At 72.7% G+C, this 115343-nt stretch carries 80 protein-coding genes and 1 tRNA gene (2 of these 81 cut by a window edge); 46 read left to right on the forward strand and 35 right to left on the reverse strand.

The features are described 5' to 3' along the window. The 8 genes from POL25_RS22655 to POL25_RS22690 all read left to right on the forward strand — a co-directional run. A protein-coding gene (locus tag POL25_RS22655; RefSeq protein ID WP_272088222.1) for a response regulator crosses the window boundary here: on the forward strand, positions 1-74 show its 3' portion. It extends 328 nt beyond the left edge of the window; 74 of the gene's 402 nt are visible here — the last part of the coding sequence; its start codon lies beyond the left edge, outside the window; its stop codon occupies positions 72-74. Next, positions 71-1132, forward strand: coding sequence for a site-specific tyrosine recombinase (locus POL25_RS22660; RefSeq protein WP_272088223.1), 1062 nt, complete (start codon positions 71-73; stop codon positions 1130-1132). The genes POL25_RS22655 and POL25_RS22660 overlap by 4 nt, the downstream gene beginning before the upstream one ends. A gap of 389 nt (positions 1133-1521) precedes the next feature. Further along, a complete protein-coding gene (locus POL25_RS44475; protein WP_272088224.1) occupies positions 1522-2256 on the forward strand; it encodes a site-2 protease family protein in 735 nt (244 codons plus the stop codon). Positions 2257-2284: 28 nt separating this feature from the next. Continuing rightward, the gene (locus tag POL25_RS22670; protein ID WP_272088225.1) at positions 2285-5470 is read left to right on the forward strand and encodes a segregation/condensation protein A; all 3186 of its coding nucleotides are present in this window, start codon (positions 2285-2287) and stop codon (positions 5468-5470) included. Positions 5471-5495: 25 nt separating this feature from the next. Beyond that, positions 5496-8597: an SMC-Scp complex subunit ScpB gene (scpB, locus tag POL25_RS22675; protein ID WP_272088226.1), complete on the forward strand. Its 3102-nt coding sequence runs from the start codon at positions 5496-5498 to the stop codon at positions 8595-8597. 1143 nt (positions 8598-9740) lie between these two features. Next, positions 9741-10682: a pseudouridine synthase gene (locus tag POL25_RS22680; RefSeq protein WP_272088227.1), complete on the forward strand. Its 942-nt coding sequence runs from the start codon at positions 9741-9743 to the stop codon at positions 10680-10682. A gap of 65 nt (positions 10683-10747) precedes the next feature. Next, on the forward strand, positions 10748-11053 hold the full coding sequence (rpsN, locus tag POL25_RS22685) for a 30S ribosomal protein S14 (protein ID WP_272088228.1): 306 nt from the start codon (positions 10748-10750) through the stop codon (positions 11051-11053). Positions 11054-11078: 25 nt separating this feature from the next. Further along, positions 11079-11438: a type B 50S ribosomal protein L31 gene (locus tag POL25_RS22690; protein ID WP_272088229.1), complete on the forward strand. Its 360-nt coding sequence runs from the start codon at positions 11079-11081 to the stop codon at positions 11436-11438. 300 nt (positions 11439-11738) lie between these two features. Here the strand turns inward: POL25_RS22690 and POL25_RS22695 are convergent, their stop codons facing one another. Continuing rightward, the gene (locus tag POL25_RS22695) at positions 11739-12719 is read right to left on the reverse strand and encodes a beta-ketoacyl-ACP synthase III (RefSeq protein ID WP_272088230.1); all 981 of its coding nucleotides are present in this window, start codon (positions 12717-12719) and stop codon (positions 11739-11741) included. 162 nt (positions 12720-12881) lie between these two features. Here POL25_RS22695 and POL25_RS22700 point away from each other — a divergent pair, with 162 nt between their 5' ends. From POL25_RS22700 to POL25_RS22715, 4 genes are all read left to right on the forward strand, one after another. After that, positions 12882-14573, forward strand: coding sequence for a tetratricopeptide repeat protein (locus POL25_RS22700; protein ID WP_272088231.1), 1692 nt, complete (start codon positions 12882-12884; stop codon positions 14571-14573). Positions 14574-14645: 72 nt separating this feature from the next. Beyond that, positions 14646-15878, forward strand: a complete 1233-nt coding sequence (locus POL25_RS22705; protein ID WP_272088232.1) for an FHA domain-containing serine/threonine-protein kinase — start codon at positions 14646-14648, stop codon at positions 15876-15878. Between the two features lie 97 nt (positions 15879-15975). Further along, entirely contained in the window at positions 15976-17922 is a 1947-nt protein-coding gene (locus POL25_RS22710; RefSeq protein WP_272088233.1) for a cytochrome c3 family protein, read from the forward strand. Positions 17923-18025: 103 nt separating this feature from the next. After that, the gene (locus POL25_RS22715) at positions 18026-18445 is read left to right on the forward strand and encodes a hypothetical protein (RefSeq protein ID WP_272088234.1); all 420 of its coding nucleotides are present in this window, start codon (positions 18026-18028) and stop codon (positions 18443-18445) included. Between the two features lie 152 nt (positions 18446-18597). On the opposite strand, the gene ftsH is transcribed toward POL25_RS22715, so the two are convergent. Next, positions 18598-20517 (reverse strand): ATP-dependent zinc metalloprotease FtsH, encoded by a 1920-nt coding sequence (gene ftsH / locus POL25_RS22720; RefSeq protein WP_308477897.1) that lies wholly within the window; start codon positions 20515-20517, stop codon positions 18598-18600. A 130-nt stretch (positions 20518-20647) separates the two neighbouring features. Beyond that, positions 20648-21676 carry a tRNA lysidine(34) synthetase TilS gene (tilS, locus tag POL25_RS22725; protein WP_272088235.1) on the reverse strand — a complete coding sequence of 343 codons (1029 nt, stop codon included), beginning with the start codon at positions 21674-21676 and terminating at the stop codon, positions 20648-20650. Between the two features lie 29 nt (positions 21677-21705). On the opposite strand from tilS, the gene POL25_RS22730 reads away from it, so the two are divergent. Then, entirely contained in the window at positions 21706-23448 is a 1743-nt protein-coding gene (locus tag POL25_RS22730; RefSeq protein ID WP_272088236.1) for a DUF6178 family protein, read from the forward strand. A gap of 102 nt (positions 23449-23550) precedes the next feature. Here POL25_RS22730 and POL25_RS22735 read toward each other — a convergent pair whose 3' ends face one another. Then, positions 23551-25071: a S1C family serine protease gene (locus POL25_RS22735; protein WP_272088237.1), complete on the reverse strand. Its 1521-nt coding sequence runs from the start codon at positions 25069-25071 to the stop codon at positions 23551-23553. Positions 25072-25638: 567 nt separating this feature from the next. Between POL25_RS22735 and POL25_RS22740 the strand changes: the two genes are divergently transcribed. From POL25_RS22740 to POL25_RS22770, 7 genes are all read left to right on the forward strand, one after another. Beyond that, on the forward strand, positions 25639-26658 hold the full coding sequence (locus POL25_RS22740; protein ID WP_272088238.1) for a polyprenyl synthetase family protein: 1020 nt from the start codon (positions 25639-25641) through the stop codon (positions 26656-26658). 121 nt (positions 26659-26779) lie between these two features. Continuing rightward, positions 26780-27553 (forward strand): ubiquinone/menaquinone biosynthesis methyltransferase, encoded by a 774-nt coding sequence (locus POL25_RS22745; protein ID WP_272088239.1) that lies wholly within the window; start codon positions 26780-26782, stop codon positions 27551-27553. Positions 27554-27716: 163 nt separating this feature from the next. Next, positions 27717-28559, forward strand: coding sequence for a UbiX family flavin prenyltransferase (locus POL25_RS22750; protein WP_272088240.1), 843 nt, complete (start codon positions 27717-27719; stop codon positions 28557-28559). Further along, entirely contained in the window at positions 28556-29272 is a 717-nt protein-coding gene (locus POL25_RS22755) for a hypothetical protein (protein WP_272088241.1), read from the forward strand. Before POL25_RS22750 ends, POL25_RS22755 begins: the two co-directional genes overlap by 4 nt. Then, entirely contained in the window at positions 29269-30510 is a 1242-nt protein-coding gene (mqnE, locus tag POL25_RS22760) for an aminofutalosine synthase MqnE (protein ID WP_272088242.1), read from the forward strand. The genes POL25_RS22755 and mqnE overlap by 4 nt, the downstream gene beginning before the upstream one ends. Before the next feature lie 931 nt (positions 30511-31441). Beyond that, the gene (locus POL25_RS22765) at positions 31442-32764 is read left to right on the forward strand and encodes a glycosyltransferase family 2 protein (RefSeq protein ID WP_272088243.1); all 1323 of its coding nucleotides are present in this window, start codon (positions 31442-31444) and stop codon (positions 32762-32764) included. A 10-nt stretch (positions 32765-32774) separates the two neighbouring features. Next, positions 32775-34577 (forward strand): hypothetical protein, encoded by a 1803-nt coding sequence (locus tag POL25_RS22770; RefSeq protein WP_272088244.1) that lies wholly within the window; start codon positions 32775-32777, stop codon positions 34575-34577. A 425-nt stretch (positions 34578-35002) separates the two neighbouring features. Here POL25_RS22770 and POL25_RS22775 read toward each other — a convergent pair whose 3' ends face one another. The 3 genes from POL25_RS22775 to POL25_RS22785 all read right to left on the reverse strand — a co-directional run bounded on the left by POL25_RS22775 (position 35003) and on the right by POL25_RS22785 (position 38219). Next, positions 35003-35806: an SPOR domain-containing protein gene (locus POL25_RS22775; RefSeq protein ID WP_272088245.1), complete on the reverse strand. Its 804-nt coding sequence runs from the start codon at positions 35804-35806 to the stop codon at positions 35003-35005. A 261-nt stretch (positions 35807-36067) separates the two neighbouring features. Further along, positions 36068-36259 (reverse strand): hypothetical protein, encoded by a 192-nt coding sequence (locus POL25_RS22780; protein ID WP_272088246.1) that lies wholly within the window; start codon positions 36257-36259, stop codon positions 36068-36070. Positions 36260-36632: 373 nt separating this feature from the next. Then, positions 36633-38219: a VanW family protein gene (locus tag POL25_RS22785; protein WP_272088247.1), complete on the reverse strand. Its 1587-nt coding sequence runs from the start codon at positions 38217-38219 to the stop codon at positions 36633-36635. Positions 38220-38701: 482 nt separating this feature from the next. Here POL25_RS22785 and POL25_RS22790 point away from each other — a divergent pair, with 482 nt between their 5' ends. From POL25_RS22790 to POL25_RS22800, 3 genes are read left to right on the forward strand one after another with little or no spacing between them, the layout of a single operon-like run. Then, entirely contained in the window at positions 38702-40078 is a 1377-nt protein-coding gene (locus POL25_RS22790; protein WP_272088248.1) for a HEAT repeat domain-containing protein, read from the forward strand. Between the two features lie 52 nt (positions 40079-40130). After that, a complete protein-coding gene (locus tag POL25_RS22795) occupies positions 40131-40973 on the forward strand; it encodes an SCE4755 family polysaccharide monooxygenase-like protein (protein ID WP_272088249.1) in 843 nt (280 codons plus the stop codon). Continuing rightward, positions 40966-41616 (forward strand): SCE4755 family polysaccharide monooxygenase-like protein, encoded by a 651-nt coding sequence (locus POL25_RS22800; RefSeq protein WP_272088250.1) that lies wholly within the window; start codon positions 40966-40968, stop codon positions 41614-41616. The genes POL25_RS22795 and POL25_RS22800 overlap by 8 nt, the downstream gene beginning before the upstream one ends. 346 nt (positions 41617-41962) lie before the next feature. Here the strand turns inward: POL25_RS22800 and POL25_RS22805 are convergent, their stop codons facing one another. After that, complete coding sequence (locus POL25_RS22805) at positions 41963-42427, reverse strand: hypothetical protein (protein WP_272088251.1); 465 nt, start codon at positions 42425-42427, stop codon at positions 41963-41965. Between the two features lie 131 nt (positions 42428-42558). Here POL25_RS22805 and POL25_RS22810 point away from each other — a divergent pair, with 131 nt between their 5' ends. Both POL25_RS22810 and POL25_RS22815 read left to right on the forward strand, forming a co-directional pair. Continuing rightward, positions 42559-42978: a Kazal-type serine protease inhibitor family protein gene (locus POL25_RS22810; protein ID WP_272088252.1), complete on the forward strand. Its 420-nt coding sequence runs from the start codon at positions 42559-42561 to the stop codon at positions 42976-42978. Between the two features lie 195 nt (positions 42979-43173). After that, positions 43174-43246, forward strand: a tRNA-Thr gene (locus POL25_RS22815). Between the two features lie 137 nt (positions 43247-43383). Here POL25_RS22815 and POL25_RS22820 read toward each other — a convergent pair. From POL25_RS22820 to mnmG, 4 genes are all read right to left on the reverse strand, one after another. Then, positions 43384-43812 (reverse strand): hypothetical protein, encoded by a 429-nt coding sequence (locus POL25_RS22820; protein ID WP_272088253.1) that lies wholly within the window; start codon positions 43810-43812, stop codon positions 43384-43386. Positions 43813-44557: 745 nt separating this feature from the next. Then, positions 44558-47674 (reverse strand): hypothetical protein, encoded by a 3117-nt coding sequence (locus POL25_RS22825; RefSeq protein WP_272088254.1) that lies wholly within the window; start codon positions 47672-47674, stop codon positions 44558-44560. A 224-nt stretch (positions 47675-47898) separates the two neighbouring features. After that, entirely contained in the window at positions 47899-48561 is a 663-nt protein-coding gene (locus POL25_RS22830; protein ID WP_272088255.1) for a hypothetical protein, read from the reverse strand. A 614-nt stretch (positions 48562-49175) separates the two neighbouring features. Beyond that, entirely contained in the window at positions 49176-50939 is a 1764-nt protein-coding gene (gene mnmG, locus POL25_RS22835) for a tRNA uridine-5-carboxymethylaminomethyl(34) synthesis enzyme MnmG (RefSeq protein WP_272088256.1), read from the reverse strand. Positions 50940-51296: 357 nt separating this feature from the next. Here mnmG and cobA point away from each other — a divergent pair, with 357 nt between their 5' ends. The 3 genes from cobA (at position 51297) to POL25_RS22850 (ending at position 55099) form a co-directional block, all read left to right on the forward strand. Beyond that, positions 51297-52856: a uroporphyrinogen-III C-methyltransferase gene (gene cobA / locus POL25_RS22840; RefSeq protein WP_272088257.1), complete on the forward strand. Its 1560-nt coding sequence runs from the start codon at positions 51297-51299 to the stop codon at positions 52854-52856. 137 nt (positions 52857-52993) lie between these two features. Further along, entirely contained in the window at positions 52994-54229 is a 1236-nt protein-coding gene (locus POL25_RS22845) for a cytochrome P450 (protein ID WP_272088258.1), read from the forward strand. Between the two features lie 306 nt (positions 54230-54535). After that, complete coding sequence (locus POL25_RS22850) at positions 54536-55099, forward strand: ferritin-like domain-containing protein (protein ID WP_272088259.1); 564 nt, start codon at positions 54536-54538, stop codon at positions 55097-55099. Between the two features lie 108 nt (positions 55100-55207). Here the strand turns inward: POL25_RS22850 and POL25_RS22855 are convergent, their stop codons facing one another. The 9 genes from POL25_RS22855 to fni form a co-directional block, all read right to left on the reverse strand. Continuing rightward, the gene (locus POL25_RS22855; RefSeq protein ID WP_272088260.1) at positions 55208-55573 is read right to left on the reverse strand and encodes a DUF7793 family protein; all 366 of its coding nucleotides are present in this window, start codon (positions 55571-55573) and stop codon (positions 55208-55210) included. Positions 55574-56037: 464 nt separating this feature from the next. Further along, the gene (locus POL25_RS22860) at positions 56038-57297 is read right to left on the reverse strand and encodes a type III PLP-dependent enzyme domain-containing protein (RefSeq protein WP_272088261.1); all 1260 of its coding nucleotides are present in this window, start codon (positions 57295-57297) and stop codon (positions 56038-56040) included. A gap of 315 nt (positions 57298-57612) precedes the next feature. Then, positions 57613-58965, reverse strand: a complete 1353-nt coding sequence (gene hpnE, locus POL25_RS22865) for a hydroxysqualene dehydroxylase HpnE (RefSeq protein ID WP_272088262.1) — start codon at positions 58963-58965, stop codon at positions 57613-57615. A 75-nt stretch (positions 58966-59040) separates the two neighbouring features. Beyond that, entirely contained in the window at positions 59041-59958 is a 918-nt protein-coding gene (locus POL25_RS22870; protein ID WP_272088263.1) for a squalene/phytoene synthase family protein, read from the reverse strand. An 8-nt stretch (positions 59959-59966) separates the two neighbouring features. Next, entirely contained in the window at positions 59967-60941 is a 975-nt protein-coding gene (gene hpnC, locus POL25_RS22875; protein ID WP_272088264.1) for a squalene synthase HpnC, read from the reverse strand. Positions 60942-61034: 93 nt separating this feature from the next. Further along, the gene (locus POL25_RS43655) at positions 61035-63293 is read right to left on the reverse strand and encodes a hydroxymethylglutaryl-CoA reductase, degradative (protein WP_308477898.1); all 2259 of its coding nucleotides are present in this window, start codon (positions 63291-63293) and stop codon (positions 61035-61037) included. Beyond that, positions 63290-64285, reverse strand: a complete 996-nt coding sequence (gene mvaD, locus POL25_RS22890) for a diphosphomevalonate decarboxylase (protein ID WP_272088265.1) — start codon at positions 64283-64285, stop codon at positions 63290-63292. Before mvaD ends, POL25_RS43655 begins: the two co-directional genes overlap by 4 nt. Next, positions 64282-65205 (reverse strand): mevalonate kinase, encoded by a 924-nt coding sequence (gene mvk, locus POL25_RS22895; RefSeq protein ID WP_272088266.1) that lies wholly within the window; start codon positions 65203-65205, stop codon positions 64282-64284. Before mvk ends, mvaD begins: the two co-directional genes overlap by 4 nt. Continuing rightward, on the reverse strand, positions 65202-66266 hold the full coding sequence (gene fni / locus POL25_RS22900) for a type 2 isopentenyl-diphosphate Delta-isomerase (RefSeq protein ID WP_272088267.1): 1065 nt from the start codon (positions 66264-66266) through the stop codon (positions 65202-65204). The genes mvk and fni overlap by 4 nt, the downstream gene beginning before the upstream one ends. Positions 66267-67094: 828 nt before the next feature. Between fni and POL25_RS22905 the strand changes: the two genes are divergently transcribed. The 3 genes from POL25_RS22905 to POL25_RS22915 all read left to right on the forward strand — a co-directional run bounded on the left by POL25_RS22905 (position 67095) and on the right by POL25_RS22915 (position 69275). Further along, positions 67095-68030 carry a hypothetical protein gene (locus tag POL25_RS22905; protein WP_272088268.1) on the forward strand — a complete coding sequence of 312 codons (936 nt, stop codon included), beginning with the start codon at positions 67095-67097 and terminating at the stop codon, positions 68028-68030. A 190-nt stretch (positions 68031-68220) separates the two neighbouring features. Then, positions 68221-68628 carry an AraC family ligand binding domain-containing protein gene (locus POL25_RS22910; protein WP_272088269.1) on the forward strand — a complete coding sequence of 136 codons (408 nt, stop codon included), beginning with the start codon at positions 68221-68223 and terminating at the stop codon, positions 68626-68628. Further along, a complete protein-coding gene (locus POL25_RS22915) occupies positions 68625-69275 on the forward strand; it encodes an HAD family hydrolase (RefSeq protein ID WP_272088270.1) in 651 nt (216 codons plus the stop codon). The genes POL25_RS22910 and POL25_RS22915 overlap by 4 nt, the downstream gene beginning before the upstream one ends. A 386-nt stretch (positions 69276-69661) precedes the next feature. Here POL25_RS22915 and POL25_RS22920 read toward each other — a convergent pair whose 3' ends face one another. From POL25_RS22920 to POL25_RS22950, 7 genes are all read right to left on the reverse strand, one after another. Further along, entirely contained in the window at positions 69662-71005 is a 1344-nt protein-coding gene (locus POL25_RS22920; protein ID WP_272088271.1) for a D-arabinono-1,4-lactone oxidase, read from the reverse strand. 10 nt (positions 71006-71015) lie between these two features. Further along, entirely contained in the window at positions 71016-72728 is a 1713-nt protein-coding gene (locus POL25_RS22925; RefSeq protein WP_272088272.1) for a lipoxygenase family protein, read from the reverse strand. Between the two features lie 335 nt (positions 72729-73063). Next, positions 73064-76954, reverse strand: coding sequence for a hypothetical protein (locus POL25_RS22930; RefSeq protein ID WP_272088273.1), 3891 nt, complete (start codon positions 76952-76954; stop codon positions 73064-73066). Positions 76955-77071: 117 nt separating this feature from the next. Next, positions 77072-77653 (reverse strand): hypothetical protein, encoded by a 582-nt coding sequence (locus POL25_RS22935; RefSeq protein WP_272088274.1) that lies wholly within the window; start codon positions 77651-77653, stop codon positions 77072-77074. A 24-nt stretch (positions 77654-77677) separates the two neighbouring features. Continuing rightward, on the reverse strand, positions 77678-78055 hold the full coding sequence (locus tag POL25_RS22940) for a hypothetical protein (protein WP_272088275.1): 378 nt from the start codon (positions 78053-78055) through the stop codon (positions 77678-77680). 228 nt (positions 78056-78283) lie between these two features. Next, positions 78284-79036 (reverse strand): hypothetical protein, encoded by a 753-nt coding sequence (locus tag POL25_RS22945; RefSeq protein ID WP_272088276.1) that lies wholly within the window; start codon positions 79034-79036, stop codon positions 78284-78286. 68 nt (positions 79037-79104) lie between these two features. Continuing rightward, positions 79105-81354 (reverse strand): hypothetical protein, encoded by a 2250-nt coding sequence (locus POL25_RS22950; protein WP_272088277.1) that lies wholly within the window; start codon positions 81352-81354, stop codon positions 79105-79107. An 83-nt stretch (positions 81355-81437) separates the two neighbouring features. Between POL25_RS22950 and POL25_RS22955 the strand changes: the two genes are divergently transcribed. Continuing rightward, on the forward strand, positions 81438-82592 hold the full coding sequence (locus tag POL25_RS22955; RefSeq protein WP_272088278.1) for a hypothetical protein: 1155 nt from the start codon (positions 81438-81440) through the stop codon (positions 82590-82592). Positions 82593-82862: 270 nt separating this feature from the next. On the opposite strand, the gene POL25_RS22960 is transcribed toward POL25_RS22955, so the two are convergent. After that, positions 82863-85238, reverse strand: coding sequence for an alpha-amylase family glycosyl hydrolase (locus POL25_RS22960; RefSeq protein ID WP_272088279.1), 2376 nt, complete (start codon positions 85236-85238; stop codon positions 82863-82865). 70 nt (positions 85239-85308) lie between these two features. Here POL25_RS22960 and POL25_RS22965 point away from each other — a divergent pair, with 70 nt between their 5' ends. Both POL25_RS22965 and glgP read left to right on the forward strand, forming a co-directional pair. Beyond that, positions 85309-87927 (forward strand): glycoside hydrolase family 15 protein, encoded by a 2619-nt coding sequence (locus POL25_RS22965; RefSeq protein WP_272088280.1) that lies wholly within the window; start codon positions 85309-85311, stop codon positions 87925-87927. 34 nt (positions 87928-87961) lie between these two features. Beyond that, positions 87962-89650 carry an alpha-glucan family phosphorylase gene (gene glgP / locus POL25_RS22970; protein WP_272088281.1) on the forward strand — a complete coding sequence of 563 codons (1689 nt, stop codon included), beginning with the start codon at positions 87962-87964 and terminating at the stop codon, positions 89648-89650. 154 nt (positions 89651-89804) lie between these two features. On the opposite strand, the gene POL25_RS22975 is transcribed toward glgP, so the two are convergent. Continuing rightward, positions 89805-90806, reverse strand: a complete 1002-nt coding sequence (locus POL25_RS22975) for an NAD-dependent epimerase/dehydratase family protein (protein WP_272088282.1) — start codon at positions 90804-90806, stop codon at positions 89805-89807. A gap of 65 nt (positions 90807-90871) precedes the next feature. Between POL25_RS22975 and POL25_RS22980 the strand changes: the two genes are divergently transcribed. The 8 genes from POL25_RS22980 (at position 90872) to POL25_RS23015 (ending at position 100379) form a co-directional block, all read left to right on the forward strand. Further along, positions 90872-91792 carry a C-type lectin domain-containing protein gene (locus POL25_RS22980; RefSeq protein ID WP_272088283.1) on the forward strand — a complete coding sequence of 307 codons (921 nt, stop codon included), beginning with the start codon at positions 90872-90874 and terminating at the stop codon, positions 91790-91792. 43 nt (positions 91793-91835) lie between these two features. Beyond that, the gene (gene tgt, locus POL25_RS22985; protein WP_272088284.1) at positions 91836-93095 is read left to right on the forward strand and encodes a tRNA guanosine(34) transglycosylase Tgt; all 1260 of its coding nucleotides are present in this window, start codon (positions 91836-91838) and stop codon (positions 93093-93095) included. 99 nt (positions 93096-93194) lie between these two features. Then, on the forward strand, positions 93195-93560 hold the full coding sequence (gene yajC, locus POL25_RS22990; protein WP_272088285.1) for a preprotein translocase subunit YajC: 366 nt from the start codon (positions 93195-93197) through the stop codon (positions 93558-93560). Between the two features lie 30 nt (positions 93561-93590). Continuing rightward, positions 93591-95732, forward strand: a complete 2142-nt coding sequence (gene secD, locus POL25_RS22995; protein WP_272088286.1) for a protein translocase subunit SecD — start codon at positions 93591-93593, stop codon at positions 95730-95732. Positions 95733-95743: 11 nt separating this feature from the next. Then, positions 95744-97159: a protein translocase subunit SecF gene (gene secF, locus POL25_RS23000; RefSeq protein ID WP_272088287.1), complete on the forward strand. Its 1416-nt coding sequence runs from the start codon at positions 95744-95746 to the stop codon at positions 97157-97159. Between the two features lie 103 nt (positions 97160-97262). Next, on the forward strand, positions 97263-98966 hold the full coding sequence (gene recJ, locus POL25_RS23005) for a single-stranded-DNA-specific exonuclease RecJ (protein WP_272088288.1): 1704 nt from the start codon (positions 97263-97265) through the stop codon (positions 98964-98966). Between the two features lie 32 nt (positions 98967-98998). Then, positions 98999-99895, forward strand: coding sequence for a hypothetical protein (locus POL25_RS23010; protein WP_272088289.1), 897 nt, complete (start codon positions 98999-99001; stop codon positions 99893-99895). 19 nt (positions 99896-99914) lie between these two features. Continuing rightward, positions 99915-100379 carry a hypothetical protein gene (locus POL25_RS23015; protein ID WP_272088290.1) on the forward strand — a complete coding sequence of 155 codons (465 nt, stop codon included), beginning with the start codon at positions 99915-99917 and terminating at the stop codon, positions 100377-100379. Between the two features lie 146 nt (positions 100380-100525). On the opposite strand, the gene POL25_RS23020 is transcribed toward POL25_RS23015, so the two are convergent. Then, a complete protein-coding gene (locus POL25_RS23020; protein WP_272088291.1) occupies positions 100526-101533 on the reverse strand; it encodes a hypothetical protein in 1008 nt (335 codons plus the stop codon). 234 nt (positions 101534-101767) lie between these two features. Between POL25_RS23020 and POL25_RS23025 the strand changes: the two genes are divergently transcribed. Then, on the forward strand, positions 101768-105712 hold the full coding sequence (locus POL25_RS23025) for an adenylate/guanylate cyclase domain-containing protein (RefSeq protein WP_272088292.1): 3945 nt from the start codon (positions 101768-101770) through the stop codon (positions 105710-105712). Between the two features lie 42 nt (positions 105713-105754). Beyond that, positions 105755-106357 carry a hypothetical protein gene (locus POL25_RS23030; protein WP_272088293.1) on the forward strand — a complete coding sequence of 201 codons (603 nt, stop codon included), beginning with the start codon at positions 105755-105757 and terminating at the stop codon, positions 106355-106357. 196 nt (positions 106358-106553) lie between these two features. Here the strand turns inward: POL25_RS23030 and cls are convergent, their stop codons facing one another. Continuing rightward, positions 106554-108023 (reverse strand): cardiolipin synthase, encoded by a 1470-nt coding sequence (gene cls, locus POL25_RS23035; protein ID WP_272088294.1) that lies wholly within the window; start codon positions 108021-108023, stop codon positions 106554-106556. A 45-nt stretch (positions 108024-108068) separates the two neighbouring features. On the opposite strand from cls, the gene POL25_RS23040 reads away from it, so the two are divergent. Beyond that, positions 108069-109436, forward strand: a complete 1368-nt coding sequence (locus POL25_RS23040) for an aldehyde dehydrogenase family protein (protein ID WP_272088295.1) — start codon at positions 108069-108071, stop codon at positions 109434-109436. 453 nt (positions 109437-109889) lie between these two features. Beyond that, positions 109890-110900, forward strand: a complete 1011-nt coding sequence (locus tag POL25_RS23045; RefSeq protein WP_272088296.1) for a hypothetical protein — start codon at positions 109890-109892, stop codon at positions 110898-110900. A gap of 293 nt (positions 110901-111193) precedes the next feature. On the opposite strand, the gene csrA is transcribed toward POL25_RS23045, so the two are convergent. The 3 genes from csrA to POL25_RS23060 form a co-directional block, all read right to left on the reverse strand. After that, positions 111194-111409: a carbon storage regulator CsrA gene (gene csrA / locus POL25_RS23050; RefSeq protein ID WP_272088297.1), complete on the reverse strand. Its 216-nt coding sequence runs from the start codon at positions 111407-111409 to the stop codon at positions 111194-111196. A 279-nt stretch (positions 111410-111688) separates the two neighbouring features. Next, on the reverse strand, positions 111689-113506 hold the full coding sequence (locus POL25_RS23055) for a peptidase MA family metallohydrolase (protein ID WP_272088298.1): 1818 nt from the start codon (positions 113504-113506) through the stop codon (positions 111689-111691). After that, positions 113503-115343: the 3' portion of a DUF4175 family protein gene (locus tag POL25_RS23060; RefSeq protein WP_272088299.1), read on the reverse strand. It continues 1174 nt past the right edge of the window; only the last 1841 of its 3015 coding nucleotides appear in the window; its start codon lies off the right edge, out of view; its stop codon occupies positions 113503-113505. Before POL25_RS23060 ends, POL25_RS23055 begins: the two co-directional genes overlap by 4 nt.

Raw genomic sequence — 115343 nt, forward strand, 5'->3', positions numbered from 1 at the left:
ACATCACCAAGCCCATCCAGGCCCCGGCGGTCATCAAGCTGGTGCGCGAGATCCTCAACCTGGAGGAGCGGTGACCCCAGGCCGCCGCGCCGGGCCTCGCGGGGCCGGCGGCGAGGCGGCGGGTGCTGGTCGTTCGGGCAGGTCCGAATGGACAGGTCCGAAACGACAGGCAGGGGGGCGACCGGGAGCTGGTCGTTCGGGCAGGTCCGAAGGGACAGGTCCAAAACGACAGGCGGAGGGCGGCTCGCTCGCGCGGGCGATCGAGGCGTACCTCGAGCACCTGAAGGTCGAGCGGCGGCTGCGGCCCAACTCGCTGCTGGCGTACGGCGGCGACCTCGAGGCGTTCGCGGCCCACGCGGAGGCGGCGGAGGTCGAGGCGCTGGCGGCGGTGTCGCCGGCGCTGTTGCTGCGCTTCGCGGTCGGGTTGGCGCAGGCGGGGCTGTCGCCGCGCAGCCAGGCGCGGCGGCTGACGGCGGTGCGCGGGCTGTTTCGGTTCCTGCGCGAGGAGGGCCAGCTCGAGGTCGACCCGGCCCAGGCGCTGCGCCTACCGAAGCTGCCCAAGCGCTTGCCGGAGCTGCTGAGCCGCGGCGAGGTCGAGGCGCTGCTGGTCGCGCCGGGGCAGGACGGCCCGCTGGCGCTGCGCGACACGGCGCTGCTCGAGCTGCTCTATGCGACAGGTTGCCGGATCTCCGAGGCCCTCGATCTGACCCTCGATCGGCTCTACCTCGATCAAGCGATTGTGCGGCTCACCGGCAAGGGGGACAAGCAGCGGCTGGTGCCGCTCGGCTCGCCCGCGATCGCGGCGCTGCAGGCGTGGCTGACGAGCGGACGACCGGAGTTGGTGCGCGGCTCGCTGCGCTGGGTGTTCGTCAACCATCGTGGGGGCAAGCTGTCGCGCGTGGGTTTCTTCCTCAAGCTGCGGGAGCACGCGCTGGCGGCCGGCATCACGCGCCCGATCTCGCCGCACAAGCTGCGGCACAGCTTCGCCACGCATCTGCTCGAGGGCGGCGCCGACCTGCGCGCCGTGCAGGCGCTGCTCGGGCACGCGGACATCGCCACGACGGAAATCTACACGCACGTGACGCGCGACCACCTGCGCGAGCGCCACAAGCGGCACCACCCGCGGGCGTGAAGGCAGCGCCGACGCGAGCGGCGTGATGGGCGAGGACCCGCCGGCACGCACGACGGGGGCGCGCTGCCGGGGCGGGCTCACGATCGTGAGCCCGCGAGCGTGGGGATGGGCGTGAGGTGTTCGAGGCGCGAGCGGCGGCCGGACGGCCAGAGCCGTGCGCGACGCCGGGACACGTGGCCGCGAGATGGCGGAATGGACATGGCGGAACGGGCATGTCCGATCGGTCATGTATGCTCCGTGTCGGCGGGCGCGGACGGGGCGGCGGGGCCGGAATTTGCGCCGGCTCACGCCGCCAGGGGGCCGGGTCTGCGAGCGCGGGGGCCCGAGGTTTGACTCGGGCGGGCGCGGGCGGTAATTTTGTAGGGTCCCGCTCTCGCGGGCCTCTCGCCGTGGATCGCGCCTTCTCCCAAATTGCAGTGCTCGGTCTGCTCGGCGTCCAGGCCGCCGACGTCCGGCGCATGCTGGTCTTCGTCGTCTGCCTGGTGCTCGCCACGGCGGTTCACGAGTTCGCCCACGCCTACACGGCCGACCGCCTCGGCGACCCGACGCCCGGGCGCGAGGGTCGCCTGACCCTCAACCCGCTGGCGCACGCCGACCCGATCGGCACCATCGCCCTGCCGCTGTTCGCCGGGCTGACGCACGCGCCGCTGTTCGGCTGGGGCCGGCCCGTCAACACCCAGCCCCGCTATTACAACCGCAAGCTCAGCATGCGCGGTGGCATGGCGCTGGTCGCGTTCGCGGGGCCGCTGTCGAACATCCTGCAGGCGCTGCTGGTGGCGCTGCTGGTCCTGGGCCTGGTGGCGGGCGGCGTCAGCCCCGACGCGCACGCCAGCGTGTTCGGGGTGCTCGGCCTGTTCTTCATCATGAACATCACGCTGGCGGTGTTCAACCTGCTGCCGGTGCACCCGCTGGACGGCGGCAAGGTGCTGGCGTGGCTGCTCCCGTCGCGCGCGCAGGCGGTCGACGATTTCCTGGCGAAGTGGGGCTGGGCGCTGCTGCTGGCGCTGCTGCTGTCACCCGCGCTGGCCATGATCTTTCAGCCGGTGATGCAGCTGGCGTACAAGACCATGGCCCTCGTCGACGTCCGCTGGCTCGCCGCCCTCGCCGAGCTGCTGGGGCGCTGAAGCGGGCGAGAGCGAGCAAGAGCGGGCGATGGAGCAGGGAAGCACGGGCCTCGGCGAGGGCGCTCCTCGCACGCGCGAGCGCAAAGGCCCTTCGAGCCCGGTCTATTCGGTCGAGCTCGAGGTGTTCGAGGGCCCGCTCGACCTGCTGCTGCACCTGGTGCGCAAGCACGAGCTCGACATCCTCGACATCCCGATCGCGTTCGTCGCCGAGAAGTACCTCGCGTACCTCGACGTGATGCGTCAGCTCGACCTCGAGATCGCGGGCGACTACCTGGTGATGGCGGCGACGCTGGCCTACCTGAAGAGCCGCGAGCTGCTGCCGCCCGAGCCGCGCGCCGGCGAGGCGGGTCAGAGCGAGGAAGACGAGGGCGAGGACCCACGCGAGGCGCTGATCCGCCGGCTCGTCGAGTACGAGCGGTTCAAGCAGGCGGCGGCCGAGCTCGACTCGCTGCCGATGTCGGGCCGCGACGTGTTCGCTCGCGGCGCCGAGCTGGTGATGCCGCCGGTCGATCCGGGGCTCGCGCCGGTGTCGCTGTTCAACCTCGCGGAGGCGTACTACCGCGTGCTCACGCGCGCGAAGGTGAAGTCGACCCACGAGGTCCAGATCGAGGCGGTGACGGTGGCCCAGCGGATCAAGCAGCTGGCGCTGATCCTCGAGGAGAAGCCGCACTTCGAGTTCGAAGAGCTGTTCCTGAACCGCACCTGGGGCAGCGAGCGGGAGCTGCGGGCGATGGTGGTAGTGACCCTGATGTCGATCCTCGAGATGGTGAAGCTCGGGGTGGCGGGGGTGCAGCAGCCGCTCGACAGCACGACGATCCGGATCTACCGCCGCGCGTCCGCGGAGCAGACGCAGGCGGCGCTGGCCGACTACGACGAGGACGAGAGCTTCGGCGCGCCGAAGCCAAAGGCCGGCGAAGAGGAAGGCGCGCCGGCGAAGCCGCGCGAGACCGGGGCGTCGCGCGCAGCGGCGGAGGCGGAGCTCGATGCGGTCGAGGAGGCCGCGCTGCTGGCGGAGGCGCTGGCGTCGGTGCAAGAGCCCGAGGAGCCTGTCGTCGGCTACGCGGACGAGAGCGAGGATGTGGCGGCGAACGACGCCGCGAGCGAGTATGACGACGAGCCACGCCCGGCGCCGCGACGCAGCCGGAGCGAGGGCCGCCGGCCTGTGCTCGAGGACAGGGACGAGGCGATCGAGGAGACGGCGGACGAGCGCTTCGTGATCGTCGAGGGGTCGAGCGCCGAGCCGCCGCGCGAGCACGTGAGCCGGTGGGGACGGGGCGCGGACGAAGCGGAGGAGCAGCGGGCCGGCGAGGAACTGTTGGAGCCCGGGGCGACGGCGGTGGGCGAGGATGTCCCCGGGGACATGTCGATCTCGGGGGAGCCAGGCGGAGTCGAGGATGTCCTCGGGGACATGTCGACTGCGGCCGAGGATGCCCTCGAGGACATGCCGGGTGCTGATGCGTCGGGCGAAGATCTGTCCGCGGGTCCTGAAGATGGCCTTGTCGCGGGTGCGGGCGGAGAGATGCCCGGGGATTCGCTGGAGGCCGAAGATGTCCTTGAGGACATGCTGGCTGCGACGGACGAGACGGTCGCAATCGAGGATGTCTCGGAGGCGTTGCCGGACACAGGTGTCGCGGAGGGCCTCGAGGGTCTCTCCGGAGCGGACGATGAGCCGGCCGGGTCGGTGGAGGCCGAGGATGTCCTTGGGGACATGCCGTTCGGGGACGACACGGCAGCAGCGACCGAATCGGGGCTGATCGCGGAGCTTGCGAGCGAGTCGGGCGAGCTGTCGAGCGCTGAGGACGAAGAATCGCCGCGCGGCGAGGATGACCTCGGGGTGCTGACGGTCGATGTCGCCGAGGACGAGGGCGACGGACGCGCATCGTTCGGCGAGCCGGAAGAGGGCGGCGGCCTGGATGTCCCTGAGGACACCTCCGTCATAGCGAGTGACGAGCGACTTTCGGCTGAAGACGAAGGTTTCTTTGAAGAAATTGCACGCGGCGTCGCGGTCGGAGCTGCGGAGGAACCACAGGAGAAATCCGAGAGCGACGAGAGCGCGGGGGCCGATGCTGGGGTCGCAGACGAGGCGCTCGCTCAGGGGGGCCTTGGTACTGGCTGGAGAGCGGGCGATGAGCCGGCCGCGTCGGTGAGGGCCGAGGATGTCCTCGGGGACATGCCGCTCGCCGACGACCAGGCAGCAGCAAGCGAGTCGGGTGAGCCTTCGGGCGCAGCGGACGAAGAGTCGCCGCGTGGCGAGCTGGACCTCGAGGCCCTGCCGGCCGACTTCGCCGAGGAAGATAGCGACGGACGCGCATCGGCAGGGGCGGACCTGGATGTCCTCGAGGACGCATCCGGCTCCGCGGCGGGCGAGCGCCTCCTGGTTGCTGAGGAAGGTTCGTCGGCTGAAGCCGTTGCTCGCAGCGTCGCGGTCAGAGCTACCGAGGAGCCGCGGGAGGATGTTGAAAGCCTCGAGGGCGCGGCGATCGATGCTGGCTTCGCTGGCGAGGAGTCCGTCGCGGGCGAAGTCTTTGCCGACGCAGTGACGGAGGCCGCCGAGGAACTGCCGGAGCAATCCCGGAGTGACGCGAGCGTGGCGGAGGATGCGGGCTTCGCTGGCGAGGAGCTCGCCGCGGACGAAGTCATCGCCGACGCGGCGACGGAGGGAGCTGAATCCTCCAATGCCGGCGAAGGTGCCATGGCGCGCGGGGACGCGACGGAGGCCGCTGGAGCGGCTGACGGCGATACCGTGACTGTCGCAGACGTGGCGACGGAGGCGGCCGGATTTGCGGATGCGGGCGAAGACCCGGTCGTCGATACGGGGGATGTCGCTGACAGCGTCCCGGAGCGGTTGGCCGAGGCGCTGCTGCCGGAAGTTGCTAGCGACGAAGATGTCGTGACGGCAGATGCCGTCGTGCCGACGGAAGTCGCGGAGCCCGCCGACGGAGAGCGAGATGCGGCGGACGTCGCTGCCGGAGAGCGGCGCGAAGATGTCCTTGAGGACATGTCTGATGTCGCGGTTCGGAAAGCCGAAGCGGTCCCCGAAGACGGCGAGGCGGGAGATCCAGCCGACGCCGGGCGCGAGACGACCGACGAGAAAGAAGCTGTCCTTTCAGACAGCGACGAAGAAGAGGCCGGCGGGTTGTTCCTCAACACCGGCGAGGGCCTCGGGGGCCGCGAGCTCGGCGACGTCGATGACGATGAGGATGACGCGCAGTGACGGCGGCCGTGACAGGGGGTAGGAGATGGTGAAGCCGCGCAAGACGGGCCTGAAGGCCCCTCCGCGGGTGCATGCGGGCGAGAGCGTGCCGGCGGTCGAGGCCGATGCGCCCGAGCCGACGGCGGAGGCGCCGGAGGCCGAACCCGACGAGCTTGCACAGGCCGAGGTCGACGCCGCGGAGGACGTGACGGACGAGGATGCTTCTGCGGTGGCGCAGGAGGGACCCGTCGAGGACGCGGCAGAGGCAGGGGCGAGCGATGAAGCTGCGGAGGCCGGTGAGCCAGCCTCCGAGGAAGAGACGCGCGAGGCGCCGTCGCGCCCCGTCCGCCGCGGTCGCAAGGCTGCGCGCAGCCAGAGCGCGGCCAGCGAGGCGACCGCGGATAGCGAGCCACCGCGGAAGGGCCGGCGGGGCCGCAAGGACCGAGCGAGCGCGGGCGATGGGATCGTCGGCGAAGACAGCGAGGTCGAAGCGGGGTCGACTGCACCCGCTAGCGGGCCGGACGAGGGCGAGGGCAGCGACGAGAAACGTGCAACGGTCGAGGGATCGGAGCTGGCCGATGAGACAGGTGCTTCTGGATCTGGCGAGGGGCGAGCGCTAGACGCTGACGACGCGTCAGCCGTGGTCTCGGGTGATGCGTCGCGGGCGACCGAGGAGGCAGCCGCTTCGCAAGGGAGCGAGGGCAGTGGTTCGTCCGATTCGCAGGTGTCCGAAGGGACAGATTCCCCGGGCGCCGGCGACGATGCCCGGGTGGAGGATCCTTCGGGCGCAACGGGTGAGGCTGCGGCCGAGCTGGCCGAAGGAGCAGGTCCGGAGGATGCGATCGCGGCGGCGCTGGCTGCCGCCTCGACGCCGCGGGCCGCCACCCCGGGGGTGGTGCTCAGCGACGAGCTGCCGATCGACCCCGACGACGACCTGCGCGGGATCGAGGGCGAGGCATCGGCGCGGCTGGTGTCGATCCTCGAGAGCCTGCTGTTCTCGGCGGCCAAGCCGTTGTCGGTGAAGGACCTGCGCAAGGTGCTGCAGGAGACCAGCCAGCGGCAGATCCAGCTGGCGCTGCGTCACCTGCTGGACGTGACGAGCTCGCGCGGGGTGGTGCTCGCGCAGGTCGCGGGCGGGTTCCAGTTCCGCACCCACCCGGAGAACGCGGTGTGGGTGCAGAAGATGCTGCAGGCGAAGCCGGCGAAGCTGAGCCGCACGCAGATCGAGACGCTGGCGATCGTGGCTTACCGACAGCCGGTGACTCGTCCGGAGATCGATGACATCCGCGGGGTCGACAGCGGCGCGGTGTTGAAGTCGTTGCTCGAGCGCGAGCTGATCCAGATCGTCGGCAAGAAGGACGAGCCGGGGCGCCCGCTGCTGTACGGGACGACCGTGCGGTTCCTCGAGTTCTTCAATCTCCGTGGGCTGCGCGACCTGCCGACGCTGCGAGACTTCCGTGATCTGTCCGAGGAATCCAAGGCGACCGTGCGCGAGCGCCTCGGTGACTTGCAGATCGCAGAGGCGCTGGGTCAGGAGGTGCTGGGGTTCGCCGGTGCCGAAGGAAAGGTCCCAGAGGACATGACCCCGGGGACAGGTGCGGAGGTGCCGGGGGGCGCGGCCGGGGAAGGTGCGGGCGGCGAAGCGTCGAGCACGGGCGCGTCGCAGCTTGAAGATGCGAGCCCGCAGTCTGCGGAGACGGGCGAGGACGGAGGCGTCGTTGCCTCAGGCGAGCAGGCGGAAGACGCGGCGAGCGGTGAGGCGGCGAGCGCCGGTACGGGCGAAGCCGCGGATGATGCAGGCAGCGCGAGTCGCTCCCACGACCTGAGCCCAGCGGATGCGGACGAAACCGCAGGAGCGCGTGGCTCGGGAGAACAGCGTCCGCCCGACGATACGGATGGTGTGGGCACGGTCGGCGATGCGGATGACGCGGGGGCGACCCGTGACGCGCGGGACGCCGTTACGGTGGATGAGGCCGACGACGCGGCGGCGACGGGGGACTCGGAGAGCCTCGGCACGGTCGTCGATGCGGATGAGGCGGGAGAGCCGGAGGACTCGCGGGCTCAGAATGCGATCGACGACGAGCACGCGACGAGTCACCCGGACTCGGAGGACGAGTCCGGTGGCGACGCGGAGGACGCGGGCGAGTCGGATAACTCGGGGGAGCCCGGTACGATTGACGCTGTGAGCGACGCTCGCGCGGCGAGGGACCCGGACTCGGAGGACGAGTCTGGTGGCGACGCGGCGAGTGAGGCGGCCTCGAGGCCGGACTCGGAAGACGCGTCTGGCGAAGCGGATGCGGTGAGTGACTCGGTCTCGGAGGATGCCGCCGGCGGTGACGCGGACGCGGCGGACGAGTCGGAGCTCGAGACTGCGGACGACGCGGACGTGGCGAGCGGCTCGGAGAGCGAGCCCGCGGACGACGCGGAGACGGCGAGCGGCTCGGACGATGAGCCGGCGGACGACGCGGAGGCGGCGAGCGGCTCGGACGACGAGTCTGCCGACGACGCGGACGTGGCGAGCGACTCGGAAGTCGAGACCACGGGCGACGCGGACGTGGCGGGCGACTCGGAAGTCGAGACTACAGACGACGCGGACGTGGCGAGCGACTCTGACGACGGCGCTGAGGACGACGGCGTGACGAGCGAATCAGCCGCGGACGACGCTGATCCAGACGACGCGGCTGCGCGAGTGGATGGCGATCGGAAAGAAGCCCCCGAGTCGGGCGACGACACGCATGGCGGTTCCGGCTCCGCGGAAGAGGGAGAAGGACCGGGACTGAACCGCGACGACGCCCTTGAAGCCGCGCCCAGCGACGACGAGGAGGAGACCGCTGCGATCACCGATCGGCGGGTCGAGCTCGACGATGAATTCGTGACGCGAGTGGACGCCGACGAGCTCAGCGAACATGATCCTGAGGACATGTCAGGGGATGCCGCGTCGGAGCAGGACGAGGACGCGAGCGCCAGCAAGCCGGCGGATCGCGCCGAACAAGATGACGAGGACGGTGAGCACGGGCTCGCCGACGAGGACGGCGAGCGTGAGCTCGCCGACGAGGGCTCCGAGGAGCGCGAGGCATTCGACGGGGCGGTCACGCCTCGTCGGAAGCCGCGCGAGCCGGGGGCCGAGGATGAAGATGCCGAGAATTGAGCCGCGAGGCGGCGCGAAGGAGCAGCGAGCATGAAGCGAACGACCAACCAGGGCAGGGCCAGTGGAACGAAGGCCGCCGCGCGGTCGCAGGGCGCCCGAAATCAGGGCAAGCCACAAAGCCGCCGAGACGCGGCAGGGGCCGAGCGACCCGCGGGCAAGGGCGGCGCGGGACGAGCTCGTCCCGCCGGAGCCGCAGGGCGCGGGCGTGCCGGGGGCGAGACCCGAGGCGGCGCAGGTCCAGCAGGGCGAGACAGGCCGGGGCGCCGGGGTGCCGAGGGCGCGGAGACCGACGGCGCGTCGGCTGGCCGCAAGGGCAGGTCCGATGCGCCAGGTCGTGGCGAGCATGTTCGAAAGGACATGTCCCGTGGCACAGGCGCGCCGGGGCGCGGGCGCGGCGGCACGGCCGCGGGCGCCGACCGCGACGGCGGGACGCGGACCCGGGGCGGGCGTCCTGAGGAGACCGCGCAGCGGCGGGCTGTCCGCGGGGACAGGTCGGAGTCCGCGGGCCGGGCTGTCCGTGGGGACAGGTCGGAGTCCGCGGGCCGGGCTGTCCGTGGGGACAGGTCGGAGTCCGCAGGCAGGGCCGGCCGGGGGCAGTCCAAGGGGCAGGCCGTCCGTGGCAGCAGAGCGGAGCCCACGGGTCGCGCTGGCCGAAGGGACAGGACCGAGCCCACGGGGCGGGCTGGCCACAAGGAGTTTGCGGGGCGAGCTGCCCGCGGGAACAGGTCGGACTCGGCGGGTCGTCCTGGTCGTGGGGACAGGTCGAGCGCCGGCAGAGCCGCGCGCGAGGACCGGGACGACGCCGGGACGCATGAGGCTGTCCGTGGGGACAGGCCGGCGGCGCGCGGCGCGGCCCGCTCGGCCGGCCGCGAGTCGGCGGGTGACGGCGAGCGGGCAGTCCGCGGGCGCAAGCCTGAGGGTCGAGCCGCCGCGCGCGCAAACGGGGCGCCGCGCGGCGCCCTCCGCGGCCCGACCGGTCGGGCCGCGGCCCGCGGCGGTGCGGCTGCCCGTGGCGACGGGTCGCACGAGCGCACCGGCGCGGCCGGCGGTGCTTCCGGGAAGCCGAAGGCACCTGCCTCGAAGGCCAGCAAGGCTCGCGGCAAGGCGGCGGGCAGCGCGGCGCCACGCGGCCTGACGGACGCGGTGGGGCTGCGCCAGGCGGAGCGGACGGCGGCGGAGCGGACCGGGGCGAAGACCCGGGCGAAGAAGGGGATCGCGGCCGCGCCGGAGATCCTGCGGCCCCCGAAGTTGCGCCTGCAAAAGGCGCTGGCGGCGGCGGGCGTGACCTCGCGGCGCAAGGCCGAGGATCTGATCGAGGCCGGCGCGATCAAGGTCAACGGCAAGCGGGTCACCGAGCTGGGTTCGAAGGTCGATCCCGATCGCGACGTGATCGAGGTCCGAGGCTCGCGCATTCAGCTGGAGAAGAAGGTCTACTTCCTGCTGAACAAGCCCGACGGGGTGGTGTGCTCGGCGGAGGGGCCGAAGGACAACGAGGGGCGGCCGACCGTGCTGTCGCTGTTCCCCGAGCTGCCGCAGCGGATCTACCCGGTCGGTCGCCTCGACTTTCACAGCCGCGGGGCGCTGATCCTGACCAATGACGGCGATCTCGCGGCGGCGTTGACCCACCCGCGGCACGAGATCCCGAAGACGTACCACGTGAAGTTCCAGGGCAAGCTCACGGAGGACGAGCTCGGCACCCTGGCCAACGGGGTCACGCTCGAGGACGGGACGGTCACGCGCCCGGCGGCGGAGGTCAGCGTCATCAAGGACACCGCGACCAACAGCTGGGTGCAGATCACCCTGCAGCAGGGCCTCAATCGCCAGCTGCGCCGCATGGGCGAGGCTATCGGCAGGCCGGTGCTGAAGCTGATCCGCGTCGCTATCGGCGGCCTCACGGCGGACGGACTGGCAGATGGTGAGTTTCGTCCGCTGACCCCGACCGAGGTCTACGACCTCATGGCGGCCGCTTCGCCGGCTGCGGCGCCCGCCGCCAAGGCCCGGGCCCAGGGCGGCGCCGGGGATTCACCCGCGAGCACGGGCGGCCGGGCGCGTTCCCGGCTTGCGCCGGGGAAGCGGGCGGGGTAGTGTCCGCGCCCGCTCGTCGTTCAGGACCCGCAGGGTCGTGAAGACAATTTCCGCCAGGACTTCGTATGGCCAAGAACTCTCAAGTTTTGCGCGACAAGAAGCGCGACAAGCTGATCAGCAAGTACGCCGCCCGCCGCAGCGACCTGCGCGACAAGCTCAAGGACCCGAACATCGACATCGAGGACAAGCTCACGATTTCGGCTCAGCTCACCAAGCTGCCGCTGAACTCGTGCCCGACCCGCAAGACCCGACGCTGCATGCTGACGGGCCGCTCCAAGGCGGTCTATCGCAAGTTCGGCCTGTGCCGGAACATGCTCCGTGAGCTCGCCCTCAAGGGCGAACTGCCGGGCGTGACCAAGTCGAGCTGGTGAACTTCTCGCCCGCCGCAGGAGAGTCATGAAGTCCGGAATCCATCCCAGCTACCGCAAGGTCCTGTTCGTCGACGCCTCCTCGGGTGACGAGTGGGTGTCCTACTCGACGATGACCGGCGGCGACTCGCGCGCCCACAAGGGCGAGGATCTCCCCGTCGTTCGCGTCGACATCTCGTCGTTCAGCCATCCGTTCTGGACTGGCCAATCGCGCGAGGTCGACACCGAGGGCCGCATGGACCGCTTCCGTCGCCGCTACAACGTCAAGGGCGGCCCCTCGGCGGCTGCCGCGGCCAAGCCGGCCGCTGCAGCCCCCGCTCCGGCGCCCCTGAAGGCCGAGCCGGTCGTCGCCGCCGCCAAGCCGGCCGCGAAGGCGAAGAAGAAGTAACTCCGTCGGACCTGCCCGGTCCGGCGACGTTCGAGCTTCACGCGCGTCATGACCTCCGGGTCGTGATGCGCGTTCGCTTTGGGTCGCTGCCAGGTCGTGGCCGCCGGTGCGCCGAGACCGTGCGGGGTTGACCGCGAGCCGAGGCTCGCGGCTCCATCGCCCGTCTCAAGGCCGAGACCGTGCCGGCTTTGACCGCGAGCCGAGGCTCGCAGGCTCATCGCCTGTCTCGAAGACCAGGCGATCGTCGGCGCGGCGGCGAGGGCACGGGCCTGTCCCGAAGGGCAGGTCCCGGGTTCACGCTCAGACGCGCAGGACCTGGGCGGCCCAGGTGAAGCCGGTGCCGAACGCGGTCATCGCCACCAGGTCGCCGTCCTTCACGCGACCGGCGGTGCGAGCCTCGTCGAGCGCGACGGGGATCGTCGCGGCCGACATGTTGCCGTAGCGATCGACGATCGAGACCATCTTCGCCGGGGCGATCGCGGTGCGGGCCCGCGTGGCCTCCATGATGCGCGTGTTGGCCTGGTGCGGGATGAGCAGCGAGACCTCCTCGGGGGTCACGCCGGCGCGCTTCAGGGCCTCGATGGCGCCCTCGCTCATGGCGGTGACGGCGTGCTTGAACACGGTGTTGCCCTCCATGTGCACCGTGTGGGCCCGGGCCGCGACGCTCTCGGCGCTGGCGGGCTGACGCGAGCCACCGGCGGGCTGGTAGAGCACGCGAGCGAGGGTGCCGTCGGCGCCCCAGGCCGAGCCGAGCAGGCCGCGATCTTCGTCGCAGGCCGTGAGGATGGCCGCGCCGGCGCCGTCGCCGAACAACACGCAGGTGCTGCGGTCCTCCCAGTTGACGACCCTGCTCATCACCTCGGCGCCGATGACCGCGGCCGTGCGTGCGCCTCCGCCGGCGATCAGGCTGGCCGCGAGCTCCATGCCGTACAGCCAGCCGGAGCAGCCGGCGCTGACGTCGAAGGCCGCAGGGCCGCGCAGGCCGAGCTTGTGCTGCACCCAGCAGGCGGTCGACGGGAACAGCGTGTCCGGGGTCGAGGTGGCGACGATGAGGACGTCGATCGCGCCCGGATCGAGGCCCGCGGAGCCGCACGCCGACAACAACGCCTCGGCGGCGAGGTCGGAGGTGGCGACTTCGGGGGCCGCGATTCGACGCTCACGAATTCCGGTCCGCTCGACGATCCACTGGTCGGTGGTGTCGATCATCGTCTCGAGCTCGGCGTTCGTCAGCACTCGCGGCGGCAAGGCGCGCGCAGTGGCGAGGATCTTGAACCGGCGCATGCGTCACCTGCTAGCTCACCCTGCGACTGCACGGCAATCAAAAGGGATGTGCGGCAGCGCCGGCCGTGGAGCGATGGAGCCAACACACGCGGTTTTGTAGGCAATTGCCGGGAGATGGCTCGGGGCTGGTAGACTGGCGGGGCCATTTTGCCCCTCGCCCGTATGCGCTCTTCTCTCTCTGTTTGCGCACTCCTCCTGGCGGCCTCGACCCTGTTCGCCTGCGCCTCGTCGCTCGACAAGGGCCGCGTCGCACGCAACGCCCACGACGACGTCAAGGCCGAGCAGTACCTCCGCAAGTCGATGGCGAGCGATCCCGAGGACCGCGCGGCCGCCCAGAAAGAATTGGCGTCGCTCAAGTTCGCCCAGGCGCAGGCCAAGGCCAAGCAAGATCCCGCGGCCGCCGAGGCGCTGGTGCGCGAGAGCTTGACGCTGGCCCCGGGCGACGAGAAGGCCGTCGATCTCCTCGGCCGCGTCGTCCACGCGCAGGGCCGCCTCGACGAGGCGATCAAGATCCTCGGCGAGGGCGACGGCAAGTCCTGCGACATGTGCAAGCGCTACCTCTCGGTGCTGCTGCTCGAGCGGGCCGGCAAGCGCGAGGCGGCCAAGGACTTCGAGGGCGCGCGCGCCGACTACTCGCGGGCGACGGAGCTCATCCCCGACGCGATGACGGCGCTGGCGGTCGCGCGCAGCAGCGAGCAGCTCGGCGATCTCGAGGGCATGACGCGGGCCATCGAGATGGCGGTGCCGCTGATCCGCCCCGACGACACCGCGGCGCAGACGGAATTCCTCGGCTTCCGCGAGCGGACCGTGATGGCCGCGGCCGGCCGCGGGGACGTCGCCACCTGCGATCGCTGGCTCGCCTTCTTCCCGGCGGGCGCCGGCGGCGACGGTTGGTACGTGTTGCAGCTGCGCGTCGCGCAGGAGCTGTACCGCCAGAAGAAGATCGACGTCGCCGTCACGCGCGCGCGGACGATGCTCGGTTCGACGCACACCGACACGCTGCCGGCCAACCGCAAGGCCGAGTTCCAGCGCTTCCTGGCCGACATCTATCGCCTGCAGGGCGTCGGTTATCTGCGCGAGGGCAAGCTCGCCGAGGCCGACGACAACTTCCGCCTGGCGATGGAGTTTTTGCCGGGCGACGACAAGATCAAGCTGCTGCGGGCGCTGGCGATCGGCGGCAACCACGAGATCGGCAAGGCGATCCAGGTCGTCAACGCGCTGCCGAAGGACACCAAGGGGCACGCCGAGGTGCTGGCGATCCTCGAGAGCATGCAGGTCGCCGATCGCCTGGCCGACGGCGACGTCGACGGGGCGAAGGCCGCGCTCGCGCGCGCGCAGGCGGCCAGCGCGGAGACGCCCGAGGTCCACGTGGCGATGGCGGAGATGCTGGTCATCACGCCGGCGGCGGGCGTCAACAAGGGCATCGTCCGTCAGCTCAAGAAGAGCGGGATCGTCAAGTACCCCAACGACGAGGTCAACCGCTACGGCGAGGCGCTGTCGGAGCTGGCGTGGGCGCGCGAACAAGCGCGCGGGCTCGGCGAGGGCTACCTGTTTCGCGGGCCCGGGATCGACGCGCGCATGGCCAACCTCGACCGTCAGCTGCGAGCCTTTTACCCGTTCCCGGTCGAGTTCAACGCCGACAGCACCGCCATCCTGAAGATCCGCTTCAAGAGCGGCGCGTCCGGCGAGGTCGGGGTCAAGACCGACAGCGGGGAGCAGACGGTGCGGGTCCCTGCGGGCAGCGAGGGCGCCGAGGTCATCGTGCGCGACCCGGGCCTGACGTACTTCCGCATCAACGGGAAGGTCTCCAGCTTCGTCACCGAGCCCTACACCCGGGTGACGATCGACCTGTGACGGCGACGCTGCTGAGCTCGCCGGATTTCGATCGCCGCTGCACGACGCGCCGGGCCTGATAGACTCGCGGCGATGCAGCCCTGTCCCTATCGCAAGATCCGCCCGCTGGGCGAAGGGTCGATGGGGGACGTCCACCTGTGCGTCGACGTGCAGCAGCGGCGCCTGGTGGTGGTCAAGTGGCTGCGGGCCGAGCTGCACGAGGGCAGCCAGGCGGCGGTGCGGTTCCGCCGCGAGGCCGAGCTGATGGCGGGCGCCAACTTCCCCGGCGTCATCAAGGTCGAGGAGTGGGGCCTGGACGAGTTCGGTCGCACGTGGATGGCGATGGAGTTCGTCGACGGGCTCATGCCATCGGCCGTGGTCGGGCCCGGTGATTGTTGGTCGGTGCACCGGCTGCTCGCGGGCGTGGGCCAGGGGCTCGACGACCTCCACGGCCTCGGCGTGGTCCACCGCGACCTCAAGCCGGAGAACGTGCTGCTGCGGAGCTCGGTCGACGGCTGGGAGCCGGTGATCATCGACCTCGGGATCGCCAAGTGGCTGGCGCAGGAGACGGCGACCGCGAGCGGCTCGGTGTTCGGCACGCCGCACTACATGAGCCCGGAGCAGTGCCGCGACACCAAGCACGTCGGGCCGGCGACCGACCGCTACGCCGTCGCGGTCATCATCTTCGAGCTGATGGCCGGGCGCCGGCCGTTCGAGGGCCGCACGATCCCGGAGCTGCTCCGGCAGCACCTCGAGTCGCCCGTGCCCGAGCTGCAGATCCCCAAGCGCGTGCGCTCCGGGGCGATCCGCGACACCGCGGCCAAGGCGACGTACCCGTCGCCCAACCTCGACGCGTTCATGCGCAAGGCGATGGCCAAGGAGCCGCGGCTGCGGTTCGGCAGCGGCAAGGAGATGACCGACGAGTTCGAGCGCGCGGCCAAGGCCGACGGGCTGTGGGAGATCCCCGACCCGTCGGACATGACGCCGCTGTTCCCGGCGCTGACCCACCCGATGGCCGAGATCATCATCGACGGTGAGTCGCGCCAGCGCTTCGACGTGCGTCACGGGCCGCTGGTGCTCGGACGTCACGAGTCGTGCCAGGTGGTGCTCGGCTCACCGCGGCTGAGCCGCCTGCACGCGTGCGTCTACCTGCACCGCGGTCGGGTGTGGGCCGCCGACCTGCACAGCCAGAACGGGACGCTGTTCCAGGGCCGCGCGCTGCAACCGGGCGTGCCGATGCCGTTCCCGCCCGGGGGGCAGACGGCCGTGTTCACGCTCTACAACCGCAACATCGCCGTCCGCCTGTGCACCACCACGGGGGCGTGAGCCCGGCCGCGTCATGGCGGGCGGGGACGACGCGGCTGCGGGACATGTCCGGAAGGACAGGGCAGTCGAGGATGCTTCGGGACATGTCCTGAGGGACATGAGTGAAGATGCTCCGGGACATGTCCTGAGGGACAGTGACGAGGATAACTTCGGACATGTCCCGAGAGACAGCCATCCCGCGCTCGCGGCGGGACATGATTTGCGGGCCCCGGGTGGCGGGGGGGATGCTTCGGCTCTGGGTCGGCGCGCTGCCGTCTTGCTGTTCGGGCCGGCGATCGCGTGGACGCTGGTCGCTGCGGCCGGGCTCGGATGGGCCGGGGCGCGGGCGGACGCCTGGGGGCCCGCGCCGCGCCGCGATGCGCCGGTGGTCGGCTCCGAGGCGTGTCTGGCGTGCCACCCGACCCAGCACGCCAGCTGGTCGGCGACGTATCACCGGACGATGACGCAGCGCGCCGAAGGCGAGGCCGTGCTGGCGCCGTTCGCCGGCGAGCACGTCGACCACCTCGGCTTCCGCGCGACGATGACGCGCAGCGCCGCGGGCCGCCCGCACGTGCGCGTGAGGCCGCTCGACGACGAGGGGCGCGAGGTCGGCGAGCCGCTGCTCGATGTCGAGGTCGTGATGACGGTGGGCAGCCACCGCTATCAGCAGTACCTGGCGCAGATCGACCGCGGCGGTGGGCCCGGCGAGGTGTGGCGCCTGCCGGTGGCCTGGCACGTCGCCACGGCGCGGTGGATCCCGATGAACGCGGCGTTCCTCGAGCCGGAGGGCGCGCGGGGCGACGCCGAGGCGTACCTGCGCCACCTCAGCCGCTGGAACGACAACTGCGTGCTGTGCCACAACACCGAGCCGCGGCCGGGGATGGCGCAAGAGACAGGTGAGGCGCCGCGCTTCGCCACCACCGTGGGCGAGCTCGGGATCGCGTGCGAGGCCTGCCACGGGCCGGCGGGCGCGCACCTGCAGCGGCACGCCGATCCGTTCCGGCGGCTGCTGGCCGGCGGGGCAGGGGACGGATCGATCGCGCACCCGGGCCGGCTGGTGACGCGCGACGAGAGCGGGGTGTGCGGGCGCTGCCACGGCAACCGGATCAGCGCCGACGTCGCGGCGGTGCTGCGCGAGGGCGACGGGTTCTTGCCCGGGACGGACCTGGCGGCGGTTTCGCGCCCGATCTTCCGCGACGCGACGGTCGGCGGCGAGGCGCTGTTCGCCGAGCGCTTCTGGCCCGACGGGACGCCGCGCCTGTCGGCCTACGAGTACCAGGGGCTGCTGCTGTCGCCGTGCCACCAGGGCGGCCGTGAGGGCGGGCTCGGCTGCGACGACTGCCACGCGATGCACGGCGACGAGCCCGACATGCAGGTCCGCGGCGATCGCAAGGGCGCGCGGGCCTGTACTTCGTGCCATGTCCCCGAGGACATGTCCTCAGGGACACGTCACGGAGGACATGGCCCCACGGTCACGTGCCAGGGCTGCCACACGCCGCGGATCACCTACGGGCTGCTCGAGGGGATGATCGGCCACCGGATCGCGGTGCCGCGGCCGCAGGCGTGGATCGGGCGCCACGACCAACCGGACGCGTGCACGCAGTGTCACGTCGACCGCAGCCGCACGTGGGCGGCGGAGGCGCTGCCGCGGCTCGGGTTCCCGGAGGCGGGTCCGCTGCCGCCCGCGGCGCCCGACGAGGGGTGGGGCTCGCGGGTGCAGCTCGACCTGGTCGGCGGCGATCCGCTGCAGCGGGTGCTGGCGATCCACGCGCTGACGCGGCCCGAGGTGCCGGTCGCGGCGTCCGAGCGGCGGGGGTGGATCACCGACGCGCTCGACGACGAGTACCCTGCGGTGCGGTGGTTCGCCTGGCGAGCGCTGGGGGAGCTCGCGGCGCCGGAGCAGCGCGCGCTGGTGGCGGCCTACGATCCGCACGCGGAGGCCGAGCGTCGGGTACCGGCCGCGGACGCCCTGCGCGCGGCGTTCGGGACCGGGCCGTTCAGCCCCGAGCAACGTGAGGCGCTCGAGGCTCGGCGCGAGCAGACGGTGCTGTGGATCGGCGAGTGAGGGCCGCTCGTCGCGGGCCCTGGAAGCCCGCGCTCGCCCTGCAGGCGTCCGGGCCGTGAACTGAAGATTTGGCGGGCGAGCGGCCTGCGGCTAGATTCGCCCCGTGCGCGCCGAACGGCACCACCGGCTCTCGCTCGCCTTGCTGGCGGTCTTCCTCGCCTCGGGGCTGTGGCTCGAGGCGATGATCGGGCTGCGCGCGGCCGGGTGGGTCGACGATCCGCTGCGCCGCGAGTTCCTCCGCCTCGGCCACGCGCACGGCGGGCTGCTGGCGCTGGTCAACCTGGCGATCGCCTGGTCGCTCGGGCAGCTCGCCACGCCCGAGGCCTGGGCCGGCAAGATCCGCATCGCCGCGCTGCTCGGTGCCTTGCTCGTCGGCGTCGGCTTCATGGCCGGCGGGCTCACCCACGGACCGACCGACCCGGGGCCGCCGATCCTCGTGGTGCCGGCCGGGGCGCTGCTGACTCTGGCCGCGGTGATCGCCACGGCGCTGGTCCGGCCCACCGATCGCCCGCCGGGGAGCTGAGCGCTCAGGCGGCGGGCGACCGAAAGCCGACCGCCTGCCTCACGCGTCCTCCCCATCGGGTGTCCGAAGGGGCATGTTCGAGAGGACATGTGCTTTCGACCCAACGAAAACGGCCGGGCTGGTGGGCCCGGCCGTCGTCCTCGCGTCGCCGATCAGGAGGGCTCGGCGACCAGGCCGGTCGGGGGGACCGGTGACGGCTTGCGGCTCGGCTCGCTGGCGGCCGTCGGGGCGCTGTTGCGGGCGCGGACCGGCGGCAGCGGGCGACCGTCGATGACCATGGCGACCTCGACGGCGGACAGCACCTCGCGCTCGAACAGGGCGCGGGCCAGGCGCTGGAGCACGTCCGACTTGGTGGTCAGCAGCTCCTTGGCGAGCGTGTACTGCAGGGTGACGATGCCGTGGATCGTCTTGTCGATCGCCTGCGCCGTCGACTCGGAGTAGTTGGGCGACTGCTGGATCTCGCGGCCGAGGAAGGGCTGGCCTTCGGCCTTGGTGTAGGCGACCGGACCGAGCTCGTCGCTCATGCCCCACTCGCACACCATCTTGCGGGCGAGGGCGGTGGCGCGTTCGATGTCGTTGCTGGCGCCGGTGGTCTTCTGGCCGTTGAACGCGATCTCTTCGGCGATGCGGCCGGCCATGAGGATGGCGATCTGGGCCAGGGCCTGCTCGCGGTCGAGGCTGTAGCGGTCCTCTTCGGGCAGCTGCTGGGTGACGCCGAGGGCGCGGCCGCGGGGGATGATCGTGACCTTGTGGATCGGGTCGACGTGCTCCTTGGGCAGGCTCATCGCCACGAGGGTGTGGCCGGCCTCGTGCCACGCGGTGGTCCAGCGCTCCTTCTCGGAGATGATGGCGCTCTTGCGCTCGGAGCCCATCAGGACCTTGTCCTTGGCGCGGTCGAAGTCGTCGTCGTGGACGCGGTCGCGGCCGTTGCGGGCGGCCATCAGCGCGGCCTCGTTGACGAGGTTCTCGAGGTCGGCGCCGGAGAAGCCGGGGGTGCCGCGGGCGATCAGGCTGACGTCGACGGTGTCGTCGACCGGGACCTTGCGGGTGTGGACCTTGAGGATCGCCTCGCGGCCGCGCACGTCGGGCAGGCCGACGATGATGCGGCGATCGAAGCGGCCGGGGCGGAGCAGGGCCGGGTCGAGGACGTCGGGGCGGTTGGTGGCGGCGACGAGGATGACGCCGTCGTTCGACTCGAAGCCGTCCATCTCGACGAGCAGCTGGTTGAGGGTCTGCTCGCGCTCGTCGTGACCGCCGCCGAGGCCGGTGCCGCGGTGACGACCGACGGCGTCGATCTCGTCGATGAAGATGATGCAGGGGGCGTTCTTCTTGCCCTGCTCGAACAGGTCGCGCACGCGCGAGGCGCCGACGCCGACGAACATCTCGACGAAGTCGGAGCCGCTGATGCTGAAGAACGCGACGCCGGCCTCGCCCGCGATGGCCTTGGCGAGCAGGGTCTTGCCGGTGCCCGGAGGGCCCATCAGCAGCACGCCCTTGGGGATCCGGCCGCCGACGCGCAGGTACTTCCGGGTGTCGCGGAGGAAGTCGATGATCTCCTCGACGTCCTCGCGGGCCTCGTCGACGCCGGCGACGTCCTTGAAGGTGACCTTGTTCTGGTGCTCGTTGAGCAGGCGAGCCTTGCTCTTGCCGAAGTTCATCGCTCGCCCGCCGCCGGCCTGCATCTGGCGCATGAACACGACCATCAGCACGACGATGAAGATGAGCGGCAGGTACATCAGCGCGAACTGCAGCAGCGCGCTGTCCTCCTCGGGCTCGACGCGGTAGTCGATCTGCTTCTCGCTCAGCTTCTGGTACAGGTTCTCGGCGACGGGGCCGGTGGCCTGGTAGGTCTTGCCGTCGAGGTCGTACGAGATGTCGACGTAGCTCGGGTGGACCGCGACCACCATGTTCGAGCTGTGCTTGAGCGACCCCCAGTCGCGTTCGACCGTCTCGACGAACTTCGCGTACGAGATGTTGACCACCTCGTGGCTGGTGTTGAACATGTTGGCCAGCGCGAGCACGCCTACGATCAGGCCGAGCCACACCAGAAGGGTCTTCGTCTGCTGTTTCACGGTGAGAAGGTTCCAGAGCCGTGCCTGGAGCTTTGCGAGCATAGCGGAAGACGGATCGCCCGGCCAGCCGCGCAGGTCCGGAACGCGCACGCCGGCCGCTCTGCTCGCCGCCTGAGCCCGCGCGTCGGCGCTACGTGGCCGGGATCTGCGCGCCGGGAGCGGCCCCCGCGAGCTTGAGCCCGTGGCGGTCCAGGCGCAGGTGAAGGCCGGGGCGCAGGTGCCAAACATGGGGCCGGAGCACCGCGCCCGTGCCCCCGAGCGCTGCGGCGCGCGCCATCACGGTGCGGTCGATGTCCTCGATCACGGCCGCTCGCAGCGCGCCGAGGTCGGCGCCCCCGAGGCCGCAGATCCGGCGCAAGATCCGGGTCCGGACCGCTCGTGGAAGGCGATGCAGATCGTCGGTCGACCACCAGGTGTCCGCGCCGCGCCGCCGCGCGGCCTCTTCGCGCGCGGCCCAGTCGCGCAGCGCCTCCTCCGCGTCGGCGGCCTGTGTGGCGAGACACACGAGTGCCGCCTCGACGCGGGGGTTGTGAGCCCGGAGCTCCGGCAGCACGCGCTCGCGCACGCGGATGCGCGGCTGTTCTTCGTCGGTGTTGGTCGGGTCGTCGCACCAGGTCATGCCCATGCGCTCGCACAGCGCCCGCGTGCCGGCCCGCGGCAGCTCCAACAGCGGCCGCAGCCACGGCGCTTCCCACGGCCGCATCGCCGCCAGGCCCTCGAGTCCGCAGCCGCGGGCCGCGTGCATGAGCAAGGTCTCGGCTTGATCGGTGGCGGTGTGACCCAGGGCGATCGCGTCGCAGGCGTGCGCCGTCGCGAACGCAGACAAGGCGGCGCGCCGGGCCTCGCGGGCCCGCGCGGGCAAGCCCGAACCTGGCGAAAGGGACAGGCGCGTCGAGACGCACGCGAGGCCCCGCTCCGCGGCCGATCGCGCGACCACCGCGGCCTCGTCGGCGGACTCGGGGCGCAGGCCGTGGTCGACGTGGGCGACGATCAGCGCGAGCGCCTCGTCGCGGGCGAGGAGGTGGAGCAGGCCGACGAGCGCGGTCGAGTCGGCGCCGCCCGAACAGGCGACGAGGAGCCGGTGCGGGGAGCCGGCGGCGCGGAGGCTGCGGCGGACCGGGCCGAGAGCGCTGGCGATGGTCGGGTGGCGGGGTGGCACGCGCGTGCGGCGATGATACCTTCCCGCCGATGACCTCGCCCGCAGAGCTCCCCGGCGCCGGCCTCGACGTCGCCAGCGTGCAGAGAGACCCGCTCGTGCTCGAGCAGCGCGACGACCTCCCGGAGTTGATCCCGCAGCTGCCGCCGACCGCGTTCGTGCAGATCGCCCGCGGGCTGCGCGAGGAGGATCGCCTCGACCTGGTGCTGCCGCACGCGTCGCCCGAACAGCTGACTGCGTTGCTCGACCTCGACGGCTGGGAGCGCGAGCGGATCGCCGTCGACAAGGCGCGCGGGTGGCTGGTGGCGATCGCCGACGCGTACATCGCGGCCGGCAAGCCCCGCGGAGATCTGCGCACCGTCATCGAGGACATGGATCCCGAGATGTGGACGATGGCGCTGTTGCCCGGGACGGCGGTCTACGAGCTCGATCCGGAGGACAACGAGCAGCGCGACCAGGCGATGGCGGCCGTCGACGCGCTGTTCCCCTACGAGACGCCCGACGGCGGCTTCGTCGTCGCGGTGCCCGACAACACGCTCGGGCACATGGTCGTGCACGTGCTCGAGCGGGTCTACGCCGACGACCTGCAGACGGGGCGCCAGTTGACGCTGTCGCTGCGCGGGGCGCTGCCGGCCCAGCTCGAGGAGGATCTGCTGCGCTGGCGCAGCGGTCGCCTCGCCGACCTCGGGTTCGTCGCGTGGGAAGAGGCGATGAAGCTGTTCCGGCCGCTCGACGCCAAGTCGGCGCGCGAGGTCGCGGCGGCGCCGGCGGCCGCGGCTCCGCGCGAGGGCGAGGCGCTGCCGGCGGCGTTCCCGTCGCCGTCGGCGGGGCTGCTGCGGCGGGTGCTCGGCGGGCTGGTGGCGGGCGAGCAGGGCGTGCGCGCGCGCGAGTTCACGCTGCTCGTCAACGAGCTGATGTCCGCCCAGCGCAGCGAGCCGGGCGACGCCAAGGCGCAAGAGCGGGCGTTCCATCAGGCCGAGGCGACGGTGAGCCTGGGCCTCGAGGTGCTGGTGGTCGGGCTGAGCCTGCCGCCGGCCGAGGTCGACCCGTTCCTGGCCGGGCGGATCGCGGCGCTGGGGCTGCGCGGGGTGTTCCGCGTCGGCTACGGGCCGCTGGCGGCGCTGCGCAAGACGGCGCTGGCGCTGCACCGCGAGGGCCGGGTGTCGCTGACGAAGATCGGGTCGCTGCTCGATCGGCCGTGGGGACCGGCGATCGAGAGCCTGTCGCGGTGGCTGCCCGAGCTGCCGATCGAGACGGCCAGCGCCGGGGTGCGGCCGATCGCCGGCATGCGCGACGTGGCCCGCGCGACCGAGCTGCTGGCGCAGGCCGGGGCGTTGGCGGCGTTGACGTTCGACCCGCGCGGCTACGCGGTCGACCCGCAGTGGGTCAGCCGCGTCGACGAGCCCGATCGGCTGACGCTCGGCGATCTGCTGCGCACCTCGGCGGTGCGCCGGCAGCTGCCCGGGATGTCCGAAGAGACAGCCGCGGCGTTCGCCCCGGTCGACGCCGACGACCTGGCGTGGGCCGCCGATCACCTGCTGGTGAACGGCCGTCTGGCCCCGGTCCTGGCCGCCGACCTGCGCAAGCGCTGCCTGGCGCTCGGGGTCCCGCAGCACGCGGAGGCGTTCGTGAAGGCGGTCCTGCTGCGACTCGAGGTCGAGCTCGGGGCGCTCGAGCGCGACGAAGAGGGCACGGTCGACCTGCGGCGCGCGGGCGGGGTGATCACGCCGCAGCGGATCGGCGTGTGGCTCAAGACGGGCCTCAGCGCGAGCTGAGGCCTCGCGCCGCGTGGCCGCGAGGACATGCGCGTTCGGACATGCTCGAACGCGCATGTGCGCACGGACATGTCCGTTCGCGCATGCTCGATCGGCCAGGTCTCAGTCGGGCGAGACCGGGAAGTCGCGCACCCGCAGGGCGCGGCCGTCGGACAGCACGAAGCCGACCTGGACGGCGGCGAAGCGGCCGATCTGGCGCAGCTCGGTGAGCAGCGGGCCGAGGTCGTCGCGGCTCTCGACGGGGATGCCGGCGATCTCGGACACGCGAGCGTTGCGCAGCAGCTCGCGGCCGCGGGAGCGGAAGATCGGGGCGTCGGGGCGCAGATCCTTGACGATCGGCTCGCGGCGCGACTCGTCGAGGCGGAGGCCGAGCAGGGCGTCGGCGTCGATGAGGACCTGCTGGTCGGGCGGGGTGGCGGCGACGGGGATGTTGAACGCGAGGCGGTCCTTGCCGCGCACGACGGTGAGGTTCAGGACCTCGCCGGGGAGCAGGCCGCGCACGGTGGACACGAAGTAATTGGCGAGCCGCAGCTGGGCCTCGGGGCCGGTGCCGAAGGAGTCGAAGCGCTGGCCCTGGGCCTCGACGATCAGGTCGTCCTTGCGCAGGCCGGCGGCGTCGGCGGGCCGGCCGGCGAGGACGCGGCTGACGCGGAGGCCGTTCTGGTAGCCGAGCGCGCGGGCCTCGGCGTCGAGCTCGCCGTCGTGCGGCGCGACCTCGGCCCCGACCTGGCCGGAGCGGGCGCCATGACCGGCGCGCAGGGCCTCGAGCAGGGCCGCGATGTGGTCGATGGGGATGGCGAAGGCGATGCCCTGGGCGCGCTCGAGGGTGGCGGTGGTGATGCCGACGAGCTGGCCGCGGAGGTTGAAGATCGGGCCGCCGGAGTTGCCGAGGTTGATGGCGGCGTCGAGCTGCAAAAGCGGGGTCTGGCGGCTGCGCAGGAGGCCGGTGCGGCCGATCGCGGCGACGATGCCCTGCGACACGCTGTGCTCGAGCCCGAGCGGGGTGCCGACGGCGAACACGGCCTCGCCGACGCGCAGCTCGTGCGAGCGGCCGCGGGTGGCGAAGGCGAACCGCTCGGCGCTGTCGGCCGGCCGCAGGCGCAGGAGGGCGATGTCGCGGTCGCGGTCGGCGACCAGGAGCTCGGCCGGCAGCTCGCGGCCGTCGACGAAGCGGGCGCGGATCGGCTGCTGGGACACGGCCGAGGCGTCGGTGATGCCGCCGAGCACGCGCTGCCGCGGGTCGCGGATCTGGCCGGCGACGACGTGGTAGTTGGTGAGGACCAAACCTGTCTCATCGACCAGGACGCCAGCGCCGAGAGCGTCGGCGCCGCTGAGGGTGACGACGGCGTCGCGGGTGCGCTCGACGGCCTCGACGAGGCCCGGGCCGCCGTCGCCGCGCGCCTCGGGGCAGTCGCAGGTGGCCGGGGCGGCGACGGGCGGCAGCGCCGGCACGGGCACGGGCGCGGTGTCGACCGGAGCGGGAGCGCCGGGCGGGGCGGTCTGGATGCCGACCAGGACCGCGACCCCGCCGAGCAGCACGCCGAGCACGGCGGCTCCAGCGGCGATCCACAGCGATTCGCCGCGCGCAGGTCGCGGCTCGGGTCCCGGGGCAGTCGTGGGCATCGCCGGGACAACCTAGCGCGTCCTCGCCGCATTCCCAAACGGCCCGTGAAAGCGCGACCGCGAGGTCTGCGGACGCCGTTCTCGCGGGCTTTGGGGGCGGCGAGGGCCGTGACGAGCGGCGGTCATCGCTGCGCTCGCGGGGGTCGACGGGCGAGCGGCGATGCTGCGACCCCAGAGTCGCTCGAAGGCGAAGCATGGTCAGTGCGTGGCTCGGCGTGGATGGGTCGAGGCTGGAGGCCGCTCAGGACGGAGCGTGGACGCGATGCGGGAGCGCGAGGCTGTCGTCGCCGCCCGCAGCCCGTGGGCGACCGCGCACGGACGACGCCGGAGGTCGATCGCGGATGTCCGACGTGGGGATCGTGCTAGCGTGGCGCGATCGGCGATCGCAGCCGCGACAGGGCGTCGCGGGCGCGGATCTTCGCCCGGCGCCATGTCATGCTCGGGCCGGTGGGCCGATCCGCGCGCCCGCGTGAGAAAATGGCCGCCCGGCGGGCGGCGGCGGGGTGAGCCGCGCGCGCGTTTCTGGCATCCTCTCGCACCTGCGGCGCCGCGCCGCGCCGCCAGCCAATGACACTTCAGGCCACGCACGCAGCCCTGCAGTCCTCGCCCGCTATCCCCGGAACGGCGCTCGAGCAGGCCGTCGGCCTCGTCGCCGGTGAGCTCACCGAGGTGGACGCGCGGCTCGAGCAGCTGCTCCAGTCGTCGATCGCGATCATCCCGGAGCTCGGCGGCAAGCTGGCGTTCGCGGGCGGCAAGCGGTTCCGACCGCTGGTGACCCTGCTGGCCGCGCGCGCGGCCGGCTTCATCGACCCGGTGCGGATCACGGTCGCGGCCGTCGGCGAGCTGCTGCACACGGCCACCCTGCTTCACGACGATGTCATCGACGCCGGCGAATTCCGGCGCGGGCGCCCGACGGCGCGCCTGCAGTACGGCAACGGCATGGCGGTGCTGACCGGCGATTTCTGCCTGGCGCGCGCGATGCAGGCGATCGCCTACTCGGGCCGGCTGCACGCGGTGCAGACGCTGTCCGACGCGGTCACGCGCATGGCCGAGGGCGAGGTGGCGCAGCTCGAGATCGCCGGCGATCCGGCGCCCGACAAGGCCCGCTATTACCTCGTCATCGAGCGCAAGACGGCGGCGCTGATCGCCTGGTGCGCGAGCGTCGGCGGGCTGCCGGCGCCGGAGCGGGCGTCCTCGCTGTACCGCTACGGGCTCGAGATCGGCTACGCGTTCCAGATCGCCGACGACGTGCTCGACTACGCCGGCGACCTCCACGACACCGGCAAGGCCCGCGGCCAGGACCTGCGCGACGGCAAGCTGACCCTGCCGCTGATCCTCGCGTGCGAGCGCGACCCCGGGCTCGCGCGCGCGGTCCAGCAGCTGCTCGCCCACGGGCCGCCGGTCGACGCCGCGGCCGCCGAGGCGGTGGTGGCCCGCGTCGCCGACTCGCCCGGCGTCGAGCTGGCGGCCCGCGCCGCCGAGGCCCACGCCGAGGCCGCGATCGCCCAGCTGGCCGAGCTGCCGTCGTCGGCCGCGCGCGACGCCCTGGTCGAGCTGGCCCGCAGCGTGTCGCGCCGCGTCAGCTGAGCGGGCGGCCGCCGCTCGCGCCTGTCGCAAGGAACATGTCGCAAAGAACCTGTTCGCTTCGCCCTGTCGTTTTCGCCCTGTCCCGACGTACCTGTCCCAAACGACCTGCCCCGAGGACCCGATGACCCAGCCCGCCCCGCTCGCCGAGACCGTCGCCACCCTCGACGCCCACGGGGCCCGCGTGCAGGGGATGTTCTCCGACATCGCCCGCGGCTACGACCGGGCCAACCGGTGGATGAGCCTCGGCATCGACGTGCTGTGGCGCCGACGCGCGGTCGCCGAGGTGTTGCCCGAAGAGGCAGGTACGGGCAGCGACGGGGCGCGGCCGCGGATCCTCGACCTGTGCGCCGGCACGCTCGACTCGACGCTCGAGCTGCACCGCCGCTACCCGCAGGCGGACATCGTCGGCGGCGACTTCTCGGCCGGGATGCTGGCCGTCGGCGAGGCCAAGCTGCAGGGGGAGGCGCGGGCCCGGATCGTCGCCGAGCAGATGGACGCGCACGCGCTGCCGGGGCCCGACGCGAGCTTCGACGCGGTGTTCTGCGCGTTCGGGGCCCGCAACCTCAGCGACCTCGAGGCGGCCACGCGCGAGCAGCTGCGGGTGCTGCGGCCCGGCGGGCGGCTGACGGTGCTCGAGTTCTTCCGCCCGCGCGGGCTGTTCTCGCGCACGTTCCACGCCTGCTACAACCGCACGGTGCTGCCGGTGGTCGGCTGGGCCGCGACGGGCAACCTGGGGGCGTACCTCTACCTGCCGCGCAGCATCGGCGCGTTCGTGTCGATCGAGGACTACGCGGCGCTGCTGGAGCGGGTCGGCCTGCGGGTGATCGGCCAGGAGCGCCTGTTCGGCGGGGTGGCCGGGATCGTGCGCGCCGAGCGACCGCGAGGTGAGGCATGAAGCCGGCCTCGGAGGCGCTCGCGGGGCGCGAGGGCGCGGCCTGCGGTTCGGTCGCGGGGATTCGCGAGGACGCGAGGGGCACGGCCGTGAGGGCCGCGTCGGGTTCGCGCGTGCGTGGGCTTGGGTGCGAGCGCGCCGGTTCGGCGCACGTGCGAGGTGACGCGTGAAGCTGGTCGTGATCGTGACGGGGGCGAGCGGGGCGATCTATGCCCGCCGGGCGCTGCATGTCCTCGCGGACCTGTGCGCAGGGACAGGGTCGAACGAACCGGCGTACCCGGGCCTCGAGGTCGACTGGGTGGCGTCGGCGACGGCGCCGCAGGTGTGGCTGACCGAGCTCGGTGAGCCGATGCCGCTCGAGATCTCGGCCCACGTGCCGACGGTGACGGCGGGCGAGCCGGACGAGCCGGACGAGCCCGAGGTCCCGCCAGCGCTGCCGAGCGCGACGGCGGCGCGGCGCGAGCCGGGGACGTCGCGGGCGGGGCCGCCGACCGAGTTCTTCGGCTCGAACGTGTTCGGGCGCATGAGCCAGGCGGTGACCCCGTCGGCCACGCCGACGCTGAAGGGGTCGGCGCGGGAGCCGGGGCCGGCGTCCGAGTCGGCGCCGAGCCGCGTGCGCCGGTGGGACCGCCAGGACTTCTCGGCCCCGTTCGCGTCGGGCAGCAACGCGCCCGACGCGGTGCTGGTGATGCCGTGCTCGATGAGCGCGCTCAGCCGGGTAGCCCACGGCGGCGGCGACGACCTGGCGGCTCGCGCCTGCGAGGTCGCGCTCAAGGAGCGGCGGCGGTTGGTGCTGGTGGTCCGCGAGACGCCGCTCAGCCTGGTCCATCTGCGCAACATGGTGGCCGCGACCGAGGCCGGGGCGATCATCCTGCCGGCGGTGCCGTCGTTCTATGGGGCCGTGCGCACGCTCGAGGACGCGGTCGACACCGTGGTCGCGCGCGCGCTCGATCACGTCGGGCTGCGCGTGCCGCTGACCCGCCGCTGGGGCGATCCGGAGAGCGCATGACGCCCGCCGAGCTGGCGCGCCTGTTCGACCAGCCGGCCGAGGCCGGGGCCCGCGCGCAGGCGGCCCGCGCGAGCCATTTCGGGCGCCGGGTCCAGGTCCGCGGGACGCCGCCGCACCCGCCGCCGACCGTGGCGGCGCTGCTGCGCGGGGCGGGCCCGGTGGTGGTCGATCTTCCGGGCTGGTCTCAAGAGCATGTCGCAAGGGCCATGGCCGATGCGACAGGGCGCTCGGGACATGCCGAATCGGACATGTCCTCGGGGACATGTGCGAGCGCCGCTCCCGGGTGGCCGGAGCCGGCGGCGCTGCGGGCCGGCGACCGCGTGGTGCTGCAGGTCGATCGGGCGCGGCTGGGCGACTACTTCGAATACCTGGTGCGCCTGGCCGCCGCGGCGCCGGAGGGGCTGTCGGTGGCGCCGTACTGCGCGCTGGCGGGCGGGCTGATGCGCCTGCACCTGATCGCGGCGGCGCGCGTGGCCCTGCCGGGGCGGGTGCGCGTCGAGGCGCGCCACGACTTGCTCGGCATCCGCCTGGCCCAGGTCGCGCTCGGGTTCGGCGCCGACACGCTGGCCGGCCCGCTGGCGCAGACCCGCAAGCTGCCGCTGGCCGGCGTGCCGCGGCCGGACGAGGCGACCCCCGCCGGTCTGGCGGCGCTGATCGAGCGGGCCGGGCTCGAACCTGTCCTTGACGACATGACCTCGGAGACATTGCCATGAGCGAACCGTCCGCCCGTCCGTCCGCCGCCGACCACGCCCCCGAAGCCGCCGCGCCGGCGGTCCACACCGGCGATCGCGGCTTCGCCGAGATCGCGGCCAAGGTGCGCGCCGGGGTCCCGCTCGACCGCGCGGACGGGCTGGTGCTGTACCGTCACCGCGATCTGCTGGCCCTCGGGGCGCTGGCCAACGAGGTCCGCGAGCGCCTGCACGGCGACCGCACGTACTTCAACGTCAACCTGCACATCAACCCGACCAACGTGTGCGAGGCGGACTGCAAGTTCTGCTCGTTCGCGCGGCTGACCCCGGACAGCCCGCAGGCGTACACGATGACGGTCGAGCAGGTGCGGCAGAAGCTGATCGAGCGGGCGCACCAGCCGATCACGGAGGTGCACGTGGTCAACGGGCTGCACCCGGGGGTGCCGTTCTCGTACTACACGGACATCCTGCGCGGGCTCAAGGATCTGCGCCCGGACGTGCACCTGAAGGCGTACACGGCGGTCGAGATCCACTACTTCGCCGAGAAGTACGGGATGACCTACGAGGCGGTGCTGCGGGCGCTGATCGAGGCGGGCCTCGGCAGCATGCCGGGCGGCGGGGCCGAGATCTTCGCCGACCGCGTGCGTCGCAAGATCTGCCGCGACAAGGCCGACGCGCAGCAGTGGCTCGAGGTCCATCGCACGGCCCATCGCCTGGGGCTGCGCACCAACTGCACGATGCTGTACGGCACGGTCGAGACGCTCGAGGAGCGGGTCGAGCACATGCTGGCGCTGCGCGAGCTGCAGGCCGAGACCGGCGGGTTCCAGACGTTCATCCCGCTGGCGTTCCACAACGAGCACAACGACTTCCGCAAGCTGCCGGAGCCGACCGGGGTCGACGATCTGCGCACGTACGCGGTCGGCCGCCTGATGCTCGACAACATCCCGCACATCAAGGCGTACTGGGTGATGATCGGGGTGAAGACGGCCCAGATCGCGCTCAGCTTCGGGGTCGACGACCTCGACGGGACGGTGCAGGAAGAGAAAATTTATCACATGGCGGGGGCCGACACGCCGATGGCGCTGGCCCGCGCAGATCTGGTTCGACTCATCCGCGAGGCAGGTCGCACGGCCGTGGAGCGCGACACGCTGTACGGGGTGCGCTGGGTCGACGACGGGGCGCCGCTGCCGGAGATCCGGATGGACGCGAGCGTGCCGTTCTCGGGCCACGCGGGTCGCGTGCAGCTGCCCGTGGTGAGCTGAGCGGCGAGCGGCCGAGTGGGGGCGGCGCTTGCGGCCGCTGGTCGCTGTCGTTCGTGGCACGGGCGGGCGCGGGGAGCAGCAAGCAGAGCAGCTCGGGTGGCGAGAGAGCGCGGGCCTCGGCGCGGGTGACTCGCAAGGGGGTCGTGCGCTGATGCCTGTACGCGCTCGGCGGACAGCCAGCGCCAGGCCGCGGTCCGCGAGAAATACCGGAACCGGGAGGAGCGAAGCGTCGCGCACCTTGCTGGTTCCGCAGAGCCTCATGTGGGTGGCGGCGAGCGAGGTACCGGACTCGGCCGAACGTGGAATTTGGGGAGAGGCGGACCCTGCCGTCACTGGACGATGGGCGAGCACCCGAAAAGATGACGGGGCGAATGCGGGGAGTCGCGGGATTGCTGCGATTCCTCGGATTGCGGGCATACGCCTGCATCCACCGCCATGGGGCGCAAAAGCCGGCGCGGGCAGGTCCGAATCGATTCTCGGCGGTCGTGGCGATTCGGGGTCGGTGGAGAAAAAAATGTCGGGTCCACGATGAATCGGCGCGATAGTCGCGCCTTTCAAGACATTCATCGTAGCGTCGCGGGTGACGCGCTGGGGGCGTAGAGCAGGGTTCTGAGCCGCTTTTTGGCGGCAGAGCCCGATTCAGAGGTGTCGCGCTCGTTACGATTGCGACGATTCGTGGCAGCGGCGCGGCGTTCTCATCGCTTCGAATTCTTTCTTCCGTGAAGGAATGCTGTTCCAGAGCCTCCGGTACGGCGTTTTGCGGCCGGACGACGGGAACCGGTCGCTGCGCGCGCCGCGCGGTTCGCCGCCCGGCGCGATGCCCGAATCCTCGCATTCCCACGGAGAATCATCGATGTCATCAACCTCGAGGCGGCCGGTTCCGGCGCGCAATCAGGTGACCGCGCGGCTGCAATCGTTGCTCGGCCGCTCCATGCCCGAGGCCGGACGCGGACGGCCGGGACCTATCGATCCGCTGCTCAAGCTGGCCATCGTCTGCGCGCTCGCGGGCCTCATCGCTGTGCCGCTCCACTACGGGCTGTCGCCGTTCCTGGTCGAGTTCGACGAGCTGGTGGCGCTGCCGGGGCTGCGGGCGGTGATCGTCACCAGCGCGGCGCTGCTGCTCGGGCACGCGGCGCTGACGTTGATGTTCTCGCTGCTGTACCGGCCGACGCCGGCGGCCCGCGGGGAGCTGCCGCGCTGCACGGTGGTGGTGCCGGCGTACAACGAGGGGCCGATGGTGGGGGTCGCGCTGGGATCGATCCTGGTCGGCGACTATCCGCGCGACCGGCTCGAGATCCTGGCGATCGACGACGGCTCGACCGACGACACCTGGCTGCACATCCAGCGGATCGCGCGTGAACACCCGGACGTGGTGCGGGCGATCAAGATGCCGAAGAACGGCGGCAAGCGGGAGGCGCTGCGGGCCGGGTTCGCGGCGGCGACCGGCGAGATCGTCGTCTCCGTCGACTCCGACTCGCGGCTCGATCCGGACGCGCTGCGCAACATCGTCGCGCCGCTGATGGCCGATCCGCGGGTCGCCGCGGTGGCCGGCAAGGTGCTGGTGCTGAACCGCTACAGCGGGCTGCTGACCCGCTTGCTGGCGATCCGCTTCTTCCTGGCGTTCGACCTCGGGCGGGCGGCGCAGTCGCGGTTCGGCGCGGTGCTGTGCTGCCCGGGGGCGCTCACGGCGTACCGGCGGTCGGCGGTGCTGGCGGTGCTCGACCGCTGGTCCACGCAGACGTTCCTCGGCGAGCCGTGCACGATCGGCGAGGACCGGGCGCTGACGACCTGGCTTTTGCGCACCGGCCATCGCGCGGTGTACCAGTCGACGGCGGTGGTCCACACGCTGGTGCCGACGCACTACGCCGGGCTGGCGCGCATGTACCTGCGGTGGGAGCGAGGCAACCTGCGCGAGGGCCTGACGCTGCTGCCGGTGCTGGCGACCCGCTGGCGCCGCGAGGATCGCTGGTGGCCGACGATCGACATCCTGCTCGAGCTCGGGCAGGTGCCGCTGGCGTGCGTGGCGGTGGTGCTGACGGTGACGCACTTGCTGGCGGCGCCGCTCGACATCCTGCGGCTGGTGGCGACGATCGCCGTGTTCGCGCTGGTGCAGTCGCTGTGCACGCTGCGATCGGAGCGCAGCACGGATTTCCTCTACGGGGTGGGTTACGCGTTCTTCGCGTTCCTGTGCCTGCAGTGGATCTACCCGTGGTCGCTGGTCACCGTGCGCAACGGCCGGTGGATGACGCGGTGACGGGGGCGCCGTGCTGCCGGTCGTCGGTTGGCTGCCGCTGGGGGTGGCGGCCCTGTGGCTCGGAGGACATGTCCTTGCGACCAGATTGCTCGCGGGCCCGCTGGGCGAGCGGCTGTGCCTCGGGCTGACGATCGCGCTGGCGACGGCGCTCGGGCTGGTCGAGCTGCTCGGGGCGCTGGGGTGGCTGACGGCCGCGGCGGGGCTCGTCGGCTGCCTCGGGTTCGCGACGGCGGCGACGCGGGCCGGGGACCTGCGAGCGGTGCGAGCGGACCTGGTCGCGCTCGGGCGAGTGGCGAGGGCGGCGGTGCGCGGGCCGTGGGCGCTGGCGCTGCTGGCGGGGCTGCTCGCGCTCGCGCTGGCGTCGCTGGCGGCGCTGCTGCTCGAGTCGTGGGGCTGGGACGCGCTGGCGTATCACCTGCCGCCGGTGCACGACGCGCTGCAGACCGGCCGCGTGCGCGAGGTGCCGACGCACGTGGCCTACGTGCAGGCGTATCCGCAGGCGGTCGAGCGCGTGTTCACGCTGTGGCGGCTGCTGCTGGCCGATGAGACGCTCGTCGATCTGGGGCAGCTGCCGTTCGCGCTGGCGGGTGCGGCCGGGCTGGCGACGCTGGCCCGACGCGCGGGCGTTTCGCCGGGGCGCGCCGCCGCGCTGGCGCTGGCGTGGTGCGCGACGCCGGTGGTGATGCTGCAGCTTGCGCACGCGTACGTCGACGTGGCCCACGCGGCGCTGGCGGTGCTGGCGGTGGTGTTCGTGACCGGGCCGAGAGATCGCGGGCGGCTGATCGGCGCAGCGCTGGCGCTGGGGCTGCTGCTCGGGAGCAAGCCGTCGGCGCCGCTGCCGTTCGCGCTGCTGGCGGCGACGCTGGGGCTGCGCCGCGGGCCCGGACGGGCGGGGGCGCTGGCGGCGATCGCCGCGGCGCTGGTGCTGGGCGGGGGCAGCTACGTGCGCGGTCTGATGCTGCACGGCAACCCGGTGTGGCCAGTGGCGCTGCAGGTGGGGCCGTGGACGCTGCCAGGGCCGGTGAACCCGGAGATGTTCTTCGCCGTGCTGACGCCGTCGGGGTTCGCGGAGCTCGACTGGCCGGGCCGGTTGATGCGGTCGTGGTCGACGCTGCCAGGGCCGGGCGGGTACGGCTACGACATGCGGCTGGGGCTGCACGGGCCGCTGCACCTGCTGGTGCCGCTGGCGATCGTGAGCCTGGCCTTGGGGACAGCTCGCCGGGTGCGCTTGCCGATCGCGTTGCTGGCGGTCGTGACGCTGGCGACGCCGGCCGCGTTCTGGCCGCGCTTCACGCTGGCGCTGCCGGGGGCGCTGCTGGTGGCGGTGGCGGCGGGCAGCGAGGGCTGGGCGCGGCCGGTGCGAGCCGGGGTCGATGCGGCGATCGGGGCGCTGGCGCTGGCGGGGATCGTGCTGGCAGCCCCGGGGTTTTCGCCGGACGGTCCACCGATCTGGGAGCTCGGGCGAGCGACGCCGCTGCAGCGCGCCGAGGCGGCGACGGCGATCGGGCAGGCGCGCGGGTGGCTGGAGGCGCGCGGGCGGGTGGGGACGGAGGAGTGCTTCGGGTACGACGAGAGCGTCGAGGTGCCGGGGCTGCTGTGGCGACCGGACGGGCGCGGTCGGGTGGCGTTCGTGCCGCCCGAGGTGGTCGAGGGGCCGGCGCTGGCGGCCTGGCTGGCGGCCGAGAGGGTGCGTGTGATCGCGGTCGACCGGCGCGGCCCGCGGGCGGCCTGGCTGCGCGCGCAGCCGGAGCGGTTCACGCCGCTGTTCGGGTGCCGGACGGCGCCGTGCGAGGTGTTCGCGGTCGCGCGGTGAAGAGGGGTTCGTGAGGCTCGGAGCGCATCGGGTGGCGGGAGAACGGTCGGGCGACGGTGTCAGTCGCGGCATGAGCCCGGAGGCATGTTCGGGGCTGGTGTCGATCGAGCATGTCTCTTTGGACATGCCCTTGTAAGCATGTCTGTCAGAGCATGTTCAAAAGGGCATGTCTGAATGGACATGCCATCCGGGCACAAGCGAACGGCCGCGCCTCCGGGGGAGAGCGCGGCCTTACGGACACGAGCGAAAGGCCGCGCCGGGGAGAGGGCGGCCTTCGGGGCACACGCGAAAGGCCGCGCCTCCAGGGAGAGCGCGGCCTTTGGGACACGAGCCAAGGCCGCGCCTCCGGGGGAGAGCGCGGCCTTCGGGGCCCAAGCGAAAGGCCGCGCCTCCAGGGAGAGCGCGGCCTTGGCGGTGCGGGTCGCTCACAGGGAGACGACGTAGGCGATCACCGACTCTTGCTTCTCGAACGCGGCCTTGGCGGAGACGGCGGCGTCCCACGAGGTGAACTCGCCGATGCGGACGCGGTGCCACATGCGGCCGGCGGACTCGCCCGACTCGACGCGGACCTCGTGGCCGTTGCGGCGCAGCTTGTCGGCCAGCTTGGTGGCGTCGTCCTGGCTGGCGAACGCCTTCATCTGCAGCGCGAAGCCCTTCTTGCCCTTGGCGGACGGGGCGTCACCCTTGACGACGTCGCCCTTGACGGCGGCGACGATGCTGTCCTTGGCCGAGTCCTTCTCGACGATCGCGGCGGGCAGCGGGGCGGCCGGCGGCTCGACGCTGGCGAGCGGCGGCAGGACCTTGGGCGCCGAGGCCATCGCCGGCTCCTTGCCGGGCGCGGGGATGGGCTTCTTGCTCGGCTTCTTGTTCTTGCCGGGCACGCCGCCCATCGCCGCCTCACGCTCGGCCCGCACGACGCTCTCGTCGCGCGGCGGGACGGCCGGGTCGCGGGTCTCCGGCACGCCCTCGGTGGCGGGGTGCTGGAGGCCATCCTTGAAGCTGTATCCGGCGTCGGCGACCAGCGGCTCGGGATCGGCGAGGACCGCCCGGGTCTCGTTGTGCGCGACGGCCTGGGCGTTGGCGTTCCCGGCGTCGTTGCGGCGCCCGACCATCACGCCGAGCGCGAAGACGAAGCAGCCGACCACCGACAGGCCGAAGAACAAAAAGAAGACCTGGCGGTTGTCGAGCGAGAAATCGACCTTTTCCTTCGGGGCGGTCAGCTCTGGCATGATGGTACGGCTCCGGCGAGTGCCTCCTTGTAGGTCAGGTCCCGTGTGGGACAAAAAATTCGGCAGTCCGGGGGTGCTCAAGCGAGCCGCGGTCGGCGCCGTGTGGAGCCGGGGAGCGATGAAGCCGGCGGGCAGCGGGACGACGAGGTAGCGAATGCTCGAGGCCCGACGACCTCCAGGCAGCGGGGAGCGTCGCTCTCGAACGGGGCGCGACGGAGGAGCATGGGCTCGTCGTGGTGCCGGGCTGAGCTCGAGGTCAGGTCATGGCGGGGCGCCGGCGCGCGTGGTGGGCGAACCGGGCAGCAGGGCGGATAGGCTGGCGAGGCGCTCGTTGCCGACGCTCTGGAGGTCGCCGCGCAGCTCGCCGCCGTCGGGCAGGTCGGCGAGCTCGACGAGGGTGCACGGCTGCAGGATGAGAGCGGCGAACGGCGGTCGTCCGGCGAGGCGGTGCACCGGAGCCGATCCGAGGGGCAGGGGGCCAGCGGCGTGGCTCGAACTGCCTTCGCGTCGCGGCCGCGCGGCTGTCTCTCGCGGGACAGGTCCGATGTGGCCTGGCGTGCCCGTGGCTCCGCGCGCGATCGGCATGTCTTATAAGACAGGTCCGATGTGGCCTGGCGTGCCCGTGGCTCCGCGCGCGATCGGCATGTCTTATAAGACAGGTCCGTCATGGCGCGGCGCATGCGTGGCTCCGCGCGCGATCGGCCTGTCTCGTGGGACAGGTCGATGAGACGCTTCCGCGGTCACCGAGCGCCGTCTCGAGGGACAGCTCAGTCGCTGCGAGTCACGGGTTCATCCTGTCCCGAGGGACAGGTGGACGCTCGCGGCCTCAGTGGACGATCCGCAGCTCGCGGGCCGGGTCGCGCAGGGGCTGCTGCTTCTTGGCCTCGGGCCGCTCGCCGCGCGGGTTGGTGCCGCGGCGCAGGATCTCGGTGGTGGGCGGGTAGAAGAGGTCCCAGGACTCGGTCTTCGCCATCTCGCCGGCCTGGTAGAGCTTGCGGGTGCGCACGACCTTGAAGCCGCGCATGCCTCGCTGCGACACGGTCTCGGCGCCGCTGGCGAGGCTGGAGTCGCTGCGAACGATGGTCTCGAACGGCAGGACCTCCTGCACGCGCCGCTCGAAGGCGACCTCGTCGAACACCTTGCGAGCGCCGAGGACCTCGATACGGACCTTGCCGGCGGCGACCTTGGTGTGGAACACGACCGGGAAGTCGAAGCTGTTCTTGAGCTTCATGTCGACGTGGCCGTAGACGACGGTCGAGTCGAGGCCCATGTCGACGTAGGCGCTGGGCCGGCTGTGCGGGCGGCTGTGCACGAGGTCGAGGCCGGCGAAGAAGGCGGCGCCGTAGAGGGTGGAGCTGATCTGGCAGATGCCGCCGCCGACGGTGTCGATCAGCTCGCCGTCGGCGATGCCGGCGGCGAAGCGGTAGCCGGCCTCGCCGGTGCGATCGCCGACGATCTGGTTGAACGACATGGTGGCGCCCGGCATCAGGACGAAGCCGTCGAGCGGAGCGGCGCCGATCTTGAGGTTGTAGGCGCGGTCGGCGTAGTTGGCTTCGGTCGAGTACGGGGTCTCGAAGGCGGCGAGCACGGCGCCGATGTCGAGGCCGTCAGCGATGCTGGCCCAAGGGTCAGGTACTTCGGGACCTGGCTGCGTGACCAGGTCGATGCGGTCGCCGCCCGAGGCGAGGCCGACGGCGACGGCCGACAGCGAGTCGAAGGCGGACAGCCGGGTGCCGCGCTGGGCCGGCAGGACGCGCCGGTTGTCCATGTCGAAGCGCGTGGCGAGGCTGGGGCGCTCGACCTTGGGGGCGAGGGCGAGCAGCTGGGCGAGCGCGACTTCTTCGTTGAAGCGGAAGCCGGGGGCGAGGTCGACCTCGCCGCGGAGGGCCCGGTCGCGGGCGCGCAGGTCGGCGAGGAGGTCACCGCTGTGGCCAACGCGGAGGGCGGCCTCGATCGCGGCCTCGGGCGCGGGCACGGCCCCGAGCGCGCGGGCGGTGGTCTCGACCTCGACGCCGGGGGCGGCGAGCAGGAGCTTGCGATCGAGGGCGGTGAGGACGGCGGTCTCGGCGATCGCGGGCAGCTCGGCCGCGGTCAGGCCGCCGACCTCGTGGCCGCCGAGGCGGACGCCGGGGATGACTTGGCCCGGGTCGCGGGCGGCGGCGAGGTCCTGCCACAGCACGGCGGCGACGGCCGCGAGGCCGAGAGCCATGGCGGTGGACTCGAGGACGGGGAGGACGCCGAGGCGGCGCCGACGAGCGGCGGGGACGGCCTCGGGCGCGGCTTCGGGGGCCGCTTCGGACGCGTCGAGGAGCTCGAGCGCGGGCGTGGCGGTCGGCACGAGCGTGCGCGGCTGGGCCCGACGAGGGGCCAGCGTGCGGGCGGCCGCTGCGGCGCGCGGTGCTGGCTGCGACATGGGAGGCGACGCTAGGCAGGTGGGCGACGGAAGTCCAAAAAACGGCGAATCCCGGGGGGAGGCGCGGTCGGCGGGGCGGATGAAGATGTCGGGAGAGGCGGCTCGAGCGGGCGGCCAAAGGCCGGGGACGGCGAGACGGCGGGCTCAGCGACGGGATGGGCGGGCTCGCGGCTAGTTGTTGCGGGAGGGGGGCGTGGCCGGAGCGAGCCGAGGGGGACGTAACCGGGGCCTCGGAGCGAAACCGTGCCATTGCCTCTGAAGCCCACGCAAGGGGGTCTGGCGGCCCGTGCGGTCGGGGCGGGTGGAGGCCTCTGTCAAGCGACGACTTCGGCGCGCAGGGAGTCCGGGGAGGCTCGACTTCATGACCCTCGGGAGCGTGGGTCGAGCGCAGGAGGCGGCGGGATTCGCCAGCCGGAAGCGGCGAGACGGGTTGCCGGAACCGGTCGCCCCGGGAGGCGTCCATCCGCGGTATGACGAGCCCCGTGGCGCCCGCCGAACCCTCCGGTCCCCCCCCTGGTTATGGTCCGCGTGCGCGCGGGGTCCCCGTCCGCAACAAGCTGCTGGTCGCCGCGGTGACCACCAACCTGGCCGGCATGATCGCGGCGGTGTTCCTGGCCCGGCTCATCCGCGAGGTGCCGGCCGAGGCCTCGACCGAGTCGATGCTGCTGGTCGCCTACTACACGGCGCTGTGTGTGGTAGCGATCGCCGACGCGCTGCTGATCGACGAGTTCATGTTCGGCGGGGCGTTCCGCCTGACCCACCTCCAGGGCAAGGACCCCAAGTTCGCGCGCGCGAGCGACGAGGCGGCGATGGTGGCGGCGACGATGCAGCGCTCGTCGGTCAGCTTCCCGATCGTCCTTTTGCTGTGCGGCGGGGTGACGTACCTGCTGTTCAATTTCGTGAACCAGGACTTCAACTCTTACTACCGAAGGGTTGGAATTCACGTCAGTTCTCTCCGGGGCGACGAGCCCGAGAGTCAGCCCCGGCGGCTGCAGGCGATCGCCGAGCTGTCGATGCGCCGGCACCCGACGATCGTGCCGACCTTGCGCCAGCAGCTGGCCCGCGGCGGCGAGGTCGGCGCGTGGGCGGCCTGGTCGCTGGGCCGCTTCATCGACGTGACCTCCGAGCGCAAGGCGATCCTGGGCGACCTGCGGGAGACGATGAAGTCGCCGGACCCGAACCTGCGGCGCGAGGCGCTGATCTCGCTGGCCCGCTACCAGGACCGCGACGTGGCCGACGCCCTGGTGGGCGAGCTCGAGCGCGACCTGGCGGCGGGGGTGATCGATCGGCGGCTGCTGATCGCGGCCGGCTATATCCAGGTGCCGAAGCTGCTGCCGGCGCTGCAGCAGATCCTCCAGCGCGGCGACGAGAAGGCCCAGCGCGTGGCAGCGTGGGCGATCGCGCAGCACCGCGACCAGCGTGAGGCGAAGGACCTCGACCTGATGCTGACGGATCGCCTGCCGTCAGCCGCGTTTTCGGTGCGCTGCGCGATCGTGTTCAGCCTCGGGATCCTCGGCAACGAGCGCGCGAACGTGCCCCTGATGCACGCGTACGACACGGCGACGCCCGAGGAGCGGGCCACGACGTGCCCGGTCGAGGTCGTGTACCTCCGGCCCGACGGCCAGCAGGACCACTTCGAGCTGCTGCTGCCGCCCGAAAACTACGAGAACGAGATCTTCAAGGTCCTCGGGCAAATCCGCGCCACGACTCCCGAAATTCGTGCAGCGGTGGAGCCGTGGCTGGAGCGCCTGGCGGCCGCGCACAAGGGGGACGGGACGCTCACTTCCGAGCGCGCGCAGTCGCTGCTCGAGGGCATCCGCAGCGCCCGCGACGACTCGAAGGTGGCGGCGCCGGAGTAGGCGCCGCGTCGCTGGAGCCGTACAATCGGTGTGCGCGAAAGAGCACATCGACATGCACCGCTTCGCTTTTCCCGTCCTCGCTTTCGCCTGTGTCGCCGTCACCGCGACCGCGGCCCACGCTCACATCGCCCTCAGCTCGCCGCTGCCGCGGCACGTCGACCAGAAGTCAGGCCCGTGCGGGGTCGGGCCGAACGACACCCGCGGCGACGAGGTGGCGGTGTTCCAGGGCGGCGAGTCGATCGTGGTCCGCTGGACCGAGACGGTCGACCACCCGGGCCACTTCCGCATCAGCTTCGACAACGACGGCCACGACGACTTCGGGGACCCGGCCGGCTTCGACGATTTCTACTCGAACCCGGCGGTGCTGGTCGACGAGATCGCCGACAAGCAGGGCTCGCAGCAGATGTACGAGCAGGAGGTGACGCTGCCGCTGATGAGCTGCGACAACTGCACGCTGCAGCTGATCCAGGTGATGACCGACAAGCCGCCGTACGAGATCGGCACCAACGACCTCTACTATCAGTGCGCCGACATCGTGCTCGAGGGGGCGGCCGAGACGACGGGCGAGGAGACGAGCGCGGGCGAGACGACGACGGGCGAGGCGACGACCGGCAGCGAGACCTCGGAGGGCACGGGGACGCCCGGGACCACGGGCGAGCCGGGCACGACCGGCGGGGATCCGCAGCCGACGACCGGGACGACGGCCGAGAGCGGCACGACGGCCGGAGACGGCACGACGGCCGAGAGCGGCAACGAAAGCGACGGGACCGGCAGCGCGACCGAGAGCCTGGGCGAGGGCGAGGGCGGCTGCGGCTCGTGCAACACGGGCGGGGCCGGCGGGAGCAGCTTGGCGGCGCTGTTGTTGTTGCTGGGGCGCAGGAGACGGCGTGGTTGATGCGAGCGCTCCGAGGCGGCGGCAGCGGGCTGTCGCGTCGTGGGGGCTCTGCGGTGGTCTGGCGCTGGGCGGGCTGCTGGGCTGGCCCAGCGCTGCGCTGGCGCATATCCGCCTGATCGAGCCGGCGCCGCGACACGAGCAACAGAAGCGCGGGCCGTGCGGGGCCGGCAGCGAGGACGGGCGCGGCGAGGTGGTGAGCACGTTCCGGCCGGGGCAGACGATCACGGTGCGGTGGCAGGAGACGGTGGCGCACCCGGGCTACTTCCGCATCGCCTTCGACGAGGAGGGCCAGGACGCGTTCGCCGATCCGGCAGAGGCCGGGCAGAGCGGCGATCCTGCGGTGGTGCTCGTCGATCTCATCGCCGACAAGGAGGGCACGCAGACGTACGAGCAGGCGGTGACGCTGCCGGACGTGGCGTGCGAGCGCTGCACGCTGCAGCTGGTGCAGGTGATGACGGACAAGGGGCCGTACGGGGACGGCAACGACCTGTACTACCAGTGCGCGGACCTGGTGCTCAGCGAGGATGCGCCGGCGAGCTCGCCGGAGAGCGACGAGGCGAGCAGCGGGTGCCGCACGGGCTCGGCGGGGCCGCTGGCGCTGGTGATGCTGCTCGGCTGGCGGCGACGCTCGCGGGCGGGCTGAAGCTCCCAAGGCCTGAAGCTGCGGCAGGCTGAGGGCTTCGGATGGTCTGAAGCTGCGGCAGGCTGAGGGGCTTCGGATGGCCCGAAGCTACCTGGCAGGCTGAGGCTGCGGGCAGGCTGAGGCTTCGATTTGGACCGACCTGTCGGGCAGGCTTCGGATTGAACCGAAGCTACCAGGGCGGGCTGAAGGCTGGGGGCAGGTTGAGGCTTCGGATGGACCGAAGCTACCGGGCAGGCCGAAGTTCGGCAGGCGGCGGCAGGATGCCTGTCCTGTTGGACAGGTGAGGGAACTCGAAGCGGGCCTGGCCTTTCGGACAGCTCGGCGTGCTGGCTTCGGAGGCTCTTCTTTAAAATTGTAGCGCGAAGCCGCCGCCGGTCGGCTTGACGCGGATCTTCGCGGTCCAGTCCTCGCGGCTCCGCGTGAAGCGCTCGTAGCGGACTGCGCCGATGGCGGTGAGCGGCATGCCGACGAGCAGCATCAGGGCGCCGGGGATCAGGAAGTGGAGGCCCGCGTAGGGGCCTTGGGGCGCGGGGCCCGGGGGGGGGTCCTGCGGGTTCATCACCAGGAGGGTGCCGACGATCGTGGTGGGGATCCCGAAGGCGAACAGGCTGGCGCCGACGATCAGCGACTTGAGGCCGCGCGGTTGCGGGTACTGTTCTGCGACGACCGGGGCCGGGCCGGGGTCCTGGCATGGTTTCCCGGCGGCGGCCGAGCGAACCGGCAAGCGACAGGGGCGGAGGCCCGCGGTCGCGGTCGTCGGGGCGAGGGCGACGAGGGCAGCGAGCGAACACAGGCACGACGCGCGGCGCATGGGGGCAGCTCCGAGTCAGAGGCAGAGGAGACCGTAGCAGCGTCCGCCATGGTCGCGAGATCTGCAAGCGAACCGTCGCCGGATGCACGGTCCGCCGAGGCGTGCTACCGATGCGGCGTCAGGAGACCGACATGATCCACCAGGCCTTACTTCGCACCCTCGCCCTCGCGTTCGCCACCACGGCTCTGTTCGCCGGGGGCTGCAAGGACACTTCGGGCGCCGGCTCCGGAGCGCCCGGGACCGCCGCCGACCCTGCGGGGACCGCCGGTGCGGGAGGGGGTGGCGCGCAGCCGGCGGTCGACACCAGACCCGAGACGACGCCGGTCGCTGGCGAGACACCCTCGCCGACGGCTCCGCCGGGGGACGACTCGCCCGCGGCGTTCGTCGAATGCACGACGCGCACGACCATGTGCACGCGCGAATACAACCCGGTGTGCGGCAAGCTGACCGACGGCGCGCGCAAGTCGTACTCGAACAAGTGCGTGGCGTGCGGCGACCAGGCGGTGGTCGGCTACTCGCCCGGCGCGTGCCCCGAGACGCCGCCGACGTGAGGCGTGGGGCCGAGGGGCTCCGAGCGAGCGCGGAGGCGCCGCGCGGATGGCCGCGCGGTCGCTTGCGGACGCCGTGCAGGCGTCGTTCGTGAGGCGGCCTGCGGGCGCAGAGACCTGCTGCGGACGCGGGGCAGGCCTCGCAAAAAGTGCTTGACGCGTCTCGTGCAGCCGGGTAAAAGCCCGACCCTCGGTTGTGCCACTTTAGCTCAGTTGGTAGAGCAGCTGATTCGTAATCAGCAGGTCTCCGGTTCGAGTCCGGAAAGTGGCTTGAGTCTCTCTTATTCGAGGCGGTCTCCGTCGCGGTCTATTCCCGCGCAGGAGGCCGCCTGTCCGTCGTGCCGCGGTTTGCGGCGGCTTGCGGCGGCACGGGCCCGGCTGCGGCGCATTGCCGCGGCGCTGTCAGTTTCACGGCGGCGTGGGCTCCCCGTCGGGACGCAGCGTGGTCTGGATGGACATGCCCGAAGCGACATGTCCGCGAGAACCGGTGAAGATGCGCGCCTCGGCAGCGGGGGTGCCGCGGTGGATGAGCAGCGCGACGGCGCTGCCGGGCCGCGAGCCGCCGTCGCGGAAGTGGGCCTGGACCTGGACGCGCCAGTGGAGGTCGTCGTGCTTCTCCATGCGGCAGGTGAAGCCGAGCATGGCGTCGTCGATGGGGCGCTGGCTCGGGACGTCGGACGGGAGCACGACCCACCACCAGTCGTGCACGGCGGTGCCCTCGAAGACGCGGTAAAGCTCGCCGTCCTGGACGTTGGCGGCGTACGCCGACGGGATGGGTCGTGGCTCCGGATCGTCGCTGGTCCCCGCGAAGCTGCGCTGAGCGTCACTCTGATTCACGGCTCACCTCCCATGCGGCCTCTACGGTGAAGAAGGTCGGTGGCCGGGCAAGTGACTCGGGCTACCGGCGGCGTCGCGGGGCCGCCGCTGGCGAGAGCGCGGCGAGACGCGGTGATGCGCCAGGCCGGTCGCTTCGACCGCGGAACGTGGCTGTCGCAGGCCAGGCGCTGCGAGATCCGGCGGCGACGGCGACGGCGGCGAGGCGCGCCGATCCGCGCGAGCCGCGAGGGGCTCCGCACAGGCCGGGGTCGCGACCCGGCGCGCGGTTGCATGCGCGAGGGCGTGGGCGGCTGCGCGTGTGCTCGTTACGAGCGGTGGCCGGCATGTCCTTGCGGACATATTCGCCCGCGGCCAGGGGCGCCGATCCTGGCGAGCCATGAGGGACAGCGCGCGGGGGGCCTCGCGCCAGGGCGTGCGCGAGGGCCTGCAAGAGGTTTTCGCTACGACTGAAACGCTCTCGCGTGTTCCTGCGGGCAGTCCCGCGTGCTGCTGCGCTCGTGGCATGTCCTTCCGGACATATTCGCCCGCGGCCAGGGGCGCGGCTCCTTGTGAGCCGTGAGGGACGGCCGCGCGGGATGGCCTCACACAATGGCGCGTGCGAGGGCCTGCGAGAGGCGCTCGGGGGCAGGAGAGGACGTCCGAGGCGGCGACGGAGGTGGTCCCCGAGGATCCCCAGGCGCTGCGGGTCGAGCGGATGACATGTTCGAAGGGGCATGTCCATGAGGACATGCTCCGAAGGACACCTTCAAAAGCTGCGGGCGACGGCGGCGCGGAAGTAGTTGAGGCCGAGCTCGTCGTCGAAGCCGCGGGCGTACTGCAGCATGAGGTCGATCGCGTCGCCGTAGCCGAGCTTGAAGCTGGCGATGAAGCTGGCGCCGACGCCCCACTTCAGCATCTGGCGGGTGAACTTCTCGCCGTTGGCGCCCCAGGCGGCGCCCAGGTCCATGAACGGGGCGAAGGTCAGGCGGCGCAGGAAGCCGGGCAAGGTGCCGAGGCCGCGCTCGACGTCGGCCAGCGGGATCCGGTACTCGACGTTGAGCACGCCGTAGTAGCGGCCGGGGAAGGCGAACGGCCGGTAGCCGCGCAGGTTGCCCCAGTCGCCGTAGGGCGCGCGCAGCAGGAAGCTGCGCAGGACCTCGGCCTGCTGCGAGGTGCCGCCGAGGTAGAACGGCGAGCGGCGGCCGAGGGTGCCGGCCGAGGCGCCGCCCTCGAGCGAGAGGCCGAGCACCTGGTGGCCGCGCCACGGCATGCGCAGCATCTCGACGTAGCGGCCGGTGATCCAGACGTCGGAGTAACGACCGCCGAGGTGGGGGTCGATGAGGTTGACGGTGAGGTTGGCGGCGCGGCCGGTCTCGTTGCCGTAGGCGTAGCGGGTGCTGCGGCGGCCGTCGTACTCGAAGGCGAGGCTGACGGAGCCGAGGCCGCCGAGGTCGGGCAAGGTGGAGGCGGGGGCGCTGGGGTCGATGGCCGGGACGGTGCTGGCGTTGGCGTAGTGGGTGTAGGCGTAGCTGAGGCTGGCGAAGGCGTTGTGGACCGGGTGGCGCACGACGGGGACGCTGACGGAGGCGCGCGCGGTGGTGATCCGCTCGTCGTAGCCGCGCTGCAGGTAGGACGGCGGGGTGGCGCCGGGCACGAGGTCGCCGGGGCTGTCGTAGATGTAGCGCTCGAAGCTGCCGCGGCGGGCGTAGTCGCGGCTGACGAGCAGGCGGAAGTTGGGCAGGAAGCGCGCGAACTCGTAGACGATCGAGCCGCTGGGGGCGCCGAAGGCGGTGTTGTAGCCGCCGTTGATCGAGAGGGTGTGGAACTCGAGGACGTCGCTGACGCCGATCGAGGCGCCGATCTCGGTGCCGAAGCTGCCGGAGGTGGCAGAGGCGAGGGCGGAGGGGAAGATCGTGCGCGGGAAGAAGGTGCGGTAGGCCTTGTAACGGTGGCTCTTGAGGCTGACGGGCCGCCCGCGATCGCCCATCTCGTCAGGGGTGGGATCGTCGATGATCGGCAGCGGATCTTGCACCGGCAACGGCTCGAAGAACTGGGCCGGGTCGAGCTTCATGACCCAGAGGTCGTAGCCGTGGGCGGTGAAGCCGACGTAGACGAGGCGCTTGCCGTCGTGGCTGACGACCGGCTCGAAGGCGCCGCCGAGGACGTTGGTGACCTGATGGACGCGGCCGGTCGCGACCTCGTAGGCGTAGATGTTGAAGACGCCGTCGCGGTCGCTGTTGAAGACGACGTAGTTGCCGTCGGGGGTCCAGCTCGGCTCGCTGTCGAGGAAGCGATCGGCGGTGGCCCGCAAGGTGGTCTGAGCCTCGCGGTCGTAGATGTAGATGTCGCGCATGCCGCCCTCGCGGAAGGCGGAGTAGGCGACTTTCTTGCCGTCGGCGGACCATCGCGGGGTGGTGACGACCTGGATCCGCTCGAGCGGGGCGACCTCGGTGACATCCTTGGTGGCGAGGTCGAGGAAGGCGAGGCGCGCCTGGGCGGCGTCGTTGCGCGAGAACACGACGGTGCGACCGTCAGGCGAGACGTGCGGGTCGCGGGCGCGGGCGCCGAAGGTGAGCTGCTCGAAGTCGCCGGGGTTCTGCCGGACGTCGCGGGCGCCAGGGGCCGGCGGCCGGTAGCGCCACAGGTCGGTCCAGGAGTAGCGGAGGTCGTGCACGCCCCAGACCTCGAAGACCATGTCCTCGGAGACGCCGACGAACGAGCCGGAGGCGGCGTCCTGCAGCTCGACGATGCGCTCGACGCCGACGGACATGCCCTGCTTGCCGATGCCGACGCCCTCGCGCAGGGCGGCGCCGGTGCTGCGGATCCGGCGGATGCCAGGGTTCGAGTGGCCGTCGTCCTCGAAGTAGTAAATGTGCTGATCGTCGGGCGCCCAGAACGGGTGGCGCACGAAGTTGCCGGAGGCCTGGGCGGAGGTGGTGAAGGTGACGCGCCGCCCCTCGCGGATGCCACGGGCCCGGATCGCGCGCGCCTGGGCCTGGAAGCGGCGCACGGTGTCGAGCTCGAACTCCTCCCACAGCGTCTCCCAGCTGACGCCGAGGACCTTCTGGACGGCGCGATTGATGGCGAACGGGAGGGTCTGGCCGCCGTAGACGTGGTTGAGCTCGGCGAGCTTGTCCTCGCCGTAGCGGTTGCTGATGTAGCGCAGGAGGTAGAGGCCGTAGAGGTAGACGCTGCTGCCGTGCGGGAAGACGTTGGCGCCGGAGGAGACGCGATCGATGGGGATGAAGCCGTGCTCGAGGATCGGAGCGCGCAGGTACATCTCCCACTGGGTGTGGCGCCCGCGACCCTGGCTGGTGAGGCGCGACTCTTCGTGGCTGGCGAGGCCCTCGACGAACCACCGCGGCTGGATGACGTTGGGCTGCCAGACCTTGCCGGCGCGGCCGAAGCCGAGGAGGGCGTTGACGATCCGCGGGATGCCGTGCGCGGTGTCGAGGTGGATGATGTGCGTGTATTCGTGGGTCAGGAGGATGTCGATCCAGTCGTCGTATCCCTCGAGCACGGACATCGAGTCGGGGGCGGTGACGTAGGCGACGATCCGCGGGTAAGGGCTGGTGTTGGCGAGGCCGTTGGCGGCGTCGGTGTGGTCCTGGTAGACGACGTGGGTCTTGAGCCAGGGGGCGTGCGAGAGGCTGGTCGAGAGCCGGTCGTGGGCCCGCTCGAGCACCATGGCGGCCTTCTCGGCGGCGTACTCGTTGCCCTGGTAGTAATGGACGTAGAAGTGGTCGCTCTCGAGGGTGCGCCAGCGCGTGTCACGGGTGGCCGCTTCGACGGGGCGCCAGCACAGGCAGGCGAGCACGAGCCCGAGCAGCGCCAGGGCCCCGCGCAGGCGGCGAGGTGCACGGGCAGGGCGCGTCGCGGACACGGGCGCCAAGCCTAACAGGAGGCTCCGCGGGCGGGTACGCGAAGCCGCCGCGATCGGGCGTGCGCGAGGTCGGTGGCGCGCACGACCGAGGATCGCGGGGCGGCGGATGAACGCGTCTCAGAGGGGGACTGGCGCGCTCGAGGCGCCCGGAGCGGGGGGCGAGGTCCGGCGGCGGTCCGGTGCGAGCGACGGGGGCTGCGCAGTTCGGGGATGGGCGCGGGCGATCAGGGGTTGGCGTCGGTGCAGGTGCCGGCGTCGCAGCCGAAGAAGGGGGCGCAGTCCTTGTGGCTGTCGCACGGGTCGCCCTGCTGGCCGTCCCAGCACTGCTGGTCGACACAGGCGGGCGAGGTGGGGCCGCAGTCGTGGTCGTTGACGCAGGGATCGCCCTCGTCGCCGTCGTAGCAGAGGTGGTCGACGCAGCTGGGGGTGAAATCGGCGCAGTCGCCGTCGTTGTCGCAGGGATCGCCCTCGTCGCCGTCGTGACACTGATGATCGTCGTCGGCGCAGTAAGGGGCCTGACCCGGGCAGTCGTCGTCCTCGAAGCAGAGCTGGCCCTCGCCGACCGGGGCCGGCGGCGCGGTGGTCGAGCCGAGGCCGCCGGTGCCCTCGGGGAGGTCGGTGGTGGAAGTGGTGGACGAGCTGGGAGGGTCGCCGGCGGGCAGGTCGGGCGGGGCTGCGCCCGAGGTGGTGGTGCCGGTGGAGGAGTCGATGGGCGTGTCGGTGGTGGTGCCGTCGGTGGAGGTCGTGGTGGCAGGGGCGGCGGTGGTGATGGCGGGCGGGGGACCGGCAGTGGCGGTGACGCCGAAGCCGAACCCGGACGGCTTCTCCGGCTCGACGCAGGCGGTGAGCGTCGCCAGTCCGAGAGACAAATACACGATGTGTCGCATGGGCAGGCCTCGCTGGATCGCGGCGATCCGTCCCCCAGCATGGGCCGGCATCGCGGCGCGGCTCGCTCATTTCGCGTCGGTGTGACGGCGACCGCGAAAGCTCGCAGGAGGGGCCGGCGGGGGCGCTGGCGGGCGAAATTGGAGGAGGGCGGGCGATGATGGGGCGAGCGGAGTGTGGCGGGCCCGACGGCGGTGGATGGCGAGGTCGCGCGGGGTGATGTGGGTCGTCGGCGAGGCGAAGGTGCGGCAGAGCACCCGGGTGGGCGAGGATGCGACGCGTGAACTGGCGAGGCGTCATCTGCTCGAAAGGACAGGTGCGCGGGGTGTGGTGGTGTCCGAAGGGACAGGCGTCATCTGCTCGAAAGGACAGATGCGTGGGGTGTCCGAAGGGACAGGATCGTCTGCTCGAAAGGACAGATGGGTGGTGTTGTGGCCGTATCCGAAGGGACAGGATCGTCTGCTCGAAAGGTCAGATGGGAGGTGGTGTCCGAAGGGACAGGCGTCATCTGCTCGAAAGGACAGATGCGAGGGGTGTCCGAAGGGACAGGTGCGGCACCATCTGCTCGAAAGGACAGGGGCGATGGGCCTGTCCTGAAGGACAGGCGGCGCCGGTGTCACGCGGTCCGGGCGCGCGCGGCTTCGTGGGCGGCTGCTTCGGCGCGGCGCTGGGCGGCGCGGACGTGGGCCCACAGGCACATCAGGGCTGCCGGGGTGATGCCGGGGATCCGCGCGGCCTGGCCGGTGCTGGTCGGGCGCACGCGGGCGAACCGCTCGGCGGCCTCGGTGGTGAGGCCGGGCAGGCGCCGGTAGTCGGTGTCGGGGTCGATCGGGAGGTCGGTGGCGCCGCCGCGCATGACCCGGATCTCCTTCTCCTGGCGCTCGAGGAAGCCGGCGTAGCAGCGCTGCGCCTCGGCCCGCTCGGTCAGCCAGGCCGGGGCGGCGGCGTCGGGCTCGGCGAGCAGCCGGCGGACGCGCTCGACGCGGGCGCGGGCCCTGTCGTAACGGACAGGGTCGATGAGACCTGCTGCAAAGGCCATGTCCGAGAGCCGGGCGTCGGCGTTGTCCTCGCGCAGGAGCAGGCGGTACTCGGCGCGGGCGGTGAACATGCGGTACGGTTCGTCGCAGCCCTGGGTGACGAGGTCGTCGATCATGACGCCGGCGTAGGCGTGCTCGCGGCCGAGGATCAGCGGGGAGCGGCCGAGGGCGGCGAGGGCCGCGTTGGCGCCGGCGACGAGGCCCTGGACGCCGGCCTCCTCGTAGCCGGATGTGCCGTTGATCTGGCCGGCGAACCACAGGCCGGGGATGTCGCGGGCGCCGAGAGTGTGGTCGAGGTCGCGGGCGTCGACGGCGTCGTACTCGACGGCGTAGCCAGGGCGCAGCATGACGGCGCGCTCGAGGCCGGGGATGGTGCGGATGAAGGCTTCCTGGACGTCGGCGGGCAGGCTGGTCGAGATCCCGCCGGGATAGACGCTGTCGGTGTCGAGGCCCTCGGGCTCGAGGAAGATCTGGTGGCGGTCGCGGGCGGCGAAGCGCACGATCTTGTCCTCGAGCGAGGGGCAGTAGCGCGGGCCGCGGCCGACGACCTGGCCGCTGTACATGGCGGAGCGGTGGAGGTTGGCGCGGACGAGCTCGTGGGTGGCCTCGGTGGTCCAGGTGATCCAGCACGGGACCTGGGCGAGCACGGGCGGAGGGCCGTCGTCGGGCAAGGTGAAGCGCGGCAGCGGGTCTTCGCTGGGCTGCTCCTCGGTGCGGGCGTAGTCGAGGGTGCGGCCGTCGAGGCGGGCCGGGGTGCCGGTCTTGAGGCGGCGGAGGCTGAAGCCGAGGGCGCGCAGGTGCTCGGACAGGGCGAGGGCGGGCGGCTCGCCGACGCGCCCGCCCGGGACGGTGCGCTCGCCGGTGTGGAGGAGGCCGCCGAGGAAGGTGCCGGTGGTGATGACGACGGCGTCGCCAGGCACGAGGCTGCCATCCTCGAGCACGACGCCGCAGGCGCGGCCGGCGTCGCGGTGGACGGCGGCGACGAGGCCCTCGAGGACGCGAATCCGGGGGTCGGCGAGCAGGGCGGCGCGGGCGAACTGGCCGTAGCGGGCCTTGTCGACCTGGACCCGGGTGCTGCGCACGGCGGGGCCCTTGGAGCGGTTGAGGATCCGGCCGTGGATCGCGCAAGCATCGGCGGCGCGGCCCATGAAGCCGCCCAGGGCCTCGATCTCCTTGACGAGGTGACCCTTGGCGACGCCGCCGATGCTGGGGTTGCAGGGGGTCTGGCCGATGGTGGCGCGGCTGCCAGTGACGACGAGGACGCGCGCGCCGACCCGCGCCGCGGCAAAGGCGGCCTCGAGCCCGGCGTGTCCGGCTCCGACGACGATGACGACGGGCTCCACGGCGGGGCGAGGGTAGCAGACCACTGAGACGGGGATGGTGGGGGCGAGCATGGCGATGGCCGAGGTCGTCAGCGGGCTTGCGCGGGTTCGCGCTTTATGCGATAGAAGGCTGCTGGTTGGGGTCAGGAGGCCGTTTGCAGAGCGGCAGAGACCGGGGGGCGAGCCGCTGATGCGTAATCAGCAGGCCTCCGGTTCGAGCCCGGGCGCTCGCGGTTTTGGGCGCTGTCAGCCTCTCGCGGCCTCGGGTCGAAGAAATTGAGGGCCGAAATGCCGCAGAATCCGCGTTTCGGGCGGCGCGGGGCGCGGGGGCGCGCGGCGTTGGAGCCATTCGTTCGCGGGTGGGCTATCTTTGCCGACGTGACGGGCTTCGTGTCGATCGTCGGCGCCGGTCCCTGGGACCCGGAACTACTCACCCTGGCGGGGCGCGAGCGGCTGACCCGGGCGGACGTGGTGATCGCGGATTACCTGGTCAACCCGGCGCTGTTCTCCCATTGTCGTGCGGACGTCCACCTGTTCCAGCGCACCGAGAGCCCGCACGCGGGGGCCCACGGCGAGCCGGTGCCCGACCAGGAGACGATCAATCGCCTGATGGTCGAGCGCGCGGCGGCGGGGCTGTACGTGGTCCGCCTCAAAGGCGGCGACCCGATGGTGTTCGGCCGCGGCGCCGAGGAGGCCGAGGTGCTGGCGGCGCGTGGGATCCCGTTCGAGTTCGTGCCGGGGGTCAGCGCGGCGATCGCCGCGCCGGAGGCGGCCGGGATCCCGGTGACGCATCGCGACCACGCGCCGTGCGTGAGCCTGGTGTCAGGCTACGAGGCGTACGAGAAGGGCGGGCGCGCGGTCGACTGGGAGCACCTGGCCAAAGGGACAGGTACGCTGGTGTTGATGATGAGCGTGCGCAACTGCCGGCAGAACGCGGAGCGGCTGATCGCGGCCGGGCGCGATCCGGCGACGCCGTCGGCGGTGATCCGCTGGGGCACGCGGGGGATCCAGCGCACGCTGGTGGCACCGCTGGCGCAGATCGCCGATCGCGTCGAGGCGGAGGGCCTGCGCCCGCCGGCGGTGATGGTGGTCGGCAGCGTGGTCGACCTGCGGCGGTCGACGCAGTGGTTCGAGCGCCGGCCGCTGTTCGGCAAGCGGGTGGTGGTGACGCGGGCGCGGCACCAGGCGAGCGACCTGCTGCAGCTGCTGGCAGGTCAAGGCGCCGACGCGGTGTCGGTGCCGTGCCTCGACATCGCGCCGCCCGACGATCTGGCGCTGCTCAGCGGGGCGGCGCAGAGCCTGGACGAGGTCGACGGGGTGATCCTCTCGAGCCCGAACGGGGTGCGCGCGTGGTTCGACGCGCTGGCCGGGCTCGAGCTCGATGTGCGGGCGCTGCACGGGAAGTGCCTGGCGGCGATCGGGACGGGCACGGCCAATGCTTGCTGGGAGCGCGGGATCCGGCCGGACATCGTGCCGTCGGCGGCGCGCTCGGAGGGGCTGGTCGAGACGCTGGCGTCGCGCGGGCTGCTGGAGCGCCGGTGGCTGCACGTGCGCGCCGACGAGGGCCGCGACCTGATCGGCGAGGCGGTGCGCGCGGCGGGCGGGACCTATCGGCTGGTGGTCGGCTACCGCGTGACGCGGCCGAAGGTGCCGGGGTTGCTGACGCGTTCGCTGCTGCCGCTCGAGCACGGCGGCGAGGGCACCGACGCGATCTGCTTCGCCAGCGGCAAGACGGCGCGCAACTTCGTCGATACGTTGATGGAGGCGCACGGGGAGGCGCTGACGCAGGAGATCCTGCGCCGCGCGCGACTGGTGGCGCTGGGGCCGGTGACCGCGGCGGCGCTCGAGGCGATGGACCTGCGACCGGACGCGGTGGCGGGCGGGCTCAGCGACGAGGCGATGCTGGCGGCGGTGATCGAGGCGCTGGGCCGCGGGTAGCGGGGCCGGCGAGCCGTGCGCCGCGCCCGAGGTCGGGGGAGCAGAGGGGGTCGTGTCCGGCGATTGCGGGCGCGCGGAGGCGTTCGCGCCCGCGAGTGTTTGTCGGTTCACGGACGGACCGGTATCGTAGGGCGGCGATGAGCTTTCTTCGCCAGTACGCGGCGAGCGAGGCCGAGGCGCGGAGGGCCCTGACGCTGCGGTGGCTGGCGGGGCGGCCGCGCGAGCTGTTCGCCGAGCTGCAGCGCGAGCGGCCGATCCTGGTGACGCCGGGTCTGGTGCTGGTGACGCGCCACGCGGAGGCGCTCGAGGTGCTGAGCCGCGGCGATGTGTTTTCAGGACATGTCCTCGAGGCCAGGCGGCACGCGCTGTTCGGCGGGTTCTCGCTGGCCGAGCGCGAGGGGCCGCGGGCGGCGGCCGAGGCGGCGCTGGTGCGGGTGTGCGTGCGGGGGGACGACGCGGACCGGGTGGCGGCGATGAGCCACGACGCGGCGGTGGGGGCGATGCTGGCAGCGAGCAGCCGCGGCGGGCTCGACGTGGTGCGGGATCTGGCGCACGTGGTGGCGGGGCGGGTGGCGGCGGAGTACCTCGGGGTCAGCGGGCCGGAGGAGAGCACGCTGGTGCGGTGGGTCGAGGCGATCGCGCGCGATGTCGACGACAACCCCGGGGGCGACAGCGAGATCCACGAGGAGGCCCGCGCGGCGGTGGCGGAGCTCGGCGGGTACACCGACACGATGGTGGCGTCGCGCCGGGCGCAGCGAGCGTCGGGGCGGATGGCGGGCGACGACGTGCTGGGGCGGCTGGTGGCGCTGGGGCACCAGCGGCTCGAGGAGCGACGCCTGCGTGAGGTGCTGTTGGCGCTGCTCGTGGCGGCGGTGGAGCCGATCGCGGCCTCGATCGCGCTGGCGATCGGCGAGCTGATCGATCGGCCCGGGGCGCTGCAGGTGGCCCGCGCGGCGGCGCTGGCCGGCGACGATGCGGGGCTGTGGGCGGTGCTGCGCGAGGCGCTGCGGTTCTCGCCGCCGCGGCTGACGGTGTGGCGGAGGTGCGAGCAGCGGTATCACCTGGCCCAGGGGACAGGCGACGAGGTGACCGTCGACGCCGGCACGGCGGTGGTGGTGGCCATCGCGGCGGCGGCGTTCGATCCGGCGCGCGTCGACGAGCCGGAGCACTTTCGCCTCGACCGGCCGGAGCAGCACGATTTCCTGTTCGGCGAGGGGCCGCACGCCTGTCTGGGCCGACACGTGGCGATCGCGGCGGTGCGCGAGGCCTGCAAGGTGCTGCTGGGCCACGAGTTCCGCCTGTCGGGGCCGCTGCGGCGCGACGGCGGGCGGCCGATCGGATTCCCGATCGCGGTGGCGCCGTTGCCCAAGTAGCTGCGGTTGGAGCGACGCGAGAGCGGGTGCGGCCGCAGGGTTCTTCCGCGGTCGTAAAGGCCGACACGTGGTTCGGCGCCGGATCGGAGCTGGCCTTCGGGACAGGTGAGAGTGGGCAGCGAGCTCGGGCGTGGTGAGCGCTCCTAGCGCCCTACTCGACGCAAGGAGCGGGTGAGGGTTCGCGCCGGGGCCCCGGCGAGCCCGGCGACAGCCTCCGAACCCTGTTTGGCGCGGTTTGGCGGCGAGAACGGGCGGACGGCAGTGGCGGGGAGGTGCGTGCTGGCCCGCTCGTGCCATGGAAGCGTCATGACGACCGGGCAAGGCAGCTTCTCCACCGACATCGCGACCATCCGCAAGCGAGCGCGTGAGCACCTCGAGCAGGGCGCGCTGACCCCCAACTATGGCGCCGATGTGGAGACGGCGATCCGCGTGCTCAACGAGGCGCTGGCGACCGAGATCGTATGCGTCCTCCGCTACCGCTTCCACGCGGTCACGGCGACCGGGATCGCCAGCGAGGCGGTCAAGGCGGAGTTCGAGGAGCACGCGCAGGAAGAAGAGGCGCACATGCTGTGGATCGCCGAACGTATCAATCAGCTCGGCGGTAAGCCCAACTTCAGCCCCGACGGGCTGTCGAGCCGCTCGGCGTCGCAGTACGTCGAGGGCGAGAACCTGGTCGACATGATCAAGGAAGACCTGGTGGCGGAGCGGATCGCGATCGAGACGTATCGCGAGATGATCCGCTACTTCGCGGCGAACGACCCGACGACGCGCATGCTTCTCGAGAAGATCCTGGCGCAGGAAGAGGAGCACGCGAACGACATGCACGACCTGCTGGTCGCGCACGAAGGCAAGCCGATGCTCGATCACTAGGCGTCAGGCTGCCCAGGCGCTGGAGCGGGGGCCTGCCCGGTGGCGGCCCGCCGTGGCGGTGACAGCCTCGTGGTGATGTCGAGTGACCTGTCCGCAGGGGCAGGTCGCTCAACGTCCGTCCAGCTGGCCATCGAGCCAGGCGAGCGCTTCGGGCTCGGCGGCGAAGATCCGGAGGGTGTCGCTCTTGCCGGTGATGCGGAGCATCAGGTTGATGGCGGCGCGGACCAGTGGGCTGCTCGTGACCGTGGCGGTCGGCCCGGCTTCGGTCACCTGGACCAGGATCTTGCGCGCCTCGGTGGTGTACTCGGTGCCGCGAGTGACCACGCAGATCGTGGGCCGCATGAAGTGCGGGCCGCCCCTCGTGAAATGCTGGACGTAGGCCTCGGCCTCCGCCGTGTCAAACACGCCCGTGACGCCGACGCGCACGTAGCCGCGGCCCCGGGGCGTCACGCGCTCTTCGAAGACGATCGGCATGCTCGAGCGGAGCTTCGACTGTAGTGAAGTCGGCCGGGCGGATCAACGTGGCGGGCGGCGGCTGCAGCTGACGTCAGGTCAGGCGCCCGGGCGGGGTGATGGCCGATCGGTGGGTCGTGTTCTGAGAGGGAAAGACAGCCCGCTCTGTCGTGGCGCGCGGGTGAAGCCGGGTGAGCGCGGAGCTCGGGCGAATTCTGTGTCGGCGCTGGAAGACCATGGGTCGCCGAGGCCACGGTTCGTGGCGCGGTCACGCGCGGCGTTCGCCTGGGCTTCGGTCGGGGCCGGGGTCCGCGGGTGCGCACGACGAGGCCGCGAGGACCGAGGCCGTCGCGGCGCGATGGGCGGCGGGATCGTCGCGGCGCGAGGCGATGCCGTGATCCGCAAGGACATGGCCTGAAGCGCATGCTCTGAAGGACATGCCTTAGAGGACATGTCGTGATGGACATGGCGTGAGGGACAGGCAGTCACCCGCCCCAGAAGGCGACCACGTCGGCGATGGTGTCGCGCGGGCGCAGGACGGTGACGGCGTCGCCGTCGAGGCCGAGGGCGATCGGGATCGCGCGGCTGCAGTAGCGCGACCACATCGAGAGGGTGTAGGCGCCGGTGTCGCGGATCAGCACGTGGTCGCCAGGGGCGAGGGCGGGCAGCGGGAGGTCGCGGGCGAGCAGGTCGCCGCCGAAGCACAGCGGGCCGGCGAGGGTGGTGGCGACGGGGTCGCCGGCGATCGGGTGGCCGTCCGGGTCCAGGGCGAGGAAGTCGTGGTGCCACTCGTTCGGCCGGTAGACGCGGCGGACGAACAGATCGGCGCCGACGTGGAGGACGGCGACCGGGCCGGGCTTGACGACCTCGACGCGCGAGACGACGAAGCCGCAGTCGGCCAGGAGCGAGCGGCCGAACTCGGTGACGAGCAGAATGTCGGTCTGGAACAGCTCGGGGATGGCGGCGCGCAGGGCTGCGGCGTAGGCGGCGGGGGTGAGGCGCGGGGCGTCGTCGCGGTACTGCGCCGGCAGGCCGCCGCCGAGGTCGAACATGTCGATCGGGTCGTGGCGCGTGGCGCTCAGCTCGCGCCGCAGCTGCCACACGCGGGCGACGCCGTCGACGAGCTCGGGGATGGTGGTGCCCTGCGAGCCGATGTGGACGTGCAGGCCGCTGAGGAAGCGGTGACGCGCGAAGGCGTCGAGGATCGCGGGGCGCTGCGACAGGGGGACGCCGAAGCGGCTGCCGCGGTGGCCGACGCTGGTGAGGGCGAGGGCGGCCTCGGCGAGCTCGGGGTTGATCCGCAGGCCGATCCGGCTGCGGCTGGCTGGCGTGTGAAGGGCGGCGATCCGCTCGAGCTCGGCGAAGTTGTCGGCGTTGATCCGCAGGCCCAGGTGCAGGGCCTCGGCCAGCTCGGGCACGGTCTTGGCGGGCGAGTCGAAGACGATCCGGTCGGGGCTGCAACCTGCGCGAAGGGCCAGGTGAACCTCCTCGATCGAGGCGGCCTCGAGGCCGAACCCCGCGGCCACGACGACGCGCAAAAGGTTTAAAAGGGGGTTGGCCTTGATCGCTACGGTGTGGAGGGCGCGCGGGGCGGTGAAGGCGAGCGTGAGGTCGGCGAGCTTGGTGCGCAGACGATCGAGGTCGTGGACGAGGACCGCAGGCTCGTCGGCGTGGCCGGCGGCGCGGACGCGGCGGTAGGCCGCGGCGAGCTGCTGCGGAGCGGGACGAGCGTCGACGCGGGGCATGAGCTCAGCGTCGCGCATGTCGTGGGGCCGTGCCAGCCGCGGCCGCTGTGCATGCGCGTGCAGGGCGGTCGCCCGATCGAAGGCGAGAGGGCAGCAGGCGTACGTGCGGCCCAGTCGCCGGCGGTTGTTGGGCGTACGCAGGGACCGCCGATTGGTCCGCGCGGGGCGGTCACGGGGCGCTTGAACGAGCTACGAGGCGACGCTGCACGGGGCGCTTGAACGAGCTCCGACGCGGCGCTGCACTGCCGGCGCGAGCGCGGCAGGACAGGGGCAGCAGGCAGGCGGCGTGCTCGCCGGTGGCCGGCGTGCTGCGCCTCAGTTGCGTTCGCCGGCGAGGATCGCCTTGGCGGCGTCGTGGCCGCTCTGGACCGCCGACTCGATCGTCGCGGGGAGGCCGGTGCGGACCCAGTCGCCGGCCATGTAGAGGCCGCGCACGGGGCCGGTGACTTCGGGGCGGCAGTGGTAGGTGCCGGCCGCGTGGGAGATGGTGGCGCGCTTCTCCTTGATGACCTTGAAGCGCTTGATCGCGGGACCCTGGGGGCCGGCGGCGGGGAAGTAGCGCTGCAGCTCGGACTGCAGCAGCGCCTGCAGGGTCTCGGGCGGGTCGTCGACGCAGGCCCGGGCGGCGCTGATCGTGCAGTTCATCATGGCCTCGCCGCCGACCTCGCCTTCGATGCGCGAGCGGTTGAACATCCAGTGCAGCGGGCCGGCGACCAGGCCGATGAACGGATCTTCGAACGGCGCGCGGTCGACCGAGAACCACAGGTTGACGATCGGCGACGGGCGCAGGCGGGCGATGTCCTGATAGACGGGGTGGCTCGGCAGGGCGCCCGGGAGCATGTCGAGGAAGGCCTGCGGGGGGACCGACGAGACGACCACGTCGGCCGCGAGGGTCTCGCCCGACTTGAGGGTGACGCCGGTGACGCGGGCGTTCGTGACCTCGAGCGCGCGCACCGGCTCGCCGAGGCGCAGGTCGCAGCCGCGGGCGCGCAGGTAGGCCAGCGCTTGCTCGACGTAGAGGCGCGACAGCGGGACCTTGGGCACGCCGAGGCGCGAGGCGTCGCGGCTGGTGAGGAAGGCGCGGTCGAGCACGGCGGTGAACATCGCCGCCGACGAGACCAGCGGGTCGTCGTTGAGGGTGCCCCAGATGAGCGGGTCCCAGAAGGCGTTGCGCAGGGTCGGCGTCTGGCCGAGGCGGCGCAGCCAGCTGTCGCAGGTCTCGTTGTCGTCGGGGCGCTGGACCTCGCCGCGCAGCATGAGGCCGGCGCGCAGGGCCGCGGCCTTGTCGAGCAAGCCGAGGCCGCGCATCGTCAGCAGGCCGGTGGCGAGGTGCAGCGGCGCGGGCAGGGCCGGGCACTGCAGGTGCAGCCGCTTGCCGCCCGGCTTCACCATCGTCACTTCGAGGTTCTTCTGGAAGTAGATGCCGTCGGTGCTGTCGATCGCGCGCAGGAACGCCAGGGTCTCGCGGTAGCAGCCCATCAGCAGGTGCTGGCCGTTGTCGACCTCGCGGTCGAGGGTGGAGTCGTGGAACGAGCGGGCCCGGCCGCCGCCGGCGCGGGTGGCCTCGATCAGGGTGACGACCCGGCCGGCCTCGGCCAGGCGCACGGCCGCGGACAGGCCGGCGAGGCCGCCGCCGATCACGATGACGCTGCGGGTGCTTTCGGACATGACGGAAGGGACATTCTCGAGAGGACAGGGCCGAAGCGACAGGTCCGAATGGACATGTCCGCCCGGACAGGACGGTCAGGACAGGACGCTGGCGCCGGCGCGGGCCAGCGCGAAGGCGGCGACGCGCAGCTTGTCGCGGCGGCGCAGCGAGGCGCGGCGGGTGAACACGTTGTAGTTGCGGGCCCGGATCTCCTGCAGGATCTCGTAGTAGGTGCGGCCCATGATCTCGGCCGGCAGCAGGCGGCGCTGCGGGATGTCCGGCAGCAGGGCCCAGGCGGCGTGGTACTCGCGCTCGGCCGCGGCGGCGAAGTCGGCCGCGGCGCCGACGAACCGGCCGTCGTAGCGGTAGTTGAAGATGTCGTCGGGCGTCAGGCCGTGGCGGGCCAGCAGCTCGAGCGGGAGGTAGATCCGGCCGCGCGCGGCGTCCTCGGCGACGTCGCGGAGGATGTTGGTGTACTGCAGCGCGAGCCCGAGGTGCTCGGCGTAGCGGCGGGTCTGCTCGCGCTGGTCCTTGAAGATGGCGACGCACAGGAAGCCGACGCACGAGGCGACGCGGTAGCAGTAGAGCCGCAGCTGCTCCATGTCGTCGTAGGTGCTGCGGTCGAGGTCCATCGCCACGCCGGCGATGATCTCGTCGAAGGCCTCGCGCGGGTAGTGGAAGTGCTTGTTGCTCTCGGCCAGCTGGCGCCCGAGCTCGGTGTGCGGCGGGTCGTCGTCGACGTAGGCGTCGCCGTAGATCCGCGCGACCTCGGCGCTCCAGAAGGCCAGCGCGCGGCGGGCCGACTCCTCGCCGACGGGGCCCGGCTCGCGCTCGTCGACGATGTCGTCGACGACGCGGCAGAACTCGTAGACCTGCTTGAGGCCCTCGCGCTGCTCGGGGCCCAGGAACAGGAACGCGAACTTGAAGTTCGAGTTGGAGCGCTGGAGCAGGCGCCGCCACAGCGCCGCGGCGCCGCTCGGGATGGTGCGCGCGAGTTCCATGAACTGGGCCATCGTGCGGTCTAGACCTCGCCGCGGAGGAAGCGGCGGCCGAACGAGAAGATCGAGCGCGCGGCGATGCCGAGCATGTCCTGCTTCTCGAGGGTGGGGCGGAAGGCGAGCACCTCGTAGTCGAGGTCCTCGATGCGCTGGAGGATGGCCATGCCGCCGCGCCAGGTCGCCTCGAGCTCCATCGAAAGGCCAGGCTCGACGCGGCGGACCAGCGGGTAGCCGCGGAGGAACATGCTGCGGCAGCGCGAGACCGAGAACGCCATCAGCTCCTTGAAGGCGCGGGTGTGGCGGCCGGCGAGCAGGTCCTCGCGGGTGACGTTGAAGTGGACGAGGTCCTCCTCGGGCAGGTAGCAGCGGCCGCGCGGGGTGTCGACGCTCAGGTCCTGGAGGAAGTTGGCGATCTGCAGGGCGGCGCAGATCTCGTCGCTGAAGCGGTGCAGCTCCGGCTCCTGGTGCCCGTGCACGTAGAGCACGAGCTGGCCGACCGGGTGGGCCGAGTGCTTGCAGTAGTGACGCAGCTCGGCGAACGTGCCGTAGCGCTTCTGCGTCAGGTCCATGCGGAAGGCGGTCAGCAGCGCCTTGAACGGGCCGATCGGGATGTTGTGGCGGCGCACCGTGTCGCGCAGGGCCAAAAACACCGGGTGCTGGACCTCCTTGTGGTAGGCGGCGACCAGCAGCTGCTCCCAGCGATCGAGGGCGTCGACGCGGCGGGCCTCGAAGCGCGGCTCGTCGGCGAAGTCGTCGGCGGTGCGGGCGAACGCGTAGATCGCCATGATGTTGGGCCGCAGGTGCGCCGGCAGGAAGCGCGAGGCGACCGGGAAGTTCTCGTAGTGGGTGGTGGCCATGCGCTCGCAGTAGCGGTAGGCCGTCTCGAGGGTCCACGGCCCGGGCGGGGCGCCGTCGGGCGAGCTGACGCGCTGGCCCTCGAGGTCGCCGTCGGGGGGCGGGGGGACGCAGAAGAGGCGGGGTTCCGTGGCGCTGACCATGACGGGTTCTCCGAGGAGTAGGCGAGGCGAGGCGAGTCGTGGGCGGCGGTGCGGGAGCGAGGCCGTCGCGGGTTCTCGAGGATGAGCGGAAGTCTAACGGCTTTCGGATCGGAGCTCGCGCAGCAGGACGACGGCGCGATCGTGCTTGATCTCGGCCGCCTCGACGAGTCGGTGAACGAGGAGGTCGACCTCCGGGCCCGCAGCCCCGGCCCCGAGGGCCACCGCGCGTGCGTGTAGCGACATGTGGCCGCGCTGGATGCCCTCGGTGGCGAGCGCGCGCAGGGCCGCGAGGTTGCTGGCGAGCCCGACCGCAGCCATGACCTGGCCGAGCTCGGCGCCCGATGTCGCACCCAGGATCTCGAGCGCGAGCCGGGCCGAGGGGTGGACCTTGGTGGCGCCCCCGACCACGCCGACGGCGGCGGGCAGGCTGATCGCGCCGCACAACCAACCCTCGGGGTCGAGCCTCCAGGTGGCGAGCGGACGGTAGGCGCCGGTGAGACCCGCGTACGCGTGGGCGCCGGCCTCGATGGCGCGCCAGTCGTTGCCGGTGGCGAGGGCGACGGCGTCGACGCCGTTCATGACGCCCTTGTTGTGGGTGGCGGCGCGGTAGGGGTCGAGCTCGGCGAAGCGCGAGGCGGAGGCGATGCCGGCCGCCGCGGCGGCGCCGGAGAAGCCGCGCCCGGCCAGCGCGCCGGGGGGCACGCGGCAGGTGACGTGGGCCCGCCGGCGGTCGGCGAGGTTGCTGAGGATCCGCAGACCGGCTGTCCATCGGGTCATGTCCGAAAGGACAGGCGCGAGGATCTCGGCGATCGTGTTGAGGAGGTTGGCGCCCATCGCGTCCTGACAGTCGACGACGACGTCGACGACGAGCATGTCGGGCGCGAGCACGCGGACCAGCAGGTCGCGAGCGCCGCCGCCGCGAGCGACGAGCCGCGGGTGGGCCGAGTCGGCCAGCGCGAGCAGGTCGGCGCGCGCGGCGTGGATGGCCGCGACGGCGCCGTCGGCCGGAGCGTCGGCGGACTTCGGCGCGGTCAGCTGGACCTGGGCGATCATCCACGGCGGGTCGCTGCGGGCGAAGAAGCCGCCGCCGGCGCGGATCATCTTGGCGGCGTTGGAGGCGGCGGCGACCACCGAGGCCTCCTCGACCGCCATGGGCACGAGGAAGTCGCGGCCGTTGATGCGGAAGTTGGTGGCGACGGCGAGCGGGAGCTCGAGCGTGCCGATGACGTTCTCGATCAGGTTGTCGGCGCTGCCGAGGTCGAGGCTGCCGGGGTCGAGGGCGGCGAAGCGGTCGCGGGCGATGCGAGTGGCGGCGGCCACGGCGTCGCGGCGGCCGTCGACGCCGAGGCGGAAGAAGCCCGACATGCGCGAGGACAGCGGCGGCCGCTCGTCGCGGCGCAGGCCGGGGACGGCGACGGGCAGGCGGCCGATGGCGTGGAGGCCGTGCTCGCGCTGCAGTCGCTCGGCGAGCAGGTCGAGGTCGGCCTGGCGAGCGGCGAACGCGACGACGAGGTCGCCGCCACCGGCGCCGCTCGGCTTGGCGGCGAGGCCCATGCGCGCGGCCTGGTCGACGATCGCGGCGATGTTCGGGGTGACGATCGGGGCGCCGCTCAGGCGCTGCAAGGCGCGCAGGCCGTCGTTGTGGAGGGCGACGGCGTCGCGCAGGGCGGTGAGGCCGATGTCGGGGTCGTCGCCGAGGTAGCCGCCGCGGAACAGCTCGGCGGCGCGGCGCAATTGCGCGGTGGCGTCGGCGTAGGCCGCGGGGTCGCGCTCGCCGGCGACGCGGACCTGCTGGACGAACGAGGCGGTGTCGGCGGGGGCGCCAGCGTCGAAGAAGCCGACGTGCAGCCACGCGGGGTGGGCGATCGGGGTCGGGACCTCGCCGCGGGTGAAGGCGATGGTGCCGCCGAGCACGGCGCAGGCGACGTCGGCCCCGCTGCCGCCGCCCTGGACCTGGGCGTGAGCGGCCTGGGCCAGGCGCAGGGCGATGGCGCGGACCTCCGGGTCCTCGGGGTCGAGGCCGGCCTCGGCGAGGTGGAAGCCGACGATCGCGGCGACGGCCGCGGCCGAGCTGCCGAGCCCGAGCTTGCGCGCGCCGGCGGCGAACGAGCCGGTGTCGACGCTGGTCAAAGGGCCAGGTGCTTTGGTTCCTGTGCTTTCGGACAGGAACGATCGGACATGCGCGTAGGCGGCCTCGGTCAGCGGCGAGGCCGGCGGGCGATCGGGGTCGTCGCAGTCGGCGGCGACGGCCCGGCGACCGACGGCGGTGACGAGGGCGGTGGCGCCGGCGAGCACCGCGTACTCGCCGATGAGGAACGCCTTGCCGGGGGCGGAGACGGCCGAGCGGGTCACGCGAGCACCTCGACCGACGGATCGGGGCCGGGGCCGACGATGTCGACGGCGTGCACGCCGGGCACGTCGCGCAGGCGCAGCGCGAGGTCGTCGGCGTGGGCGGTCAGGCACAGCACCTTGACGTGCGGGCCGGCGTCGCTGGTGACGAAGCCCTGCAGGCCGTCGCCGCGCAGGCGCCACACGGCGTGGATGACGTCGAGGGTGGCGCCGCGCCAGTACACGATCGGCGGGCGGCTGGCCATCATGCAGGCGTGCATCTTGAAGCAGGAGTGCTCGAGGATGTCCCCGAGGACAGGTAGGTCGCGGGCCGCCAGCGCGGCCTCGGCGGCGGCGAGGTCGGCCTCGGAGGTGTCGACCCACGGGCCGTAGTAGGGCGAGGTGTCGCGGCTGCGCTGCATGCCGGCGGTCGAGCCGAGCGACTTGGGGCCGCGCTCGGTGTGGACGATGAGCAGGCGGACGTCCCAGTGCGACTGCGGCTGCAGCGGGTAGGCCCGGCAGTCGCTGCCGTCGGGCTGCACGCCGCGGTCGAGGCGGACGAAGCCGCCCCACAGCGAGCGCGCGGCCGAGCCGGAGCCGCGGCGCGCCAGGGCCGACAGCGCGGGGCGGCCGGGCTCGTACTCGAAGGCGGCGGCGGCGGCGAGGGTCAGGGCGGCGAAGCCCGAGGCGCTGCTGGCCAGGCCGGCGGCCGTCGGCAGGTGGTTGTGCGAGGTGACGGCGCAGGTCGGACGCGCACCGGCGTGACCGGCGGCCTGCCACATGCGATCGAGGTGGCGCATGACCTTGGCCGCGACCTCGCCCGAAGCTGGCTCTTGGTTCAGGTGGAACGAGTCCTGCTCGCCGGGACCGACGGTGGTCACGCTGCGCAGGTGATCGAGGGTCAGCGACAGCGAACCGACGGCCGGCAGATTGAGGTCGGCCGGCGACGCGTCGCGCTTGCCCCAATACTTGACGAGGGCGATGTTGGTATGGGCGACGGCCCGGGCGCTCTTCATGACGCGGCGACCTCGACGGACAGCGGACGGAGGGTGGGGAAGGCGGCGGTGAGGCGATCGGGGGCGTCGCCGGCGAGGACCAGCAGGCAGCCGCCGCAGCCGGCCCCGGTGAGCTTGGCCCCGCGCGCGCCGGCGGCCCGCGCGTCGGCGGCCATGCGGTCGAGCGCGGGCGAGGAGACGTCGAGCGCGCCGAGCAGGCCGTGGGCGACGTCGAAGAGGACGCCGAGCGTGTCGAGGTCGCCGTGCTCGATGGCGTGGATGCCCGCCTCGACGGCCTGACCGACGGCGATCAGGACCGGGCGGACGACGCTCGGCAGGTGCTCGAGGCGGCTGCGGCAGCGCGCGACCTGATCGGCGGTGCTGCGCGGGATGCCGCTCGGGATGATGACGAGCGGCAGCGAGGCGCCGGGGTGGATGGTCCGCGGGGGCTCGCCGCGGACGTAGCGGAGGACCCCGCCCTGGGCGGCGACGCGGCTGTCGAGGCCGGACGGCTCGCCGTGGAACACGCGCTCGCCGGCCAGCGAGGCGGCGACGACGTCGTCGATGCTGGCGTCTGGCCCGAAGACCAGGCGGGCGAGGGCGACGGTGAGGGCCGCGGACGAGCCGAGGCCGGCGCGCGAGGGCAGGGCGCTGGTGCCCTGGATCGCCCAGCCGGTGACGGGGCCGTCGCAGTGGGCGAGGACCTCGAGGCAGGCACGCGCGACCGGATGATCGCTGCCAGGATGCAGCTCGAGGTCGAGGTCCCAGGCGGGGATCTCGAGGGTGATCGGCAGGCGCGGATCGGGCCGCGGGCGCGCCTCGAGCACGATGCCCTGCGGCAGGCCGGCGGCGACGGCCGGGTAGCCGTAGACGACGGCGTGCTCGCCGAGCACGATGACCTTGCCGTGGGCCTCGGCGCGCGCGTGCAGCGGGATGGTCATCGGCGCGGCTCCGGGACCCAGCGGGCGAGGGTCGGCCCGAGCACCCGCGGGGCCCGCTGCAGGTCGGCGACGGTGCGCGAGCCGGTGAGCAGCATGATGCTGCGGACGGTGAGCACGACGCGGCGGAGGAACGCGACCGCGCCGTCGTAGCCGCCGGCGCGGTGGGCCTTGAGCACCGGCGCCGCGAGGCCGCCGGCGGTGGCGCCGAGCGCGACGGCGCGGGCGACGTCGCTGCCGGTGCGCAGGCCGCCGGTGGCGACGATGCCCTTGAAGCCGAGGCCCTGGACCTGCAGCACGCTGGCGGCGGTGGGGATGCCCCAGTCCCACAGCTCGTCGGCGAGGGCCCGCTCGTCGGGGTCGACGGCGCGGTGGGCCTCTACGGCGACCCAGCTGGTGCCGCCCGAGCCGCTGACGTCGAGGTGCTCGACGCCGACGCTGCGGACCCGCTCGGCGACGCCGCGCGACAGGCCGCAGCCGGTCTCCTTGACGACGATCGGGATGTGCAGCTCCTCGACGAGGCGGCGCAGGGTCTCGAGGCCGTTGGAGAAGTCGCGATCGCCGCCCGGCTGGACGATTTCCATGGCCGGGTTGAGGTGGATGCAGAGGGCGTCGGCGCCGGTGTCGCGGCACAGGGTCGCAATCTCGGCGGTGGTCATGGCGCGGGCCTGGACGATGCCGAGGTTGCCGAGCAGGAGCACGTTCGGGGCCTGCTCGCGGACCTTGAAGGTGTGGGCGGTGTGCGGGCGGACGAACATGGCGCGCTGGCTGCCGAGGCCAAAGCCGAGGCCGAGCTGGTCGGCGGCGCGCGCGAGGTCCTGGTTGATGACCGCGGCCTCCTCGGTGCCGCCGGTCATCGCGGCGATGACGACGGGGGCGCGGAGGCGCTTGCCGAGCAGCTCGACGCTCGAGTCGACCTCGTCGAGGTGAAACTCGGGCAGGGCGTCGTGCACCAGATCGACCTGCTCCAGGAGGCTGGTCTTGTCGCGGAACCCGACGTTGTCGCCGGCGCACAGGGCGAGGTGGTCCTTCTTGCGCTGCGAGATGTCGAGGCGGTCGGCCATGAGCCTGGGCAATGTAGCTGCTAGCCCCAGGGGCCCGCCCGCTCCGCCGCGCGCCCGCCCGTGTGGAAACTCGTTCGCGCGGCGGAATGCCGCATGGGAGGGGCGCCGCCGCCGCCCGGACCCGTGATCCGCAGCACAGGACCCGCCGGCTGCGGGTGATCCCGCGAGGACCGCCTGCGCGCGCGAACGGGCTTGCGCGCGGCAATTGCGGGCGCGCGACGGGCTCGGTGGGAGGTGACCGATCGGGCATGTCCGATCGAGAATGTTCTGAAGGACATGTCGTGAGGGGCATGTCCCAAGGGGCTGGTGAGACTCGGAGCGGCGATGACGGCTGGGCGCGGCGCCGGGGCGCTCGACGCGGGCGGTCGAGCGCGCTGCCGCGGGCGCTGGGCGAGCGCGCTGCAGCGACCGTGAGTCGGGCTGCAGCGGCGTCGGACGTGGTTCGGACGCGCGGCGGCGCCAGGCGGGGATGGGGCGGACGCCGGGTGGCGTGAGAGGCCGAGGATCACCGCGTGGTGGTCCGCGGCGGCTCGGCGGCGGCGGGGGCCTACCGGGCGGGAGCGGGCGCGGCCGTGTCGAGTGATGTCGGCAGCCGTCGCAGCGCCCGGAAGCGCGCTTGCGGGGTGATGGGGGCTCTGTTAGAGGTGCCGGATGGTCTTTTTCGTGGCTCGCCGTGCGCCGACCCTCGCGCTTTTTTCCATGCTCGTGCTCGCGGCGTGTGGTTCCGACAGAGACCCGCTCGAGTCTGCCACCGGGGTGTCGGGCGGGCCGAGCGGGGGCCCGAGCGGGGGTCCGAGCGGTGACCCGAGCGGGGACCCGACCGACGGCGTGACGAGCAGCGGGACCGACACGGGCGGCTCCAGTCACCCGCCGTGCGAGCAATACCTGGCGTGCGTCGCGGTCGTCTCGCCCGACGCGCTGCCCACCGCCGAGTCGACGTTCGGGCCGATGGGCACCTGCTGGGACAGCTCCCCGGAGGTCCTGCAGGGCTGCCTCGACAGCTGCGCGTCGGGACTCTCGACGTTCGGGATGGTGTACCCGGACGAGCCGGCGTGCGGTGGTGGCGGCGGCACGACCGGCGAGCCGACCGGCACGACGACCGAGAGCGGCGTGAGCACCGAGCCCACGGGCACGACCGAGCCGGTATTCTGCCAGGACTCCCCGGGTCGGCCCGACGGCGCCGATTGCAGCGATTCGAGCGGCTGCGGCTGCAAGTCCGGCGCGTGCTTCCTGATCCCCGCGGTCGGCGGCGTGTGCGGGGAGTGCCTGGGAGACGCCGACTGCGACGGCGGCGGCTGCACGGCGCCCAACCTGTTCGGCGGCGTCGGCGGCGGGTCGCAGTGCAACGCGGGCGGCCCCGGCGACGGCTGCCAGTCCGACGCGGTGTGCTCCGACCCGAGCAACGACGTGTGCGGAGAGGTGATGTCGGTCCCCGGCATCATCACCATCTCGACCTGCGGCGAGTGCGAGACGAACGCGGACTGCGGCGGACAGACGCCGGTGTGCGCGCCGAAGTACGACCTCGCCAAATTCGGCGGCCGGTTCGACTGCGTGGCGGCCGGGTCGGTGGCCAACGGCGGCGGCTGCCAGACGAACGCGGCCTGCGCTTCGGGCCACTGCGGCGAGGTCTCCGCGATGGGCCTGCTCAAGTTCACGGTGTGCGGCGAGTGCCTGAGCGACAATGACTGCGGTCCGGGCGAACAGTGCTATGGCGGGTCGGCCGACCTCAACGTCGGCAAGCTGACCGGCGCGACCTGTCAGTGAGGCCGGGCCGCGGGCCGCGAGGCGTGGCGTCCGCGTCGGCGGCGTCGGCGGCGTCGACGGGGTCGGCTTCGACTTGGGTGGGCGGCCGAGCGCGCGCACGTCGGCCCTCGCCAAGCGAGGTCGCAGCGCCGCGCCCGCGGGCGTTCGCCGCGGTTGCGCGCGGCGGGCGAGTCGCGCTACGGATCGGCCGATGAACCCGACGCAGAGGCTCCCCAACGGCGTGACCGTGTACAAGTGGCCGCACAACGCCGAGCCGACGGCCGAGTCGGTGGCGGCCGAGATGGCGCGGTTCGGCTTCCGCAGCTACGACCTGCAGACGGTGCCGGCGTGGTTCTTCCGCAGCCGCCACGCGCACGACGAGGAGGAGATCCGCGGGGCGGTGACCGGCGTGACGACGTTCCACTTCGACGAGGGGCCGGTGACGCTCGAGGCCGGCGACATCCTGCTCATCCCGTCGGGGGTGGCCCACGAGGTCCGCAGCCACAACGGGCGCACGTTCTCGGCCTACAAGGGCTCGCGCAGCGGCGAGCGCCACGTGACGGAGCACGGCGACGCGCGCGGCAGCGTCGAGGACCTGGCCCGCGGGGGTCGCTCGTGAGCCACCTGATCGCGCTCGACCTCGACGGCACGCTCGAGGACAGCCGCGACGACATGGTCGCAGCGGTGCTGCGGGTGCGGGCCGGGTTCGGCCTGTCCGAACGGCCAGGTGCGGAGTTCCTGCCGCACGTCAACGCCGGGATGGACCACCTGTACCGCCAGTGCTTCGCCGACTACGTGGGCGCCGACGGGGCGCTGGACGAGGTGCGCGCGGCCTACGAGGCCGACTACCTGGCCCACATCGCCGACGCGACGCGGCTGTACCCGGGCATGGGCGACGCGCTGGTCGAGCTGGCGGCGCTCGGCTCGCTGGCGTGCGTGACGAACAAGCCCGAGCGGCTCAGCGCGGCGCTGCTCGAGGCGCTCGGGGTCGGGCGCCTGTTCTCGGCGGTGATCGGCGGCGACACGTGCCCCGAGTGCAAGCCGAGCCCGCGGGTGCTGGTCGAGGCGAGCCGTCGCGTCGGCCGCTCGGGGGCGGCGCTGATGATCGGCGACTCGGCGGCGGACGTGAAGTGCGGGCGCGCGTTCGGGGCGACGACGATCTGGTGCGCGTGGGGCTACGCGGCCGAGCCAGGGGCCGAGCCGCCGGACCACCGCGCCGCGGCGCCGCACGAGCTGCCGCGGCTGGTGCGCTCGCTGCTGCCCTGAAGCGGCGAGCGCGGCGCAGGAGGAGGCGCGGCTGCGAAGGGAGCGCTCGCGGGTGCCCTGAGCGGGCAGCGGCGGCAGCGGCGAGCCCTCGCAGCAGCGAGGCGCACGAGCGGCAGCGGCGAGCCCTCGCAGCAGAGGCGCACGAGCGGCAGCGGCGAGCCCTCGCAGCAGAGGCGCACGAGCGGCAGCGGCGAGCCCTCGCAGCAGCGAGGCGCACGAGCGGCTGCACCGGGCGCGCTCGCCGGGGGCGAGGTGCGGCGGGAGCTGTCGGCGAGCGAGCGGACGCGGCCCGAGGAGTGGCGAAGTTCGAACCTGTCGCATGGGGCATGCCGTAAGGGGCATGTCCCTTCGCGCATGTCGCGAAGAGCATGTCCCGACGAACATGCTCAAGCGTTCAGCTGAAACACGGCGTCCTCGAGCCAGTCGTTGAGGAACACGCCGCCCGGATCGAGGGCGGCGCGGTGGGCCAGGAAGGTGTCCATCTCCGAGTAGCGCTCACGGACCGCGCGCGGGTGCAGCAGGTACTTGCCCCAGTGCGGGCGGGCGCCGGGGATGGCCAGCATCTCGGCGCTCCACTGCGCGTAGAAGGCGTCGGCGTCGCGGGCCGAGCGGGTGGTGACGACCTCGATGTCGCAGATGGCCCGGCCGTGCGCGGGGGCCAGCAGGGCCGCGCTGGGGCCGATGAAGCGGGCGTGCACCACCATGTTGACGGGGAAGCTGGCGGCGCGGGCGAGGCGGTCGATGAGGCCGATCGTGCGCCGCCAGGCCTGCTCGGCGTCGGCCAGCGGGACGCCGTACGACATGTCCCAGCAGCGCGGGTAGGCCCGCTGGTAGTGGAAGGCGCGCGAGGCCGGGGCGACGGCGCTGCCGGAGGTCATCGACAGGTGCGGGGCGAGCTGCATGAACGCGGGCGTGAGCTCGGGGGCGACGCGGCCCAGCAGCGGCAGCACGCCGTTGCACCCGGCGTAGGTGCAGGCGTAGGTGAAGGCGAACTTGAGGCGGTCGGCGACGGTGGCCCCGCGGTCGGGCTCGTCGGTGCGGCGCATCAGCTTGCACCACAGGGTGTCGGTGAAGGGGAACCAGTAGAGCTCGACGAATTCGTAGGTGGCGAGCAGGTCGGGCAGGCCGCCGAGCACGTCGTCGACGCCGATCCGGCGGTCCTCGACGTGGAGGTGGAACTCGGGCCAGCAGCGCATGGTGACGTCGTGGACGACGCCGAGCGCGCCGAGCGAGCAGCGGGCGGCGTCGAACAGCGAGCCGTCGGCGGCGCTCAGGTGATGGACTTCGCCGCGCGCGTCGACGAGGGTCAGGGCGACGACCTCGTCGGACATGGTCGAGGTGTGGAGGCCGGTGCCGTGGGCGGCCACCGCGATCGCGCCGCCGACGGAGATGTCCTGGAAGATGGTCGGCGTGATCAGGGTGAGGCCGCGGGCCTGGGTGAAGCGGACCAGGTCGCGCACGGTCGCGCCGGCCTCGACGCGGATCGCGGGGGCGCCGTCGAAGCGGGTCTCGTGCACGCGGCGGAGCCGGCCGAGATCGACGAGGCTGCCGCGCGTGGGCACCAGCGGGCTCCACGAGCACGAATTGCCGACAGCGCGGATCCGGCCCGAGCGGCCGGCGCAGCGCACCGCCTCACGCAGCTCGTGAAGATCGCCGGGGCGGTAGAGGTCGGCGGTGCACGCCAGGTTGTCGTTCCAGTTGCGCCACTGGTAGTGCGGGATCCGGTCCAAGGTCGGCTCGTCAGATGTTGATGCTGTTCGGCACCAGCCGCGGCAGCAGGTACGGATAGGGTCGCGGACGGGCGCGGTTGCGCTGCTCGATCTGCTGCTCGACGGCCGCGAGGTCCGTGTGAAGGCGGGCGATCAGCGGCCGCGCCGCGGCGACCTGGCCGAGCGCGTAGGGGCCGTAGTCGCCGAAGCGATCGAAGCGATAGAACGCGATCTGGTTGTTTTGGAATTGCTCGGCGCCGATGTCGAGCGGCGGCAAGGTGGCGGCGATCCGGGCGGCGTCGACGACCTCGTCCTCGCGCGGCGGGGGCCGGTAGGCGGCGCCGGGGAAGGCGGGGACGTAGGTGAAGTGATCGGTCTGGGGGAAGTGCACGGCGGCGTGACCGGGGCCGGCGATGAACAGGAACTGCGCCAGCAGGTCGACGAGGGCGGCGCGGTCGTCCAGGCCCGAGGCCGGCAACACGCCGCGCAGGCGCCCGCCGTCGTCGGCCTGCAGCTCGTCGGCGAAGGCCTGCAGCTCGGCGTCGGCGCGCACGGCCGCGTCGCTCGGGTAGTAGAGGTCGACGTAGCCGGCGACGAAGCGGCGCAGCACGGGGGTCCACAGGCGGGCGTCGTCGCGCCACGGGTACTCGCGCGGGCCTTCGCCGACGCCGCGCGCGGCGAGGTCGGTCTCGAGCTCCTGGTCGCGCACCGACCAGCGCTCGTGGCTGCGGCGCATGATGTTGCGGGTCTCGGGCAGCGCGCCGGCGTAGAGGACGTCGAACACGCTGCCCGGGGTCTTGAGCAGGTTGAAGGCGAACCGGTTGACGGCGATGGTGTGGCGGGTGTGCGGCTGCAGCAGCACGTGGATCGGGTGCGACGGCGCGAGCTGCCGCTGCGAGCTGACGGCGAACGGCTCGGCGACGAAGTGGTGGCGATAGATGTGGCTCGACATCGCCTGCAGGTTGAACTCGGCGATCTCGACGTAGGTCTTGGCCAGGTCCCAGCGCGGGCTGCCGTCGCGCAGGTAGACCGGGTTGGGATCGGCGGCGCCCGGCTGATCGACGCGGATCGCCACGGGCACCAGGTCGCACTGCGGGTCGTGGCCGGGCCGCTGGCAGAACAGGGCGATCGGGGCCGGCAGGTACTTGCCGCGCCAGCGCGAGTCGCGACCGCCGACGCCGTTGGGCGCGAGGCTCCGCGCGAGCAGCTCGAAGTCGGCGACGAACAGGTTGCCGGCGGCGTGCTCGCCGGCCAGCGTCGCGCCGGGGCCGAGCGCGCGCGCGAGGGCGTCGTCGCCGAGAGGGAGGCGCGCGCGCAGGTCGTCGAGGTCCTGCACGCGCGCCAGCAGCAGGGGGTTGGGGCCGTCGATGCGGTTGCGAGCGAACAGGCCGTCGCGCTGGTGGTCGGTGACGGCCGGCGGGGCGCGCAGGCCGAGCCGGTCGTCGAACAGGTCGCGGAAGGCCGCGAGCTTGTCGACGTCGCCGAGCACGCCGCGCAGGCGGTGCCACAGCTTCTTGCCCTGGGCCCCGGCGACGGAGCGCAGCAGGTGCGGCAGGTACGGCAGGGCCCAGCGCGGGCCGTAGAGCTCGCGCAGCGGGAACTCGCCGGCGACGGCGATCGGCGCCAGCGGGTTGTCTTCGCGCCGCGCGTAGGTGTAGCGCTCGCGCGCGAGCCGGAGCGCCCGGCGTCGCGCGGTCGGGTCGGGCTCGTGCTGCGGCAACGAGGGCGACGGGACGGGCTTCATCGAGCTCGACCGTAGCACGCCGGTCTACGCGGGGGCGGGAGGCACCTGTCCCGAGAGACAGCCTCTGAGGCGAACGACCGACGGCGGGCGCTCCGCGAACGGCGGTCGCCGACGGGGACAGTCGAGGCCTTTCAAGCGCGTCTCCCCGCCCCCGGGCGAGGTCACGGACGAACGGGTCGCTGCAGAACCATGACCTCGAGGACAGGTTTCGAAGAGGCTGTCTCTTGAGTCATGTCCTGCGGTGCGCCGCGCGAGCTACGAGATGACCTCATGGACATGTCTCCAGGGACATGGCGCGAGCGACAGGGCACATCGGACATGACCCCGGGGACATGTCACGCGGTGCGGTGGCGGCGGGTGAACGAGCGCAGCAGGGCGGCGATGTTGCCGCGGACCTGGGGGTCGGTGCTGAGGCGGTAGCCGGGGGTGCGCATGGCGGCCGGAAGCAGCGGCAGCAGCGTGTCGTTGAGCTTCTTCTCGGCGCGGGCGTCGATGATCTTCTCGAACATGTCGGCGACGACGGTGTCGCCCTCGAAGTCGATCGAGAAGCGGGCGTCGCCGAAATTGTAGTGCAGGCCGCAGATCAGGAAGTTGAGGCGCGCCGGGCCGTCGACCAGGAGCGCCGGATCGGCGCCGATCCGCAGGCCGCCGTCGTCGAGGCGCAGGCGCACGCGGGTGCCGGGGAGCAGCAAGATGTCGACGAGGTGGTGGTGGAACAGCACGAGCCGGCCGCGGTCGTCGACGGGGAAGCGGTCGAGCAGGCCGCGCACGCCGGAGGCGCTCGGATCGCCGACGTCGCCGATCTGGCGGCGGATGATGGCCTCCACCAGAGCGTTCTCGAGCTGGCCGAGGCCGCCGACCTGGACCTCGCCCGACTGCAGGTGATAGCGGGCGCCGCGGAGCTGGATCGCCAGGCGCAGGCCGGGCATGCGCGCCGAGAGGCCGCGCTCGCTCTCGAGGGTGACCTCGACCTCGTTGGCGGTCAGGGTGACGCTGTCGGCCGGGTCCATCAGCAGCGCGAACTCGCCGTGATCGCCGGGCAGGCGGGCCGCGAACACGGCGATGCGCGTCGCGTCCTCGGGCGGGGCCGGCGGCATCGGCGGGCGCGGCAGGCCGAGCCGCTGGGCCCAGACGGGCGGCAGGCGCGGGGCGGCGAGGACCTTGTAGAGGTGCGAGAGCACGGCCTCGGTGACGGGGCTGACCGCGGCGGCCTCGTGGTAGTGCTCCTCGGCGATGCCGCTGATCGCCAGCTTCACGGCGGCGTCGCCGGCCCGCAGGCTGAGGTCGTGGAGGTAGAAGTCGGGCAGCCAGTCGAGCGAGCCGTCGGTGACGAACAGGCCGGCGGCCGAGCGCAGCGACACGCCGTCCTTGTCGAGGTGGAGGTCGATCGAGCCGCCGCGGGCGACGCAGATCTTGAGCGGACCCCACGGCTTGTCGGCGCCGAGCGCCAGGAGGGTGTCGTGGCCGGCCCGCGGCGAGCGATCGCTGGGCCAGAAGTGGCGCATGAACGCGGCGAACAGGGTCCGCATGGCGTGGCTGAGCAGCTGCTGCGACAGCTCGCCGGCCGGCGGCGAGGCGTCGATCACCAGCGTCCACGGCAGGAAGGTGAGGTCGATGGTGCGCACGGTGAGCGTCAGGCCGAGGCCGAGGATCCGCACCGTGGCGCCCTTGCCGAAGGCGATGTGGGCGCCGCCGCGGCCGAGCGAGAGGTCGACGGTGCGGGCCGCGTCGGCGCTGACGCGCACGGCCCCGAGCGCGCCGACGGTCTGCTCCCACACGACCACGCCGGGCGCGGCCGGCAGCGGCGGCGGGATCGGGGCGGCGGCCGGCAGGGCGAGGCGATCGAGGATGTCGGCGAGCCGCTTGTCGGGGACGAAGCGGGCGAACAGCCGGCGCAGGATCTCGTGCACCAGCGGCCCGCTGGGCGGCTGGCTCACCAGCTCGATCGCGGCGGCGCCGGGCCGGTAGCGCAGGCCTTCGAGGGCGACGTCGGCCAGCAGGTCGGTGCCCTCGGCGACGAGCTGCAGCGGGGCCTCGGCGCGCAGCTCGAGCGCGTCCGGGCGCCGCTCGAGCCGCAGGCCGGCGCCGGGCGGCAGCTCGAGGCGGACGCGGACCCGCTTCGAGCTGTCCCTTGGGACCTGCGCCAGGAGCCACGTCTCTTCGGGCAGCTGCGGCGGCGCCAGCGGGAGGTGCGGGCGCAGGCGGGTCAGCCCGAACTGCTCGACGCAGCGGGCCACCAGCTGCGACAGGTAGTCGCCGAGCGGCGGCTCGCTGGCGGCGCGCAGGCTGGTGGTTGCGATGTCGTGGTCGAGCGCGGCCAGCCGCAGGACCAGGCCCAGCTCGGGGGCGACGACGGCGAGCCCGCGCGCGCTGGTGAAGCCGAGCTCCGCGGGCGCGAGGCGGACGGCGAGGGTGTCGTCGGGGTCGAAGCGGACGTCGAGCGGGCCGACCACCGGGACGCGGGTGCTGGCGAGCAGGGCCGAGGGCAGCGCTTCGAGGCCCTGCTGGGGGCCGCCGTCGCGGCGCACGCCGAGGATGTCCGGAAGGACAGGTGCGGCGCGGACCCGGATCAGCTGGGCGAGGGCGAGGTCGCCGAACTCGCCGAGCGCGGGGCTGGCCTCGGTGACGACGCTGCCGTCGTGCCAGCGGTACTCGATCCGGTGGAGGTCGATGTCGGGCAGGACGGACAGGCCGCGGAAGCGCAGGCGCAGGCCGGCGGGGGCCTCGACGACCAGCGCGCCTTCGCCGTGGCGGACGTGGACCTCGCCGTCAGGGTCGGTGGTCAGGCGCACGCCGGTGCGCGGATTGAACGGCTGGTCGAGGATCTGCAGCTCCTCGGCGTCGCGCTCGTCGAAGAGGCCGAGGCGGCCCAGCAGGGCGGGCGACAGGCGCGGCAGCACGCGGGCGTCGACGACCCGGCGGAGCAGCGCGCGCATCAGCGGACCGAGCGGCGGGTCGGTCTGGATCTCCAGGCGGACCCGCGGCTCGACGCCGGCGACGGCCGACGGGGCGCCGACGAGGACGGCCCGGACCAGGCGCAGCTCGGCCAGCTCCGGCAGCTCGTCGGCGTGCACGGCGAGGCCGCCGGGGGCCTCGAAGCGGAACCCGCCGGCGGCGCGGGTGAGCAGCAGCTCGCGGTCGCCGAGCAGCGCCAGCTCGCCGCGGGCGCCGAGCGGGATGCGGGCCAGCACGCGGGCGCCGGACGGCGGCTGGCCGGCGTGCAGCTGGCCCGGGATGATGTCGGCCAGGCGCGCGCGCAGGCCGACGGGCGCGGCTGGCGTCGCGGACATGTCCGTCGGGGCATGTCCGTTGGGACCTGTGCCGACGGGCATGTCGGAAGGAGCATGTCCTTCGAGACCTGCGCCCACGGGCATGTCGGAAGAGACAGGCGCGCCCGCGGCATCGCGCTGCTTGCCGCGGCGCGGGCGCTTCTGGCCGCGGAGCCGGCGCACGAGGTCCTCGACGCGGACGCGGCGCTGCTCGTCGGCGAACAGGTCGTAGCCGGGGATGGTCATGGCCGCGGGCAGGCGGGCGCGCAGCCAGCGAGAGGCGACCCAGGCGACGAAGCGGACCAGGGCCCGGCGCGCGGGGCCGGTCGGGCCCGGGTCGATCTCGAGGCGGGCCTGGCCGAACAGCAGGCGCACGGCGAGGATCGGCAGGGCGAGGCCGAGGACCCGCACCAGGGCGGGCCGGCTGAGGGCGACCTCGGCCCGATCGCCGCGCAACTCGGCGACGAGGCGGGCGTCAGGAGGCAGCCAGACGGCGGCGCCGGCGGGGCCGTGGAACACCCGGCGAGCGCCGGTGCTCGGGTCGGCAGGCAGGTTCTGCGCCAGGTGGTCGAGGAGGCTGCGGCCGGGCTGCCAGCCGAGGCCGCGGCGGAGGGCGATGCGCATGGCGACGCCAGCGGCAGCGAACAGGAACGGGCCGATGGCGTCGGCCTCGGCGGTGACTGTCCCGAAGACCAGGTCGAGCCGGGTCCGCCGCAGCTCGACGGTGGGCAGGTCGGGCAGGCGGGCGAGCAGGGCGCTGCCAGGGTCGAGCTCGAGGGCCTCGGCGTCGAGCGCGAGGCGCAGCGGAGCGGCCAGCGCGAGCTCGAGGTCGAGGGGCCCGACGAGCGGGAGGTTGATCCGGCCGAGGGCCTCGCGCGGGACGTCGGTCGCGGCGGCGGCACGCGGACCGTCATGCGGTCGGCGATACCCGGGGACCTGATCGTCGAGGCCTGCCATGCCCTCGGGTGTATCGGATCTGGCAGAGGTTGGGCAGGTGAGGCGGGCGATCGGCAGGCTAAGCCCCGCGGATCGATACACTCGGAATACGTCGAAGCGGGGCCGCGGCGAGCGCGCTCAATCGCTCGTGACGCGGCGGAAAGGGGCCGCAGGAGCCCGTTCGTGAGGGACGGCGATCGGCGTCAGGGTGGCCTCGACGAGCATTCGCAGCGCCCGCTGCTGTCGACGCAGGCTGCTGCGATCGGCGGCGAGGAGGCCGACGACGATGAGAAACGGGACCAACAAGGTGGCGGCGACGACAGGTCCCGCGATCGCGAGCTGAAAGCCAGCCATCGCCAGGCCGAGGGCGATGATGAACGCGAAGGCGGTGCGCGTGAGCGGGTGGAGGCGGAAGCGGACGACGACGTGGGCGCCGCCGTCTCGCGGGCCGACGACGACCTCGCAGATGGCCCGCGTGCCGGGCCGCCAGGCGCCAGGATCGGCGGTGAGGTAGAAGCCGTGCGGGCTGCGCTCGAGCGCGAAGCCGGGGTCCTCGCCGTGGCCGGTGTGGGCCTGCAGACGGGCGACCTCCGGCGCGGCGAGGAATTGACGCTCGACGTCGGCCGGGTCGGCGGTGACGGTGAACTCGAGCGCCGCGGGCACGCGAGCCAGAGCGCCGGGGCGGCGCGTGACGGGCTCGGGCGAGGACGGAGACGACATCGCCGGCCGGACCGCGCGGGCGACCTAGCCCTTGGGCAAGGACTTCTTGACCAGGTCGCTGGCGACCACGGCGAGCTTGCCCGCGGCCTCGGCGACGGCGGCGGAGGTGCCCACGGCGCGCACGAGGGTCGAGAGGCCAGAGATCGCGCGGCGCAGGTCTTCGAGCTCGGGGCGCGACAGCGGCAGCAGCTCGACGACGACGAGGCTGACGCGCTGATGCTCGTCGCGCAGGACGCTGATGCGCTCGTCGAGGCCGCGGATCTGGTCGTTGATGGCGCTCCAGCGGGAGGGCTGTTCGTACGGATCGACCTGGTCGAGCCGCTGACGCATGCGCTCGCTGGCCTCGGTCAGCCGCGCGAGCGCCTGCGACAGGTCTTCGAGGAGTTCGTGTTTGTTGCTCATGCCGGGTTCGGGGGCGAGAGGGCCGGGAACAGGCTCGGCGGGCCGCGCCGCGGCGGTGCGTCCGCCGGGACGGGCCGGCCGCGCGGGCCGCTTGCGCTGCCGTCTGTCCGCCACCCCGAAACACTACGCAACTCGCCAGGGCGGCGCCAGGTGGGCCGTGCGGCGCGATCGCGACGCGCGCGCGACTTGGGGTTCACGAGGCGCGGAGGCGACGCGGGTGCGGCGACGTCACGGCGGGGCGGGGGCCGGCTCGGCAGGGTTGCTCGGATCGCGGTGAGACGGGTTCGGGCGCCGGTCGTCGGGCACGCGCGTGGGCGGGGTCGGCTCGCCCGGCTCGCCCGCGCCGGGATCGGCGAGGCCGCCCGGACCCGTGACGCCGTTCCCGCTGCCGCTGCTGCCGCTGCTGCCGCCGCCGCCCGCGCTGGCCGTGGCCGCGCCGACGGTGGCGCGCACCTGTTCGAGCCCGGCGTCGACCTGCTGGCCGACGATGACGCCGTACTCGACGTAAAACCGCGCGCCCTCGAGGAAGCGCGGCGGGCTGGCGAGCACGAGCAGCTGCTGGACGAAGCGCTGCAGCGCGGCGCGATCGATGGTGAGCGCGTGGGTGCGCGCGAGCACCGACTCTTCCCACTCGTACGAGCGATCCTGCACGGCGGCGGCGGCGGTGCTGGCGGCCACCAGGGCGTCGTAGAGCGCGAGCTGGCGGGTGCGCTCGGGGTCGCTGGCGATCTTCCAGAAGTGGATCGTGCGGGCGTTGAACTGGCCCTGCTCGGCGATCTGCTGCTGGCGCACGACCAGGTTGCGCTGGCGCAGCTGGGCCACGGCGGCGCGCGCGGCCGCGAACTCGGCGGTCTCCCGCTCGAGCCGCCCGCCGGCCTCGGCCAGCACCGCGGCCTGGGCCCGCATCTCACGCGCGGCGCAGCCTGGCGCGAGGGACAGGGCGAACAGGACAGGCGCAAAAGCCCATGTGCGAAGGGACATGGCGGTCAGGCCAGGCGACATGGCGCCGGGGACATGTCTGAAGATCCATGTGCGAAGGGACATGGCGATCACGGGGCGAGCACGGCGCCGGTGAGCACGCCGAAGCCGACGGTGGAGACGATGAGCTGGGCCAGGGCCTCGGGGGCCATGCCGCCCTTCGTGAACTTGACGAGCTCGGTGACGCCGGCGGCCAGGTAGACCTGGCGCAGGGCCATGGCGGCGCGCGAACGCACGATGCTGGCGTCGTGGCGCACGCCGAGGTCGAGCGCGTCGGCCCGCTTCTGGTCGGCGCGCCCGAGGGTCCAGGCGTTGCCGAAGGCGACCAGCGCCCTGGTGAGCTCGTCGCGGCACTTGCCGGCCTCGTAGGCCGACATGAGCGCCTGGGCGGAGCAGCCGGCGCGCTCGAGCTTGCCGAGGCTGGCCTGGGCCTCCATCAGCAGGACGGCCTCGTCGAGCTGGGCGACCAGCTTGGCCCGCGCGAGCCGCAGGCGACGCTCGCCGTGGCCGACGGCGGCGACGAGGGCGTCGTGCTCGACCCGCAAGGTCTCGCGGATCAGCGCCAGCACCGCGAGCTCGAGGGTGTCGACGGCCTGCTGCAGGCGGTCGATGCCGGCGATGGTGGTGTGGACGACGCGGGCGAACCGCGGGGCGCCGGCCAGCGCCTTGGCGGCGGCGGGATCGGGGTCGGCGGCGGCCTTGCGGCTGGCCTCGAGCTGACGCGCGGCGATCAGCGCGTCGACGGCGGCGAGCTGCTCGGCGAGCTGATACCAGCGCCCGAGCTCGGCCAGCGGCCGCAGATCGTAGGCGGTGAGGATCGCGGGGACCGGGACCTGGGCGAGGTCGGCGAACCGATCCTGCAAGACGGTCTCGTCGCAGACCTCGCGGCCGGTGGGGGTGAAGACCGGCGCGGCGGTCGGCGCGGGCTTGGTGGTGGCGGGGGTGAGGCCCGGGACGGCGGTGCCGGCGGGGCTCGGGGCGGCGCTCGGCGTGGGGGTGGAGGCGGTCGGATCGCCCTCCGGGGGGGCCGCGACGGGGGCTGCGGGGGCTGGGGCGAGCGCGGGGCGGAGGGGGGCGCTCAGGCCGGCGCCGAGGAACACGGGAGGGGCTGTCTGGATAGACAGGTCCAATCGGGCAGGTGCGAAGGGACCTGTACCCGAGGACATGACCGCCGCGACAGGCTCGAAAGGACCTGTACCCGAGGACATGGCCGCCGCGACAGGCTCGAAAGGACCTGTACCCGAGGACATGGCCGCAGTGACAGGTGCGGAGAGACTCGCGGGCGAGCGCGCGGCGGTCGAGGCGGGGCGCGGCTGGCTCGCGGGCTCGGGCGTGGACGCTGCGGGGGTGGCCGGCGCGGGCGAGGACGGCGGCGTGCCGGGCTGGTCCGTCGCGGGCTGGGTCCGGGTCGCGGGGCGCGGGGTCGGGGTCAGCGCCTTGCCCTTGCTCGGCTGTTCGAGCGCGCTGCAGGGCTGCTTGGCGGCGGCGTAGGCGGACAGGCGGCGCGACAGCTCGGTGTGGTGCTGTTGCAGCGCGTCGTGGACCGCGAGCAGCTGATCGAGCTGCGATCCGAGCTCGCTCGGGCCGCAGGTGGGGCCGCTGCAGACCACCCGCTCGCGCAGGGCCGCGAGGTTGTCACGGCGGTCCATGCACAGCCGGCGCTGACGGTCGACGCTGGCCTGAAGGACAGGTGAGGCGTCGGGCCGCAGGAACGCGGGGCAGCCGGGGCCGGCCGCGTCGGCGTCGCCGAGCTTGAGGGCGCGCGCGGCCATCTGGTGCTCGTTGACGGCGCGGGCCAGGCGACTCTCGCCGCTGTCGGGGCCCCGCCAGTGGCGCTGCAGGGTCCGCAGCTCGCGCAGGAGGTCGGCGCCCGGATCGGGGCCAGGGACGGGCGGCGGCTTGCCCTTGCCGACGACCGGCGCGGGCGCATCGCCGAGCGGAAAGGCGTGGCCGACGAGGGCGTGCAGGCGGGTCGAGATCTTGCTGCAGAGGGTGGTCCAGCCGTCACCCTTGAAGCGCGCGCGGCAGCGCGTGAAGTAGAGGACCTGGACCTCCGGGTCGGCCTCGCCCCGGGCGCCGAGGACGTCGAGGAGATCGCGGTCGCGGCCGACCTCGGCCCAGGCCTGGGCCGCAGCGACCTCGTCCTTCAGCATCGCCTGCGACTGGCCCAGCTCCTCGGTGAAGCCGTCGACCAGGCGCGCAGCCTTGAGCTCGCCGTCGGCCCCCTCGGCCGAGGCCGCGTCGCGCGGACGATGAAGGTGGAGCCCGCAGCCGAGGGCCGCGGCGAAGAGGAGCGGGACGAACCGAAGCCGAGCGGGCACGGAGGCTCCGAGCACTGTGGCACGGGCCCGCCGCACAAGCCAGCGCCCCGCGCCGCGGGCAGTCGGGTAGGATCGCGCGGACCATGGCGCCGCACCCGGAAGCAGGTCGCGCCCCCGCGGGCCCGACCGACGCGCTGCGGCGGCTGCACGACCGCCACGCGGAGCGGCTGCGCACCGCGGCGCGCTGGCTCGGGATCGACGATCACGAGCGCGACGCGGCGGTGGCGGGCTGCTTCCGCAGCGCGGCGGCGGCTGTCCCGGAGGACAGCGCGACCGGCTGGGCGACGCTCGTGCGCGCGCTGGGGCGGGCGCGACCGTCCGACGTGCCGCCGGAGCCGCGCGCGACCGGGGAGGCGGCGCTGCTGGGGTTCCTCGGCCGCCGCACCGCCGACGAGCGGGCCGTGTTCGCGCTGGCCGAGCTGGGGGGCTTCGACGCGATCCAGCTGGCGCAGGCGATCGGGGCCCCGCCGGCCGCGGGTCAGGCGCTCATCGTCGGCCTGCGGCGGGCGTTCGCGGCCGATCCCGCGGTCGCGGCCGCGGGCGGTCCGGCGTCGGTGCTGGCCGAGTCGGTGGTGGTCGACCGCGCGCCGCCGGGCTGGCGGGCGTCGGCGCTGGCTGAACTTCTGGGCATGTCCGAAGAGACAGGCGAGCCGGGGATCCCGCGGGCGGCGGCGGTCGCGGTGGCGATCCTGGCGATCGCGGTGCTGGTGGCCCTGCGCCCGCGCGCGCCGGTGCCCGCGCCCGAGCCGTCGCTGGCGTCGGTCGAGGCGGCGGCGAGCGAGCGACCGCCGCTGCACGAGACGGCGGTGCCGACGCCGGCGCCGGCGATCGCGGCGCCGCCGGTCGTGGGTGAACCAAAGGACATGGCCAAAGGCGCAGGTTCGAAGCGCCCGGTGGTGGTGCGCAAGAAGGGCGGGCGGGCGCCGAGCGCCGCGGCGAAGCAGACGCAGGCCCAGCGCGACGCGGAGGCGGCGGCCAACGACCCCGGCAACGTGATCGTCGAGCTCGAGATGCTCGGGGCGGCCCAAAAGGCGCTGAAGGGCTCGCCGGGGCAGGCGCTGGCGTACGCCGACCAACACGCGCGCGACTACCCGAACAGCCAGATGGTCGAGCTCCGCGCGGTCGTCCGCGTGCGTGCGCTGTGCGCCCTCGGCCGGGCCGACGAGGCCCGCGCGGAGGCGCAGCGCCGGCCGTGGTCGAAGGTGCAAACGGCGCTGCGCGAGGGCTGCGGGGGATGAGGCGCACGCGGAGGCGCGGCGTGGCGCCCGGCGTCGCGGGCCTGGGCTCGCGGGTGCGGGCATCCGCGGCGGATCCGCGGGCTCGCGCGAGATGTCCTGGCGATGCTGGCCGAAGCGCCCGACGACCCCGCGCGGCTGACGGCCCGCGCCGAGTCGCTGGGGTCGGGTCGCTGAACAGCCCCGCGCGCCGGGTGTCCGCGACATGTGCTTCAGGACATGCTCGTTCGGGCATGCTCTTCGGGACATGACCGATTGGGCATGCCCTCGAGGTCAGGGCGCGAACACCAGCGAGCCGCCGGCCGGGATGGTGAAGCTGAGCTTGCCGAGAGCGGTGACCGACGCCTTGCCGCCGGCCAGCGCGTCGGTCAGCTCGGTCGCCGCGGCGAACCCCAGAGCCGGGCCGGCGTCGACCGTCACCATCTGCGGCGCCCCGGCGCGGGTGAGCGCCACGATCGCGGCGTCGCCGTCGGCGATCTTGCGGCCGAACACCAGGGTGTCCTCGTCGGCGAACAGCGGCACGTAGGCGCCGCGGCGCAGCGGCGCGATCTGCTGGCGGGCGCTGCCGAGCTTGCGCGTGTGCTGCAGCGTCGCCAGCTCGTCGGCCGACAGCTCGGCCTCGGGGCGCCACATGCGGCGGTTGTTGGGGTCGGCGCCGCCCCACTGGCCGTACTCGTCGCCGTAATAGAGGAGGGGCGCGCCGGGCAGGCCGAACAGCCAGGTCAGGGCCAGGCGCGTGCGGCGGTACGGCTCCGGGTCGCCCGGCGCCTCGGCGACGTTGTCCCACTGGTTGCCCGGCACGCCCTTGTCGTGGCCGTCCTGGCCGCGGTAGTCGGCGTGGCTGACGAAGCGCGGGGTGTCGTGGCTGCCGATGTACGGGGTCATGACGGCGCCGGCGGGCCACTTGTCGAGGCCGTGACGGACCCAGTAGTCGGCGTGCAGCATGCCGCTGTCGCCCCACGCGAAGGTCCGGTAGCTGACGCCGTGGTAGAGGACGAAGTCGAACTGGCCGTCGAGCCCGAACGGGCCGATGTAGCGGGCGATCGTGCCGTAGTTGTCGTCGTTGCACGGATCGGGGCAGTCGTTCCAGCCCATCGCCGTCTCGCCCATGAGGAAGTACTTGGTGCCGGCGCGCTCGAAGCCCTCGCGCACGGCGGCGGCGAGGTTGCGGGTCGCGGACTCCTCGACGTGCTTGACGGCGTCGACGCGCAGACCGTCGAGGTCGAACTCGTCGAGCCACCAGGCGGCGTCGGCGACGAACTGATCGTTGGCCTCGGTGACGCTGTGGTCGATGTCCGGCAGGTAGTCGGCGAACATGCACTCGAGCGCCTTCTCGGTCCAGTCGCAGCCCGAGGTGCCGCACACGCAGCCGGTGCGGAACCACTCGGGGTGCGACTGCATGTACTCGTGCTCGGCGTGGACGTGGTTGATGACGTAGTCCTGGAGGACGCGGATGCCGTGGCGGTGGGCCTCGTCGATCATGGCCGCCAGCGCCGCAGCGCCGCCGAGCCGCGGATCGACCTCGCGGGCCCGGATCGGCCAGTAGCCGTGGTAGCCGGTGACCCAGTGGACGCCGTCGGCGGCCTTGAAGGCGTCTTCGGGGTTGGTCTGAAACGGGGTCAGCCAGATCGCCCGCACGCCGAGTTCGTCGAGGGTGCCGTCGGCGATCGCGGCGCGCAGGCCCTCGAGGTCGCCGCCGTCCCAGTCGCCGCGCACGTCGGCCATCGGTGTCGGGCCAGGACTGTCGCCGGGCTCGCCGTCGCGGAAGCGATCGGTGAGGACCATGTAGACGAGCGCGTCGTCCCAGCGGAACGCCTCGGCCTCGATCCAGAACGGGAGGAGGATCGGCTCGCTGACGTGACCGTCGGCAGCGGCGACGGTGACGGTGATCCGGTGCTTGCCGTCAGGAAGATCGGCCACGGCGATGGTGAGGTCGCCGGTGGCAGGATCGACGACGAACTCTTCGTCCGTCAGCGGGCGGGCATCGCCGCCGGTGCGCAGGGTCGCGGTGAACTCGCGGACCGCGGGGCCGGCGCCCGCGAGGCCGTCGACGTAGCGCAGGGTGGCGCCGTAGACGCCAGCGCCCGGGCCGGGCCGCTCGGCCGCAGAGGCGGCGACCTCGACGCTCGGACGCCGGCAGTCGGGCACGAGGATCGCGGAGTTCTCGGTCCCACCGACGTACTTGCGCCGGCCCTGGCCGGGATCGAGGACCCACTGATCGGCGCCGCCCTGGTCGTAGACGACCTTGTAGCCGTGCAGGCCAGGCGGGAGATCGACTGTCCCTCGATACATGCCATTTGGGTCAGGTCCTTCGAGCCATGTCGCAGAGGCCAGGTCGAAGCCGTGCCACTCGCCGGCCACGCGCGGGGAGTCGCCGCCGGACGGGGGATCGAAGGCGAAGCTCGCCGGACATACGAAGGCCGGATCGCCGGTCGGGTCGTCGGTGGTGGTCGGCTCGCCGGTGGTGCCGGTGGTGGTGCCGGTGGTCGGATCGGGCTGAGCGGTGGAGGCTGCGTCGGTGCCCGGGAAGCTGCTCGGGTTGTTCGTCAGTCCGCCGCTGGTGGTGGCGTCGGTGTCGCCGGGCGTGGGGGCCGGGCAGGCGCCGAGGAGCAGGAGGACGGGGACGAGGCGGATCGGCGGACGCACCATGCGGGCCGACGATAGCAACACGCGGCCCGACGAGACAGCGTCCACGCCCGCGCGGTAGGGTGGGCGGGTCATGATCCGAGCTTCCTCCGTCGCCCTACTGGCCGCGCTGACGTCGACCTCGCTCGCCGCGCCGGCGACCGCCGCCGAGCCGCAACGGACCCGCTTCGCGCTGCCCAGCAGCAACGGCTGGGGCGCGCTCCTGGTCGACCTCAAGGCCGGCAAGGCGACCGAGCTGCGCGAGCACGTGTTCGCGGCCGAGGAGCCGAAGATCGACGAGCAAGGTCAGGACATCTGGGACGGCGAACAATTCGCGACGGTGCACACGCGCGATGTCTTGTACGACGCGTACTTCGGCGTTCGCGCCGAGGGCGAGCAGCTGTGGCTGCCGTCGGTGCCGGTCGACGAGGACGCCAGCGGTTACTACGCGTGGAGCGACAGCGAGGAGGTCGGCACCGGCATCGTGAAGATGGTGCAGCCGCTCGGGGCGCTCGAGGCAACGACCTTCGCGTTCGCGCCGCAGGGCCTCGAGGCGGCCGGGATGGTGCTGCTGCTGCGGCTCAAGAACACCGGGGCGCAGCCGCTGCAGGGGGTGCAGGCGTTCTCGCTGCACAACTTCCACCTCGGGTCCGGGCGCCCGAACCGGCCGTGGGACGTGCACGAAGACATCGGCAACAACGGCGAGACGCTCGAGTTCGTCGGCGGCGCCGAGGCCCGCTTCCGCGAGCGCGGGTTCGCCGGCACGATCGTGACGCGAGCGCTGGCGCCGATCGTGCACCGCGGGGTCGGGCCGGGCGTCGATCTGTTCGCGCTGGTCGATCAGGGGCTGGCCGATCTGCCCGACAACATGGCGCCGGCCAACGCGGTCGACAACGCGACCTCGGCGTTCCAGTGGAACGTCGGCGCGCTGGCGCCGGGCGCCGAGGCGTGGATCGGGATCGCGGCGATCCACCGCGGCGATCCGTTCGCCGGCGCGGAGGCCGAGACGACCCTCGACGCGTGGATCGACGGCGTCGGCCCGCAGCTGCTGCTGGCCCGCGAGCGCGCGGTGTGGGCCGACCTCCACCAGCAGCAGTCGAAGCTGCCGGACGGGCTGGCCGCGGCCGAGGTGCCCATGCTGCGCCAGGCAGTAGCGATGTTGCACATGGGACAGGTCCTCGAGGACAGGTCGTTCGCGCGCGAGTGGCTGAGCCAGGACGGCGAGCCGCGGCGCACCCGCTTCCCCGGGCTCGACGACGAGCCCGCGATGCTACCGGCGTGGATCAAGCACCGCGGCCGGGGGGCGGTGCTGGCCAGCCTGCCGCCGGGCGAGTGGACCTACGCGTGGATCCGCGACGGCGCCTACGCGACCACGGCGATGGCGGCGCTGGGGATGAAGGAGCACGCGCGGGCGTCGCTCGCCTACTACCTCGACGCCGAGGCCGGGCGGTTCCAGCAGTGGACCGAGCTGCAGCCGTACAGCATGCCGCCGTACCAGATCAGCCTGGTGCGCTACTTCGGGTTCGGGGTCGAGGAGACCGACTTCAACGCGTTCGGGCCCAACCTCGAGTTCGACGGCTTCGGCCTGTTCCTGTGGGCGCTGCGGGCCTACGAGGTGCTGAGCGGCGACACCTCGCTGGCCGACGCGCGCTGGGAGCAGGTCGCGACCGAGGTCGCCGACGTCCTGGTCGCGCTGGTCGACCCCGAGACCGGGATGATCCGGCCCGACTCGTCGATCTGGGAGACGCACTGGCTCGGGCGCCAGCGGCGGTTCACGTACACCAGCATCACCGCCGCGCGCGGGCTGTGCGACGCGGCCGCCATCGCCGAGCGCCGCGGCGACGCTGTCCGTGCGGACATGTACAAGAAGACAGGTGAATCGATCCGCGCCGCCATCGCCGCGCGCGCCACCGACGGCGACGGGGCGCTGGCTGGCAGCGTCGAGGAGCTGGCGACCGGCGAGGGTTACTTCGACGCGGCGGTGTGGGACGCGATCGCCATGGGCCTGTTCGATCCGCAGGGCCCGATCGCGCAGGCGACCTTCGCCGGGCTCGACGAGCACCTGCGCGTCGACGCCGGGGTCGGGTGGTCGCGCAACGACGACCGCTGGGACCACGCGATGATGGAGGACGCGACTCCGTGGGGCAGCGACTACGACAGCGCCGAGTGGGTCATCACCGACCTGCGCGGCTCGGTGGCGCTGCGCAAGGCCGGCGAGGCGGCGCGGGCCGACGCGCTGAACGAGTGGGTGCGCGAGCAGGCGGCCACCAACTACTACATGACCGCGGAGACGTTCGACGAGAAGACCGGCGTGTACAAGTTCAACTCGCCGATGCTCGGCTTCGGCGCCGGGGCTTACGCGCTGGCGCTGGCCCACCGCGCGGGGGCGTTCGCCGACCCGGCCTGCGGCGCCTACTTCGTCGAGGAGGACGTCGATCCGACCACGAGCACCGGCACCGACACCGGCGAGACGACGACCACCGGCGCGCCCGACCCGACGACCGCGGCGCCGACCACCGGCACCAATTCGACGGGCACGACGAGCGAGGGCGAGACCGCGACGACGAGCGTGTCGAGCGCGGGCTCGGCGACCGCGGGGCTCACGGGTGGGACCAGCGAGGATGGCTGCGGATGCACGTCGGGCGGACCTGGAGCGCCGGCGGCGCTGCTGCTGCTCGGGCTCGTGGTTCGGCGTCGGCGTCGGCGCGCTTGACCCAGCGGCGCGCGGCGTCCCAACATCGGCGTGGATGACCGCGCCGCCCCTGCTCGTCGCCTACTTCTCGATGGAGATCGCCCTGTCGAGCGAGCTCCCGACGTACGCGGGCGGGCTCGGGGTGCTCGCCGGCGACCATTTGCGGGCGGCGGCCGACACTGGCCTGGCGCTGGTCGGGGTGACCTTGCTGTACCGCAAGGGTTACTTCCGCCAGGTCCTCGACGCGCAGGGCCACCAGCAGGAGCGCGACGTCCAGTGGCTGCCCGAGCATCACCTCGAGCGGGTGTCGACGCAGGTCACCGTCAGCATCGAGGGCCGCGAGGTGAGGGTGGGGGCGTGGCAGACCTGGATCGCCGGCGCCGGCGGCGGGCGGGTCCCGGTCTACATGCTCGACACCGACATCGACGGCAACGGCGAGGAGGACCGCCGGATCACCGATCACCTGTACGGCGGCGAGGAGCGCTATCGGCTGCAGCAGGAGGCGGTGCTCGGGCTCGGCGGGCGGCGCCTGCTGGCCGCGCTCGAGCTGAAGCCGACCCGCTACCACCTCAACGAGGGCCACTCGTCGCTGCTCGCGCTCGAGCTGCTGGCGATCGAGATGTCCTCCGGGACAGGTGAAGACGCCGACCTCGCGGCCGCGATCGCGGCGGTGCGCGAGCGCTGCGTGTTCACCACCCACACCCCGATCCCGGCCGGCCACGATCGCTTCCCCAGGGCGCTGGCGACCGCGGTGCTCGGGCGCGAGCTGGTCGACCTGTACGCCCGCCTGCCGACCCCGCACAGCGCCGAGATCAACATGAGCGCGCTGGGCATCGAGCTCAGCGGGTTCGTCAACGGCGTGTCGCATCGCCACGCCGAGGTCTCGGCCGGCATGTTCCCCGGGCGGCCGATCCACGCCATCACCAACGGCGTCCACTCGGCCACCTGGACCGCCCCTGCCATGCGCGCCGTGTTCGACCGCTGGATCCCCGAGTGGCGGCGGCACGCCCACGCCCTGCGGCAGGCCCAGAAGATCCCGACCGACGCCATCGTCGCCGCCCACCGCGAGGCCAAGCGCGCGCTCGTCGACGAGATCAACCGCCACGGCGACCACAACTTCGGCGAGGAGCGGTTCACTCTCGGCTTCGCCCGTCGCGCCACCGCTTACAAGCGCATGCTGCTGATCTTGCGCGACGTCCGGCGCCTGCGCGAGATCGCCAGCCGCTGGGGCGCGCTGCAGATCGTGTTCGCCGGCAAGGCCCACCCGCGCGACCTCGAGGGCAAGCGCATGATCGAGGCCGTGTTCCGCCAGCAGGAGGTCGTGCTGCCGTCGGTGCGGATCGCGTTCTTGCCCGGCTACGACATGCGCCTCGGCGGGCTCGTGACCGCCGGCGTCGACCTGTGGCTGAACACGCCGATGGCCCCGCTCGAGGCCTCGGGCACCAGCGGCATGAAGGCCGCCCACAACGGCGTGCCCAACCTCAGCGTGCGCGACGGCTGGTGGTGCGAGGGCTACATCGAGGGCCAGACCGGCTGGGTGCTGGCGCCCGGCCACCCGAGCGACGACGCCGACGCGGCCCAGCTGTACCGCGTGCTCGACGAGGAGGTCCTGCCGCTGTACCTCGGCGCGCCCGAGCGGTGGGCCGAGCGCATGCGGGCCAGCATCGCCCTCGCGGCCAGCTACTTCAACGCGCACCGGATGGTCGGCGAGTACCTCGAGCGGGCCTACGCGCCGCGCTGGTAGGCCGGGTCACGGGGTTCTCGTACATAAACTTTGGGGCATGTTCCGTAGGACATGTCGGACATGGACAATAGCCTGAGAGGCGTGGCGCGTGCATGGCTCTCAGGACATGTCGTCAAGAGCATGCGCTTCAGGACATGCCCTGGCGGACATGGCCTCAGAGATAGCCGTTGGCCGCGAACCACTCGGCCGCGCGGCGCAGGGTCTCGTCGAGCGGGCGGACGGTGAAGCCGAGCTCCTCGCGGGCCTTGCGGTTGTCGAAGTGCAGCGCCTGGCTGGCGTAGGCGACCGAGCCGGCGGTGATCAGCGGCTCCTTGCCGGTGACGCGGTCGGCCAATTGCTCGAGCGCCCAGCCGGCCGCGCGGGCCATGGCGACCGGGGTGGAGAACATCTTGTGGCGCATGCCGAGCACGCGCCGCATCTCGGCCACCAGGGCGAAGATGTCGAGGTTGTGGCCGGTCAGCAGGTAGCATTCGCCGCGGCGGCCGCGTTCTTCGGCGAGCAGGTGGCCGCGCGCGACGTCCTCGACGTCGACGATGTTGAGGCCGCCGGCGAAGCACACGCGGATCCGTCCGCTGAGCGCGTCGACCAGGGTCTTGCCGGTCGGGGTCGGGCCGACGTCGCCGGGGCCGAGCGGCATGCCGGGGCCGACGACGGTGACGTCGACCAGCGGCGCGAACGCCAGCGCGACCTGCTGGCCGAGGTACTTCGAGCGCACGTAGTCGAAGCTGCCGGCCCACAGGTTGAACGGGGTCGCCTCGTCCGAGGGCACCCCGTCCTCGCGCACGCCGACGGCGGCGATCGAGCTGGTGTAGACGACCTTGCGCACCCCGGCCTCGGCCGCCGCGGCCAGCACGTTGGCGGTGCCGGTGACGTTGACGTCGTAGATGACCTTTGGGTCAGGTACCCAGGTACGGTAGACGGCGGCCAGGTGGTAGACGACGTCGCAGCCGCGGACCAGCGTGCGCATGCGATCGCGGTCGAGGACGTCGGCCTCGACGCGCTCGACCCGCGCGGGGTCGATGCCGGCGAGGTTGCGCGGATCTTCGCCCGGGCGCAGCACCGCCCGCACGGGGCGCCCTTGCTCGACCAGCAGGCGGACGACGTGATGACCGATGAAGCCGGCGGCGCCGGTCACGAGCACGGGGGCGGCGGACATGCTTGCGATGAAACCGCAATCGCCCTGTGACGTGAAGCCCCACGCGCCGTGGTAGTCTGGGTCGCATGTGGTCCCCCCGCCACGGCCGCGTCACGCGGACGCTCCTCCTCGCCGTCACGCCGACGCTCGCGGCCTGCTTCGTCGACGTCCCGCCGGCGCTGAGCGGCGGCGCGAGCAGCGAGGGCGAGGGGCCGGGCGAGGGCACCACCGGCACGACAGGGCTGACGACCGAGGACGTGCACGACGACGCCGACAGCAGCTCGAAGGGCTGCCCGACCACGGCGCCGCCGGGCAAGTGGTACCTCGATCAGGACGGCGACGACTGGGGCGTCGAGCCGGCCCAGGTCGCGTGCGACCAGCCGCCCGGGACCGCGGCGGAGCGCGGCGACTGCGACGACGGGGATCCCGAGCGGTTCCCCGGGTCGCTCGAGGTGTGCGACGGCGAGGACGACGACTGCGACGAGATCGTCGACGAGTTCTCGCCGGTCAACGCGAACTGCAACGGCTGCGCGCTGGCCGAGCGCGACGGGGCGCCGCACTGGTTCTGCAAGGACGACGCGATCGACTGGGTCGCGGCGCGCGAGGCCTGCACGGAGCTCGGCTGGACCGTCGAGCTGCTCAGCATCCACAGCGAGGCCGACCACGCGTGGGCGCGCACCCAGGCGCAGGCGCTGTACGAGGGCGTCGATCCGATGGGCACGTTCTGGATCGGCCTGCGCCGCGCCGACCCGCACTGGGCCAGCTGCACGGCCGATCCGGCCCAGTGGGAGTGGAGCGACGGCAGCCCGCTCGACTACGCCGCCTGGTCGATGGGACAGCCCGACTCGGCGCCCTGCGACGCGCTGTGCGAGCCGGTCGACGCGCTCGACGAGGCCTGTCCGCGCGAGAACTGCGGCCACATGCTGTACCTCGAGGGCGGCTGGAACGACCGCGCCTGCTTCGCCGCGGGGGTCGGCTACGCCTGCCGCGCGGCACCCCCGCCGTGAGCCCGTTGCGGCGGCGATCCCGGTGTGGCATTCCTTGCCGACGATGACGACCCGGGCCGATCCGCGCCTCGACCTGTCCTGTGAGACATCCGGCCTGCAGCCGCGCCCGCCCGGCACCTTCGAGGTCCTGGCCCAGGCGCCGGGCTCGCCGGCGCGGGCAGGGCGGCTGTGGACGGCGCACGGCCCGATCGACACGCCGTGCTTTATGCCGGTCGGCACCTACGGCGCGGTCAAGGGCCTCGACACCGACGACCTGCGCGAGGTCGGGGCGCAGATCATCCTCGGCAATTCGTACCACCTCGGCCATCGCCCCGGCGCCGCCCGCGTGGCCGCGCTCGGCGGCCTGCACCGCATGATGGCGTGGGATCGACCGATCCTCACCGACAGCGGCGGCTTCCAGGTGTTCAGCCTGCGCGGCCTGCAGAAGATCGACGACGCCGGGGTCTCCTATCAGACCCACTTCGACGGCTCGCGCCACCGCATGACCCCCGAGAGCGTGCTCGGGACCCAGGCGGCGCTCGGCTCCGACATCTGCATGATCCTCGATCACTGTCCGCCGGCCGACGCCGAGCCCGCGCTGATCCGCGCGGCGGTCGAGCGCAGCACCCGCTGGGCAGAGGAGGCGGCGCGCCGGCGCGGGGAGATCCTGCAGCCAGGACAGCTGTGCTTCGCCATCGTCCAGGGCGGGACGGACGTGGGCCTGCGCCGCGAGCACCTGGCGGCCCTGAAGGACTTGCCGTTCGACGGCCTCGCGCTCGGCGGCCTCAGCGTCGGCGAGCCGATCCCCGAGATGCACGCCACCATGGCCGCGATCGGCCCGGAGATGCCGCAGGACCGCCCGCGCTACGTGATGGGCATCGGCACCCCGCACGACCTGCTGGCCGCGGTCAGCTCGGGTATCGACATGTTCGACTGCGTCATGCCGACCCGCCACGCCCGCAACGGCCAGCTTTTCACCTTCGCGGGCCGGCTGAACATCCGCCAGTCGCGCTTCCGCGACGATGACGCGCCGGTCGACGCCGCCTGCCGCTGCCGGTGCTGCACCCGCTACAGCCGGGCCTACCTGCGCCACCTCCACGAGCAGAACGAGCCGCTGTTCGGCCGCCTGGCGACGATCCACAACCTGTACTTCTATCAACAATGGGTCGGCGCCCTCCGGCGCGCCCTGCGCTCGGGCCGCTTCGAGGCCCTGCGCAGCGAGTTTTCGTCCGTCATCTCGAATGCTTACGCAGGCGGCGCGGAGCCCGAGGGGGACGAGGGCGGGCTCGCCTCCGCGGCCGCCCCGGCGCCGGAACCGGCGTGACAGGCCCGGGGTTCTTTGGTACCCCCCTGCGACCGGTGACCGGCCTGCGTTTTTGCACGCGTCGGCCGCCCGCAGCGGCGTCAGAACGCAGGCGCCCCCGTGGATACTCCCGTCCGGACCATCGCCATGCTCGCCACCATCCTCGCCCAGGCCCCCGCCGCCTCCAACCCGCTCAGCGGGTTCATCGTCCCGATCCTGATGTTCGCGGCGATTTACTTCATCTTGATCCGCCCGATGGGCAAGCAAGAGAAGGACCGCAAGGCGCGGCTGGACAAGCTCGCCGCGGGCGACACCGTGCGGCTGACGGGCGGCATCATCGGCCGGATCAGCAGCATCGACGGGCCGATCGCTATGGTCGAGGTCGCCGAGCGGGTCAAGCTCAAGGTCGTGCGCGCCGAGATCGCGGACCGCTTCGACCCCGACGCGGCGACCAAGCCCGAGGCGGCCGCAGCGGCCACCAAGTGAGGAATTTGCGGCAACTAGCGAGGCGGACCGATGCGTAAGTTCCTCAAGACCAAAGCCCTGCTGCTGCTCCTGCTCGTCACCACCGCGGTGATGATGGTGGTGCCCTCGATCGCCCAGATCCTCGGCACCGACAAGGAGCTGCCGGGCTGGCTCACCAGCACCTTCGACAATCGCTTCAAGCTCGGCCTCGACCTCCAGGGCGGCCTGCACCTCGAGTACTCGGTCGCCGTCGACGAGGCGCTCGAGAACAAGCTCGACCAGATCGCGGCCGAGCTCGAGGCCGGCTTCAAGGAGAAGAAGAGCGTCCTCGTCGACATCGAGCGCATCGGCATCGATCGCCTCGACATCAAGTTCTCCGACCCGTCGCAGGTCGTCACCGCCGAAGACGACGTCATGGGCGTGGCGCTGACCGACATGGAGCGCGTCGAGACCCAGGACGAGGGCGCCGGCATCATCCACCTCAAGATGTCCGACGCGCGGATCGGCGAGCACCGCTCGCACGCGGTCGCGCAGGCGCTCGAGACGGTGCGTCGCCGCATCGACGCGATGGGCATCGCCGAGCCCAACATCTACCCGAAGAACCGCCAGATCGTGATCGAGCTGCCGGGCCTCTCGGACACCACCACCGAGATCAAGGCCGCCCGCCACGACGTGCAGGAGCAGCTGCGGCCGCTGCTGCAGCAGGCCGGCGCCAACCAGGTCATCGTCGCCGACAGCGACGAGGATCCGGGCGCCTTCCGCATCACCCTGACCGACCAGGCCGCGCGCGGCTTCCTGGGCCAGGTGTTCGCCGGCAAGATGATCGAGCAGACGGTCATCGACCCGCGGCTCGGCGCCGGCGTCGAGCTCGAGATCCTGCCCGACGATCCGGGTCGGCCCGCCGCGCCCGACAGCGTCGAGGTCAAGCTCAGCGAGCGCTCGCGCGACAACATCCTCGAGGGCTCGTCCGACTTCCGCCGCCTGCTCAAGGTGGTCGAGCGCGCGGCCGTGCTCGAGATGCGCATGGTCGACGACGAGCTGCCGTTCGGCCCGGGTCAGCGCAACTACTTCCAGGCGCTGCTCGAGGGCGGGCAGGTCCACGCCGGCATGGGCATCAGCGTCAACAAGATGGGCAACTACGGCAGCCCGAAGGGCCACAACGTCGAGAACGTGTGGGCCTTCTACGCCAAGGACCGCAAGACGCTCGAGGACTACTTCAATCAGCTGCCGGCCGAGTGGCGCTTGCCCGCGTCGCACCTGGTCGCGTACGGGCCGGACGCCGTGGTCATCCGCGGCGAGCCGACCCGGGTGTGGCGCACCTTCGTCGTCAAGGCCCGCGCCGAGGTCACCGGCGAGAGCATCCTGGCCGCCAACGTCAGCCCCGACCCGCAGACCGGCCTCCCGGGCGTCGACCTCAAGCTCGACCGTCTCGGCGCCGACCGCTTCGAGCAGATGTCGGGCGACAACATCGGCCGCCGCATGGCGATCATGCTCGACGACGCGGTCATGTCCGACCCCGTCTTCAACGACCGGATCCCCGGCGGCAACGTCCGCATCTCCGTCGGCGAGACGCCCGGACAGAGCGTGCGCGACACCGCCAACGACCTCGTCAAGGTGCTGAAGTCGGGCAGCCTCCCGGCCCGCCTGGTCAAGGAGTTCGAGATCCGCGTCGGCGCCGACCTCGGCAAGGAAGCGGTCGAGAGCGGCTTCTGGGCCTTCGTCGTCGGCCTCGGCGCCGTCGTCGCCTTCATGGCCATCTACTACCGGCTGTCCGGCCTCATCGCCGTGTTCGCGCTGGTGCTGAACGTGCTGCTGATCCTGGCGGCGATGGCGTTCTTCCAGGCGACGCTGACCCTGCCCGGCATCGCCGGCATCGTCCTCACGCTCGGCATGGCGGTCGACGCCAACGTCATCGTCTACGAGCGCATCCGTGAGCTCGTGCGCGAGGGCTACACCGCCCGCGCCGCCATCGAGGCCGGCTACGACCGCGCCTTCACCACGATCCTCGACTCGCAGCTGACCACGGCGATCGCCGGCGTCGTGTTGTGGCAGTACGGGTCGGGCCCGATCCGCGGGTTCGCCATCACGCTGCTGATCGGCATCGCCACCTCGATCTTCACCGCCGTGTTCTGCACGCGCCTCTTCTTCGACTTCCAGGCTAACCGCCGCGGCTTCGACCGCGTGTCCATCTGAGGCACACCACCATGGCGCAGAAGTTCTTCGAGCTCATTCCGCCAGGCACGCGGTTCCCCTTCGTCAAGACGGCGAAGTACTTCATCGCGTTGTCGTTCGTGCTGATGGTCATCAGCATCGCGACGATGGCCTACAACTTCAGCAGCCGCGGGGCGGCGCTGAATTTCGGCATCGACTTCGCCGGCGGCTCCTCGGCCCGCCTGCAGCTCGCGCCGGGCAAGGACGTCCCGATCCAGGACGTCCGCGAGGCCCTCGACGCCGCCGGCTTCGAGAGCGCCTCGGCCGTCACCGTCCCCGACGCGGACAACCAGGTCATCGTCCACGTCAAGGACGTGGCCTCGATCGACATGGCCACCGCCAAGGGCTGCGAGGAGGCCGTCAACGCCTACCCCAAGGCCAAGCTCAAGCGCCCGATGTCGTACCAGGAGGGCGCGAGCAAGATGTTCTTCGTGTTCGAGTCGGCCCCGGTCTACAGCGAGCTCGAGGCGCTGCTCGCCAAGGCCGGCTGCGACGGCAAGGTCGACAAGGGCACCGGCAAGCAGGACGAGTTCCCGGTCGAGCTCAGCCTCATCGGCATCGGCTCCAAGATCCAGGACGAGCTCAATCAGAGGCTCGGCGCCGGCACGGTCACCGCGATCGTCTCGTCCGAGACGGTCGGCGCCAAGGTCGGCAGCCAGCTCAAGGCCGACGGCGTCAAGTCGCTGCTGTACGCGCTCGGCTTCATCTTCCTCTACGTGATGCTGCGCTTCGACCTGCGCTTCGCGCCGGGCGGCATCGTCGCCCTCGCGCACGACGCGTTCATCACGGTCGGGGCGTTCGCGCTGACGTGGAAGGAGTTCAACCTCCAGACCATCGCCGCGCTGCTGACGATCGTCGGCTACTCGATCAACGACACCATCGTCGTGTTCGACCGCGTCCGCGAGCGCGTGGCGCTGAGCCGCGACACGCCGATCGAGGAGACCACCGACATCGCGCTCAACGAGACCCTGAGCCGCACGATCCTCACCTCCGGCACGACGCTGCTGGTGGTGCTGGCGACCTGGGCCCTCGGCTCCGGCACGATCAAGGACTTCGCGTTCGCGCTGATGATCGGCATCGTCGTCGGCACGTACTCGTCGCTGTTCATCGCCTGCCCGATCTTCTTGTGGGTCAACCGCCGCTTCTACGGCGGCGAGGGCCACCTGCTGACCGCCGATGACGCGGCGGCGACGGTCGACGCGGGCACGGTGCTGGCGGCGGACAACGCCGAGATCGACGAGGCCACCGGGCGCGCGGTCGGGGACCTGCGGGCCGAGGCGGCCGCCAAGGCCGGGGGCCAGACGAGCGGCGCCGAGGGCGACGCGGGCAAGGGGCAAGGCGTGGGTGCGGAGGACGACGAACCGGCCAAGGCCAGCCGCCGCCGCCGCCGCCAGCGGCCGCAGAGCTGAGCTCCGCGAGCTCCGCATGAGCTCGCGGCTTTCGCTGACGAAGCCCCCGGCGGCGCCGGTCGACGCGCCCCGGCCGGCCCCACCGCCACTTGTCCTTCGGGGCATGTCCTCGGAGACAGGTGAGCTGCGCGACCGGTCCGGCGCGCTCGGGGTCGGGCCGCACGCGGTCGCGCTGATGCAGCGCCGCGGCGTCACCAGCCCCGAGGCGCAAGCCCGGCTGCTGCGGCCGCGCCTGGCCGATCTGCGGGCGCCGACCGCCATGGCCGGGTTCGAGTCCGCGCTCGATCTGCTGCAGACGGCGCAGCAGAAGCGCCTGCGGATCGGGGTGTTCGGCGACTACGACGTCGACGGGGTGACGACGACGGCGATCCTCACCACCTACCTCGAGGCGCTCGGCATCGACGTGGTCGCGCGCGCGGCCTCGCGCGAGGGCGGCTACGGGCTGCAGGTCGCCGACGCCCGGGCGCTGCGCGAGGCCGGGGCCCAGGTCGTGCTGACCGGCGACTGCGGGACCTCCGATTTCGACGCGCTCGCCTGGCTCGAAGGACAGGGCATCCCGACCGCGGTGATCGACCATCACCAGGTGCCCGAGCGCATGCCGCCGGCGCGGGCGCTGCTGAACCCGCACCAGCCCGGCTGCGGCTTCCCGTTCAAGGGCCTGTGCAGCGCCGGCGTGGCGTTCTATCTGTGCGCGTCGCTGCGCAGCGCGATGGCCAAGAAGACCGGCAGCGCGCTGCCCGACCCGCGCGCGTGGCTCGACCTCGTCGCGCTCGGCACGATCTGCGACATGGTCCCGCTGGTCGACGAGAACCGGATCCTCGTGCGCCACGGGCTCGGCGTGATCGCGTCGCGGCGGCGGCCCGGCGTGCGGGCGCTGCTCGAGCAGGCCGGCGTCGGCGAGGACGACCCGATCGACGAGACGCACCTCGGTTTCCGCCTCGGGCCGCGGCTCAACGCGCCCGGGCGGCTCGGGCCGGCCGAGCCGTCGCTGCTGCTGCTGCGCGCGCGCAGCTCGGTCGAGGCGCGGGCGATGGCCGAGCGGGTCGAGAACTTCAACATCCACCGCCGCGAGCACCAGGACACGATCGTCAGCGAGGCGCTGGCGATGCTGGCGGCCGACCCGCGCACCCCGAGCCGGCGCGGGATCGTCGTCGCCGGCGAGTCGTGGCTGCACGGCATCGTCGGCATCGCCGCCGCCGGGGTGGTGTCGCAGTACCGGCGGCCGGCGCTGGTGCTGGCGGTCGACCGCGCGCGCGGCGAGGCCCGCGGCTCGGCGCGCACGGCCGGCGACATCGACGTGCACGCGGCGCTGCGCGTCTGTGCGCCATACCTGCGGCGGTTCGGCGGCCACCGGGCGGCCGCCGGGGTGAGCCTCGATCCGGCCCAGATCCCCGCGCTCGTCGAGGCCTTCGACGCGGCGGTGGCCGACCAGATCCGCGAGCGGCAGCTCGGCGAGCCGGCGGTCGAGCACGACGGGGAGTTGCCGTTCGAGGCCATCGACGAGCCGCTCCTGGCCGACCTGGAGCATCTCGCGCCGTACGGGGTCGGGTTCGCGCCGCCGCGGTTTCTCTGCGAGGACGCGGTGATCGAGCGGGTGCGGGTGCTGAAGGGCCGGCACCTGTCGCTGGGCCTGCGGCAGGGCCGGCTCGGCTTCGAGGCCATCGCTTTCGGCCAGGCCGCCGCCCACCCGAAGCTCGCGCCGGGCGAGCGCGTGGCCTTTTTGTTCGTGCCGCTGCGCTCCAGCTTTCGCGGCCGGGTGCGGCTCCAGTTGATGGTCGAGTCGATGTGGCCGGCGCGCGGGTTTTGACGCCCCGATCCCCTCGGCGCTACACTCGTGGGATGACGGCGTTTCGGTCCCCTGGCGTGACGGCTCTCGCGGCTGGCCTGATCCTCGCCTGCGGAGCGCGGAGCGGCCCGATCAGCGAGGACACCGAGGGCGGCACGGGCGTGACGCCGATCGATCCGCGCGAGGGCGGCTGCGACAACCCGATCGCGCTGCCGCTCGCCAACATCGAGGTGCGCGGGCGACTGCAGGGGCCGAGCCGCGTCGAGGGTTGGTGCGGCGACGGCATCAACGACGGCGGCGCCGAGGACACCTACCTCATCACGCCCGCGGCCGACACCGACGTGCTGCTGTTGATGCAGCCGAGCACCGACTTCACGCCGACGCTCCGGGTCACGCGCGACGGCTGCTACATGGACGACGACAACCTGCCGCGGGTGTGCGCCGCGCCCTACGGCGATGTCCCGTTCCGCCACTTCTTCGCCCAGGCGGGGCACGAGTACTTCGTCACCGTCGACTCGCCCGAGGGCACCGACGGTCACTACGCGATGCAGGTCGTGTACACCGCGCCGCCGGTCGAGGGCTGCCCGGTCCACTCGACCCAGATCAACCAGGAGATCGGCGGCTTCTTCACGTGGAGTAACGATCTCGGCGGGCGCGCCGGCACGGTCGACGGCCGCTGCGGCGGACCTGGCGCAGAGAACATGTTCCAGCTCAACGTGTTCACGCCGGGCTCGATCACCTTCTCCATCACCGCCGACGCCTCGTTCGCGCCGGTGCTCAGCGTCCGCACCGGCTGCGGCGGCTCGACCGAGCTGACCTGCACGTCGATGGCGGAGCAGGGCACCTCCAACTTCTCGCTGACCTGGGATTTCACGCCCGGGGTCTACTTCATCGTCGTCGATCAGAACGACGTGGTGGGCGGGTCCTACAAGCTCGACGTGGCCTCGTAGCGCCGCCCCGGGGTCGATCGTGTTCATCCGCCTCCGCGCCGCCCGGCCCGAAGACTGGACCGGGAAGCTCAGCGACTTCCTCGTCGGCCTGGTGTTCCTCGCGGCGTCGGTCGCGGTGCTGCTGGCGCGCCTGCCCGAGGCGTGGGTGGCCGCGGTCGACGGCCGCAGCTGGATCATCCGCGTGGGCCTGATCGTCGTGCTGCTGTGGCTGAACCAGTGGGTCGGCAACCTGGTCCGCACCGTCCTGCCGCGCGCGCCGTACCTGTTCGGCCGCACCTTGACGATCCGCGAGCGCGGCCGCCGGGTCCGCCTGCCGGTCCGCGAGATCGCCCGCATCTACGTCGAGCCGCGCCCGCCCGGCGAGCGCGACACCTTCGTGGTCGCGCTCAAGAACGGCGAGACCTACGACCTGTGCCCGATCGCCTGGCAGGGCGCCGCCCGCCTGTACGCCCGCCTGGCCCGCGCGCTGCCGCGGCCGCGCTGAGCCGCGGGCGGAGCCCCGGAGGCGCTGGTCGCAGGGACATGTCCTTGTGGGCAGGCCCTCAGGGACAGGGGCGAGCGGACAGGTCCTTCGGGGCAGGTTCCTGAGGACAGGTCCCCGAGGACAAGCGGCAGAACGAGCCGGCCGGCTCAGGTCGGCAGGCGCGAGACCTGCAGCGTGTACTCGCTGCACGATTGGTCGTTGGCGACGCGGATCACCCGGATGAACACCTTGGCCGGCCAGGGCACGTTGTTGAGGTAGTTGGGGTTGGGGTTGGGGTTGGGGTTCGGCGGGGAGTGGGCGTCGAAGAACTCCCACTCGCGGGCCGGCGGGGTGCCGGGGCCGTAGGTCGCGGCCAGGCCCTCGAAGGCCGGCTTGTTGCAGGCGGTGTAGACCTCGAAGCGGTAGTCGGGGCTGGTGGGGTCGCCCGGGTTGACCGCGAAGGTGGCGGCGATCTTGCCGGCGTTGGGCCGGTTGCCCATCGCCATGGCCTCGGGGAACTCGACCCAGTACCAGTCCTCCTGGCCGTTGCCGGGGCCGTTGTCGATCCCGGTGATCGAGCCCTTGATCGGGGGGACGACGCCGCCCTCGGCGATCACCCCGAGAGCGCCGGCCATGCCCTCGGCGCAGGTGTCCGAGGCCTTGGCGTCGGGCGTGACCGCGCACTCGCAATCCGAGCCGTCGGAGGCGTCGGGGTTGGCGTCGTCGCAGTCGGGGCCGGGCTCGTCGGGGCCGTACTGATCGCAGCCGACCCAGAAGCCGTCGCCGTCCTGGTCGACGCAGGTGCCGCAGCTCTGCCACGAGTTGAAGCTGGTGTCGTCGCAGTCGGGGCCGGCGTTGCAGCCCTCGCCGTGGAGATCGCCGTCGTCGTCGACGCAGTCCGGGTCGGGCAGGGTGGTGGTGCCGGCCGTGGTCGGACCGCCGGTGGGATCGCTGCCGGTCGGGTCGGAGTCGGAGCCCGGCCCCGGGCCGGTCGGGGTGCTCGTGTCCGAGTCGGTCATGCTGCCGCCGACGGTCGGGGTCGAATCCGTGTCGCTGCCGGGCTGGGTGGTCCCGCTCATGCTGTTGCTGTTGCCCTGGCTCTCGAACGGATTGGTCGAGCCGACCCCCGGATCTCCACCCGCGCACGCGCCCAGGTGCGCAGCGGCGGTGAGCACGAGCGAGAGCCTGACGAGGGTCGGGGTGGGCCTGGACGCGCCGAGCATCCTCTGCAGAATACACAAGGACCAGCCCGCCCTCGCACTTTGGCGCATGTGAGCTCGAGGGTGGCCCCGCACCGCGGGTCCCGCCGGCCGGCTCCGAGCGCCGGTTTCGCGGTCGAGATCCGGGAGACGCAATCCGCGAGGCAGGCGCGCCGGAGGCGAGCGGCTTTGGTACGATGCCGCCCGACCTTGCCCGAGCTGTTCAAAGCGCTGGCGAGCTACATCCCGGCAATCGTTACGCGGCGGCTCTCGGTCGATCCGCGTCCGCTGCACCAGCCGCAAGCCGAGATCGTAGCCGCCGCAGTCCTCTGCGCCGACGTCTCCGGCTTCACGTCCCTGACCGAGGCGCTCGCCAAGCAAGGGCCCGCGGGCGTCGAGAAGGTGGCCGCAGGCCTCAACACGTACTTCGGTCGGCTCATCGACATCACCGCGGCGCACGGCGGCGACGTCGTCAAGTTCGCCGGCGACGCGCTCACGGCGGTGTGGGTCGCCGAGGGCGCGTCGGCCCGCGCGGCCGAGGCCGCGGTCGCGTGCGGGCTGGCGATCCAGGCCGCCCTGCACGCGTGCCAGATCGACGACGGCATCGAGCTGTCGCTGCGGATCGGCGTGGCCGCCGGACGGATCGCGCTGGTCCACGTCGGCGGCCTCGGCGGCCGCTGGGAGCTGGTGCTCGTCGGCCCCGCGATCGAGGCGGTGCGGCGGGCCGAGGCGCTGGCGCGGCCGGGCGAGGTTGTGATCGATCGGCGCGTGTGGACGATGCTGGCCGGCCGCACCGACGGCGAGGCCCGTGGCGAGCACGGCTTCGGGCGCGTGACGAGCCTGCGCGAGCCGGTGGTGCCGTCGCCGCTGGTGCGGCCGCTGCTGCCCGACGTCGCCGAGCAGGCGCTGCGGGGTTACGTGCCGCCGGCGGTGATCGCCCGCCTGTCGGCCGGGCAGAGCAGCTTCCTCGCCGAGCTGCGGCGGCTCAGCATCCTCTTCATCAACTTCCCCGACCTCAAGCACCAGACGCCGCTCATGGAGGCGCAGGAGGTCATGATCGCGGTGCAGCAGATCGTCGAGACGTGGGAGGGCACGATCGGCCACCTCAGCGTCGACGATCACGGCACCACGGTGCTGGTCGCGTTCGGCCTGCCGCCGCTCGCCCACGAGGACGACCCGGGGCGCGCCATCGAGGCGGCGCAGCAGGTCCGCGAGCTCCACAAGCGGCTCGGCTGGCGCACCAACTGCGGGATCGCCTCGGGCCGGGCCTTCTGCGGCACCGTCGGCAGCGCCGAACGTTGCGAGTACACGGTCCTCGGCGACGTGGTCAACCTGGCCGCGCGGCTGATGCAGGCCGGCGACGGCAAGTCGGTGTTGTGTGACCACTACACCTTCGTCGCCACCCGCGGGCAGTTCCTGTTCGAGGGCCTGCCGGCGATCTCGGTGAAGGGCAAAGAGGGCACGATCTCGATCTACACCCCGGCGAGCGCGCGGCTGCCGGGGCGCAGCCAGAAGGAGCGCGCCGTCTCGGGCCCGCTGCCGACCGCGGGCGGCCCCAGGGCGTCGCTGGTCGGCCGCATGCGCGAGCGCGGCGTGCTGATCAACGGCCTGCACGAGGTGCTGCGAGGCAACAGCGCGACGATCGTGGTCGAGGGCGAAGCCGGGCTCGGCAAGACGCGCCTGGCCGACGACCTGCTCGACCAGGCCGAGGCCGCGGGGGCGACGCGCCTGCTCGGCGCGCGCGAGATCAGCGAGGCGGCCGGCCCATACCACGCGTGGATGCCGATCTTCGCGGCGATCTTCGGCCTGAACCAAGGGACAGACGGCGGCCAGGGCCCCGATCCGTGGCAGCGCGTGGTCTCGGGGCTGCGGCGGCTGGTGCCGGCCGCGGTGTCGCGGGCGCCGCTGCTCGGCGCGGTGCTGCCGATCGACGCCGTCGACAACGACCGCACCGCGCCGCTGCAGGGCCGCGCGCGCGCCGAGCAGACCCGCATGCTGCTGGTCCAGATCCTGCTCGCCTACCTCAAGGCCCACCCGGCGGTGCTGCTGCTGGAGGACGCCCAGCGGTTCGACTCGGCCTCGTGGGCGCTGCTGACCGAGGTGCGCGAGGAGGTCCAGCCGCTGCTGTGCGTGATCGTCACCGGCCCGGTCGACAACGACACCGCCGCCGCCGAGCTGCGCCAGATCCTCGCCGATCAGGGCACCTACCACCTGCAGCTGCAGCCGCTGTCGCTGGCCGAGACCGAGAACCTGGTGTGCCGCCGGCTCGGCGTGTCGCGGCTGCCGTCCGAGGTCGCCAGCTTCATCTACGAGCGCGCCGAGGGCCACCCGTTCTTCTCCGAGGAGCTGGCCTCGGCGCTGCGCGACGCCGGCTTCATCACCATCTGGAACGGCGAGTGTCTGCTGTCCCATGAGGCAGGTGACCTGCGGACCGCCAAGTTCCCCGACAACCTCGAGGCGGTGATCATCAGCCGCATCGATCGCCTGCAGCAGCAGCATCAGCTGGTGCTCAAGGTCGGCGCGGTGCTCGGGCGCGTGTTCTCGCTGAGCCTCCTGCGCGCCATCTACCCGATCGAGGCCGACAAGGCCCAGCTGCCGGAGTACCTGCAGGCGCTCGAGCGGCGCGGGCTCCTGGTGCCCAAGCCGAACGCGGCCGAGGGCACCTTCCTGTTCAAGCACGCGCTGACGCAGGAGGTCGCCTACGGCCTGCTGCCGTTCGCCCAGCGCCAGCAGTTCCACCAGGCGGTCGCCGAGCACTTCGAGCGCGCGCACGGCAGCAAGCTCGAGCTGTACTACCCGCTGCTCGCGCACCACTGGTACCGCGTGGTCGCCTCGTCGGCGCTGGTGCCCGGCGGCGGGCGGCCGAGCCCGGAGCTGATCGGCCGCGCGGTGCTCTACCTGCAGCGCGCCGGCGATCAGGCGATCCGCAACGACGCCGGCCAGGAGGCCGTGCAGCACTACAGCCACGCGATCGAGCTGCAGCGCCACCTGCCCGAGAGCCCCGAGCGGGTCGAGCAGGAGATCGGGCTGCAGATCGGCCTCGGCAACGCCCAGGTGGCGACGCTCGGGTTCGGCTCCGACGAGGTCGAGCAGACGTTCGCCCGCGCCCGCGAGCTGTGCCGCGAGGTCGGCGACACGCGCCACCTGTTCCCGGTGCTGTTCGGGCTGTGGCAGCACTACGTCGTCCGCGCCCAGCTCGACGTGGCCCGCGAGCTCGCCGAGCAGATGCTGGTGTTCGCCGAGCGTCGGCGCCAGCGCGTGCCGCTGCTGGTGTCGCACCGCGCCCTCGGCACCCAGCTGTTCCACCAGGGGGACTTCGAACGCTCGCGCGCCCACCTCGAGCGCTCGGTCGTCCTCTACGCCCCCGACTTCGATCGCAACCTCGGCCACCTCTACATCCACGACCCACGGATCGCGGCCCTGGCGATCCTGTCGCTGACGCTGTGGATGCTCGGCCGCACCGCCGAGGCGCTCGAGCGCAGCCGCGTGTCGGTGGCGCTGGCCCGCGAGCTCGGCCACGGCTTCTCGACCACGTTCGCGCTGGTGACCGCGGCGATCCTGCGCCAGATCCTGCGCGACGTCGACGGCGCCCGCACCCACGCCGATCAGGTCTATCAGCTCAAGGCCGAGGCCACGCTCGGCGCGTGGGTCAGCTTCGCCGACGCGATCCGGGCGTGGGCGATGGCCGAGCTCGGCCAGCACGACGAGGGCCTCGACCTGCTGCGGCAGGCGCTCATCGAGCTGCAGGCGGCCGGCATGGGCATGTTCATGCCGTGGACGTTCTCGATCTTCGCGGACCTGTGCGTGCGGGCCGGCCGGATCGACGAGGGCCTGAGCGTGATCGCCGAGGCGATGGAGTCGTCGCGGCTCAGCGGGGCGCGCTGGTGGGAGGCCGAGCTCATGCGTCAGCGGGCCGAGGTCGCGTTCGCCGTCGGCGACACCGAGGAGGCCGCGCAGCTGCTGCACGAGGCGCTGGCGCTCGCGCGCGAGCAGGGGGCGCGCGCGCTCGAGCTGCGGGCCGGCCTCAGCATGGCTCGCCTGTTCCCCGACGATCCTGCGACGCGGGCCCGCCTGCGGGCGCTGCACGACGATCTGGTCGACAAGGTCGACGACGTGCTGCTGGCGGCGCTGGCGGCGGCGGCGGCCGGCGGCTGAGGTCCGGGCCGCGGCGGCGGCATCTGTTATGGTTGCGCCGCCATGTGGAAGAAGCTGGCGATCGTCCTGTTGGTGGTGCTGCTGCTGGTCGGCGGCGTCGTCACCTATCTGTGGCTGCAGGTCACGGCGCTGCCGGACTGGTACACCGAGCTGGCGCAGGAGGGCGCGCCCGCGGCGGCCGAGGACGCCGGCGGCAAGCTGCAGTGGCAGCCCGCGGAGGGCCAGGCCGGCCGCAAGGAGCTGCGTAACTTCCACCGCAAGGCGGCCCGCTCGAGCCCGGAGGTCAAGGAGGTGATCAAGGCCTCGCGCGCGACCTTCGAGGACGGCCGGCTCGAGGCCGGGGTGGTCGCCGACCTGCGCAAGCTGCCGCAAGACAAGCTGAGCGGCGACCAGCAGGGCCTGTTCGAGCGCGCCCGCCAGTCCTTCCCGTCGCTGACCGAGCGCGACGTGTACATCGGCGTCGAGGACCCGTCGCCGATCGTCAAGGACGGCCGGGTGACGATGGGCCCGAGCGCGCGGGTCAAGATCGGCAAGTTCACGTACGCGCTCGACAGCGCGGCCCAGAAGCTCGGCATGACCCCGGACCAGCTGCGCGGCGAGCTCGAGAAGAACATGCGCGAGCTCGGGGTCGAGGCGCCGAACTGACGCTCGGGACATGTCGTGAGGGGCATGTCCGAGAAGGCATGCGCTTCAGGACATGTATGTCGGTACATGTCCGAAGATACATATACTGGGTGTGTCTGCGAGGACATGTCCTTCAGCACTTGTCCCGAAGCTCATGTCCTTGGGTCCATGTATGGATGGACATGTCCTTGGGGGCATGACCCCATGACCATGTCGATCACAGCAGGGGCGACAGCAGGCGGGCGAAGCCCTCGCCGAGGCGCCGCGGCAGCGACAGCGACTTGCGGGTCTCGGGCCGCACCTCGAGCGATTTGGCCAGCTCGCGGGTGAACACCTCGGCGAGGTCGAGCGTGACCCTGCGGTCGTAGAACATCGCGGTGACCTCGTAGTTGAGGTAGAAGCTGCGCACGTCCATGTTGGCCGAGCCGATCGCGGCCACCCGGTCGTCGACCAGCAGGTACTTGGCGTGCAGCATGCCGGGCAGGTACTCGTAGATCCGGCAGCCGGCGGCCAGCAGCTCGTCGTAGTAGCTGGCGCCGGCGAGGCTGACGAGGCTCGAGTCGTTGTTGCGCGGCAGGGGCACGAGCAGGCGCAGGTCGCAGCCGCGCAGGGCGGCGGTCTTGAGCGCGAGCGACAGCGGCTCGTCGGGCACGAAGTAGGGGGTGGCGATCCAGCAGCGCTCCTGCGCCGAGGCGATCGCGGCGGTGAGCTGGGCCGCGATCGCGTCGATGAACGGGAGGTCGGGGCCGCTCGGGACGATCTGCAGCATCGGCCCGCACGAGTGGCCCGACGGCCGCGCGAGCAGGTCGGCCAGCTGGCGCGCGAACGCGGGATCCTCGGCGTGGTCGTCGGAGTGGGCGGCCAGCCAGTCCTCGAGGAAGATGGCCTGCAGGCCGACCACGGCGTCGCCGGTGATCCGCACCTGGAGGTCCGACCACGGCCGCGCCCCGAGCCCGCGCCCGAGGTACTCGTCGCCGACGTTGAGACCGCCGGTGAAGCCGAGGTCGCCGTCGACGATGACGATCTTGCGGTGGTTGCGGAAGTTGATCATCAGCGGGCGGTAGCGCAGGCGCACCGCGCCGAAGGTGAGGACCTGCCCGCCGGCCGCGACCACGCGCTCGAACAGCTCGCGCGGGGTGCCGAGGCAGCCGAACTCGTCGTAGAGCAGCCGCACCTCGACCCCGGCGCGCGCGCGCTCGCACAACAGGTCGATCCAGCGCCGACCGGTGTCGTCGTCGCGCCAGATGTACGAGGCGATGTGGATCTGCCGGGTGGCGCCGGCGATCGCGGCCTCCATCGCCGCGAACGCCCCGGTCGGATCGGCCAGCAGCTCGACGCGGTCGGCCCGCCGCAGCGGCGCCGCCGAGCTGTTGAGCGCGAGCGCGACGAGGCCGCGCAGCGGCTGCTCGAGCTCCTCGAGCGGGGTCTCGAGCGGGAGCAGCCCGCGCGTGACGTCGGTAGGGTTGATGCTGCGTCGCGCTCGCAATCGCCGCCGCCGTCGCACGCCGGCGCGCCCGAGCAAGACGTAGAGGCACAGCCCGAACAGCGGCAGGAAGATCAGCGCGAGCAACCACGCGAGCGCGGCGCTCGGACGTCGTCGCTCCAGCAGGACCAGCGCCGTGATGCCGATCACGTAGAGGACGGTGGCGAGCTGGATGAACCAGAGCTCGGTGAAGACTTCAGGCAACGGGCGACAAGTGTAGCGCGACGGGCGGCAGCTATAGTTACACCGATGTCCCTGGAGCGCCTCGTCCCGCACAATCCGGCCACCGGCCAGCCGCTCGAGCCGGTCGACTGCACCACGCCCGATGGCGTCCGCGAGGCCGTGGCCCGCGCCCGCACGGCCCAGCGCGCCTGGGTTGCCACCGCCGCCGACGCGCGCGCGCGCCAGATCCGTGCGCTCGCGCAGGCCATCGGTGACCACGCCGATGCGCTGGGCCGCTCGATCAGCGAGGAGATGGGCAAGCCGATCCGCGAGGCCAGGTCCGAGGCGCGCAGCATCGCCGCCCGCGTCGAGTCGTTCATCAGCGCCGCCGATCAGGCGCTCGCCGACGACGACGGGGTCGAGAACGGGATCCGCATGCGCGTGCGCTGGCGTCCGCTCGGGGTGGTGGGAGTGATCGCCCCGTGGAATTATCCGGTGGCGACGCCGAGCAACCTCCTGCTGTCGGCGCTGCTCACCGGCAACGCGGCGGTGTTCAAGCCGTCGGAGTACACGCCGCACACCGGCGCGCTGCTGCACCGCCTGTACGCCGAGACCTTGCCCGAGGGACTGGTCGGCCTGGTCCAAGGGGCAGGTGCGGTCGGGGCCGCGCTGGTGGCCAGCGACGTCGACATGATCGCGTTCACCGGCTCGATCGCCACCGGCCAGGCGATCATGCGCGAGGCGGCGACGACGATGAAGCGGCTGGTGCTCGAGCTCGGCGGCAAGGATCCGATGCTGGTGCTGCCGGGCGCCGATCTGCAGGCCGCGGCCCGCCACGCCGCCGACGAGGCGCTGCGCAACGCGGGGCAGGTGTGCGTCAGCGTCGAGCGCATCATCGTGCACGCCGACGTCGCGGCCGAGTTCACCCGCCGCGTGGCCGAGCTGGCGCGCGCGGTGAAGCCCGGCGATCCGCGCGACGAGGCGACCGCGATGGGCCCGATGGCGAGCGCGCGTCAGCGCGAGCTGGTGCTCGAGCAGCTGGCCGACGCGCGCCGTCACGGGGCGACGTTCGTGGTCGAGGGGCAGGCGCAGGAGCCGGGTTACTACCTGACACCGACGGTGGTCACCGATCTCAAGCCGGAGATGACGCTGGTCAAGGACGAGACGTTCGGGCCCGTGGTGGCGATCCAGGTCGCGCGCGACGTCGACGAGGCGGTGCAGCTGGCCAACGACACCCGCTACGGGCTCGGCGCGAGCGTGTGGGGCGCTCCGGGGCCGGAGCTCGACGCGGTCGCTGACCGCATCGAGGCAGGCATGGTGGGCGTCAACCGCGGGCTGTCGACCGCGGCTGGCGGTCCATGGGTGGGCTGGAAGATGTCGGGCCTCGGCTACACGCGCAGCGTGGCCGGCATGCGCCACTTCCTGCAGCCGCAGTCGCAGGCCCGGCGCGCGTAGGGACGAGGGGGCGCACGGTCGAGCCTCTCGGGTTGCAACGCCGCGAGGCCGCACGTCCGCGAGGTCGCGGGGATAGCGTGGCCCCGCGGTTGCAGATCCCGCAGGCCACGGCGCGAGGATCTGCGCGGCGGCCGTCGCGCGGCGAGTCTACGTGGTTGCTACGCGAGAAGCGTCGCGCCTCCGAGGTCGCCACGTCGTTGCAGCTTCAACGACGTGACGCCCATGGGCCCCGAAGCGACGGATCTCGGGGCTTTCGCGTCGACAGGGGCAGGGCCGCTCGGGCCTACGGGCTTGCGAGACGCCGGCGCGAGGGCTCCCGCGTCGGTGTCGCGTGATGGCGGGGGGGTGCAGACGCGGGGCGAGGAGCCGGCCTCGCAGCGCGTCCGCCTTGCGCGAGCCGCACCGATCGGATGGGGCCTCCTGGCGCCCGCGCGCATTTGTTATGGTTCGGTCGTGGGCCTGCTCTCCAGCCTGCTCGCCGAGGCGGCCACCAGCCGACCCGGCGAGGTCGTGATCGAGACCGACCAGCCGCTGCGGCTCATGCACACGCAGGGCGGTGCGACGCTGGGCAAGGCGTTGTCAGGCGAGGTCGTGTTCGACGCGCTGGTCGAGGTGCTCTCGTGCGAGCAACAGGCCGACCTCGCGCTGGGCGAGTCGGTCAAGTTCGACCTGGTGGTCGATCAGGTCATGTGGCACCTGGTCGGAGAGACAGCGCTCGAGATGACCTCGGTGCGCGCGCGGCCCGGCGTCGACGGGTTCGAGCCGGGCGACAGCGTCAACATCGCCCTCGACGAGCCCGAGCCCGAGGCGCTGCGACAGCCGCGGCGTCACACGTCCGGACCGGCCGAGCTCGACATCGAGATCCAGATCGACGACGACGGGCAGGAGGAGCGCGCCGGCGTGCGCCTGGCGGCGTTGCGGCCGCTCGCGGTCGAGGCAGAGCCGCGCGTGGGCTGGCCGCGACGGATCGCGGGCACCGGCTGGAACGGGCGCGCCGAGTCGCCGCGCCGCCGCAATGCGCCGCCCTCGACGCTGCGCGACGCGGGTCGCCGCGAAGACCTCGATGCGATGGCGCTGGCGATCCCGAGCGGCACGCTCGCGTTCTTGCACCGCGTCGAGGGCGGGGCCGACCCGCTGGCGCGAGCGCTCGGCTGGCCGCTGCGGATCATCGGCGAGCGCGACGCGCCCGATCGTGTGCATGGCGAAATCGCGGCGTTGCCTGACGGCGTGGCGCTGGTGGTCCGCCTCGAAGATCCGAGCCCGTGGCTGCCGTGGCTGTTGCGCCGGGTCGAGGAGGGCAGGCGCGTGCTCGTCGAGACGCAGGCGACCTCGCCCGCGGGAGCGCGACGGATCGCCCTCGGCGTGGCAGCGAGTGACCGGGCCGAGGCGTGGCTGTCGGCCGTCCGCGTGGTCCATGCGGCGCAGCTCGGCGGGGAGTGGACGCTGCTGGCCTTCGAGGCATGACCCCGGGGACAGGTTGCTCGGCGCCCCGTCGGAGCGGTCAGTGGCAGATTTTCTGACGACGTGACCGAAAGGTCATGTCGGGAGGAAGACGCGCCGCGCGGTTCGGCGACGGATCGACCTGGCTCGAAGGACAGCCTTCACGGCCGGTCACGAAGGACAGCGCCTGCGAGCCGCCTCTCTCCGCGGTGCGGGGGCTTGGCTCGGCAGGTGGGCGACGAGCGAGACTGCTTGCTGTTCGCAGGGACCTGTACGAAAGGCCAGATCCGGAGCGCGTCCGCTCGACGCGTCGCGCGTCACTCTTCGCCGTCTTGCGGCTCCTGGACGGCGGCCAGCGAGCCCTTGGCGCCCTCTTGGGCGATCTGCTGGTAGAGCTCCTCGCGGTACACCGGGAGCCCTTGCGGGGCAGAGATGCCGAGGCGAACCTGACGCCCGCGGATCTCTCGGACGACGATCTCGATGTTGTCCCCGATCCGGATCTTCTGCCCGACTTTTCTGGTTAGCGTCAACATGGAAACCCTCCGTGGCGGAGCCGGTGCACCCCAATGAGTATCACGCCGAAGCGATCCTCGTACCCGATAGCTATTGAGGAATATCGAGTTTTCTGCAAGAGCTTCTTTCGCGCGTGACAGGCTGATTCCGCTCGGATTACGGCCGATCGCGCCAAGAAGCGCGATTTTGAGCGGGGCCTCGATCTGTCCCGAAGACCAGGTAGAAACACGCCGACTCGGAGGGCCCCGCGGCGCGTCGATCGTGCATCGCCTGCGCGTTCGCTCGACATGTCGCGCGCGTCACTCGCGGCACAGGCCTTGTTCGCGCGCTTGCTCGGCTGGATCGGTGGCGACCTGCGCGAGGTCGCAGTGCAGCGCCGGGATGAACGGGTTCACGCGCAGCGCTCGCGCGAGCGCGAGGCGAGCGCCCGCGAGGTCGCCGACCAGTCGCAACGCGCGGCCCTCGGCGGCGGCGAGGTTCGGCTGCTCCGGATCGTCCTCGCCGGCGCGACGCAGCAGCGGCACCGCGCGCGCGGCCTTGCCGAGCTGGAGATAGAGCTCGCCGAGGCGCCGCGCGAGCTTGGCGTCGTCGCGCACGCGCGCGTCGGCGGCCCGAGCTTTCTCGTACTGCTTGGCCGCGGCGCCGAGGTGTCCGCGGAGCGTGAGCAGCACGCCGAGCCGCGCGTGCTGACGCGCTGCGCCGCCGCCGAGATGCGAGAACACGTCGCCGAGCAGCGAGAGATCTTCGCCCGCCTCGGCCGCGGCCTGCTGCTCGGGCGCGAGGAACTGCAGCTTGCGCAGCGCGCCGCCGGGCTTGCCCGCGGTGCGCTTCTTCATCAGCTCGCGCCAGTGGGCGTCGAAGCGCGCGAAGGTGTCGCCCCACGCGGTCGCCAGCGCGGCCTCGGCGTCCTCGCCGGCGGCGACGCGGCGCAGCAGCTCGTCGATGCCGGCGCCGCCGCGCTCCTCGCGGAGCACACCGAGCATGGTCTGGACCTGCGCGTAGGCGAGGGCGGCCCGCTCCTGCGACGGCAGCATCGCCAGCGACGGGTACATCTCGGCGAACGTGACGAGGTCGTCGGCCGCCAGCGCCTTGGCCAGCAGCTTGCGCGCGGGCGGCTCGAGCGGCAGCGGCTCGGGGCTGCGCCAGCGCGTCTCGAGCAGCTTGGCCAGGCCCTCCTGCAGCCACACGGGGGCGCGGTTGCGGGTCTTGAGGGTGACGAGGTAGTGCACGTACTCGTGCACGGCGGTGTCGATCCAGCCGTAGCCGTAGAGCATCACCCGCGGCGAGACCATGACGATCCGCCGGTACTTGGTGATGCCGACGGTGCCGGTCGTGTACACGTTCTCGCGCGTGAGCGGCGAGACCAGCGCGAGCTTGACCGCGTCGTCGAGGATCTCGAAGCGCACCGGGTGATCGGGCTCGATGCCGAGGTCGGCGGCGAACGCCTGGCGGGCCTCGGCCATGGCCGCGAACAGGTACGGCGCGATCAGCTCGTCCTTGGCGTTGGCGAACACGACCTCGACCTGGCCGTCGGGGCTGACGAGCCGCGTGGCCGGGCCGAGCGCCCGCTGGGCCCCGCGCGCGAGGTCGAGGTAGTGCTGGGCCTCCTCGCGCAGCGCCCCGGCCGGCGGCAGCTGCCCGGAGGCGACCGCGCCCGCCAGCAGCGACTCGGACTCGGGGTAGGCCGCGCGGTGGAACGCCAGCACGCCCGCCTTGACGTCGCGCGCCGAGCCGCTCGGCATGGCGGCGACCGCTTCGGCGGCGTCGGTGAGGTCCCAGGCGTTGATCGCCCCGTCGAAGCGCTCGGCGAGGTCCGCCCAGGCTTCGGCGGATCCGAGCGCGAGCGGAGCGCCTGTCGCTGGGGCCATGGCGTAGAGGACAGGGTCTTTCGGACCTGTCGCATCGGCCATGACCGCAGGGCCAGATGACCGTTCGGACATGGCCGAACCGCCATGTCCTTCGGCGCCTGGCCCTTGGGCCGTGTCGATATCGACATGTCCTGGAGGACCTGCGGTATTAGACATGTCCGATTCGACATGTCCTTGGGGACCGGAGCCGCAGCCGACGAGGGCGAGGGCGAGGGCGAGGCTGCGCGGCAGGGTGGGCCGGGTCGTCATCGCAGGAGCTCCTCGTAGTAGCGCTCGACCGAGCCGCGGAAGCCCTCCGGCGCGCGCTCCTTCATCGCCTCCATCAGCTCGTCGCGGAGCGAGCGGTCGCGCTCGGTCTCGGTCGAGACCTCGTCGGGAGGAGAGGTCGTCTGCGGCGCGGACGAGCTGTCGCGCAGGCTGTCGAGCGCGCGCTGGAGGCCGCCGAGGGCGCCGCTCTGGCGCTCGAGCGCCGGGCCGCCGCGACGCTCGCCGAGCGCGCCGCTGCTGCCCTCCATCTCCGAAATGGCGCCGCGCATGGCCTGCTTGCCGGGGTCGGGCAGATGGCGGGCGTTGGGGCTCTCGAGCACCTGCGCGGCGCGGGCCCGCAGGCCCTGCTGCTTCTGCGAGAGGCCGTCGAAGCGGGCCTGGGCGGCCTCGTCGAGGCCTTCGGTCGGGGTCGGGAGCTGGGCCTCGAGCAGCTTGCGCAGGGCGTCGCCGCGCTCGCGCAGCGGTCCGAGCTGCCGGCGCTCCTGCGAGTCGGCGCCCGCGCCGGCGACGGCCCGCTCGAGCGCCTGGGCGGCGGCCCGCGCGGCCTCGGCGGTGGCGAGGGCCTTGGGCTCGCTCGCCTGGGCCTCGGCGGCCACGCGCTGCAGCTGCTCGCGGGCGTCCTCGAGCGCGCGCCGGCCATCGCGGCCGAGCCGGGCGTCGTTGATCGCGTCGAGCGCCTTGCCGAGCGCGGCGGCCTGCCTGGCGGCCTGCTCGGCGGTCGTCTGTTCGAGGGCGCGGGTCTGGGCCTGCTTGCGCCACTGCTCGTGGAGCGACCGACTCTCGCCGCGCAGGCCAGTCTCCTCGTCCTGGATCCGGCTGATCTCTCGCATCAGCTCCATGCGCGCCCGCTCCTCGGGCGTCATCGCGGCCCCTGGCCCCGAGGCCATGCGGTCCTGGACGCCGGAGCGCAGCTGGCGGAGCTCGTCGAGCACGCCGCGGGCGCGGTCGAGGGCGCCGTCGACGTCGCCCTGGCGCAGCTGCTCGCCGACGTCCTGCTGGCGCAGCTGCTCGGCCATCGACTCGAAGGCGTCGGTGTTGAGGAATTCCTGGCCGAGCTCCTTGTCGAGCTTGGACCGCGCCTCCGACAGTCGGCGCAGGTCCTCGCGGATCCGCTGCTGCAGCTGATCGACTTCGCCGCGCACGCTCTCGTCGCCGGCCTTGAGCCGCTCGAGCAGGTCGACGAGCTTCTGCTGCGAGGTCTGCAAGCGGGCCACCAGCTGCTCGATCTGCGCCAGCAGCTGGTTGTCGACCAGGTCGTCGAGGCGAATGACCTCGTCCTCGAGCTGGGTCAGCTGCAGGCGATTGGTGGCAGACAGCTTGCCGAGGATCCGCGCGGCGGCGTCGGGACGCTCGGCCTCGGCGCCCGGGGGGAGCTCCTCGTGCTCGGCCGACTCGCGCCGATGCAGCTCCATCAGCCGCTTGTGCACGCCGACCAGGACGGCGACGTCGCGCGGCGGCGCGAGAGTGTCGACGGACAGCGCGTCGATCGCGGTGCTGATCGCGGCCAGCAAACCACCCGAGGCGGCCAGGAGCTCGCGCATGCCGGCGACGCGACGCGCGGGATCGCCGTCGTCGACGGGCGCGGCCTGATCGTCGGCGCGGATCAGACCTGGCTCTTCGGTCAGCATGCGGCGCGCCAGGAGATCGACGGCGGTGTCGCGCAGGGCGGCCAGGTGGGCGAGGTTCTCGGCGTGCTCGGTCTCCTGATCGCGGATCGTCAGGGTCATCTTCGCCGAGCGAGCGACCTTGCCGGGCGGATCGGCGAGCGGCACGAGGCCGAGACCGGGGTCGTTGTCGCGGACCTCGATCCAGTAGGTGA

The organism is Nannocystis bainbridge (genome assembly GCF_028368995.1).
Lineage (GTDB): Bacteria > Myxococcota_A > Polyangia > Nannocystales > Nannocystaceae > Nannocystis > Nannocystis bainbridge.

Excerpts from the sequence above, each read along its gene's own strand:
- POL25_RS22775 (WP_272088245.1), bottom strand. The coding sequence starts at position 35,806 with ATGCCAGAGCTGACCGCCCCGAAGGAAAAGGTCGATTTCTCGCTCGAC.
- POL25_RS22740 (WP_272088238.1), top strand. The coding sequence starts at position 25,639 with ATGACACTTCAGGCCACGCACGCAGCCCTGCAGTCCTCGCCCGCTATC.
- POL25_RS22975 (WP_272088282.1), bottom strand. The coding sequence starts at position 90,806 with ATGTCCGCCGCCCCCGTGCTCGTGACCGGCGCCGCCGGCTTCATCGGT.
- POL25_RS22705 (WP_272088232.1), top strand. The coding sequence starts at position 14,646 with ATGCAGCCCTGTCCCTATCGCAAGATCCGCCCGCTGGGCGAAGGGTCG.
- POL25_RS22930 (WP_272088273.1), bottom strand. The coding sequence starts at position 76,954 with ATGGCAGGCCTCGACGATCAGGTCCCCGGGTATCGCCGACCGCATGAC.
- POL25_RS22700 (WP_272088231.1), top strand. The coding sequence starts at position 12,882 with ATGCGCTCTTCTCTCTCTGTTTGCGCACTCCTCCTGGCGGCCTCGACC.
- POL25_RS22850 (WP_272088259.1), top strand. The coding sequence starts at position 54,536 with ATGACGACCGGGCAAGGCAGCTTCTCCACCGACATCGCGACCATCCGC.
- hpnE (WP_272088262.1), bottom strand. The coding sequence starts at position 58,965 with ATGTCCGAAAGCACCCGCAGCGTCATCGTGATCGGCGGCGGCCTCGCC.
- secD (WP_272088286.1), top strand. The coding sequence starts at position 93,591 with ATGCGTAAGTTCCTCAAGACCAAAGCCCTGCTGCTGCTCCTGCTCGTC.
- POL25_RS22860 (WP_272088261.1), bottom strand. The coding sequence starts at position 57,297 with ATGCCCCGCGTCGACGCTCGTCCCGCTCCGCAGCAGCTCGCCGCGGCC.
- POL25_RS22955 (WP_272088278.1), top strand. The coding sequence starts at position 81,438 with ATGGCGCCGCACCCGGAAGCAGGTCGCGCCCCCGCGGGCCCGACCGAC.
- POL25_RS22670 (WP_272088225.1), top strand. The coding sequence starts at position 2,285 with ATGGAGCAGGGAAGCACGGGCCTCGGCGAGGGCGCTCCTCGCACGCGC.
- secF (WP_272088287.1), top strand. The coding sequence starts at position 95,744 with ATGGCGCAGAAGTTCTTCGAGCTCATTCCGCCAGGCACGCGGTTCCCC.
- POL25_RS22855 (WP_272088260.1), bottom strand. The coding sequence starts at position 55,573 with ATGCCGATCGTCTTCGAAGAGCGCGTGACGCCCCGGGGCCGCGGCTAC.
- POL25_RS22965 (WP_272088280.1), top strand. The coding sequence starts at position 85,309 with ATGATCCGAGCTTCCTCCGTCGCCCTACTGGCCGCGCTGACGTCGACC.
- POL25_RS22690 (WP_272088229.1), top strand. The coding sequence starts at position 11,079 with ATGAAGTCCGGAATCCATCCCAGCTACCGCAAGGTCCTGTTCGTCGAC.
- POL25_RS22980 (WP_272088283.1), top strand. The coding sequence starts at position 90,872 with ATGTGGTCCCCCCGCCACGGCCGCGTCACGCGGACGCTCCTCCTCGCC.
- hpnC (WP_272088264.1), bottom strand. The coding sequence starts at position 60,941 with ATGGTCAGCGCCACGGAACCCCGCCTCTTCTGCGTCCCCCCGCCCCCC.
- POL25_RS22810 (WP_272088252.1), top strand. The coding sequence starts at position 42,559 with ATGATCCACCAGGCCTTACTTCGCACCCTCGCCCTCGCGTTCGCCACC.
- POL25_RS22935 (WP_272088274.1), bottom strand. The coding sequence starts at position 77,653 with ATGTCGTCTCCGTCCTCGCCCGAGCCCGTCACGCGCCGCCCCGGCGCT.
- POL25_RS22765 (WP_272088243.1), top strand. The coding sequence starts at position 31,442 with ATGCCCGAGGCCGGACGCGGACGGCCGGGACCTATCGATCCGCTGCTC.
- POL25_RS22945 (WP_272088276.1), bottom strand. The coding sequence starts at position 79,036 with ATGTCCCTTCGCACATGGGCTTTTGCGCCTGTCCTGTTCGCCCTGTCC.
- POL25_RS22745 (WP_272088239.1), top strand. The coding sequence starts at position 26,780 with ATGACCCAGCCCGCCCCGCTCGCCGAGACCGTCGCCACCCTCGACGCC.
- mqnE (WP_272088242.1), top strand. The coding sequence starts at position 29,269 with ATGAGCGAACCGTCCGCCCGTCCGTCCGCCGCCGACCACGCCCCCGAA.
- POL25_RS22805 (WP_272088251.1), bottom strand. The coding sequence starts at position 42,427 with ATGCGCCGCGCGTCGTGCCTGTGTTCGCTCGCTGCCCTCGTCGCCCTC.
- POL25_RS23010 (WP_272088289.1), top strand. The coding sequence starts at position 98,999 with ATGACGGCGTTTCGGTCCCCTGGCGTGACGGCTCTCGCGGCTGGCCTG.
- POL25_RS22870 (WP_272088263.1), bottom strand. The coding sequence starts at position 59,958 with ATGGCCCAGTTCATGGAACTCGCGCGCACCATCCCGAGCGGCGCCGCG.
- POL25_RS22730 (WP_272088236.1), top strand. The coding sequence starts at position 21,706 with ATGACCTCGCCCGCAGAGCTCCCCGGCGCCGGCCTCGACGTCGCCAGC.
- glgP (WP_272088281.1), top strand. The coding sequence starts at position 87,962 with ATGACCGCGCCGCCCCTGCTCGTCGCCTACTTCTCGATGGAGATCGCC.
- csrA (WP_272088297.1), bottom strand. The coding sequence starts at position 111,409 with ATGTTGACGCTAACCAGAAAAGTCGGGCAGAAGATCCGGATCGGGGAC.
- POL25_RS22710 (WP_272088233.1), top strand. The coding sequence starts at position 15,976 with ATGAGTGAAGATGCTCCGGGACATGTCCTGAGGGACAGTGACGAGGAT.
- POL25_RS22795 (WP_272088249.1), top strand. The coding sequence starts at position 40,131 with ATGCACCGCTTCGCTTTTCCCGTCCTCGCTTTCGCCTGTGTCGCCGTC.
- rpsN (WP_272088228.1), top strand. The coding sequence starts at position 10,748 with ATGGCCAAGAACTCTCAAGTTTTGCGCGACAAGAAGCGCGACAAGCTG.
- POL25_RS23055 (WP_272088298.1), bottom strand. The coding sequence starts at position 113,506 with ATGACGACCCGGCCCACCCTGCCGCGCAGCCTCGCCCTCGCCCTCGCC.
- mvk (WP_272088266.1), bottom strand. The coding sequence starts at position 65,205 with ATGACCATCCCGCTGCACGCGCGCGCCGAGGCCCACGGCAAGGTCATC.
- recJ (WP_272088288.1), top strand. The coding sequence starts at position 97,263 with ATGTCCTCGGAGACAGGTGAGCTGCGCGACCGGTCCGGCGCGCTCGGG.
- POL25_RS22830 (WP_272088255.1), bottom strand. The coding sequence starts at position 48,561 with ATGCGACACATCGTGTATTTGTCTCTCGGACTGGCGACGCTCACCGCC.
- POL25_RS23030 (WP_272088293.1), top strand. The coding sequence starts at position 105,755 with ATGTGGAAGAAGCTGGCGATCGTCCTGTTGGTGGTGCTGCTGCTGGTC.
- POL25_RS22755 (WP_272088241.1), top strand. The coding sequence starts at position 28,556 with ATGACGCCCGCCGAGCTGGCGCGCCTGTTCGACCAGCCGGCCGAGGCC.
- POL25_RS22925 (WP_272088272.1), bottom strand. The coding sequence starts at position 72,728 with ATGAAGCCCGTCCCGTCGCCCTCGTTGCCGCAGCACGAGCCCGACCCG.
- tgt (WP_272088284.1), top strand. The coding sequence starts at position 91,836 with ATGACGACCCGGGCCGATCCGCGCCTCGACCTGTCCTGTGAGACATCC.
- mvaD (WP_272088265.1), bottom strand. The coding sequence starts at position 64,285 with ATGAAGAGCGCCCGGGCCGTCGCCCATACCAACATCGCCCTCGTCAAG.
- POL25_RS23040 (WP_272088295.1), top strand. The coding sequence starts at position 108,069 with ATGTCCCTGGAGCGCCTCGTCCCGCACAATCCGGCCACCGGCCAGCCG.
- POL25_RS22960 (WP_272088279.1), bottom strand. The coding sequence starts at position 85,238 with ATGGTGCGTCCGCCGATCCGCCTCGTCCCCGTCCTCCTGCTCCTCGGC.
- POL25_RS22695 (WP_272088230.1), bottom strand. The coding sequence starts at position 12,719 with ATGCGCCGGTTCAAGATCCTCGCCACTGCGCGCGCCTTGCCGCCGCGA.
- POL25_RS22785 (WP_272088247.1), bottom strand. The coding sequence starts at position 38,219 with ATGTCGCAGCCAGCACCGCGCGCCGCAGCGGCCGCCCGCACGCTGGCC.
- POL25_RS22735 (WP_272088237.1), bottom strand. The coding sequence starts at position 25,071 with ATGCCCACGACTGCCCCGGGACCCGAGCCGCGACCTGCGCGCGGCGAA.
- POL25_RS22940 (WP_272088275.1), bottom strand. The coding sequence starts at position 78,055 with ATGAGCAACAAACACGAACTCCTCGAAGACCTGTCGCAGGCGCTCGCG.
- scpB (WP_272088226.1), top strand. The coding sequence starts at position 5,496 with ATGGTGAAGCCGCGCAAGACGGGCCTGAAGGCCCCTCCGCGGGTGCAT.
- POL25_RS22910 (WP_272088269.1), top strand. The coding sequence starts at position 68,221 with ATGAACCCGACGCAGAGGCTCCCCAACGGCGTGACCGTGTACAAGTGG.
- fni (WP_272088267.1), bottom strand. The coding sequence starts at position 66,266 with ATGGCCGACCGCCTCGACATCTCGCAGCGCAAGAAGGACCACCTCGCC.
- POL25_RS22845 (WP_272088258.1), top strand. The coding sequence starts at position 52,994 with ATGAGCTTTCTTCGCCAGTACGCGGCGAGCGAGGCCGAGGCGCGGAGG.